Source organism: Nocardia sp. NPDC056564 (assembly GCF_042793755.1).
Taxonomy (GTDB): Bacteria; Actinomycetota; Actinomycetes; order Mycobacteriales; family Mycobacteriaceae; genus Nocardia.
In genome coordinates this window covers 57,672-170,623 of sequence record NZ_JBHTUR010000012.1, presented here as the reverse complement: position 1 = coordinate 170,623, position 112,952 = coordinate 57,672, and the positions used below count along the sequence as shown (strand labels likewise).

Below are 112,952 nucleotides of genomic sequence, written 5' to 3'. Positions count from 1 at the left end.
CAAGGTCTTCCTCGACCACGGCCCGACGCCGGCGCTCGGTGCGACGGTGGAGGCCGAGGTGCGCAACCTGCTGACCCAACTGCCGACCAGCGACGGCGGAGTGCTTGCGGCAGAACAGTTCTACGCGCACGCACCGGTGGACGGGCTGCCCGGCCGGGTGCCGCACTTCTACCGCTGGCGCACCGCCGACGGGTTCACCGGCGACATCCGCGCGGCCGCCACCGCGATGCCCACCGCGCGCGCCGCGATCGTGCCGTTCCGCTTCACCATGATGGGCGATCAGGGCACCGACGAAACTCCGGCGCTGCCCTCCGGTGTCGTGCCCGGCGACTACGACGACAAGTACTACAAGGCGGACAACGAGCCGAACGCACCGCACGCGACCAACGTGCTGCGCCAAATCGCCGCGGCCAGACCGGATTTCCACATCCTGGCCGGCGACATCGCCTATGCCGATCCGTCCGGCGCCGGCAAGCCCGCCCAATTCGTCGCGCACGGCGGGAAACTCCCGGACGGCTTCGACAAGTTCAACCCGTACGTGTGGGACGTCTACTTCGGCGCCATCGAGGCGAGTGCCGCGCAGACACCGTGGATGTTCGCCACCGGCAACCACGACATGGAGGCGACCTACGGCGCCCTCGGCTACGGCGGGCACGCGGCGCGACTCGACTTCCCCGGCAACGGCCCGGCCGGCTGCCCGTCGGCGTACTCGTTCACCTACGGCAACGTCGCGGTGCTCTCGCTCGACGCCAACGACGTCTCCTACGAGATCCGCGCCAATACCGGGTATTCCGGTGGGGCACAGACGAGTTGGGTGGAGCGCACGCTGGCCGCCTACCGGGCCGACCCCGGCATCGACTTCCTGGTCTGCTTCTTCCACCACTGCGCCTATTCGACCACCGACGCGCACGCCAGCGACGGCGGCGTGCGCGACGCCTGGGTGGCGCTGTTCGATCGCTACCAGGTGGATCTGGTGCTGCAGGGGCACAATCACGTGTTCGAACGGACCGACCCGATCCGCGGCAACGCCGCGACGAAGGTGGCCGACGACAATTCGGTGGTCTATCCGGAGACCGACGGCACGGTCTACTACACCGTCGGCGGGGGCGGCCGCCCGCGCTACGGCTTCCAGCCGGGTTCGCGAGAGTCCTACCGCGGCAACGAGTTACCGGACACCACCGTGCCCAACAGCTACGTCTGGGGCACCGGCGGCCACAAGCAGGACGAGGCGGCCCCGTGGTCGCGGGTGCGATTCCGCAACTACTCGTTCCTGCGCGTCGACGTCCGCCCCGGCGTCTTCGCCAGCGAAATGGACGTGACCGCCGTGGACGAGTACGGCCGCGAATTCGACCGCGTCACCTACCGCAGGCAGGTTCGCGGCTGACCCGCGCGGGCTACTTCCGCTTTTTCGGCGGCAGCGACCGCGCGTAGCCGACGCCGCGGTCGACCCACTCGCGCAGCACCGCGTCGTCGTCGGCCGCCTCGGAGGTGACCCGCAGCCAACCGGTCATGTCCCGGCCGCCCATCACCATCGACTCCACGTAGCCGCGCTCGAGTAGTTCGTCGCTGTCCTTCGGATCGACCCGCACCAGCAGCCCACCCTGCCCGCTGGCGGCCACGGCCATGTTGCCGCCGATCAGGAAGGCGAGCCCGCCGAACATCTTCCGCTCGGACAGCTCCGGCCCTGGTTTGATGTGCAGCCGGATGCGGTCGGCCAGTTCCTCGTCATACGCCATGCCGGAATTGTCGCCCCGGGCACCGACATTTTCCGGGCGGCCGGCTCACGCGCCGATCGCCGCGGCGAACAGCGGCCAGGACTGGTGCACGTCGTCCTGCCAGTAGGTCCAGGCGTGCGTGCCCGCCGGGCGCAGGTTCGCGGTGACCGGGATGCCGAGTTCGCGCAGCCGGTCCACGAACGGCCGGGTGCAGCCGCCGACGAACGTCTCCATCGCACCGCCGACCAGCACCCGGTCGGCCAGCCGGGCCGGGTTGCCGTCGATGCCCTGATCGGCGATGTTGTCGTGCTCACCCGGCGCGCCGGTCCCCGACGAGACGTAGAGGGTCAGCCCGCGCAGCCGTTCGGCCTGCACCATCGGGTCGTTCGCGGCCCAGGCCGGATTGTCCGGCGCGCCCCACATGTTCGCCGGGTTCGCACCGAATACGCCGAGTTGCGACGCGACCAGCGCCTGCGCCACCGGATCGCTGGTGCGCGGGCAGCCGCTGTAGGCGCCGACCGCCTGGTAGAGACCCGGTGCGCCGATCGCGAGGTTCAACGCCGAGGTGGCCGACATGGACAGTCCCGCAACGGCATTGCGCCCCGTCATGCCGAACCTGGCCGCGAGCAGCGGCGGCAGCTCCTTGGTCAGGAAGGTGGTCCACTGGTTGCGGCCGAGCGCCGGGTCGTCGCGCAGCCAGTCGGTGTAGTAGCTGGCGCGGCCGCCCATCGGCACGATCACGTTGACGTTCTTGTCCGCGAAGAATTCCGCGACATCGGTGCGCCGGGTCCACGGCCCGCCGTCCTCGCCGCCGTCCACCGCGTTGAGCAGATACAGCGCGGGCGCGCCTGCGCCGGGATGCGACATCCACAGCGTGATCGGCTTGTTCATGGCCGCCGAGTGCACGACGACCTCCATCTCCCGCCCGCCGAGCGGCCGCACATCCAGGATGCGGGAATCGGGGTCGGCGGCGGCCGTGGTGGCCGGGAGGAGCGCGGCGGCAACCGCGAGGAGTGGAACCAGGCATCGCATCAGCCGGCGCATGGCGTCGAGTATCCATCAGCGGCGCCGCGACGCCCGGCATTCAACGGGCGTGTTCGCCGAACGAATGAACGCGCAGGTCGGTGATGGCATCGTCGGTGACGTCGGCCATGCGCAGTCGCTCAGCTATCGACCAGCGCAGGCGGCGCGGAAGGTCGGGCGCGACCTGGGTCAGGTACGCGTACAGCCATTCGGTGCGCCCGACCAGGAAGGGGAAGTCGGTGTTCATCATCTTCCGGATCACCAGCATCGGCAGCGGGGCGTCGAGCGGCCGGAAGTCCTTGTTCCACAGGCCGGATACGCCGCAGCCGGGGTAGAACTGGCCGAGCATCAGGCCCTGTTCCACCACCGCGGTCTTGCGGGCCAGGTGCACGGCGTCGATCAGTTCGTGGCGGGTGAGGCCGGGAAAGACGGTGACGGAGGCCAGCATTCGGGCATCCGCGTCGGTGCGCAGGCCGCGATAGATCTCGAAGGCGTCGTCCAGGGCGGCGGTCATGGCCTCGACGGTCAGCTCGTCGCCGCCCGGCACGGCGGCCACCCACAGGTTGTGATGGGTGATCGTATGGCGGACAAAGGGACACACCGGGCCGTCGCGGCCCAGTCGCGGATGCGGGTGGACCAGGTAGTCGCCGACGTAGCGAATCAGGTTGGCGACCAGGGGATTCTGCCGCGACCACGCCCCCGGATCGTCGTAGAGGTTGCACCACTCGAGGCCGGTGCGGGGACCGGCTTGCCTGCGCGCGGCCGAGGAGGTCACGGTGCGGTCCGGGCCGGGACCGCGACGCGCTCGAGGTGCCTGGCCAGCAGCGGGCCGATCACCGCGACGACGGCCGGGTTGGTCAGCTGGGCGTGCGTGGCGGGCACCGGGTGTTCGATGAGGTCACCGGTGACGAAGGGACGCCACAGCTCGGCGCCGAACAGTTCGGTCATGCCGCGGGTGGCCGAAAAGTACAGCAGGTCACCGTCGAAGACGCCGGGACGGTAGTTGTGCGAGAGGGCGACGCCGTCGACGTAGCCGCGGTGCAGGCGTTCGAGCTGGGCCGCCGCTAGTCCGGTGCCGAATGACGCACCCGCGCGGGCCAATTCGGTGGCGGCCTCGGCGGCGCTCAGCTCGGGCAGGGTGTCCGCGTCGGCCGGTTCGTCACCGAGCAGGTGGGTCAGCAGATCTCGCATCCGCGGCACCGGCGGCGGGTCGGCGCCGTCGGGGAAGACGATGCTGTCCAGCATGACCAGCGCGGCGACCGAGGCGCCGCGGGCGCGCAGCCGGACGGCGATCGCGTGCGCGATCTGACCGCCGAGGGACCAGCCGAGCAGGTGGTACGGGCCGTCGGGCTGAACGCGCGTCATCGCCGCCACATAGCTGTCCGCGAGGTCGTCGATCGTGCTGATCGCGCCCGCCCGGCCGGTAAGGCCGGGCGCCTGCAGGCCGTACACCGGGCGGTCGGTGATGTGCTGGGCCAGACCGGCATAGCACCAGGCCAGCGGGACGGCCGAGTGGACGCAGAACAGGGGCGGGCGGGTTCCCCTGCGGCGCAGGGTGAGCAGGACGCCGAGGGCGTCGTCGGCGGCGTCGTCCACGCCCGCGTAGCCGGCGATGCGCTCGGCCAGCGCCTCGACCGTGGGTGTGGTGTAGAACCAGCGCACCGTCACCGGAACGTCCGTCGCGGCGGCCAGCTCGGCCGAAACCGATACGCCCAGTAAGGAATTCCCGCCTAGCTCGAAGAAGTCGTCGTCCAGGCCGACGCGCGATTGCCCGGTGGCCGCACCGATGCGCTCGGCGACCAGCTGTTGTACCGCGGTCTCGGGAGCGCGATAGGGCCGCGGCGCGGGCACCGGCGCGGGCAGGGCGGCGCGATCGAGTTTGCCGTTGCCGGACACCGGGAGCCGGTCGAGTTCGATCAGCGCCGACGGGACCAGCGCCGCGGGCAGGGTGTCGCGCAGCCTGCGCAACGTGCCGGCGGCATCGAACCGAATCCCCGGCGCCGCCACCACATAACCGACCAGGCGGGCCTCCGGGCGCCCGGCATCGGCGACGGTGACCACCGCGTGCGCGATCCCCGGCGCCGCGAGCAGGGCCGACTCGACCTCCGCCGGTTCGATGCGCCGTCCGCGCACTTCGACCTGCCCGTCCGCGCGGCCGAGGAATTCGAACGCACCGTCCGGGCCCGCGCTGACCAGATCGCCGGTGCGATAGAGCCGTTGCCCGATGCCGAACGGATCGGCGATGAACCGGACGGCGGTGCCCGCGGGGTTACGGAGGTACCCGTCCGCGACACCGAGTCCGCCCAGGTACAGCTCTCCCCTGGCACCCGGCGGGACCTGCGCCAGCCGCGAATCGCACACCACCGCAAGCACTCCCGGCAACGCCGCGCCGATCGTGATCGGCTCGTCGGGTGCCATCGCCGCGGTCTGGGTTGCCATGATGGTGGTTTCGGTCGGCCCATAGCCGTTGAACAGGCGGACGTGCGGCGCCCATCGGCGCACCAGTTCCGCCGGGCAGGCTTCACCGCCGACCACCACCGCGCGCAGGCGGGGTAGCTCGGCGGGCTCGAGCGTGGCGAGAACGGCCGGGGTGGTGAGGAAATGCGTGCCGCCGGTGTCGGCGATCAGCCGGGACAGCGCGGCGCCCGCGACCACCGCGGCAGGCTCGACCACCAGGCGCGCGCCCGCCGCGAAGCAGGCGAGGAGCTCGAGCAGGTGCGCGTCGAACGACGGGGCATGGGCGTGCAGTACGACCGAATCCCGTTCGACGCCATAGTGTTCGGTGATGTAGTCGGTGAGCGAGCCGAGCCCGCGATGGGTGACCAGCACACCCTTCGGCACGCCGGTGGTGCCCGAGGTGTAGATCAGGTAGGCCGGATGATCAGGCCGCAACGACCTCGGCCGTTCCGCGTCGTCGATCGGCGTGCTCGCCCGCCGATCGGTGTCCGCCAGCGTCCTGGCGTCGTCGAGGGTCAGCCAATGAATGCCGCGCCTCGCCGCACCCTTGCGACCGCCGACGGCGCCATCGGCCCGCGCGATCGGCCGCTGCGCGCCGTCTCCGGCGGGGATCGGGTCGTCCGCCCGAGCCGCGAAGGCCGTGTCACACGGCAGGCAGTCGCGCACCGCGGTGACCGTAAGTCCCTGTCGTGCTCCGGAATCCGCGATAATCCTGGCGATCCGATCGACGGGATCGTTCGGATCGACCGGCACGAAACACGCTCCGGACTTGGCGACCGCCCACAGCGCGAGCACCGATTCGAGCGAGCGCGCGATGGCGACCACGACGAACTCGCCGGGCCGGGCGCCGCCGGCCATCAGTTCGCGGGCCCAGCGGGATGATGCCTCGTCCAGCTCGCGGTAGGTCAGCGCGCGCGGGCCGTCCTGCACCGCGACGCCATCCGGAACCAGGCCCGCGCGAAGCAGATCGGGCAGCACCCGGATCGGGCCCGCCGGCTCCGCTGCCACCGGAGCCGGCGGAGTGAGGTCCAAAGCCGTTATCGGGCAGTCGGATTCGGCGGCGAGGAAGCGGGCGAAGTAGTCGAGGAACATGCGGTGGTGCCAGGCGAGCAGGTCCGGCCGGTAGCGGGCCGGGTTGGCGTGCAGGTCGATGCTGATCGAGCGTTCGTCGGGACCGGCCTGGTAACCGTTGAGCAGGAGGTCCTCGACCGGGCCGAGGGACAGCAGCCGCACCTGCCCGGTCAGTGCGCCGAGGCCGAACGGCTCGGTAAAGCCGAGGACGTTGACGACCGGCCCGAATCCCCCGCGGACCACCTGCTGCCTGCCGCGATCGTGCTGCATGTCCTCGTAGCGGTAGCGCTGATGGCGCAGCGCGCCGATCACCCGGGAGCGCACCTGGGCGATCACCGAGCCGACCGTGCCGGTGTCGAAGCCGTTCAGCCGCAAGGGGACCACGTTCGACATCGAACCGGCGGAGCGGCGCAGGGCCGCGGTGGGGCGCGCGGTGACCGGCAGGGTGAGCGCGACCTCGCCGCGGCCGGTCATCCGGGCCAGGTAGCAGGCGAACGCGGTGACGGCCAGTTCGGGGAAGGTCGCGCCGTGGCGGGCGCGGGCGGCGGCGACCAGTTCGGCGGTCGCGGCATCCAGTGTCGCGGTGACTCGATGCGGTTGGGGCCGCGGCGCGGCAGGACGCCCGGCCAGGCCGAGCGGTTCGGGCAGGGTCTCGAGTTGGTCGTGCCAGTAGGCGCGGTCGGCCGCGGCGCGATCCGAATCCTGGTATCGGCGTTCGTCTTCCAGCAGCTCGGGCACGGACAGGGGCCGGATCGTCGTCGATCGGGCCGGTTCCGGCATCGTCACCGACTCATGTTGGGCCGCAACGGTGTTCACCGCCGCGTCCAGGGTCTGGGTCGAACCCGATGTCGCGCTGCCGGACTCGGAGTCCGCCGAGCGCCACAGCACCCGTGCGGCCGGACACCGATGGCCGCTGCCGGACTCGCGAGCGACGCGCAGGGGCGAGGGGCCGGAGCCGGCCGGCAGCGCCGGGCCGAGCCCCTGCCCCGCAACGATTTCCGCGCGGTACAGCTCGCCGGTGCGCCGGAGTACCGCCGCGGCGCCCACGCCGTCGACCACGATGTGGTGGCTGCGCAGGTACAGCAGATGGCGATCCGGCGCCGTTCGGAACACCGTCGCCACGGTGAGCTCGCCGGTGAGCGGATCGAGCGGTGCGCTGTAGTCGCGCTCCATCCGCTCCTGCGCCGCGGCGATCGGGTCCGCCTGATCGGTCAGGTCCACGACCCGGATCGACAGCTCCGCCGTGGCGTCGACGTACTGCCGCGGATAGCCGTCGACGAGGCGGAATCGCAGGTTCGGGGATTGGAGTTCGCGGGCCGCGCGGCGGGCGCAGCACGACATCAGGGCGACGTCGAGCGGGCCGGACAGGTCCAGATACATCGCGACCGTGATCGGCACCTCCGGCTGCAACTGCTGGGCCACCCACCAGCGCAACTGCGCCGTCGACAGGGGGTACACCGGCGGTGCCGCGGCGTCTGTCCGGTCGATCGACACCGTGTCGTCGGCTCCGGTCAACACGCCTCCCTAGGATTCGGCAGCCACCGCTGAATCATCCACGGGCAAACTTACGGCATCCAGGCTCGAACGAGTCGTAATTCCAGCACCATCGGCGCGTGCTGAGCCTGCTGTCAGCGCGAATGCCGAACGGAGGTTCCCTCGGGCCCGTCGAACCGCACGCTATGCCCCCGCCGGGCATCCCCCGCGCTACACCACCGCCGTCAGCCCGACCCCGCGCGCCATCTCGTGCCGCGAGCCCAGATCAGCGCCCCCGCAACGCAGCGCGCAGGCCCGAGCCGGACGCACGGACGCACGGACGCACGGACGCACGGACGCACGGACGCACGGACGCACGGACGCACGGACGCACGGACGCACGGACGCACGGACGCACGGACAAGGCAACCGGGAGCTCGTAGTTCGCCGCCGAATCGATCAGACGACGCGCGTCCGCACCATGTCTCGCGCGGCGACGCGGTAGCGGTCGGCGATGAGCCGGACCACCGCTGGATGTACGCCGATGGGCTCGGCGACGCCATCCGCCCCCGCGTCACCTAGGCGCTGATGAAACAGGCCGTGCGCCAACAGATATGACGCGACGAAGACCCGCTCGGCGCCGGACGCACGAAGATCCGCGACCACTTCCGCGACCCGTGGCGTACCGGTGGCGATGTAACCGAGCCGCACCGGCGTACCGAGCCGCTCGGTGAGCATGGCGGCGGCCCGGCGAACATCCTGGCGCGCACGGGGATCCGACGATCCGGCCGCCGCGAGCACCACCGCGGCACCGGGCCGCCAACCCGCGGCACGCAACCGCATGGTCATGATCCGGGCCAACGCCGGATCCGGCCCCATCGCCGGCGTCACCGCCACCGCGGGATGCGCGCTCTGCGCCACCTCCCGCGGCACGTCCTGGTACACGTGATAGCCGGAGGCGAGAAACGCCGGAACCACCACGGCGGGAACGGATTCCCCCGCCGACTCGAGCAGATCGCGCAACACCTCGGCGGGTGAAGGACCGAGCACGTCGACGAACGCGGTCCGCACCGCCGCGGCCGCCCAGGGCAGCTCGGCATCGCGCCCCGAAACCGCGACGCCGAGCTCCCTGGCCACCGCCTCGGCCAGCGCGGCGATCATCTGGACCCCGCGGTTGCTCCTGGTGCCGTGTGCCACCAGCACCAGGGCGGGATCGGTCATGGCGTCCCCAAGGTCTGCACGTACCGCCGCGGCATGACCGGGTCGGACGCCGCCAGCTCCGGTCGCGGATTGTTGTCGATGCATTCGGCCGCGTCCAGCGCCAGCCGGTAGCCGCGCTTGACCACGGTCTGAATCGCCTTCGGCGCGCCGAGGCCGGCGCGCAGCCGGGCGATCGCCGTCTCGACCGCGTGCGTGTCGTCACCGCCGCCGGGCAGCGCGGCCAGGAGGTTCTCCCTGGAGACGACCCGGCCGGGCTGACGCGCCAGCGACCGCATCAACGCCATCGGCGCGGGTGCGAGCTGGCGCACCTCGCCGTCGACCACGACGCAGCCGCCGCGCACGCTGAGCGTGTGCCCGGCGGCGTAGATCCGATTGGCCCGCCGCGGCAGTTCCTCGGCCACATGCCGGGCCAGCGCGCCGAGCCGAGCCCGGCCCGGCATCGACGTCGCCACGCCGAGCTCCTCCAGCGGCGCGGCGGTGATCGGGCCCACGCACGCGGCGAGCACTCGCCCGCGCAGCGCGTGCAGCACGCCGTCGAGCAATCCGGTTTCCTTGGCCCGCATCAGCATCGACGCCACCGCGGGTGCGCTGGTGAACGTCACACAGTCCAGGTTCGACGTCACGATGGCCTCGATCAGCTGGTCCATCGGACCCTGATCCTCGGGCGGCACCCACCGATACACCGGCACCGGCACGACATCCGCACCGGCACAACGCAATACCTCGCAGAAGTCGGGCACCGGCTCCCACTCGGTGGTGGCGCCGTGCAGCTGCACGGCGATCCGCACGCCCTCCACGCCCTCGGCGAGCAGGTGATCGAGCACCTCGGCCGACGATTCCGACGCGGGCGACCATTCCTCCCTCAATTCGGCGGCGCGGATGGCGCCCTTGGCCTTCGGACCGCGCGCCAGCATCCGGGTGGCGCCCAGGGTCGCGCGCAGGTGCTCCGCGACACCCCAGCCCTCGGCCGCCTCCATCCAGCCGCGGAAGCCGATCCCGGTGGTGGCCACCGCGATGCGCGGCGGATCGAGGATGAGCTGCCGGGTGACCCGCTCCAGCTCGGTGTCGTCGGCCAGCGGGATGATCCGGATGGCCGGGGCGGACACGATGTCGGCACCGCGCCGCCGCAGCAGCGTGGCGAATTCGTCGGCGCGCCTGGCCGCCGTGATGCCGATGGTGAAACCGGCAAGGCAGGGGCCTGCGTCGATGGTTGTCATGCGGTTCACCCGTCCGAGGAGGCGAGTCCGGAAGTCACCGGCTCGTTGGAGATCGACACGATGCCGTCGGCTACGCGGACCGCGTACACCGGTAGCAGCGCCGATTCGTCGTCCAGGCAGTGCCCGTCGACCAGGGAGAACGCCTGCTTCAGCAGGGGCGAGGCGACGACGGGGACGCCGCCGCGGTCACCGACGATGCCGCGCGACATGACCGCGGCCCGGCCGATCGGATCGATGTTGCCCACGGCGTAGAGCATGCCGTCGGCCAGCAGGAACAGTGCGGCCTGGCGGCCGCCTCTGAGTAACACCGCGACGCCACGGCCGGGGATCAGGTAGTCGAGCCGGCACGCCTGGGTCCAACCGGTGGCGGTAACTGCGGCGATGCCGGGGGTATCGATCACGGTCATGGGTGTCATCCTCCAAACGCCTTACCCATTGGTACAGGCGCCCTGTTTCTGTGCGGTTAAGCCGTCATTTCCCGGGCGTGGCGGTGCTGGTTCCCGCGCCGACGGGCAGGTCCGGCATACCGAGCAGGACCGGCACCTTGCGTTCCCCGGTGTCGTCGAACGCGATGGTGGGATCGGTCTCCTCGGGGGCGTTGACGAAGGAGACGAAACGCGACAGCTTCTCCTCGTCCTCGAGCACGGCGGCCCATTCGTCGCGGTACCCGGCGACGTGCTCGGCCATGGCCGCCTCCAGTTCGGCGGCGATGCCGAGGCTGTCCGCGCAGACGACCTGCCTGAGGTAGTCCAGGCCGCCGTCGAGCGCCTCCTGCCACGGCGCGGTGCGCTGCAACCGGTCGGCGGTGCGGATGTAGAACATCAGGTACCGGTCGATGTATTTGATCAGCGTCTCGTCGTCGAGGTCGCCTGCGAGCAGCACCGCGTGCTTGGGGGTGAGGCCGCCGTTGCCGCCGACGTAGAGGTTCCAGCCGTGTTCGGTGGCGATCACGCCGACGTCCTTGCCCCGCGCCTCGGCGCATTCGCGGGCACAGCCGGACACGGCCAGCTTCAGCTTGTGCGGGGAACGCAGTCCGCGGTAACGCTTTTCGAGCAGCACGGCCATGCCGACCGAGTCCTGCTGGCCGTAGCGGCACCAGGTGGAGCCGACGCAGCTCTTCACCGTGCGCAGCGACTTGCCATAGGCGTGACCGGATTCCATGCCGACGTCGACCAGGCGCTGCCAGATCCGCGGCAGCTGTTCCACCCGCGCGCCGAACAGGTCGATCCGCTGACCGCCGGTGACCTTCACGTACAGGCCGAATTCCTTGGCGATCTGGCCGATGGTGATGAGCTGGTCGGGGGTGACCTCACCGCCGGGCATCCGGGGCACCACCGAGTAGGTGCCGTTCTTCTGCAGGTTGGCCAGGAAGTGGTCGTTGGTGTCCTGGAGTGCGGCCTGTTCGCCGTCGAGGATGTGCTCGCTGGAGGTCGAGGCGAGGATGGAGGCGACCGTCGGCTTGCAGATGTCGCAGCCGGTTCCCTTGCCGTACTTGGTGATCAGGCCGGAGAAGGTGCGGATGCCGGTGACCTGGACGATCTGGAACAGCTCGGCGCGCGACTGGCCGAAGTGCTCGCACAGCGCCTTGGACATCTCCACACCGGACTGTTCCAGGAGTTTCTTGAGCATGGGAACGCAACCGCCGCAGGAGGTTCCGGCGGACGTGCACTTCTTGACGCCCGGGATGTCGCACGCGCCCTCGGCGATGGCGCCGCAGATCGCACCCTTGGAAACGTTGTTGCAGGAACAGATCTGGGCGTCGTCGGGCAGCGCGTCGGCGCCCAGTTCCGCGCCTGCGGGCGAGATCAGCGCGGCGGGTTCGGCCGGCAGCGGACGGCCGACCAGCGGGCGCAGCGCGGCGTAGGCGGTGGCGTCGCCGACCAGGATGCCGCCGAGCAGGATCCGCGCGTCATCGGAGACAACGAGTTTCGCGTAGGTGCCCTTGGCGGCGTCGTGCAGCACCACCGACAGCGCGCCCTCGGTGACGCCGTGCGCGTCGCCGAAGCTGGCCACGTCGACGCCCATCAGCTTGAGCTTGGTCGACAGGTCCGCGCCGGGGAATTCGCCCGCGCCGCCGAGCAATCGGTCGGCGACGATCTCCGCGGTGGTGTAGCCGGGGGCGACCAGGCCGTAGCAGGTGCCCTCGACCGCGGCGCATTCGCCGACGGCCCAGATGTTCGGGTCCGAGGTGCGCAGGCCGAGATCGGTGCTGATGCCGCCGCGCGGGCCGACCTCGAGTCCGCTGTCGCGGGCGATCTGGTCGCGCGGGCGCACGCCGGCGGAGAAGACCACGAGCGCGGCGTCGATCACCGTGTCGTCGGACAGGCTGACCCGAATGCCGTTGTCGGCCGCGTCGATCGAGGCGGTGCCGACGCCGGTGTGCACGACCAGGCCGAGATCGGTGACCAGGCGTTCCAGGATCGCGCCGCCGCCCTCGTCCACCTGGGCGGGCATCAGCCGCTGGTTGTACTCGACCACGTGCGGCGTAAGACCAAGCAGCCGAAGCGCGTTCGCGGCTTCGAGGCCGAGCAGGCCGCCGCCGACCACCACGCCGACCGCCCCCGGCCCGGCGGCCGCGGCGGCTGCCCGGATGCCGTCCAGGTCGTCGATGGTGCGGTAGACGAAGCACTCCGGGCGGTCGTGTCCCGGAACCGGCGGCACGAACGGGTACGAGCCCGTGGCGAGCACCAGCGCGTCGTAGGCGATGGTGTCGCCGGCCGAGGTGGTGACCCTGCGGGCGTCCCGGTCGATCGTCTCGGCGCGCTGGCCGAGCCGCAGCTCCACCAGCGCGTCCCCGGCGTACTCGTTGCCGGGCAGCGCCAGCGCGGCGGCGTCCCAGGCCCCCACGTACGCGGACAGGCCGACACGGTCGTAGGCGGGCAGGCGCTCCTCGCTCAGCACGATCACCCGCCACCGGCCCGCCTCGTCCCGCGAGCGCAGCGCCTCCACGAAACGGTGCCCGACCATGCCGTGGCCGACGACCACGGCGGTCTTGCGCGCGGCGGGTGCGACTGGGTGATTCGTCGGGGTGCTCAACAAGGGCCTCCAATGATCCGGTTGGCCCCACGGTAGGAAACAGGTATTGCCGCCATGCTGCGCGCGATGACCGGAGCGTCAACGGTTGCTCACGGGTCGGCAGATCCCTACGTGAGCACGGCGCAATATTGCGCGAGTGTGACGCACCGATTTCCGCGCGTCACCAAAAGCCGACCTCGTAGAACCGGCCGGTGAGATGTACCGCCGAAATCATGAACGCCGCCGCACCGCACCGCAACTCGAACGGTGAGATCGCCGCCGGCGCGGCACCCGAGTCTCGCCGGACCGCGCGGAGCGGCGGACGCGCGCGGTCAGTTCCAGGTGTCCTCGAGCATGCGCGGCTTGCACGCCTGCCAGGCGCCGGCGAGCAACACCAGGACGGCCACGCCGAGCAGGATGAACGGCGCGAGCCAGCCGTCGGTGGCCGAGTGCAGGACGCCGAACAGCAGCGGGCCGACGCAGGCGACCGCGTAGCCGACGCCCTGGGTGAAGCCGGAGAGCGCGGCCGAGCCGCCGGGGGTGTTGGTGCGCAGGTTGATCAGGGTCAGCGCCATCGGGAAGGTGCTGGGGCCGAGACCGAGCAGCACCACCCAGAGGATGGGCGCGCTCATCGGGGCGACCAGCAGGCCGACGAACGAGGCGACGAAGAAGGCCGCACAGCCGACCACGACGGGGAACGGATTGCGGAACCGCGTGACGACCGTCGGCGCGCTCAGGGCCGCGACCAGACCGACCACCGCGAACAGACCCAGCATCGATCCGCCGAAGCCGGCGCTCGCTCCGGCGTCGCTGAGGATCTTGGGCAGCCAGGTGAACATCGCGTAGGTGATCAACGACGTCATGCCGAACATGCCCGCCATGCCCCAGGCCACCGGCGAACGCCAGACCCGGCCCGCGCGCGGGGCGTCGGTGGGCAGCGCGGTGGTGTCGTTGACGTCGCGGCCGCGCCGGTCGCGCAGCACGCCGAGCCACGGCAGCACGGCGGCGAAACCGAGCACCGACCACAGGCCGAGGGAGATCCGCCAGCCGTGCGCGTCCGCGATCGGCACCGCGATGAACGCGGGCACCACGGTGCCGAGCTGCACCATCATGATGTAGAGCGAGCTGACCACCGCGAGCCGGTCGGCGAAGTAGCGCTTCACCAGCGGCGGGATCACCACGTTGCCGATGCCCATGCCGGCCAGGGCCAGCGCGGAGAAGACGAGGAGTTCGCCGGTGCCGGACAGCAGCACTCGAACGAGCTGACCGAGGCCGGCCATCAGCATGGCGACCAGCGCGGTGCGCTCGAGTCCGAGGCGGCGGACCAGAACCGGGGTGAGCAGACCGGAGACGGCGAACATCGCGGTCGGGATCATGCCGAAGACGCCGACGACCGCGGTGCCGTAGCCCACGTCGTCGCCGATGCGTTCGGCTAGTGGGCTGAACGCGGTGACCGCGACGCGGAGGGTGAGCGCGGACATAACGATGGCGGCCAGAACGAGCAGCCGACCCTCCGTCAGCGCGCGCCGACGCCGCTCGACCTGCGGTGATTCCTGCTCGGTCGAAGTTTTCTGGAGGGTTGCAGTCACCGAGAAATCATAGGATGACCGGATGATAGGAGGCAACGATTTGTGATGAGCGGTACTCTATGCAAGTGCAACCAGTCCGGCGCACCAGCCTCATCGCCCAGGTCACCGAGCAGCTGCGTGCCGAAATCCGTTCCAGCCGTTGGCCCATCGGCTCCCGCATCCCTACCGAACCGGAGCTGACCGAGCTCACCGGAACGGGTCGCAACACCGTGCGCGAGGCCGTCCAGGCGCTCGTGCACGCGGGGATGCTGGAGCGACGCCAAGGTTCGGGAACCTATGTGATCGCCTCCTCCGACCTCGGCGGCACGCTCGGCAAGTACTTCGCCGACGCCGAAGAGCGTGATGTCCTCGAACTACGGCTCGCGCTCGACACCACGGCCGCCGCGCTGGCCGCGCGCCGCCGCGACGACGGCGATATCGCGAACCTACTCCAGCTGCTCAGCGAGCGGGACAAGGCCTACAACGACGACAACCCGACGGCGATCGAGTCCGACGTCGAGTTGCACCGCGCCATCGTGGTGGCCAGCCACAACGCCGTCTACCTCGAGTTCTACGACTCGCTGCTGCCGATCATCGAACAGGTGATCCGGGCCAGGACGTTGAAATCCGACGACTCCTTCCCCGAGGAGCACGCCGAACTGGTGCACGCGGTGATCGACGGCGATCCCCAGCGCGCGGCCGAGGCGGCCCGCTGCTTCCTCAACACCCTGATCGCCGAATACCCGGACGTGCGCTGACCGCTCGTTCGCCCGCGACGGACGCCAGGTGAGCGACTCTCACCAGGCGTCCGTGGCGTATGTGAGTCGGAATTGCCTCGAACGTCACGCGAAGCCACGGTGCCGCAACAACCGGCCCCTACGTTGTGAACGACCGTAGCAAGGCAACTCGACTCCGCCGGCGGCGCCAGTGCCGCGATGAGGGCCGGTCGAGTGCGAACGAGAGGACGCCGATGACTGCCATCGCAGCCGCAACCGGCACCGAGTCGGACACCGCGACTGACGCTCCATCGGACACCCCGGCCTTCCAGCACCAGACCAGGGGACGCTGGCTGGAGCAGTGGGAGCCGGACAACCAGGAATTCTGGGCATCCGGTGGCGCGCGGACCGCCCGGAAAAACCTGATCTTCTCGGTGTTCGCCGAGAACCTCGGCTTCAGCATCTGGGTCATCTGGGGCACCGTGGTCACCAGCATGGGCGCCGCGGGCTTCGGCTTCCTGGCCGGCCTCGGCAAGGGCGACCCGACCGCGGTGAGCAACGCGCTGCTGCTGTCGTCGACCCCGACCCTGGTCGGTGCGGCCCTGCGCATTCCGTACACCTTCGCCATCCCGAAGTTCGGCGGGCGGGCGTTCACCGCGTTCAGCGCGGCGATGCTGCTCATTCCGACGCTCGGGCTGGCGTACTTCATCAACCAGCCGGGCACGCCCATGTGGGTGTTCATGATCCTGGCCGCGCTGGCCGGCGTGGGCGGCGGCAACTTCTCCTCGTCGATGTCGAACATCAACTTCTTCTTCCCCGAGGGTAAGAAGGGCGCGGCGCTCGGCATCAACGCCGCGGGCGGCAATCTCGGTGTGGCACAGACCCAATTGGTGCTGCCGCTGCTGATCACGCTCGGCACCCACCTCACGGCCAAGGACGCGGCGGGCTACCGGTTCGGCATCACGCTGTCGGTCCTGGTGTGGGTGCCGTTCATCCTGCTCGCGCTGTTCGGCGCGCTGCGCTACATGGACAGCATCGCGACGGCCAAGTCCGACGGCCGGTCCTACCGGCTGGCGCTGACCAACCGGCACACCTGGGTGATGGCGCTGCTGTACGTCGGCACGTTCGGCTCGTTCATCGGGTTCTCCTTCGCCTTCCCCACCCTGATCAAGGCCAACTTCCCGAGCCTGGCGAGCATCGGCTGGATCAGCACCATCGGCAACCTCGCCTTCCTCGGCGCGTTCGTCGGCTCGTTCAGCCGTCCGATCGGCGGCTGGGTGTCGGACAGGGTCGGCGGGGCGAAGATCACCCTGTTCGTGTTCGCCGGCATGGCCGTCTCGGTCTGCCTGATCATGGCCGCGCTGGAGCTGAAAAGCTTTCCGCTGTACCTGATCTCGTTCCTGGTGCTGTTCGTGATGACCGGCATCGGCAACGGCTCGACCTATCGGATGATCCCGACCATCTTCAGCGCGATCTCCAAGAAGTACGCCGCCGAGCACGGCCTGGACATCAGCGAGTCGACCGCCTCGGCGCGGCGGCAGGCCGGTGCGGCGATCGGCGTGATCGGCGCGGTGGGCGCCTCCGGCGGCTGGGTGTTGCAGCAGGCGCTGCGGCTGTCCAACACGCACTATCACACGATGGCGCCGGCCTTTTGGGCTTACGCGGTGGCGTTCCTGCTGATGGGCGGGGTCACCTGGTGGTGCTACCTGCGGTCCTCGTTCGCCGTGGAGCGGGTGCCGTCGCTGGCCTACGCCAAGGTGTAACCGGCACCGCGCACAACGCCGTCGGCCGTCGAAGGTCTCTGCCGCACAGGGACTTTCGGCGGCCGACCGGATTACTCAGAGCAGGAGGCGGACCATGTCCGCCGTGCGGGCCAGACCGGGGAACGCCTCCGGCGTCGAGCGCGGATGCAGCGCGTGCACCGCGAGCCGGAACATGACCGCGCGCAACAACATCTGCGGCCACTCCGGCAGATCCCGCCACCGTTCCAGCAGTCCGTCGTCGGCGCCGCCCCAGGCCAGCGCGTCCACCACGATCACCCCGGCCGCCCACGGCGCAGGCCGCCAGTACGGCGTGATGTCGGTGAGACCGGGGGTGAACGTGCCGGCGAACAGCACCGTGCCGAACAGATCGCCGTGTACCAGCTGGGCGGGTGTCTGCACCGGCTTGCGCAGGGTGGCCAGCTGGCCGATGAGTTCCATGCTGCGCTGTCCGTCGGGCGAATCCGCCGAGGGCAGCGTGCCGCCCGCGCGCAGGCTGCGCAGCGGCACCGCCTCCCAGGCGGCCCGGTCGGCGGCGACGAACACGTCCACGTCGACCCACGGCGCCACCGGCGGCTGCACCAGGAACCGGGGCCGCTCGAGGTGCGTCGTCGCCTGATGCAGGCGCAGCGACACCGAGACCACCTCGTCGTGCCGGGGTTCCGGGACGCCTTCGAGATAGGTGTCGGCCCGCCAGCCGGAGACCACGTAGCGGCCGTCGGTCGCGCGCACCGGCCGCGCCAGGCGCAACCCGTCCACCTTCAGCGTCTCGCGCACCTTGGCCGACCATGCCGCCCGCGCGTGATCGGCGACCGGGCTGAGCACCACGTCCCCGAACCGCCACCCGCCTTCCCAATCGCCCACGGTAACCGGCGAAACCTCACGCAGACCAAACGTGGCACGCACGTGCTCAGGAGGTTCCACAGAAGTCACGGCCGTACCGTACCGCCGACCATGCCGCTGTACAGCACGCCGCGCCGAACCGCAACCCCCGCCCCCAGCTTCACTCCACGCGGACCGAGTGACCGAGGGCGAGCGTCGATTGGCCGAGGCGCCCCGGGCCGGTCAGTAGACCGGCAGGCTGGGGTCGATCTGGCGGGCCCAGGCGATGACTCCGCCCTGGAGGTGGGTGGCGTCGGAGAAACCGGCTCGCTTGAGCGCGGCCAGCGCCTCGGCGGAGCGGATGCCGGTCTTGCAGTGCAGCACAATCGGGCGGTTCTGCGGCAGCTCGGACAGCGCCTCGCCGGACAGGATGCGGTCCTTCGGAATGAGTTTCGCGCCCTCGATGTGCACGATGTCCCACTCCACCGGCTCGCGCACGTCGATCAGCTCGATCTCCTTGCCCGCGTCCAGCAGGTCCTTCAGCTCGCGCGCGGTGACCGTCGAGTCGGCCGCGGCGGCCTGGCCCTCCTCGGACACCACCCCGCAGAACGCCTCGTAGTCGATCAGCTCGGTGATCGGCTGACGCTGCGGGTCGCGGCGCAGCTTGATCGTGCGGTAGTTCATGTCCAGTGCGTCGTAGACCATCAGCCGGCCGAGCAGCGGCTCGCCGATGCCGGTAATGAGCTTGATCGCCTCGGTCACCATTACCGAACCGATGGACGCGCACAGCACGCCGAGCACCCCGCCCTCGGCGCAGGAGGGCACCATGCCCGGCGGCGGGGCCTCCGGGTAGAGGTCGCGGTAGTTGAGGCCGCGCCCGTCCGGTGCGTCCTCCCAGAAGACCGAGACCTGGCCCTCGAAGCGGTAGATGGAGCCCCACACGTAGGGCTTGTGCGCCAGCACCGCGGCGTCGTTGACCAGGTAGCGGGTGGCGAAGTTGTCGGTGCCGTCGACGATCAGGTCGTACTCGGCGAACAGCTCGACCGCGTTGTCCGGCTCCAGCCGGAGCTTGTGCAGCCGCACGTCGATGCCGGAGTTGATCTCCAGGATGGAGTCGCGCGCACTGTCGGCCTTCGGGCGGCCGATGTCGGACTCGCCGTGGATGATCTGGCGCTGCAGGTTGGACGCGTCCACCTCGTCGAACTCGACGATGCCGAGCGTGCCGACACCCGCGGCGGCCAGGTACAGCAGCGCCGGAGAGCCGAGCCCACCCGCGCCGATCACCAGGACCTTGGCGTTCTTCAGCCGCTTCTGCCCGTCCACGCCCAGGTCGGGAATGATCAGGTGGCGGCTGTAGCGGGCGACCTCGTCCTTGGTCAGCTCCGCGGCCGGCTCGACCAGCGGCGGCAGGGACTTAGGTGTTGACACGTCCAGGACTCCTCGCATCGAATGGGTCGATCTCGATGTGCAACACCCGCGACCAGACCGTTCTTCCCGTCTTATCGTCGCGCACCGGATGTCGCGTCAACCGCGGGGGTACGGCCAAGGGTTGAACCGGCACCGCTTGCCGTCCATCGGGACCACCCCGTCCGGTTCGAGCGTGGCGATGTCGTTGTTCTTGGTGCCGAAGGTCTGCTGCATCATCACCGGGGCCAGGCCGCCGTCGGTCTCGCACGGCTGGTGCTGGTGATAGCCGATGGCGTGCCCGACCTCGTGATTGATCTGGTACTGCCGGTAGGAGCCGATGTCGCCCTCGAACGCGATCGCGCCGCGCACCCAGCGGACCTCGGAGAGCACCACCCGGCCGAGATCGGCGTTGTAACAGGAAGAGTCGATCGGGATCTCGAAACCGCAGGCCTTGCGGCTGGATTCGCGCGAGGTGAGCGACACCCGGAAGTCGGTGTCGCCCTGGTCGACTCGGCGGAAGGCAAACTTCTGGTCGTGCGTCCAGCTCTTCGGGTTGGCGAGGGTGGACTCGATCAGCTTCGCCACCGACTCGTCGCCGCCGAGCGCCGAGGTGTCCACGCCGTCTTCGACCTCCACGGTGTACTTGAACACCGAGTCGGTGCCGGTGCCGACCTGTGCGGTCGAACCCGGCACCACATGCCAACTGCCCGTGCCGGTTTCGGCGAAGGTGCCGCCCTGCGGGAGCGCGCCGGACGGCAGGTCGGTGGGAAAGTGGCCGTCGCCGGTCGGTCCGCCGATGATGCCGTTGTTCGCGGCGCGCGGACTCAGATGCCCGAGGCCGGGCACACCGCCGACCGTGGTCGCCGGGTCGGAGCCGCGGACCGCGTCGACCACCACCAGCACCGTGACCGCGAAGAGCACCGGCAGGGCGTAGGCGCGCCAACCGTAGGTGGAGACGAATCGTCCCAGGGCGCTTTGCTTTTTGACGCTGCGCTCCGGACGGTCCCTGGATCGGCCCTCGGTCGCGGCGGTGGGATCCCAACTGGCGCGCAATGGTTGATGCGAACGGTCCCCCTGCCCGTAGAGGCCGAGCGGATCGTAGATCTCCACGCCGTTGCGATCACGTCGCGGCGCGGTCGAATCCGGCTGTGCTTCCTGGCCTGACCTTGCCACGGGTTCCGACCCTACGGAAGCGGGCGCGCCGGGGCCAGCACGGCGGCGCGAATCGCGCCCGCCGCCGGACGCAACCGGCGGATCGGCGTGCCGCTCCCCGGGTCGGTCGGCGCGGAAAGTCACGAACACCAGGTTCTCACAGGGCCGGGACGGCCCCGTCGGGCACGCCACATCCGCCGCCGGGTGCGACATTTCTCACCGCGTCGCACCAGTTCTCCGGGGCCGGTCTGCGGGCGGGCGGCAACCGAGTATCGTTCTTGGGATACCCGGTGCTTACCCCTTGCCGGGGAACCAACTGGGAGAGCCGAAATGACTGACCTCGTGGACCGGATGGCGTCCCGTAGATCGTCGTCCGAGCCCGCCAAACGCGGCACCCGGCTACCGCGTGACGAGCGTCGTCTGCAGCTACTCGCGGCAGCCAGCGAAGTCTTCGTGCAGCGCGGCTATCACGCGGCGGGCATGGACGAGATCTCGCAGTGCGCCGGCGTGAGCAAGCCGGTGCTGTACCAACACTTCACCAGCAAGCTGGAGCTGTATCTAGCCGTGCTGCAGAACTACGTGGACATGCTGGTGTCCAGCGTGCGGCAGGCGCTGCGGTCGACCACCGACAACCGGCAGCGCGTGCGCGCGGCCGTGCAGGCCTACTTCGATTTCGTGGACAACGAGATGCAGGGCTTCCGGCTCGTCTTCGAATCCGACCTGACCAGCGAACCGCAGGTGCAGCGCCGGGTCGAGCAGGCCACCGAGGCCTGTGTGGACGCGGTCTTCGACGTGGTGGCCCACGACTCCGGCCTGGACCCGTACCGGGCCAGGATCCTCGCGGTCGGCCTGGTCGGCGCGAGCCAATTCACCGCGCGCTACTGGCTGGAGGCCGACCGGCCAATCCCGAAGGAAGAGGCGATCGACACGACCGTCTCCCTCGCCTGGGGCGGTCTGTCCCGCGTGCCGCTGCACCCGATCGACTGAGTCTCGAACGAAGCGAGCCCCTGCATCCGATGGATTGCAGGGGCTCGTTGCTGTCGGCCTTGGCCGAGAGATCAGACGGTGGCGAAACCGACCCGGCCGCTGGTCACGGTGCCGATCTCGACGTAGGCGACCTTCGAGGCCTGGATCAGGAACTTGCGACCCTTGTCGTCGGTCAGGGACACGACGCCGCCGCTGCCGTTCAGCGCACCGGACACCAGCGCCTCGACCTCGTCCGGGGTCTGCGAGCTGTTGATCAAAAGCTCGCGCGGGCTATCCGAAATACCGATCTTGACCTCCACGGCCAACCTCCGAACGTAAGAGTCCTGTGCTGTCGATCCCAGGCTAGTGCAGGGCAAGGCCGTCCCGGCAGACGCCTGCCTGCGCCCTCAGCGAACAGGCGGGACCTGACGGCGCCCCGCACACCGTTGGGCGGGGCCGCGGGCCGTGGTGCGCTTACTTGGGCTCGATGAGCTGGATTTCCAGCTCGATGTTGACCTTGTCGCTCAGCATGCCGGGCAGCGGGCCGCCGACGCCGAAGTCGGTGCGCTTGATCGTGCCGGTGGCGGAGAATCCGGCGTGCCGATCGCCGGTCGCGCCGAACTCCTGCACGCCACCCCACTCGACGTCCAGGGTGACCGGCTTGGTGATGCCGCCGATCGTGGCCTCGCCCTCGACCTCGAAGCTCTCCGCGACCTGCACCGGCGCGGTGGCGCGGAAGGTCAGCGTCGGGCGGTTCGCGGCGTCGAGGAAGTCGGCGGTGCGGATGTGCGCGTCGCGGTCGGGGTTGCCGGTGTCGAACGACTCGAGGTGGATGGTCGCGCCGATGGTGGCGGCGCCGGACTCGTCGACCACGAATTCGGTCTCGAACTTGGTGAATCCGCCACGCACCTTGGAGATGCCGAGGTGGCGGATGGTGAAGGCCACCGACGAGTGCGCGGTGTCCAGGGTCCAGGCGCCGGGCTTGAGCGACTGGGCGGTCGTGGTGGACTCAGAGGAAGTTGTCATGTCGTCCACCTTTGCCGGACCACGGTCCGTTAACCAGACCGCCGTTATCCTGGACCTGACAGGGCGAGGCTAAGCCTCCTAGGACACGGCACGATGGATCCCATGGCTCGGAACGGTTTCGCGGAATTCCTCATCGCACGGCGTGCTGAATTGCGCCCCGGCGACGTCGGCATGCCGGAGGGCAGGCGGCGCCGCACCCCAGGATTACGCCGCGAAGAGGTCGCCGTCCGCGCCGGGGTGAGCGCGGACTATCTGGCCCGGCTCGAACAGGGCCGGGACAACAATCCCTCGGTGGCGGTGGTCGACGCCCTCGCCGACGCGCTGCTGCTGCGCGGCAACGAGCGCCATCACTTCAGCATGCTCGCGCTGGCCTCCGGCAACGAATCCCAGTGCCCCGGCAGCGAATCCGCCGAGGAGAAGATCGCCGACACGATCGAGTCGATCCTGCGCGCGTTGCAGCCGACCCCCGCGTTCGTGGTCGGCCGCAGGCTCAACGTGCTCGGCTGGAACGCGGCCTGGGCGGACTTCGTCGCCCCGCTCGGTCTGCTCGACACCGAGGGCCAGCCGAACCTGGCCTGGTACACGTTCCACGATCCGGCCGCGCGCGAGGTGCTGCGGAACTGGTCCGAGGCGGCGGACATGTTCACCGCCGCGCTGTCGCGGGCCAAGCTGCGCTGGCCGGGTGACAACTCCCTGCTGGAGACGATCGACGCGCTGCGCCGCCACCCGGATTTCGCGGCCCGCTGGAAGCCGCACCACGTCGGGGCGCGCGTCTCCGGCATGTTGCACATCGACCATCCGGTGCACGGCCTGGTGCGGGTTCCGTTCGAGACGCTCGAGGCCGATCGCGATCAGAGCGTCATCGTGTGGCTCACCGATCAGGCCCAGCCGCAGACGCACGGCCTGCGACTGGTCCGGCCGACCGCCGTCAACGAATAGGTCTCAGATTCCGAGCTTCGCCATGCGCTCGGCGTGGCTGGCCTGCATGCGCTCGAACAGCGCCGCGATGCCGTTGAGATCGCCCGCGGCGCCGAGCACCAGCTCGGTCAGCTCGTCGCGCTGCGCCATGACGTACTGGGCCTGGGTGATGGCCTCGCCGAGCAGGCGCCGGCCCCACAGGGTGAGCCGGTCGCGTTCGGAGCGGCTGGTCGCGACCGCGCGCCGCACCTCCTCGACGACGAACTCGGAGTGGCTGGTCTCGGCGAGCACGTCGCGGACCACCTCGGCGACCTCGGGCGGCAGCGCGCCGGCGATCTCGTTGTAGAAGTCCGCGGCGATGCCGTCGCCGACGTAGAACTTCACCATCGACTCGAGCCAGGTCGAGGGATCGGTGGACGCGTGGTAGGCGTCCAGCGCGCGCACGAACGGCGCCATCGCGTCGAAGATGTCCACGCCGCGCTCGGCCAGCGCCGACTCCAGCGCGTTGAAGTGGCCCATCTCGGCCGAGGCCATCTTGGCCACGGCAACCTTGCCGCGCAGCGACGGCGACAGCTTGGCTTCCTCGGCCAGCCGGTAGAACGCGGAGATCTCACCGTAGGCGAGCACCGCGAACAGATCTATGACGCCGGGATGGTCGGCGGAGACGGAATCGGTCGACGAAACACCCAGCGCGGCAGGTGACTGTGCTCCCATGGCCCCAGCCTAGTACTCGGAAACCGGTGCGCCGCCGGGGAGCGAAAGTTGTCCGGAATTCAGGCGTTCTCCGCGAGGAACTTGTCCAGATACGACCAGGTCGTATCCCTGGCCTCCGGTCCGGTGAGGATGCCGAGGTGGCTGCCGGGGGCGGTTTCGTAGCGGACCGAGGCGGCGCCGGTGAGCGTCCTGGTGCCCGCCTCGACGGCGGCGGCCGCGGTGATCACGTCGGCGGGACCGCCGACCAGCAGCACCGGCGCGCTCACCTGAGCCAGCTCGACGCGCCGCGCGCCCAGGCGCACGACGCCGCGGCCGATGTCGTTGTTCAGGATCAACCGGCCCCACAGCTGGTTGTAGAACCGGCCGGGGTAGCCGGGCATCTCGGCCATGAAGCGGTCGATGGTTTCCATCCTGGCCAGCGTCTCGGTGCGCGCGATATTGCTCGCGACGAACCACGGACGGGTCAGCTCGCGATCCCAGGCGGTGACCTTGTACGCGAATCTGGTCAGCGGTGCGGGCACGCCGCCCGCGGCGCGGATGAGCGTCGAGGTGCCGATGCCGCCGGTGAGCTTGGCGACGGCGCGCAGCTGCGGGATGCCGGTCATCTTGTCGTAGTCCAGCGGAGCGCCGACCGCGGTGATCGAGCGGATCGGCAACTTGGCATGCGCGGCCGCGGTGAGCAGGGCCAGGGTGCCGCCGATCGACCAGCCGACCAGATCGACCGGCGTGCCGTCCCGGTCGGCCGAGGTGCGCAGCACCGCCTCGGGCAGGATCTCGTCGATCCAGTCCTCGAAGCCCATCCGCCGGTCGCCGAAGGTGATCTCGCCGTAGTCGATCACGTACGGCGAACGACCGGTCTCCAGCAGGAAGCCGGCCAGGCTCTGATCGGGCCGCAGATCGAAGCAGCTGGCCGGCGCGGCCAGCGGCGGCACCAGCAGCACCGTGGAATCCGTTGCGGCCGAGGCCGTTCCGGTGACACCGGGGCGCTGCTCGAAGCGCCGCAGCTGCCGGTGCGGTTCGTCCCACAGCACCGTCGACGGGGTGGGGTCCGGTGCCTCGACGCCCGGACCGAAGGTCAACGCCCACGCGTTGCGGGCGGCGGTGGTGACGGTGTCCGCGATATTCACCCCGAGAATGTCTCACATCTCGGTACCGGCGGTAACAGGCAACTCCGGTTTCGCGGCTACCGCTTGCCCATCGCGAGCGGATTCGCCCGCGGCACGATGGCCGCGTGTACCCGGTCGGCCAGCGGCGCGAGCGAGGTGCGCAGCTCGGTCACCGCGTCGGCGGACAGCGCCGCCAGCGCGCCGTTCCAGGCCGCGTCGTCCGTGCTGGCCTCGACCCGGCCGAGCAGCTCGGCGCCGCTGCCGGTCAATGCCGGGTTGACCGGCTCCCCCTCGACCACTCCCCTGGCCCGCAGTTCGTCGAACGCGTCCGCCCACTCGCGTTCGGTGAGCCCGCGCGCCGCGCGCAGGACCGATTCCGTCGCCTTACCGGCCGCCGCCTGCATGACCATCGCCTGCCGTCCGGTCAGGCCGTGCGTCACCAGGGCCGCCACATGCCCGTCGCCGCGATGCTCGCGCAACGCGGTGGTCAGCTGCCACAGCGCGCCCACCGGGTCCGCGACCAGCGGCAGCGCCGCGTTCGCCGCGAACAGCGGCCTGCCGGTCGGATCCGCCTGCTCCAGCACCGGCGCGAGCAACGAGACCGCGCGGGCACACTCCGCGTCACCGGCCCCGAGCCCGCGTAGTAGGGCCGTGGATAGGTCGAGCCGGACCGCGAGGCACTGCTCCGGCGTGGCCCGCGACCAGGCCCCCGGCAGCGCTTTGCGCACCATTTCCGGATGGAATCCGGCGAACACCGCCTCCACTGTGGCGGGGGTCACCGCGCCGAGCGGCGCGGCCCGAAATGCGAAGTACGTTTGCCAGTAACCGCGCAGTCCGATCGCGACTCCTGCCTCCTTGACACCGGTCCCGAAATAGACCACGTCGTGTAGTGGTTCGAGAGTCGTCCAGATTTGCCGCGCGGGATGAATTGCCATGTCGCGCAGCGTACGTCGAGGAACGGCGGCGCGAGACCGGAGTTCGATTTCCGAATATGCGCCGACGGCAATTCGAGCCGCGCACAATATCACGCTACAATCGCACCGGACAACGAAAAGTTTCACTCGCTCGAGTTGCCGGATCTGTGCGTGCACCGCCCCGCGGTACCGGCCGACCGGCATGACGGGCAGAGGTTTCGTCGTTCAGGAAAATGTGCGCGCACCAGCTCCGCATCACCAGTGCGCCGCGCCGATGTCTCCCGAGGTAGCCGCCCAGTCGCAGCACCCGAAGACATCTCGAGCGTGGCCGGGTGAGTATCACAGGCGGAGACGTGGTCGTCGCGGGCCGACCGGTCCGCCCCACCTCGTGCGCGCGGGACGCGATTACGAGGAAGGCACGAACCTGAGCAAGATCACTGTCGAACAGGAACCCGGGGTGGCGGAGACGCTGTTGACCGCCGAACTGGACGCAACACATACCGCACCCACATTTGCCGAATTGGGCGTTCGCGACGAAATCGTCCGCGCGCTCGACGAGATCGGCATCGAACGTACTTTCGCTATTCAGGAACTCACCCTGCCGTTGGCGCTCGCCGGTGAAGATCTCATCGGGCAGGCCCGCACCGGCATGGGTAAGACCTTCGGTTTCGGCGTGCCGCTGCTGCACCGCATCGCCACCGCCGACACCGGCACCACGCCGCTGGACGGCACCCCGCGGGCCCTGGTCATCGTGCCGACCCGTGAGCTGTGCATCCAGGTCACCTCCGACCTGGAGAACGCGAGCAAGTACCTGACCAACCACCAGGGCCCGCTGAAGGTCGCCTCGATCTACGGTGGCCGCCCCTACGAGTCGCAGATCGCGGCGCTGCGCACCGGCGTCGACGTGGTCGTCGGCACCCCGGGCCGGCTGCTGGACCTGGCGAACCAGAACCACCTGATCCTCGGCAAGGTCGGCGTGCTGGTGCTGGACGAGGCCGACGAGATGCTCGACCTCGGCTTCCTACCGGACATCGAGCGCATCCTGACCATGGTCCCGGACAAGCGCCAGACCATGCTGTTCTCGGCGACCATGCCCGGCCCGATCATCACCCTGGCCCGCACCTTCCTGAGCCGCCCGACGCACATCCGGGCCGAGGAAGCGCACGAGACGGCCGTCCACGACCGCACCGCGCAGTTCGTCTACCGGGCGCACGCGCTGGACAAGGCCGAGCTGGTCGCCAAGATCCTGCAGGCCGAGGGCCGCGGCGCGACCATGATCTTCACCCGGACCAAGCGCACCGCGCAGAAGGTCGCCGACGATCTGGCCGAGCGCGGTTTCTCGGTCGGCGCCGTGCACGGTGACCTCGGGCAGATCGCCAGGGAGAAGGCACTCAACAAGTTCCGCAAGGGCGGCATCGACGTGCTGGTCGCGACCGACGTCGCGGCCCGCGGCATCGACATCGACGACATCACCCACGTGATCAACTACCAGTGCCCCGAGGACGAGAAGACCTACGTCCACCGGATCGGCCGCACCGGCCGGGCCGGGCGCACCGGTATCGCGGTGACCCTGATCGACTGGGACGAGCTCGGCCGCTGGGCCGCCATCGATAAGGCGCTCGGCCTCGGCATCGCCGAGCCGGTGGAGACCTACTCGCGCTCGCCGCACCTGTTCGCCGAACTCGGCATTCCCGAGGGCGTCACCGGCACGGTGCGCAAGGCCAAGCCGGAGCGCGACGAGGACGCGGTCGTGGTCGAGCGCCCGGCGCGCGCGCCGCGCAAGCGCAACCGCAAGCGGACCGTGCGCGGTCAGCCGATCGACGAGACCAACGGCAACGGCGCCGCGAGCAACGACGCCGAGGACTCGGCGAACGGCACGCACCCGGCCGAGGACGCGCAGGCCGACGAGAACGGCGAGCAGCCCGCCCGTCGCCGCCGCAGGCGGCGCAAGCCCGCGGGCGACGCCGAGAACGGCGCGGACACCGGTGCCGAGGCCACCGCCGAGGCCGCGAACGACGCCGAAACCGACGACGCGGACTCGGGCGATCAGCCCGCGCGCCGCCGGCGCAGGCGGCGCAAGCCCGCCGGTGACAACGCGAACGAAGACAGTGGTAGCGCGGTAGAGCCCGCCACGGCTTCGGTCTGACCCACCGGATCCGCTACTCTCGCAACCGTGCTCGCACCCGAGCGGCGAACGCGCGCCGACGTCATATCCGCTGCCGCGATCGCCGTGCTCGTGGTGATCGCGGCGGTGGTGGTGTGGGTGCGCGGCGATGCGAACGGCACCGAGTCGGTGACCGCCAGCTCGCCCGTGCCGACCCCCGTCGCCGCCGACCAGCTGCCGACCACGCTGCGCGAGCTGTGGCACGCGCCGGACTCGGCCAGCGGCCGGGCCCTGACCTCCGCGGGCGTCGCCGTCACCGGTGACGACGGCACGGTCACCGGCCACGACCCGCGCACCGGCCAGGACCTCTGGCACTACCGGCGCGACATGCCGCTCTGCGGGATCGAAGGCCAGTTCAGCACCGTGGTCGCGGTGTACCGGGACGAACGCGGTTGCAGCCAGGCCACCCTGCTGGCCGGCGAGAGCGGCGCGCGGCGCACGGCGCGCAGCAGCTACATGGATCCGTCCGTGCGGCTGTCCGTCGACGGCACCTATGTGCTGGCGCAGGGCCCGAAGCGGCTGGAGATGTGGCGCTCGGATCTGGTGCGCACCCTCGAGTACGGATTCGTCGACGCGCCGGTGAACGTGAAGACCCAGCCGCGCAAGGGCTGCACGCTGCTGTCGTCGGGTTCCAGCCCGTCCCGGCTCGGCGTGCTGGAACGCTGCCCCGAGGACGCCGCCGACCGGCTGACCATGCTGAACCCCGCGCCCAAGGACAACACGGTGCCCGAGGAATTCGGCTCGCACGTGCTGACCGGCGCCGGATCGGACTCCCCCGACGCGCGGGTACTCGCGGTGTCGGACAACCGGATCGTGCTCTATCTGCCCGGCGCTCCGGCCGCGGCGGGCGTCGAGGCCGCGGCGCCGCGCCTGGCCGTCTTCGACGCGACCGGCAACCCGATTGTGGTGCACCAGCTTTCGGCGCCGCTCAGCGACAAGACGACGACCACCCGAATCGGTTCGGCCTACCTGGTTTTCACCGGCAACAGCGTAATCGCGTTGAACGGCAGCACCTTCGACCCGATCTGGACCGCCGCGGGCGCGCTCGGCGCGCCCGGCATGATGGCGGGCAGGCTGCTCATGCCGACCGCGGGCGCGATCGCCGCCCTCGATCCCACCACCGGCGCCGAGGTCGGCCGCATCCCGGTCGAGCGCCCCGGCTACACCGGCGCGCCCATTTCCCTCGCGGTGCTCGGCACCACCGTGCTCGAGCAGCGCGGCACCGAGCTCTACGCCCTCGGCTGACCTCGGGCCGGCCGCGCCGACCGGGGAAACACCGGCCGGACGGTCCGGTTCCGCACCGGTGAACCATGATGGATCCATGTCCGTACTCGATGACGCTCGACTAGTGCTGCTGCGCCACGGCGAGACCAGCTGGTCGACGCAGCGCCGCCACACCGGCCGCACCGACCTGCCGCTCACCGAGCACGGCGAGGATCAGGCCAGGGCCGCCGGCCCGCTGCTGACCGCGCTGAAGCTGCGCGATCCGCTGGTGTTCGTCAGCCCGCGCCTGCGCGCGGCGCAGACCGCGGAACTCGCCGGGCTCGCCGACGTCACCGTCGATGACGACCTGGCCGAGTGGGACTACGGCGACTACGAGGGCCTGACCACCCCGCAGATCCGCGAGACCGCGCCGGACTGGACCATCTGGACCGGCGCGGTGCCGGGCGGCGAGTCCGCGGACGCGGTGCGGGCCAGGGCCGATCGGGTGCTGGACGCGGTGGCCGCGCGGCTGCCCGAGCGGGATATCGTGCTCGTCGGGCACGGACACTTCTCCCGGGCGCTGATCGCCCGCTGGGCCGAATTCGAGCTGCGGGAGGGCCGCCGGTTCGCCATGTCGACCGGCGCGCTGACCGTGCTCGGCTTCGAACACGACGTGCGAACCATCCTGGCGCACAACCTGGTTCCGACCACCACTGGAGTGACACTGTGACCGCACAACTACGCCGCGCCGTTCCGGCCGACGTGCCCGGACTGGTCGGCCTCGTGCACGACCTCGCCGCCTACGAGCGGGCCAGCGACGAATGCACGGTCACCACAGCGCAATTGGACACCGCACTGTTCGGTCCCGAGCCCAAGGTCTTCGCGCACGTGGTCGAGGAGGACGGCGACCTGGTCGGCTGCGCGATCTGGTTCCTGAACTTCTCCACCTGGAACGGCGTGCACGGCATCTACCTGGAGGACCTCTACGTCAAGCCGGAAACCCGCGGCAAGGGCTACGGCAAGGCGCTGCTCGCCACCCTGGCCAAGGAGGCCGTCGACCACGGGTACAGCCGGCTCGACTGGGCCGTGCTGACCTGGAACAAACCCTCCATCGATTTCTACGAATCCCTCGGCGCCGCAGCACAAGACGAGTGGGTCGGCTACCGCCTGACCGGCGAACCGCTCGGCAAGCTGGCCAAGGAAGCGCAGTAGCGCACCGGCGATGACATGGCTCGCACCGATCGATGAGCGGTCCTGGCCGACCACGCCCGATCAGGCGCTGGCGATCCAGGACGAATTGCGACCGAAGGTCGAAACCGTCGGCCCAGCACAGGAATTCGGCACCGTCGCGGGTATCGACTGCGCCTACTCCGAGACCGGCGCGGTCGCCGCGGCCGTCGTGGTGCTGAACGCGACCACCTTGGAAACCGTCGATTCCGCTGTCGCACACGGCACTACGGAGTTCCCCTACCACCCGGGGCTGCTCGCGTTCCGCGAATTGCCCACGACCATGCGGGTATTGGCGCAACTCGACGCCGCGCCCGACCTACTGGTCTGCGACGCACAGGGTTTGGCCCATCCGCGACGCTTCGGCTTCGCCTGTCATCTGGGCGTGCTCACCGGCCTGCCCTCGATCGGCGTCGCCAAATCGGTCTGGGGCGACTACCTCGACCCCGCGCCCGAGCGCGGCGCCCGCGCCGACATCACCATCGACGGCGAGGTGGTCGGCGCGGCCCTGCGCACCAGAACCGGGGTGAAGCCCGTCTTCGTCTCGATCGGCCACCGCATCGACCTGGACACCGCGTGCGCCCAGGTGCTCGCGCTCACGCCGGACTACCGGCTCCCGGAAACCACCCGGCGCGCCGACTCCCTGTGCCGCACCGCACTGGTCGGATAACCGTCAACGGGGCCGGACACCGGTCAAGCCCCGTTGATCAAGATTTCTCCGGCTCGATCGCGTAATCCGCGGCCATCCAGCGCGTCGACGCCGGGGCGAACAGCAGTACCAGCGTCGCGACGACCACCACCCCGAGCAGCGTGCCGAATACCGGCTGATGCGAATCGGTGAGCAACGACCAGGTGACCGGCAGCAGCAGCAACTGCGCGATCACCGCGATCGCCCGCCCCCAGCGTTTGCCCAGCAGCAGGCCGATACCGGCGGCCAGCACCGCCCCGCCGAGGATGCCGAACCACGCGGCCGTGCCGTACCCGCTGGTCTTGGACTGATCGTGACCGAGCAGACCGCGCACGATCAACACCAGCGCGACGATCACCGCGACCGCGCCCTCCAGCGTCACCAGCCCGCCTGCGCCGCGCACCGTCCTCGGCACGCCACCGGAAACGTCACCCTTGCTCTCAGCCACCCGCCAAGCCTACGACCCGCCGTAGTCGACGTCGCCGCGACCGTTGCGGTTCAGCGGCTTTTCGGACCGGCACCGGCGGCGATTAGGCTGCGGAACGTGCGGACGCTGCTGATCGTGAATCCGAATGCCACCTCGACCACTCCGGCGACTCGGGACCTGCTGGCGCACGCGCTGGAGAGCCGCACCCAGCTGACCGTCGCGCACACCCAGCACCGCGGCCACGCCGCCGAGCTGGCCCAGTGGGCGGCCACCAACGAGATGGATCTGATCGTCGTGCACGGCGGCGACGGGACGGTCAACGAGACCATCAACGGCTTCCTGCCGCTGCCCGAACTCAACGACGGGCAGGCCTGGCTGCCCCGGCTCGGCGTGATCCCCGGCGGCTCGGCGAACGTCTTCGCGCGAGCGCTCGGCATCTCCCCGGATCCGGTCACCGCCACCAACCAGCTGATCGACCTGCTGACCCTGGACCGGGACCGCCGGATCGGCCTCGGCCTCGCCGACGACCGCTGGTTCACCTTCAGCGCCGGCGTCGGCCTGGACGCGGACGTCTGCGAGGCGATCGACGAGAGCCGCGCCCGCGGCAAGACCGCCACCCCGGCCCGCTACCTGCGCACGACCGTGCGGCAGTTCTTCCGGGCCAAGCGCAAGGAGCCGAGCGTCCGGATCGAGGTCCCCGGGCACGAGGCCATCGCCGACGTGCATTACGCCTTCGTAACGAACACGACCCCCTGGACCTACCTCGACAACACCCCGGTGCACACCAACCCGGGCACAAGGTTCGAGGACGGTCTCGGCGTGTTTGCCGTGCGTTCCATGGCGGTACTGCCTACACTGCTGCTTGCCAGGCAGCTCCTGGCAGTCGAAGGAAACCCCAAGTCTCGCAATTTGTTTCGCGAAGACAACGTTCCGTCCGTGCGCATCGAGACGAAGGAACCCATCGGTCTGCAAATCGATGGCGACTTTATCGGGAAGCGCAACGTGGTGGATTTCACGGCCGTGCCCGCCGTCTTGGATGTCGTGGCGCCGCGACCAGAGTGATGCACGAAACGCACGAAAAACATCGTGGTAGTGCTGCGAAAACTGGGTAGAGCGAGTACAAAGGACCGGGCAGGTTCCCCTAACGGGGGCCGATAGAGCGTGAGCTTCCCCACGGTGCACCAGATACCTATTGACATCTACGGTGTTCGTGAAAGCATTCACAAGCAACCGTGCGGAAACATTCGAGTCGCACAAGTGAACGATCCACAAACCGTCGGCGCCATTTGCGGCGCCCAGCAAAGGAGCAGAGGAATGGACTGGCGCCACAAGGCCATCTGTCGCGACGAGGACCCCGAACTGTTTTTCCCGGTGGGTAACAGTGGTCCTGCGCTCGCGCAGATTGCCGATGCCAAGCTGGTCTGCGCTCGCTGCCCCGTTACCGCTGACTGCCTGTCCTGGGCCCTGAAGTCCGGACAGGATGCCGGCGTGTGGGGCGGTATGAGTGAAGACGAGCGCCGGGCGCTCAAGCGTCGCAACGCACGCACGCGCACCCGCACCGTCGTCTAGCAGACGATCGGATTTACCGGACCATTCAGCCCCCGGTCCGGTAATCGCATTCAGGCCCGGCACCCCCGAGGTGCCGGGCTCTCTTGTGCCTCAGCGCATATAACGAAACGACTTACTTATCGCCCCGAGCGGCGGCCCAGCGGAACCCGCAGTACCGCATCGGTACCGATGTCCGCGCCCGGGTGCAGGCCGATCGAACCGCCGAGTTCGGCGGTCACCAGGGTCCGCACGATTTGCAGGCCGAGGCGGTCGGAGGATTCCAGGCTGAAACCGCTGGGCAGGCCGCGGCCGTCGTCGCTGATGATCACGTCCAGCCAGCGCGCCGAACGCTCGGAACGGATTGTCACCGTGCCGTTCTCGCCGGAATCGAAGGCGTGCTCGATCGCGTTCTGCACCAGTTCGGTGAGCACCATCACCAGCGGCGTCGCGCGTTCGGCGGAGAACACACCGAGCGAACCGGCCCGGCGGACCTTGATCCGCGCGGTGTGCACGGTGGCCACGTCCGCCATGATCGGCAGCAGCCGGTCCACCACCTCGTCCAGGTCGACCTCTTCGTCCACCGACATCGACAGCATCTCGTGCACCGAGGCGATCGAGGTGACCCGGCGCACCGACTCGGTGAGCGCGACCTGCGCCTCCTCGTTCTCGGTGCGGCGCGCCTGCAACCGCAGCAGCGCGGCGACGGTCTGCAGGTTGTTCTTCACCCGGTGATGGATCTCCCGGATGGTGGCGTCCTTGCTGAGCAGCGCCCGATCCCGGCGTTTGACCTCGGTGACATCGCGCACAAGCACTGCGGCACCGGCCAATTCGCCATGCGGGCGCAGCACCAGGGTGCGCAGCAGCACGGTCGCGCCGCGTGCCTCCACCTCCATCCGGCGGCCGGTGCGCCCGGCCAGCGCGGCCTGGATGTCGCCGACCACCTCCTGCGCGTCGAACGGATCGGTGATCAACGAGCGGGTCAGCACCGCGAGATCCTGGCCGGCCAGGTCGGCCTGCAAGCCCATCCGGTGATAGGCGGACAGCGCGTTCGGGCTGGCGTAGACGACGATGCCCTCGGTGTCCAGGCGGATGAACCCGTCACCGGCGCGCGGGCTGGAGTGCGTGGCCGCGCGGTCCTCGGTGGTCGGGAAGGTGCCGTCGGCGATCATCTGGCACAGATCATCGGCGCAGGCGACATAGGCGATTTCGAGGGTGCTGCGCACCCGGGAGCGCTGCACGTCGGTGTCGCGGCTCAGCACCGCGATCACGTCGTCGCCGCAGCGCACCGGGATGGCCTCGCGCACCGCGTGCACCGGCGTCGGGTGATAGACGCCGGCGGTTTCCACGTCGCGATCGGCGCGCACGATCTTGCCCGACATCAACGCCTCGAACACCTGCGGATGGTCGGCCTGCAGGGCAAGGGTGCCGACCAGGTCCTCGTGATGCACGGTGGAGGCCGTGGTCGGACGGCATTGCGCGACACACACGATGTCCGCCCCGGCCGCGATCGGACCGGCGCCGACCCAGAGCTGCAGGTCGGCGAAGGACAGATCGGCCAGCAGTTGCCAATCGCCCACCACGCGCTGCAGATGGTCCACGGCGACGCCGGGGAGGTCGGTGTGTTCGGCTAATAGCTCGCTCAGCGTCGCCATGAAGATCTACCGCTATTCGCTTCTAGGAGATGACGGCAATGAGATGCCCGGCCTTGATGGCGTCGCCCGCTTTGACGCCGATCGAGGTCACGGTGCCGCCGACCTCGGCGAGCACCGGGATCTCCATCTTCATCGACTCGAGGATCACCAGGGTGTCGCCCTCGTTGACCGTGTCGCCCTCCTTGACCACGACCTGGAAGACGACCGAAACCAGCTCGGCGAGCACTTCCTCAGCCATCTGACACCCCATTCGTTCGGTTGGTACGCCGCAGCTCAGTCGGCGAGTCCGAGCGGTCGGGCCGCCCGGCCCGCATCCGCTGAAGGTATAGCCAACCACACGTGAAAGAATGGCCTTCAATCAGAAGGGAGACTACTCATGGGCAAGCGCGGACGTAAGAAGCGTAGTCGCAAGGGCAACGCGGCCAACCACGGCAAGCGGCCAAACTCCTGAGCGAGAGCTCGGTCGAAAAACGCAGAGCGGCACGCACTTCCGCAGGGAAGGCGTGCCGCTCAGTTGTCTGCGAGGTGATCTAGGAGTCGGCGGAGTCGACCTTGGTCTCCACCACGGTCACCGACCGGCGAATCTCGAAGGTCAGCCGTTCGCGCAGCGAGTCCGGCGCGCGGTCGCCGCCGCACTTGCGGCTCAGCAGGCCCTTGATCTTCTCCTCGATGCCGTAGGCCTCGATGCACGGCGAGCAATGATCCATGTGGTGCTGCAACCGAGCACGGGTCTCGTCATTGCACTCGCCATCGAGCATCAGCCAGATATCGGTCAGTACGGCCGTGCAGTCGAGGTCCATATCGGGGTCCCGCTCCGCGTTCACTGCTTGACCTCCTGGCGTTCCCCCGAACGATTGAATCCACGTTCGCGCGCCACATCGGCGAGCAAACCCTTGAGCTGCTTGCGACCACGGTGCAGCCGGGACATCACGGTACCGATGGGGGTGCCCATGATGTCGGCGATTTCCTTATATGGGAAACCTTCGACATCGGCGTAATACACGGCCATCCGGAATTCCTCCGGAAGCTCCTGCAGCGCGGCCTTGATGTCGTCGTCGGGCAGCGCGTCCAGCGCCTCCACCTCGGCCGAACGCAGACCCTGCGACGTGTGCTCGGCGGTTGCCGCGAGCTGCCAGTCGGTGATCTCGTCGGTCGGGTACTGCGCGGGCTGGCGCTGCTTCTTGCGGTAGGAGTTGATGTAGGTGTTGGTCAGGATCCGGTAGAGCCAGGCCCGCAGGTTGGTGCCCTCCTTGAAGGACTTGAACCCCTGGAACGCCTTGACGTAGGTCTCCTGCACCAGGTCCTCGGCGTCGGCCGGGTTCCTGGTCATCCGCAGCGCCGCACCGTAGAGCTGGTCGAGCAGCGGGAGCGCGTCACGCTCGAACCGCTGGGCCAGCTCGGTTTCGTCGACCGCGGCACCGACTCCGTCGGTCACCACGTGATCGTCGCTCGTCACACCTGTCCCTTCGATCGCCGTACCTGCCAAATCTACCGGTACTGGCACATCGAATGAGAATCCGGCTTCCGTCGGTGACGCCTTCGTCCAGATCGGACGTTCGTCGAGCAGCACTGGCACCGACATCTCCTTCACGTCATTTACTGGGCTGATCAGTGGCGACGGCCGGGAATCACGACCCGTCCGTGCGCTGTGTATTCGCTTCCAACATGCGGGACGCGTCCTGTGTTCCCGCGGCGAATAGCTAAGGTCGTCGCCATGGCAGGAGCCTCGACACCGGCGATCCGGACGCTCACCCAGGCGAAGGTGGCCCATCGGGTGCACGCCTACCAGCACGATCCGCGCGCCGATTCCTACGGCGCCGAGGCGGTGGACGCGCTGGCCGGCGAGCTGGGGCTGACCGCGGCGCAGATCTTCAAGACGCTGGTGCTCGAGCTGTCGAACGGCTCGCTGGCCGTCGCGGTGCTGCCGGTGCCGAATACGTTGTCGCTCAAGGCCGCGGCGGCCGCGCTCGGCGTGCCGAAGGCGAGCATGGCGGACAAGGCGAAGGCCGAGCGGAGCACCGGCTACGTGCTCGGCGGCATCTCCCCGCTCGGTCAGCGCAAGCTGCTGCCGACCGTGGTCGACGACTCGGCGCTGAGCTGGGACCGCATGCTGTGCAGCGCCGGGCGGCGCGGACTGGAGATCGAGGTGGCGCCCGCCGACCTGATCCGGCTGACCGCGGCGGTGACCGCCACAGTGAGGACCTGACAATTCACTTGATTCGGGACAATCTGTGCGTCAATGGACGGGCCAGATTCGTCCGACTCGAGGATGTGATGCGAAATGCCCGCGCACCAGCGTGTACGCACCGTGATCGTCGCCCTGCTCGGAACCTTCGCCGTCGCCCTCGGCGCGGTCGCGGTCGCCGCCCCCACGGCGGTGGCCACGCCGATCGCGACCCAGGTCGACTTCCCGTTCGACGGCCTCGGCACCGACGACGCCCCGAGCACACCGAGTGCGCCGAAGGCGGACGACAAGGGGAAAAAGGCCGAGAATCTCGGCGGCGCCGTCACCAACAAGGTGATCGACCTGGTCACCGGCATCGTCAAGTGCGGGCTGAACATCGCCAGCCCCGCCGTGAAGTGCTCGCTCTGAGCTAGTGCCGCGGAGCCGGGCGGTCAGAGCAGACTGATCTGCCCGGCCTCCTCGTTTTCGGTCACCTGATCGAGCAGCTCCGGCCCGTTGTTCTTCACGCTGTTGACCAGCGGCGGCACCGGCCGCGCCACGATGCCCGCGATCGCCGCCTCGCTCGGCGTCTGCAGCAGTTCCGCGGGCGCCGGGTGGTCCGGGTCCAACCAGGCGTCCCAGTGCTCCTGTGGCATCGGCAGCGGCATCCGATCGTGGATGCGGGTCAGGTCGCCGACCGCGTCGGTGGTCAGGATGGTGCAGGACAGCAGCGGTTCGCTGTGCTCGAGCGACTTGTCCCGCCACACCGACCACAGGCCGGCCATGTACAACCGGGAGCCGTCGGCCCGCGCCATGAAGAACGGCTGCTTGACCGCCTTGCCCTTGGCGTTCGGGTCCGGCTCGACCACCCACTCGTACCAGCCGTCCATCGGGATCAGGCAGCGCCGGTACTTCACCGCGTCGCGGAACGACGGGGTGGTGGCCGCCTTGTCGGCACGCGCGTTGAACAGCGGTTTGCCCTTCACCGGCACGCCCGGTTCGGCGGCCTTGGTCCACAGCGGGATCAGCCCCCAGCGCATCCGACGCAGGCGCAGCCTCGGGTCGTCGTCCTTGTGACCGTGCTCGTGCCGCTCCACCACGGTCAGGATCTGGGTGGTCGGCGCGACGTTGTAATTGGTGAAAGTGCCCGAGCCCGGGGTGGTTTCGGTTTCATCGAGCGCATCCAGTTCGGCCGCCAGCCGACCCGGATCCGTCGTGGTCGCATATCGTCCGCACATATCTCGATACTTCCACCTGCCACCGACATTCTCATGGACAATTGATCCATAGCTGGTGACCAGTTGAGAGTTTTGACCTACCATTCTCTCAGAGGATGGGTGGTCCGTGCCCGTCCGCTGACGCATGCGCGCCGACCGGCCACCGCCAGGAGTATCCGGGATCGACGTCGTCCCGAGCCCCATCGGCAAGAGGAGAAACTCACCGTGACATCCACCGACACCAAACCGGCCGACCACGACACGGCGCTCACGTCGGTCAATCCCGCCACGGGCGAGGTGATCGGCACCCATCCGATCGCGGACGACGCGGCCGTGCTCGCGGCGGTGGCCAAGGCTCGCACGGCCGCCGCCACCTGGGGCGCGTTGAGCTACGACGAGCGCAAGACGCACCTGCTGCGCTGGTCGAGCCAGTTGGTCAAGGATTCCGACGAGTTCTGCCAGCTGATCCACGCCGAGAACGGCAAGCCGCTCGACGACGCGTTCCTGGAGCTGATGCTCGCGCTCGAGCACATCGCCTGGGCGGCCAAGAACGCCAAGAAGGTGCTCGCGCCCAAGAAAGTCTCCCCCGGCGCCTTCATGTCCAACTTCGCCGCCAGGGTGGAGCAGCGTCCGCTCGGCGTGGTCGGCGTGATCGGCCCGTGGAACTACCCGGTCTACACCCCGAACGGCTCCATCGGCTACGCGCTCGCCGCGGGCAACACCGTCGTGTTCAAGCCAAGTGAGTTCTCCACCGGCATCGGCAATTTCCTCGCCGACGCGTTCGCCAAGGCCAACCCCGACCTGCCCGAGGGCGTGTTCATCACCGTCAACGGCTACGGCGCCACCGGCGCGGCCCTGGTCAAGGCCGGCGTCGACAAGCTCGCGTTCACCGGCTCCACCGCGACCGGCAAGCGGATCATGGCCGCCGCCGCGGAGAACCTCACCCCGGTGCTGCTCGAATGCGGCGGCAAGGACGCGGTGATCGTCGCGGGTGACGCGGACGTGCGGGCCGCCGCGGACGCGGTCGCCTGGGGCGCCACCGCGAACAGCGGCCAGACCTGCGCTGGCGTCGAGCGGGTCTACGTCGACCGGTCGGTGCGCGACGAATTCGTCGCCGAGGTGAAGAAGATCCTGGAGAAGATCGGACCCGGCTCGGGCGCCGACGCCGCCTACGGCCCGATGACCATGCCCAGCCAGGTCGACATCGTGCGCAGGCACATCGAGTCCGCGCTGAAGAACGGCGGCACCGCGGTGCTCGGCGGCCCGGAATCGGTGAAGGCGCCGTTCATCGAGCCGGTGGTGCTGGTCGACGTGGACGAGAAGTCCGAGGCGGTGCAGGAGGAGACGTTCGGCCCGACCGTCACCATCCGCACCGTCGACGGCGTGGACGAGGCGGTCGAGCTGGCCAACAGCTCCAAGTACGGGCTGTCCTCGGCGGTGTACTCGAAGAAGAACGGCCTGGAGATCGCGCGCAGGCTGCATGTCGGGGCCACCTCGGTGAACTCGGTGCTCGCCTTCGCCGCCATCCCCGGCCTGCCGTTCGGCGGCGTCGGCGATTCCGGCATCGGCCGCATCCACGGCGAGCCGGGGCTGCGCGAATTCGCCCGCCCGCACTCGATCGCGGTGCAGCGCTTCGCGATTCCCGGCATGGCCCTGCTCAGCTACTCGCGCACCCAGTCCACGATGAAGCTGCTGCGCAAGCTGGTCCCGTTCATCCACGGGCGGCACAAGTAGTGACGGCGAACCACGCCGCGCGCACGCGGCCAATTAAGCTAGCCTCGTGAGTTTCTGGCCAGCGCCCCATGTCGATGTCCCCGTGCACGCGACCGTGACCCTGCCTGGATCGAAGTCGATCACGAACCGGGCATTGATCCTGGCCGCACTGGCCGACGGTCCGTCGACGCTGTCCGGTGCGTTGCGCAGTCGCGATACCAACCTGATGATCGCGGCACTGCACGCGCTCGGCACGCGCATCGAGGGCGAGGCCGACACGCTGACCGTCACCCCGGCCCCGCTGCGCGGCGGCACGGTCGACTGCGGGCTCGCGGGCACCGTGATGCGCTTCCTGCCGTCGGTGGCCGCGCTGGCCGACGGCGACGTGGCGTTCGACGGTGACGCGCAGGCCCGGGTTCGCCCGCTCAGCACCATCCTGGACGCGCTGCGCACCCTCGGCGCCGACATCGACGGCGACGCGCTGCCGTTCACCGTGCACGGCAAGGGCGCGCTGCGCGGCGGCACGGTGACCATCGACGCCTCCGGGTCGTCGCAGTTCGTGTCCGGCCTGCTGCTCTCGGCGGCCCGGTTCGACGAGGGCCTGGTCGTGCATCACGACGGCAAGGCGCTGCCCTCGATGCCGCACATCGAGATGACCGTGGAGATGCTGCGCCGGGCGGACGTGCGGGTGCAGGCGCCCGAGCACAGCCGGTTGGCGCAGACCTGGCAGGTCGAGCCAGGGCCGATCCGCGCGGTGGACTGGGACGTCGAGCCGGACCTGTCCAACGCGACGCCGTTCCTGGCCGCCGCCGCGGTCACCGGCGGCGAGGTCAGGATCCCGCACTGGCCGCGGCTCACCACCCAGCCCGGCGACGTGATCCGGGAGATCCTGGTCCGGATGGGCGCCGAGGCGCGGGTCTTCGACGGCGTGCTGACCGTGCACGGCCCCGATCGCCTGGCCGGCATCGACATCGACCTGCACGACGTCGGCGAGCTGACCCCGACCGTGGCGGCCCTGGCCGCGCTCGCCGATTCCCCGTCGCACCTGCGCGGCATCGCACATCTGCGCGGGCACGAGACCGACCGGCTGGCCGCGCTGTCCACCGAGATCAACCGGCTGGGCGGCAAGGTCACCGAGACCGAGGACGGCCTGGAGATCGAGCCTGCCGAATTGCACGGTGGCCGTTGGCATTCCTACGCCGATCACCGAATGGCAACGGCCGGAGCGATTCTCGGGCTGCGGGTGCCGGAGATCGAGATCGAGGACATCGGCACCACGGCCAAGACGCTGCCGAATTTCGTCGCGCTCTGGGAGCGGATGCTCGATCCGTCGCTCTCCGATCAAGGGGCGGTGCGCTGAGAAAGCGCGAGTACGACGAATCCGACGTCCGGGTACGCCCGGGCAAGAGTTCGCGTCCGCGCACGAAAACCCGTCCGCAGCACAGTGACGCGGAATCGGCCATGGTGGTGTCGGTGGACCGCGGCCGCTGGGGTTGCGTGCTCGGCGACGATCCGGACCGGCACATCGTCGCCATGCGCGCCAGGGAGCTCGGCCGCACCCCGATCGTGGTCGGCGATCAGGTGGACGTGGTCGGCGATCTGTCCGGCCGGCCCGATTCGCTGGCCCGCATCGTGCGGGTCGCCGAACGCCGAACGGTGTTGCGGCGCACCGCCGATGACACCGATCCGTTCGAGCGGATCGTGGTCGGCAATGCCGAGCAGCTGTTCATGGTGGTCGCGCTCGCCGACCCGCCGCCGCGCACCGGATTCGTCGAGCGCTGCATGGTCGCCGCCTACGCCGGCGGCCTGCATCCGGTGCTGTGCCTGACCAAGCACGATCTGGACGCCGAGTCCGACTTCGCCGCCGCCTTCGAGGATCTCGACCTCACCATCGTCTACGGCGGCGTCGACGATCCGCTCGAACCGGTCCTCGACCTGCTCACCGGACGGCTCACCGCGTTCATCGGGCACTCCGGAGTCGGCAAGTCGACCTTGGTGAATCGCCTTGTGCCGGACGCCTATCGGGCAGTCGGCGAGGTTTCCGGGGTCGGCAAGGGCAAGCACACCTCCACCCAATCCGTGGCGCTACCGCTGCCCGGCGGCGGGTGGGTCATCGATACGCCGGGCATCCGCTCCTTCGGTCTGGCCCACATCACCCCCGACGACGTGGTCGCCGCGTTCAGTGACCTCGCCGCCGCCATCGAGGACTGTCCCCGCGGCTGCACCCACCTCGGTCCGCCCGCCGACCCGGAGTGCGCGCTGGACAAACTGCCGGGCAAACAACGCCGGGTCGCCGCCATTCGCCTGCTGCTCACCGCACTGAACTCCAACGAGCACTGGCAGAACAACAGCGGACCCCGCCCGGTCGACTAGATGATCACGGCTGGGGACTTTCCCCACTGGCGCCGAGTGCCGCGCGGGATCGGTCCTGCCCGTCGGGCTGGCCGGGCGTGAACGGCCACTCCTCGAACCAGGTGCAGCGGCCGTCGTCGTCGAAGCGCAGCACCCAGAGATCGCGCCAGCGCGCGGGTTGATCCGGGTATTCGACCTCCGCCCGGACCACGGCGGTCTGCCCGTCCACGGCAACGACTTCGGGCTCCATGGTGAACGACTCGTCGGGGCTGTCGCGGCCGGACTCCCAGAACTTCGCCAGCGCCGGTAGCCCGGTGAGCGGCTCCGCCCAGGGCGAGACCTGATATCCGATTCCGGGGGCGAAGAGGTCGCCTAGCTTGTCGGTGCCCGGCGCTCGCCAAGCCCGCTCGTATTCGCCGACCCACGCCTCAACTGTGCTGCGGTCCACGACGGGCAAAACTACGCCAGTTCGCTCGCCTACGGGCCGGTTCCAGCCCAAACACACCCGCCACCGCGACCGGAACGCGAAAGCGCCCAGGGACCGGAGTCCCTGGGCGCTTCGGCGTCAACTGTCAGTGCCGGCGACGCGGCTTCGGCGCGCGCTTCGGCTTCTCCTGCGCGCGGGCGGCCTCGCGGCGCTCGCGGCGGGTGGTGCCGTCGCCGTACTCCTCGACGTCGCTGTGCACCTCGCGATGGCCGCCCTCGTCCGGACCCGAGTAGCTCAGGCCACGCCGGGCGGAATCGTCGATTCCCTTGGCGCGCAACGCCGCCGGGGCGACGCCGGTGCCGTTGGGCAGCGGCGCCTCTTCGGTGGGCAGCGGGCGCGGAGCGGCCATCGCACCGACCGGCGAACGCAGGCCCTGATCGACCGAGACGCCTTCCGGCTGCGGCTGCTGCACCTCGACCTGGAGATTGAACAGGAAGCCGACCGACTCCTCCTTCAGGCCCTCGAGCATGGCCGAGAACATGTCGAAGCCCTCACGCTGGTACTCGACCAGCGGGTCGCGCTGCGCCATCGCCCGCAGGCCGATGCCCTCCTTGAGGTAGTCCATCTCGTAGAGGTGCTCGCGCCACTTGCGGTCGAGCACCGACAGCAGCACCTGCCGTTCGAGATTGCGCATGCTGCCCTCGCCGGCCAGCCCGTCGATCTCGGCCTCGCGCCGCGCGTAGGCCTCGTGCGCGTCGTCCAGCAGCGCCTCGAGCAGCTCGTCGCGGCTCAGGTCGCCGGCCTCGCCGACCGCGGTCTCGCCGGTCAGATCCTTGTAGTTGACCTTCACCGGGTACAGCGTCTTGAGCGCCGTCCACAGCTTGTCCAGATCCCAGTCCTCGACGTAGCCCTCGGCGGTCGCGCCGTTGACGTAGGCGGTGACCACGTCCGTGATCATGCTCTGGACCTGGCCCTCCATGTCCTCGCCGCGCAGGATCCGGTTGCGCTCGCCGTAGATGATGGTGCGCTGCTGGTTCATCACCTCGTCGTACTTGAGCACGTTCTTGCGGATCTCGAAGTTCTGCTGCTCGACCTGGGTCTGCGCGCTCTTGATCGCCTTGGAGACCATCTTGGCCTCGATCGGCACGTCGTCGGGCAGGTTGAGCCGGGTCATGATCGCCTCGAGCGCGGCGCCGTTGAACCGGCGCATCAGCTCGTCGCCCAGCGACAGGTAGAACCGCGACTCGCCGGGGTCACCCTGACGGCCGGAACGACCACGCAGCTGATTGTCGATACGCCGCGACTCGTGCCGCTCGGTGCCGAGCACGTAGAGCCCGCCCGCCTCGCGCACGACCTCCGCGTCCGCCGAGGTCTGCGCCTTGACCTGCTCCAGCGTCGGCAGCCAGGCCTGCTGGTAGGCATCCGGCGTCTCGACCGGGTCCAGGCCCTCGCGGCGCAGGATGAGGTCGGCGATGATGTCCGGGTTGCCGCCGAGCACGACGTCGGTACCGCGACCGGCCATGTTGGTCGCCACGGTCACCGCGCCCGGCCGACCGGCCTCGGCGATGATCTCGGCTTCCTTCTCGTGGAACTTCGCGTTCAGCACGGTGTGCGCGATGCCGCGCTTGGTGAACTGCTTGGACAGATACTCCGAGCGCTCGACGCTGGTGGTACCGATCAGCACCGGCTGGTTGCGCTCGTGCCGCTCGGTGACGTCGTCGACCACGGCCGCGAACTTGGCCTCTTCGGTCTTGTAGATCAGGTCGGACTGGTCCGCGCGGATCATCGGCCGGTTCGTCGGGATCGGGACCACGCCGAGGCTGTAGATCTGGTGCAGCTCGGCCGCCTCGGTCTCGGCGGTACCGGTCATGCCGGACAGCTTGTCGTAGAGGCGGAAGTAGTTCTGCAGGGTGATCGTGGCCAGGGTCTGGTTCTCCGGCTGGATCTCCACCCCTTCCTTGGCCTCGATCGCCTGGTGCATGCCCTCGTTGTAGCGGCGCCCGACCAGGATGCGGCCGGTGAACTCGTCGACGATGATCACCTCGCCGTCGCGGACGATGTAGTCCTTGTCGCGGGTGTACAGCTCCTTGGCCTTGATCGCGTTGTTCACGTAGCTGACCAGCGGCGAGTTGGCGGCCTCGTAGAGGTTGTCGATGCCGAGCTGATCCTCGATGAACTCGACGCCTGCCTCGTGCACGCCGATGGTGCGCTTCTTGATGTCGACCTCGTAGTGCAGGTCCTTCTTCAGCAGCGGTGCGATGCGCGCGAATTCGGCGTACCACTTGCTGGACGCGTCGGCCGGGCCGGAGATGATCAGCGGGGTCCGCGCCTCGTCGATCAGGATGGAGTCGACCTCATCGACCACGGCGAAGTTGTGCCCGCGCTGGACCAGGTCGTCGAGCGAGTGCGTCATGTTGTCGCGCAGGTAGTCGAAGCCGAACTCGTTGTTCGTGCCGTAGGTGATGTCGGCGCCGTAGGCCACCCGGCGCTGCGCCGGCGTCATGCCGCCGAGGATCGCGCCGACCTCGAGCCCGAGGAAGCGGTGCACGCGGCCCATCCACTCGGAGTCGCGCTTGGCCAGGTAGTCGTTGGTGGTGACGATGTGCACGCCGTCGCCGCTGATCGCGTTGAGGTAGGCGGGCAGCACCGAGGTGAGCGTCTTGCCCTCACCGGTCTTCATCTCGGCGATGTTTCCGGTGTGCAGCGCCGCGCCGCCCATGATCTGCACCTTGTAGTGCTTCTGGTTCAGCACGCGCCAGGACGCCTCGCGCGCGACCGCGAAGGCCTCCGCCATCAGCGCGCCGAGCGGGTCCGCGTGACCGTCCTCGACCATGTCCGAGTAGCGCTCGCGGAACTCGTCGGTCTTGCCGCGCAGCTCGTCGTCGGTGAGTAGCTCGTACTCCGACTCGAGGTCGAGAACCTGATCGGCGAAGTTGGCGAGCCGCTTGACCATGCGACCCTCACCAATCCGTAGCAACCTCGTCAGTGTCAGCGCAGGCACGGGTCTCGTCAGTCCTCTGGTCGGTGTGTCATTTCGTGTCGTCGGCGCCGGGCCGAGGGGTGGGCGCACGGCCGGCGTGCGGGGTTCGCGCTCCGAGTGCGGAATCCGCTGCACGGCCCATGGTAATGCGGTACCCCGCCGGGTCGTCCGCCCTGGTACTCACAGTACGCGGAACGCGCTCAGCTGCCAGCCCGTGCGGTGCAGGACAACGCACGCGGCGAGCGCGAACACCCGATTCCCGCGCTGATAACTGCCATAGACCTCGGCCGTGTTCGGCCCGGTCAGCTCGACCCCGAGCTTGGTCAGCAGGGCCGGGCCGAGGCCGTGCCCCGGCGGCGCGGCGCGGAGTGTCTCGATGGCGGCCAGCACCGGGGGCGCCACCAGCCGGCGCAGCTGGACCACCGGGCGGCGGCCGTCCAGCACCTCGAGCACCAGGCGTAGCGAACTTTCAGCGAATCTAGTTGCGGCCGAACCTGTTTCACCATCGGTGCCGTACGATGAAAGGCGTCCGTCGGGCCGGGCGCGTCGCTGTGCCGCCCGATCGGCCGGTCCGCTACGGCCCGGCATGCGACGGCAGGGCAGCGCGGCTCGTGGCGACAACGCATCCGACCGCGCGCGACCAGGCCGATCGCCGTCCAGCGGCGGCTCGAGCGGCGGCGCGGGCGAAAGCGATGGTCGTCGGCTGTGCATCCGGTCTCCCCCTGTGATCGAATCGAGTTCCCCGTGCTCGAGTCGAACAGCATGCCACGACCGCCGGGACGGGTAAAGGGGAACGCCGATTTCACCGGATACGCCACAGCGGAGCAGCCGAATGCTTGTGGCGACAGCACAATAGGCGTGAGGCGGCATCGAAAAAGGAGCACCGGGCAGCGTGATCACGAGACTGACGCCGCAGGACGCGTCGTTCTATCGGCTGGAGCCGAGCAGCAATCCGATCCACATCGGCTCCCTCGCGATCCTCCGGAATATCGAGCCGGGCGGCGACGCCGCCGACCCGGTGCTCGATTACGACCGGCTGGTCGACCTGGTGGACGCCCGGCTCTCGCTGGTCCCCCGCTATCGGCGCAAGGTGCGCGAGGTCCCGTTCGCCCTCGGCCGCCCGGTGTGGGTGGAGGACAGCCGGTTCGACGTCACCTATCACGTCCGCCGCTCCGCGCTGCCGAGCCCGGGCACCGACGAGCAACTGCACGACCTGGTGGCCAGGCTGGCCTCCCGGCCGCTGGACCAGACCCGGCCGCTGTGGGAGATGTACCTGATCGAGGGCCTGTCCGACGGCCGCTGCGCGATCTTCACCAAGACCCATTCGGCGCTGGTCGACGGCGACACCGCGCTGGAGATCGGCCACGTCATCCTGGACAACGGCCCGTCGCCGCGCGAACTCGCCGACGACGCGTGGCTCGCGCCCCGCGAACCCAACGACGCCGAACTGCTCGTCGGCGCGCTGACCCACCTGGCCGCCCAGCCGCGCGAGGCCATCGAAGTGGCGCGGCGGGCGAGCGGGCACGCGTTCGCGGTGATCGGCGCCGCGGGCCGGGCGATGGACTCGGTGGTCTCCGCGGTGCGCGCCGCGACGACCGGCGCGCCGGACAGCCCCCTGAACGCGCGCACCTCGCGCCACCGCCGGTTCGACACGGTGCGCACCGAGCTGGAGGACTACCGCAAGATCCGCAAGCGCTTCGACTGCTCGATCAACGACGTCATCCTCGCGGTGGTCACCGGCGCGCTGCGCAACTGGCTGCTGTCGCGCGGCGAGGGCCTGACCGAATCGACCACGCTGCGCGCCGTGGTGCCGATGTCGGTGTATGTCGAAGGGCCGGACGGGGATCAGCTGAAACCGGCAGGCGAGGTGTCCTCGTTCCTGATCGATCTGCCGGTCGGCGAGCCCAATCCGGTGATGCGGCTCTCGCACATCGCGCACGCCACCGAGGCCAACGGCAGGCACCAGCGCGGGGTCCGCGCGCGCACGCTGGTGCATCTGGCGGGGTTCGCTCCGGCGAGCCTGCATGCCATGAGCGTGCGTGCGGCGAGTACCTTCGCAGAACACACATTCAATCTGGTGATCACCAACGCACCGGGTCCGCAGACCCCGATGTACATCGGCGGCGCGCGGATGCTGGAGATGTATCCGGTGTCGCCGCTGCTGCGTAATCAGGCCTCGAGCATCGGGATCACGTCCTATGACGGACGCGTTTTCTACGGACTCAACGCCGACCGCGACGCGATGGCCGACATCGGCGTGCTGGCCGCGTCGGTGCGCGATTCCATGGAGGAGATGCTCGGTGCCTGCGTCTGATCAGGAGAAAATGCGGGTCTACATCCCCGCGACGGTGCCGATGCTGCGCGAGCTCGTCACCAACCGGGAGCTCGGCCCGATCGGCGGCACCGCGTTCGCGGTGACCCCGGCGCTGCGCGAGGCGTACGCCTCCGGCGACGACGAGGAGCTGGCCGAGGTGGCCATGGGCGAGGCCGCCCGCGCCTCGCTGCGCCTGCTCGCCGCCGAACGCGACGACGCCGACGACTCGGCCGATGCCGCCGAGCCCGCGGCGACCGGACGGCCGGTCTACCGGCGCGCGGTGATCGCCGCCGACGTGACCGGCGCGAAGCTGCGCCCCGATCTCGACGACGCGGTGGTCAAGCTGGCCGGCCCGATCAGCTACGACCAGATCGGCTGCGTGCACGTCGACCTGGCCGAGGCCGAGCCCGAGGTGGCCAAGGCGGTCGACGTGGTGGACGCGGCCGACCTCGGCGACACCGACGCCGAGTTCGTGCTCGGCGACGCCGAGGATCACCAGCTGGCCTGGTACGCCGCCCAGGAACTACCGTTCCTGCTCGAGCTGCTCTGACATTCCCTTATCGCCCGGACGTGGTGACGGACCGCCGTTCGGCCGGGATGATAAGGGTGACGGCCACGACACGTCAGCTAACCTACGATGCCGTAACCTGGCTGTTGCGTGGGCAGCGCATCCGACGAACAGGAAGACGAACGGCACCGATGAGCTCGAAAAATGGGGGATTCTCCGTGCGGGGCGTGCGGGAGTGGCTGGAGGCGCCCGCCGCCTCGGTCGCCGAGCGCGGCGGCAGGCTGAACGTGCTGCGCGGGGCCGTGGCCCGGGTCACCACCCCGTTGCTGCCGGACGACTATCTACACCTGGCCAACCCGCTGTGGTCGGCCCGCGAGCTGCGCGGCCGCATCGTCGACGTGCGCAAGGAGACCGCGGACTCGGCCACCCTGGTGATCAAGCCGGGCTGGGGCTTCGACTTCAAATACGAGCCGGGCCAATACATCGGCATCGGCGTGCTGATCGACGGCCGCTGGCACTGGCGGTCCTACTCGCTGACCTGCCCGCCGAACTGGTCGGATCCGGAGGCCGGCGGCAAGCGGGTCATCTCGATCGCGGTGAAGGCGATGCCCGAGGGCTTCCTGTCCAGCCACCTGGTCAGCGGTGTCCCGGTCGGCACCGTGGTCCGGCTGGCCGCGCCGCAGGGTGGTTTCGTGCTGCCCTACCCGCCGCCGGAGAAGGTGCTGTTCCTGACCGCGGGCAGCGGCATCACCCCGGTGCTGGCGATGCTGCGCTCGATGGACCGGCGCGGCATGGTCACCGACGTGCAGCACCTGCATTCCGCGCGCACCGCCGAGGACGTGATGTTCGGCGCCGAGCTGCGCGACCTGCACGACCGGCACCCGAGTTTCACCTCGCACCTGAACCTGACCGGCGAGCACGGCAAGTTCGCGCTGGCCGGGCTGGACGAGAAGTTCCCCGACTGGCGGGAGCGCCAGACCTGGGCCTGCGGGCCCGCCGCGATGCTGGACGAGATCGAGCATCACTGGCGCGACGCGGGCATCGCGGACCGGCTGCACGTCGAGCGGTTCGAGATCGAGCGCGGCGCGGTCGGCGAGGGTGGCACGGTCACCTTCGGCAAGACCGGGCGCACCGCCGAGATCGACGGCGCGACCAGCCTGCTCGAGGCGGGCGAGGCGGCCGGTGTGCAGATGCCGTTCGGCTGCCGGATGGGCATCTGCCAGACCTGTGTGGTGACCCTGAGTTCCGGGCACGTGCGCGATCTGCGCAACGGTGACGAGCATCGCGAGGGCGACAAGGTGCAGACCTGCATCTCCGCCGCGGCGGGCGACTGCACCCTCGACGTCTGAGCGGGCGCCGGGCCGCGGCCCGGAACGCCGCCGACGTTCTTTGGGTACCCTCAAATCAAATTGAGCAGCGAAAGGACACCCGGTGGCAATCACCGATATTCAGGCGTTCGCCCACCTGACTGCGGCAGACATCGAAACACTGGGGCAGGAGCTCGATTCGATCCGGCGCTCGGTGGAGCTGTCGCGCGGCGAACGTGACGCGAAATACATCCGGCGCACCATCGCCGCGCAGCGCGCGCTCGAGGTGGCCGGTCGCGCGGTCCTGTTCGGCAGCCGCAACCGGTGGGCCTGGCTCACCGGCACCGCGTTGCTGTCGGTCGCGAAGATCGTCGAGAACATGGAGCTCGGGCACAACATCAGCCACGGGCAGTGGGACTGGATGAACGACCCGGAGATCCACTCCAGCAGCTGGGAGTGGGATCAGACCGGGCCATCGTCGCAGTGGCGGCGCGCGCACAACTACTCCCACCACACCTATACCAACGTGCTCGGCAAGGACGAGGACCTCGGCTTCGGCATCCTGCGGATGACCCGCGACGAGACCTGGCGCCCGATCCACCTGGTGCAGCCGCTGGCCAACCTGGTCCTCGCCGCCACCTTCGAGTGGGGCATCGCGCTGCACGACTGGAGCATCGAGAAGGAACTGTCCGGCACGCCGCCGCGCGAGCTCATGTCCGAGCCGAACCGCGAGTTCGGCCGCAAGATCGCCCGCCAGGTGGCCAAGGACTTCCTGTTCTACCCGGCGCTCACCGGCCCGGCGTTCATGTCCACGCTGAAGGCGAACGCGACCGCCAACCTGGTGCGCAACCTGTGGGCCTACGCGGTGATCTTCTGCGGCCACTTCCCGGACGGCGCCGAGAAATTCACCATCGAGCAGCTGGAGGGCGAGACCAGCGGCGAGTGGTACCTGCGGCAGATGCTCGGCAGTGCCAACTTCAAGGCCGGGCCCGCCATGGCGTTCATGAGCGGCAACCTCTGCTACCAGATCGAGCACCACCTGTTCCCCGACCTGCCGAGCAACCGATACTCCGAGATCGCGGTGCGGGTGCGCGAACTGTGCGACAAGTACGACCTGCCCTACACCACGGGCTCGCTCGGCAAGCAGTACCTGCTCGCCTTCCGCACCATCCACAAGCTCGCGCTGCCGGACCGGTTCCTGAAGGCCACCGCGGACAACGCCCCGGAGACCTCCTCGGAACGCAAGTTCGCCGGCATCACCCTGCCCTCGCTGCCGAGTTCGGACACCGCGAGCTGGCTCGGCGTCGACCCGGAGACCGGGCAGCGGCGCGGGCTGCGCTCGGCGATGCGCGAGGCCAAGGTGGTGCTCAAGGAGAAGGCGCGGCAGGAGAAGGAAATGCTGCGCGAGGCCAAGCGCGCGCTGCGCGAGAAGGCCGAGCACGAGAAGGAAGCGCTGCGCGAGGCCACCGTGGCATTGCAGGAGCGGGCCCGCACCGAGCAGGCCTCGTTGCGCCGCAAGGCTATTCGGCAGCGGGCGTTGTTCCGCACCCGCCGCCGCCGGTGAGCCGAAGGCCGGTGCTCCGCGGAGCACCGGCCCGGTCGGTCGGCCGATCGACGGCGCGGCCGCTGCGAGTTGCGCGCGAGCACCCGGCGGAGCAAGATGAGCGCGGGCACGGACAGGGTTCGTCACGCCGGAATTCCGTGCGGGAGAAGGCTTTACGCCGTAACGTCGATGCGCGCGGCCTAGCATCGAATGATCGTGAACGCAATGGGAGATTTGCCATATCCGCGTTCAGGTTCCGGTAACCTACGGTCTCGTAACTTACGGTACTGTAACCGCCATGGCGATCTCGGATGTCAAGGAATACGCACATCTCACCGAGGCCGACGTGGAAGCACTCGGCGCGGAATTCGACGCGATCCGGCGGGATATCGAAGCCTCGCGCGGTGCGCGCGACGCGCGGTACATCCGCAACGTGATCCGTCTGCAGCGCGCACTCGAGATCAGCGGCCGCGGCGTGCTGTTCGCCAGCTTCTTACCGCCGGCCTGGCTGGCCGGCGTCGCCCTGCTCGGCACCGCCAAGATCATCGAGAACATGGAGATCGGGCACAACGCCATGCACGGGCAGTGGGACTGGATGAACGATCCGGAGATCCACTCCAGCACCTGGGAATGGGACAACGCGGGCGCGGCCAAGCACTGGAAGCACACGCACAACTACCTGCACCACAAGTACACCAACGTGCTCGGCATGGACGACGACATCGGCTACGGCCTGCTGCGCGTCACCAGGGACCAGCGGTGGAAACCGTTCAACCTGGGCAACCCGGTGTACAACCTGGTGCTGCAGCTGCTGTTCGAGTACGGCGTCGCGATCCAGCACATGGAGCTGGGCAAGCTGGCCGCGGGCCGGTTCAAGCCGGGCACCCCGGAGCGCGCCGACTTCGAGCGCAAGCGCACCGAGGCGCTCACCAAGATGGGCAAGCAGGTGGTCAAGGACTACGTGATCTTCCCGGCGCTCACCGGCCCCGCCTTCTTCTCCACACTGACCGCGAACCTCGCCGCGAACGCGATCCGCAATGTCTGGTCCAACGCGGTGATCTTCTGCGGCCACTTCCCCGACGGCGCGGAGAAGTTCACCAAGGCCGACATCGATAACGAGACCAAGGGCGAGTGGTACCTGCGTCAGATGCTCGGCAGTGCCAACATCTCCGGCGGCCCGATCACCCACTTCATGACCGGCAACCTCAGCCACCAGATCGAGCACCACCTGTTCCCCGACCTGCCGAGCAACCGGTACGCCGAGATCGCGGTGCGGGTCAGGGAACTCGCCGAGAAGTACGACCTGCCCTACACCACCGGTTCGCTGCCGGTGCAGTACTTCAAGGCCTGGCGCACCATCCTCAAGCTGTCGCTGCCGAACAAGTACCTGCGCGACACCGCCGACGACGCCCCCGAAACCGCCTCGGAGCGCAAGTTCGGCGGCGCCACCACCCCGGTGATCGACCCGGAGACCGGCAAGCGCCGCGGCCTGCGCACCGCCCTGGCCGAGGGCCGCAAGCGCTTCAGCCGCCGCCCGGCCCCCGTCGCGCGGGAACTGCAACTGACGAAGTAAGACGGTCGAAACATGGCACTGCCCAATAACTCTCGCGATCTTGGCAGAGTTGGCGGCGCGGCATCCTGATAGGTTCGAAACGGCCCCGGAGATACGGGAGAACCGGGCCATCGAACCGGGAGGGACACCATGTTTCGCAAAGTCTTCTATGCCTGCGCCGCCGCGGCGACCATCGGCCTCGGCGCGACCGGGGTGGCGTCGGCCTACGACGGCCAGGTCTACTCCGGCCCGAACGCCGATTGGGACTGCGCCAGGCAGCTGGAACAGGACCTGGTGAACACCCCCGGCCTGCTGAGCGGCACCTGCGATCCCGATGGCAACGGCAACGTCGTCGAGCACTACGGGCAGTGGCGGCGCTGAGCATCTGACCGGGTGCGGGCGGCAGGGTATGCCGCCCGCACCATCGGGTTCCGGGCCGCGGTTCGCGCCCGCTGCCCGGCTGGTTGACTGAGCCGCATGTGTGCTGCTGAGCTGAGCGTTTACGAGGCAATCCGGACCCGGCGGGACGTGCGGGCCGAGTTCACCGGGGAACCGGTGGACGACGCGACGCTGTGGCGACTGCTCGAGGCGGCGCACCGGGCACCGAGTGTCGGCAATTCCCAGCCGTGGGACTTCGTCGTGGTGCGGGATCCGGCCACCCTGCGCAAGTTCGCCGACCACGTGGCCGACAAGCGAGTCGAATTCCGGGCCGGGCTGCCGCCGGAACGCGCGGCGACCTTCGAGCCGATCAAGATCGAGGGCATTCTGGAGAGCGGCACCGGCATCGTGGTCAGCTACGACCACGGCCGCGGCGGCCCGCAGGTGCTCGGCCGCGCCACCGTGCCCGAAACCGGCGTCTACTCCGCCGTTCTCGCGATCCAGAACCTCTGGCTGGCCGCCACCGCCGAGGGCGTCGGCGTCGGCTGGGTGTCGTTCTACGACCCCGAATTCCTCGCCGACCTCGTCGGCCTGCCCGAGGGCATCCGCCCGATCGCCTGGCTGTGCGTCGGGCCGGTGCACGAATTCCAGCCCACCCCCGACCTGGAACGCTTCGGCTGGCGCGCCGGCCGCCCCCTGCACGACGCCGTCCACCACGAGACCTACCGGGCATAACGCACATTTCCCGGTCTCCCGCAGGCGTTTTCGCTGTGCGGGAGATCACCGGCTGCGACACCGAAGCGTGAGGATTCACAGACCCGGCGATTGGGTACGCCACAGACGGATCCATCTCGGACAATGGATTTTGCTCGCGCGCTCGGTTTTTCAGCTTCAGGAGGTTTTGCCATGGCCAACGTCGATGCCGTCCGGTTGTCGAATGAGCTCGGCATCGACCTCGCGTCCGCCATGCTGCGCCTGCGCCGCGAGGGCCGCCCCGGCGAGACCAACCACGACACCTGCCTGCGCATCATCGCCGACGAAGGCGGCCGCAAACCGCAAACCACCCGCCGCACCTTCACCGGCTACGGCATCCGCCCCACCGCCGACGGCACCATCCCGGTAATCCCACCCGACCGCCGCCGCTGACCCCACCCCCACATCCCATCCCGCCCAACATCACTGGCCGATCCACACGCAACACACCCCCCGCCACGCCGCAACCCCACCCGGTCCACGACAGGCCAACCGGTACGCGGCTCGCCATCCGGTACGCGGCACCCTAACCGCTGCGCGACTGCCAACCGGTACGACAACCAGTGCGCGACAGGCGAACCGCCACGTGGCAGACCAGCCACTGCGTGACAGGCAAACCGTTGCGCGACCCGCTAACCGGCACAGCACCAAAGCGCGACAGGCCAGCCGCGACGCGAGCATGCCAACCACTGCCCGTACAGGCACCCAGTGCACGACAGGCCAACCCACACGGCAACCAATGCACGACGGGCCAATCGCTACGCGGCAGACCAACCACCACGTGGCACACCAACCACTGCATGACAGGCAAACCGCTGCGCGACCCGCTAACCGGCACAGCACCAAAGCGCGACAGGCCAGCCGCGACGCGAGCATGCCAACCACTGCCCGTACAGGCACCCCGTGCACGACAGGCCAACCGCTACGCGGCACGCCAATCGCTACGCCACAGGCCAACCGTTGCGCGGCGCCCCAAACCAGGTCAGGCGGCACGCCAACCGGTGCGCGGCACACAAAGTACGCGATAGACCAACCGATACGCGGCGGCAACCGGCACACCACAGGCCAACCCGGCACGCCTAGATCATGCGGCGTGACTCGACTATGGGCGGTCTATGGGGATGGTGGAAGCACAGGCCGGACCACCTGCGCGGCGCCGACATTGGCTCCGGGCAGGAACCCGGCGGGCAGGTGGATGGTCTTGCTGCGCACGAGATCAGTGGAGTCGTGCGCAGCAGGCAAAACCTGTGCGAGGGGTGCGGTCAGACGCGTTCCAGGACGGCGGAGGCGCCTATGCCACCGGCCGCGCAGATGCCGAGCAGCGCGGCGTTCTTCCCGGTCCGGGCGAGTTCGTTGGCCATCGTGGTGACCATCCGGGCGCCGGTGGCGCCGAACGGGTGGCCCAGCGAGACCGAGCCGCCGTGCACATTGAGCGTGTCGATGTCGACCTCGCCGACCGCGGTGTCCCGATCGAGGCGGGTCTTGGCCCAGTCGGTGCTGCCGAGCGCGGCCAGCACGGACAGCGTCTGCGCCGCGAACGCCTCGTGGATATCGACGAAATCGATGTCGCTCAACGACATTCCGGCCTTGTCCAGCGCCCGCGGCATGGAGATCGCCGGGCCGATCAGCACCTGATCCGCCGGATCCACGCTGACGTAGCTCCACGACCGGAATGCCGCCAGCGGCCGATACCCGAGTTCGAGCGCCTTCTCCTCGCTCATCAACAGCACCGCGGCGGCACCGTCGGTGAGCGGGCTGGCGTTGCCGGCCGTCACGGTGCCGTTTTCGGCGAACACCGGCTTCAGTTTCGACAGTTTTTCGATGCTGGTGTCCCCGCGAACCAGCCCGTCGCGCGCGATCTCGGTGCCCTCGGGCGTCCGCACCCGCAACACCTCGTCGTCGAACCGGCCCGAGTCGATGGCCGCGGCGGCGCGATGGTGCGACCGCGCGGCGAACTCGTCCTGATCGGCCCGGCTGACCCCGTGGATCCTGGCCATCTTCTCCGCCGACTCCCCCATCACCTCGCCAGTGGTCCGCTCGGCGATCTTCGGCCGGCTCGGCAGCAGATCGGTGAACGGCGCGAGCTGGGTGAGCGCGGACAGATAGTCCTTCGGCTTCGGCTTGCCCAGGGCCAGCGGGGCGGCCGCGTGCACCACCTTCTGCGGCAGCTTGACCTCGGCGTTGGAGGTCGAATCGCTGCCGCCGGCGATCATGATGTCGTATTCGCCGCGTTCGATCGCGGCCGCGGCGGAGGTCACCGCCTGCAGGCCGGACGCGCAGGCGCGGGTCACCGTGTATCCCTCGCAACCCGGGTCCAACCGCAGGTCGAGGGCGATCTCCCGGGCGATGTTGGGCGCCGCGCTGGGCAGGATGACCCCGCCCCAGACGATCGCCTGCACCTGAGCGCCGGGCAGCCCGGTCCGCTCGAGCACCCCGCGGACGGCGGCATCGGCGAGCGCGATGGAGTCCATGCGCGTGTATCCGGTGAACGCACGCACGAACGGCGTGCGCGCACCGGACACGATCACGGCACGGCGAGCAGCCTTGGTGGCCATGCGATTTCCTTTCGAGAGATCTATGACCACCAAACTTACTCCATAGTAAGTTCACCGTCGACCCCCTTCGCCGACGGTGATCCCGTGCGCAGCGGCGATCCCCTCCACCGTCGCTGGTTCCGGCCTGCCGCGCGCCGTTGCGCAACAGACCGGAGGCGCCCGTCCCGACGAACGCCCCTGCTCGTCTCGGAACGCTCCGCAAGGCCGATGTCGTAGCGACTCGGCGCATCAGAACAGTAGCAATATTGCTACCGATTTTTCAAACACTTTCTATTGATTTGCCTTTCGCCCAGGTCGCGCCTACCCTTGAGCGCACTATGCATAGCCCTTCGGAGCTGTCGCGGCGCCAGAAGAGATTCGGCCGAATCATCAAGGAACGCCGGGACGAGCTCGGACTCACGCAGTTACAGATCGGCGACCTCGGGGGCCCTTCGGCACCGACGATTCGCAAGATCGAGGACGGCGACGCGGCGATCAGCACCACCACGCTGAACAAACTCGACGCGCCGCTGCGCTGGCTGCCGGGCAGTGCCGCGCGGACGTACGCGGGCGGCACGCCCGCCGTCGCCGACGACCTCGGGCCCACCGCCCGCCACCCCGGCGAGTCCGTCGTGGCCGGACCCGATTCGATCCGTTTCGAGATCGCCGACCTCACCGGCCTGCTCGCCACCGCGGGCCGGCTCAACGACGCGGTGGAGCAGGGCCGGGCGACCGATCCCCAATTGACCTCCGCGATCGACGAACTCAACCGGGTCGTCTCCAAACTCTCGGCGCGCTACGCGACCGCGATGCTGGAACGCAACGGCGGCCCCGGCCGCGTACTACACCCCCTCGTCGAAATGGCCTTCGCGCACCTGCTCGAGGTGCCCGCCGAAGCCAGCGAGGGCACCGAACTGCAGGAACGGCGATACCGGCGCTGGCTGGCCGGACGATCGGAGGACGTGGATGCTGCGACAGAAGGTCAGTTCCGGGCACGGTGGCTGGCTGCCAACCTGGCCACGACCGCGAGTCGAAACGGTGGGCACTGAGGTGACGGAGATGACGAACGGCACGCCGGCCAACGGGGCGCTCACGCTGAGCCACAAGATCAATCGGCTGTTCGCGGTCGTGCACCCGCGCTCGGCCCCGGAGCGCAGCAACGCGACCGTAGCCGCGCAGGCGGGCGAATACCTGCGCCGCACTGTCCCCGCGAGCCAGCTGGAGCGACTACGCCGGGGCGACTTCGACGGCGAAACCGCCGCCGCCGCAGTCGAACCGGACCTGCTGGCGGCGATCGCCCAGAGCTTCGGCGTGGCCGCGGACTACCTCACCACCACCGGACCCGCGGCCGCGGCCATCGACCGCGAGCTCGAACTCCTCGCGACCATGCGCGATGCCAACGTTTCCAGCATCGCGCTGCGCGGTTCCAACGTCGACCAGTCGATTCTCGCGCGAATCATCGAGAGCACGGATGGTCCCGTACCGCCGAGTCGGTAATATCGCTACCTACATGGGGGCACCGAGCTTGCTGTAGGAGATTCGATCGCATGGCCATGCAGGCCCAGTTCCGGAACCTGACCCGGGACGTACCGATACCGCACCCGTGGGATCTGTCGAACTACCTCGATGACGTCGCGCGGTACCGCGGCCGGGACATCAGCCTGCTGCCGATCGATACCGCGCTGCTCGCGGGCACCGGCTGCGGCACCGGCAGCGGACTGTGGATCGCCAAGCAGGACAGCGACGTCATCGTCTACGGCGCGGACACCACCGAGTGGCACGCCGAGCACATCATCGTGCACGAACTCGGCCACATGCTGCTCGGTCACGGCCCGGAACAGCCGACCGACGGCGAACCCGGTCAGTCCACCCCGACGGTGGCCGCGGTGGCCGAACTGCTGCCGTCGATCTCCCCCGAATCCATCGCCCACGTGCTCGGCCGCACCGACTACGGCACCACCCGCGAACGCGACGCCGAGACCTTCGCCGACATGGTCATGCTGCACGCGATGCGGCCGCCGCGCCGAGATTCGTTGCTGCACCGGACGTTCTTCCGCGACCGTCGTCGGTGAGCTCACCCGTTCCCGCGATCTTCGCGGTGCCGATGATCGTCTTCGTGGTCGCGGTGGCGATCGGGCGGTTCGCGCTGCTCAACCGCACCGCCACCGATCGCCTGCTGAACCGCTCGCTGGCCTGGACCGCGCTCTCGCTGGTGCTGCTGGAACGGGGCATCGCGCCGCGGTTCGGCAGCCTGACGCATCAGCTGTCGATGGGGTGCACCATCCTCGCGATCGCCTGTCTCTACGGCGCGGCGACGCTGTGGGCCGACGCCGATCCGCGCCAGGCCGCGCGGCGCCAGCGGTATTTCGACCTGGCCGCCGCCGCGTCCGTGGTGCTGATCCTGATCATCGGCACCCCCGATCGGCGCGCCGGGACGCTGCTCGGACAGTACAGCGGCTGGCCGGAATTCGTGGTGTCCGCGCTGATCTGGGTGCCGCTGATCGCGGCGGGCAGGCTGGTCTGGCGGGTCGGCCTGCGCGAGCTGCGCACCGGCGACGTCACGCCGTACGAGCGCTTCGTCTTCGGCGCGCTGCTGGCCACGCCGTTCATCGCGAGCGCCGGTCTGATCAGCTCGATCGCCCGGCACACCGGCGGATGGCAGGCCGACGACCCGCACCTGACCCGTTGGGCGGCACCGAATTTCGGCACCGTGTTCGTGCTCGCCGCGATGCTGGCGGTACCGCTGGCCGAGCTGGTGTCGGCGCGCGCGGGCTGGGACCGCTCGGGCCGCGACTGCCGCCGCCTGCGTCCGCTGTGGCGTGCGCTGACCGCGGCCGTACCCGAAATCGTGCTCCCCGCAAGCGGTTCGACGCCACCGGATGCGCGCCTGCTGCGCATGACGGTGGAAATCCGCGACGCCCTGATGCAACTGCACCGATACCTGCCCGCCGACCGAGCGCTGGACCCACCGAGCGATGAGCACTACGCCCGGCAGCTGAAGCAGGCGATTATCACCAAGCGCACCGGGGCCGCCCCGGCCGCGGTTGCCCGCGAGGCGGATCGTTTCGGCGCCGCGTCCAGCGACATCGACGCCGACATCCGCCGCCTTCTCGACCTCGCGCGGGCCTGGAATAGCGAAACTCGCAAGGCCTCAACGGTTCTGGGGTAATTCGTGGCGAGGCCGAGGTATCGGGACGGATGGATCTGCAGACCGAGGCGAAACTCCGGGCACCCAACTCGAGCGTTGACTGCCCGGAGCGGTGGAAAGGTGCGGACCCTGGACTATGCGAGCCGGATCAGGCCGTAGTCGAAGGCGTGCCGACGATAGACAACCGACGGTCGGTCGGTCTCTCGGTCTTGGAAGAGGAAGAAGTCGTGGCCGACGAGTTCCATCTGGTAGAGGGCGTCGTCGACGGACATCGGGGTCGCGGTGTGCACCTTGGTGCGAACGATATGACCGGGCCCGGCCGCGTAATCCGAGTTCTCCGGCAGGTCGTCGGTGCGGCGGCGGGACTCGCCGTCGGGGTGGTCGTGCGCGGCGGCGGCGCCGTTTCCGTTCGGTTGGGTGAACAGCGAGTCGTCCACGAGATCGGCGGTCGCCTGGGCGACGGAGACGGGGGTCTTGTCCCCGTAGTGCACCTTGCGGCGGTCCTTGGTGCGGCGCAGGCGGCTTTCCAGCTTCGCCGTCACCGACTCCAGCGCGGCGTAGAAACTGTCGGCGCAGGCCTCGGCCCGCACGATCGGGCCCTTGCCGCGCGCGGTGATCTCCACCCGCTGACAACTCTTGCGCTGCCGACGATTTCGTTCGTGGAACAGCTCGACGTCGAAAATGAAAATGGACGGATCGAAACGTTCGAGCCGGGAGAGTTTCTCCGCGACATAGATTCGAAAGTGATCCGGAACTTCGACATTGCGACCCTTGACCACGACTTCCGCGCGGGGCGTCCTGGTGCGGTCCGCAACGGATTGTTCGGTCACGTCCACGGTGCTGTCGTCCAACACCGAAGGATCGGCGTCTTGCACTGAAGGTCGTGAAGAAGTCGTCACGCGTACCTCCCGAATATGGCCGCACAGACAATCTGCGTGCGGCGGGAATGAGCCGTGCCGATCGACGATCTCTCGGCACATGATGTCCGAGGCGCCACCTCCAAACTCCCGGTTCGGGTGTGTGTTCGCGACGCTAGTACGACATCGGGGAGTGCGCCAGTGTTCACGCAAATTTCCCGGAGTCAAGCAGCACAGGTAACCAGTACCGCGCGTGTCGGCAGGCCGATCCGAGCCAGTGCGCGCACCGACTCGCGCGCGGTCGCCCCGGTGGTCAGCACATCGTCGACCAGCACTACCTCGGCGTTTGCCGGAATCCGCGGTATGGCCGCGCGACCGGGTAGTGTGGTGACCCGGCCGTGCAGATTGTGAGCCCGCTCACCGGGTGTCAAGCCCACCGAATCCCGCACAGCCCACCACACTCGGAGCACGGATACCATCTGGCTATCGGGCAGCCAACTCGCGGCTACCCGCGCCGTGCGCAGCACCGGATCGCCCCCGCGTCGACGGGCCGCGATCGCGCGGCTCGGTGCGGGGACGAGCACCAGCGGCCGATCCCCCGCCCGCAGGCGCGCCAGACCACGCGCCAGCGCGAGCCCGAGCGGCTCGGCCAGATCCCGCCGGCCCCGTTCCTTGGCCGCCAGCACCGCCCGCCGCCCCGGCCCCGCGTACGGCCCGAGCGCCCAGCACGGCACCCCCGGATCGGTCCGCGGCCACACCCGGATCGGCGGGGCCGCGAGCGCCGCCGCGCAGTCGGCGCACCAGCCGACCCCCGCGACCCGGCAGCCGGCACAGGACGCGGGCAGGATCAGATCGAGCAAGGTCCGCATCGCCCGAGTGTGCCCGCACCCACCGACAACGACCGCCGGGCACAGTCCGATTGCGTTGGCCCGGAACCGGGTACGTGGATCAGCCGGGCAGCACCGGGACGGCGTTCGCGCCGAGCCCGGGCACCTCGCGCCAGTACGGCTCGCCACCGTCCGGGTTGCTGGTCAGCTCCAGCACCGCACGCGAATCGGCGGCGTACTGATGTTCCGGGTTGGCACTGACCTGCCGCACCGGCGCGGTCAGGTTCCGGCTGGTCTGCGGGGTCGGCTGCGAACCGTCGATGAACACGGTGCCGACCGGGTCGACGTTGCCCTCCCTGGAGATGATCAACCGGTCGCTGCCGAACCAGGACAGGGACACCGCCGCCGCGCTCGAGTTGACCCCGACGGGCAACGGCGACGCCAGCGCGAATCCGCCACCCGGCTTCGGAATGACCACCGCGACATAGACTTTCCCGTCGGCGATCAAGGCCGCCCGCACCCCGGTGCGGGAGATCCGCAGCTCGGTGATGGGTGCCCGGAAGGCGGACCCGGAGCCCGCAGAGGCGAGCGCCGAGGTGTCGACGTCCTGCACCGACACGGTGTTGGTGGACCGGTCGTTGACCGCGCGGATCACCCGTTCGCCATCGATCACGGCCCAGGCGGCAGTGCCGTCGATGTTCCAGGACGGCCGGGTGATGGAGTTGCCCGCGGCGACCGGGATCGCGTTGCCGCCGTAGGTGCCGATCATCAGGGTGCGCGCCGGGTCCGGCGCGGGACGCCCGGTGTCCGCGACCCCGGCGACCAGCTGACTGTCCGGCGACAGCGCCGCGGACAGCAGGTTGTTCACCGTGCCGAAGTAGCCGGGCGCCGGGGTGATCGGCGCGTTGTTCTCCGGCACCTGCACCAGCGCGCCGCCGCGCAGCGCGTGCAGCCCGACCTGGGTGTTCCCCAGCGTCGGCTGGCTGTACTGCTGCACATCGGCGACCGCCCAGCCGCTGCCGGTGAACCGGTCGTCGAACGGTTTCCCGTCCGCCAGCAGCACATAGGGCCCGAGGATGTCCGCGCCGGCCAGCGTGAGCACCACCTGCGCGGCGAGCAGCTCCCGATCGTGCGGATTGAGCGCCGAGGCGCCGGCGAAGTCGATCTTCACCCCGCCGAGCCCGACGCCGACCTCGTCCGGATCGCCGTTGGCCTTGGTGATCGGGCCGCGCAGGGTGATCGGCGCGGCCAGCTCGTTGCGCAACACCGGGGCCAGCGCGGGCTGGGTGCCCTCACCGAGCATGGCCAGCAGCCGCTGGGTCAGCTGCGCCTTGGGCACCGCGGCCCAGCGCAGGTCGGGCACCACCACGCTGCTGGTCGGGTCGACGAAGTAGAGCGCGTAGCGCCGGTACATCTTGCCGAACGCGATGGCGTCCATGACCACGCCGTCGGGCAGCTCATCGATGCGCCACTCGTCGTTGACCTTGGTCATCTCGATCTTGTTTTCCAGCGGCGGATCGGCCGAGGCCCGGTACGCGCCGTTGCTGTCCAGATCGGCGATCTTGCGCGCCCGGATCCGATAGGTCGCCTTGTCGCCGGTGCGCGACTCGCGCAAGGTATCCGGCTTCTCCACGATCGTGGTGCCCGCGGAGTCGTCCCACTGCGCCGCGGCCGACGGGGTCATGTACTGGCGGGCCGCCAGGTGCCGGTTGGCCGGGTCGGCGGTGGCCAGCAGGAAGTCGCGCAGCAGCAGATCGGGGTCGCGCCCCTGGGTGGGCGGCGGCGGGCCCTCGGAGGTGGGCTCGCGGTTGATCGTGCCGAGGGCCTGCGGCGCCGAGGATTCCGGCAGGCTCGCACACCCGGACAGCACGACCAGTGCCGCGAGGGCCGCCGCGCCGAACGCGAACAGCCGCTGCTTCTGCGCAGAACCGACTCGCATTCTCATGACGGTACGTCCCCTGATTCGTTCACCGCGTCGGCCCCCGCCGATGGCTGCGCCGCCCCCGGTGCCGGATGCGGGACCGCGGTCGAGCCGTTCCCGGTCGACGGCGCCGCGACGCCGTCGACGGGGCTCGTACCCGATTCCGGCGCAACCGAATTCGGCACGATCTCCAGTTCGGCCTGCCGCACCACGACCTGCTTACGCACCGGTTCCAGGGACAGCGGGCTCGCGCCGAGCTTCTTGCCGCGCACCAGCGGCAGGGTCAGCCGGAAGCTCGCGCCGACGCCGACCTCGCCCCAGGCCTCCAGCCTGCCCTCGTGCAGGTTCGCGTCCTCCACGCTGATCGACAGTCCCAGCCCGGTGCCGCCGGAGCGGCGCATCCGGGACGGATCCGAGCGCCAGAACCGGTTGAACACCAGCTTCTCCTCGCCGGGGCGCAGGCCGACACCCTGGTCGCGCACCACCACCGAGACCGCGTTCGCGTCCACGTCGCCGCGCATCCGGATCAGCACCGGCTTGCCCTCGCTGTGATCGATCGCGTTGGCCAGCAGATTGCGCAGCACCCGCTCGACCCGGCGCGGATCCACCTCGGCGACCAGCGGGTCCTCCGGCATGTCGATGACCACCTCGACCCCGGCGTCCTTGGCCAGGTGGCGCACGGTGGAGATCGCCGCCCGCGCACACATCCGCACGTCCAGCGACTCGACCTGCAATTCGGCCACACCCGCGTCGTGGCGGCTGATCTCGAGCAGATCGTTGAGCAGGCCCTCGAATCGATCCAGCTCGTTCACCAGCAGCTCGGCGCTGCGAGCCAGCGCGGGATCCAGGTCGTCGCTGCTGCCGTGGATCAGGTCCGCCGCCATCCGCACCGTGGTCAACGGCGTGCGCAGTTCATGGCTGACGTCAGAGGTGAAGCGGCGCTGCAGGTTTCCGAACTCCTCCAGCTGGGTGATCTGGTTGGACAGGCTCTCGGCCATCTCGTTGAACGCCTGCGCCAGCCGCGCCATGTCGTCCTCGCCGCGCACCAGCATGCGCTCTTTCAGCCTGCCGTCGGCGAAGCGACCGGCGATCCGCGCCGCCGAACGGATCGGCAGCACCACCTGCCTGGTCACCAGCGCGGTGATCGCGGCCAGCAGGACCAGCAGCACGATGCCGCCGATCAGCATGGTGCCGCGGATCAGCGACAGGCTGCGTGCCTCGGTGGCCAGCGGGAAGATGAGATAGATCTCCAGCGTGGGGATCTCGGTGCTCGGGCTGCCGATGATCAGCGCCGGGCCGCGATAGCCGCTGGAGTCGGAGACGGTGGTGAACTGACGGCTGACCTGTCCGCGCCGGACGAAGTTGCGCAGCTCGTTGGGCACGTCCTGGATCGGGCCGGCCGCGACCTCCTGCTGGTTCGGTCCGACCATCGCGAGCACCACGTCGTAGCTGCCTGCCACGCCGGTCTGCGGGCCGCCGTCGCTGGACAGCGCGTTGCGCGCCGGCGTCAGCTGGTTGCCCGTGTCGTGCGTGCCGACCAGCTGGCTGTGCACCGCGTTGCGGGCACGGCCCATCTCCTCGACCGCCGCGTTGATCTTGGTGTCCAGCATCCGGTTGGTGATCTGATCGGTCAGCACCACGCCGAGAATGGTGATCACGATCAACGACAGGGTGATCGTCGAGACGGCCACCCGCAGTTGCAGCGAGCGCTGCCACAGATGACCGAGCAGTGTGCCCAGTTCGGTGAACCGGGCACCCATCGCCGCCAGCCGCCGCTCCAGTTGGTTTCTGGAGCGATCGGTCACGACCGAGCCTCGTCGGCGCTCGATGCCTCCGTCCGCACGAGCGCTGCCGCGCCTCGCTCACCGCGACGGATCACGGCGGTCCGGCCTTGTAGCCGACGCCGCGGACGGTCAGCACGATCTCCGGGTTCTCCGGATCCTTCTCGACCTTGGCGCGCAGCCGCTGGACGTGCACGTTGACCAGCCGGGTGTCGGCGGCGTGCCGGTAGCCCCAGACCTGCTCGAGCAGCACCTCGCGGGTGAACACCTGACGCGGCTTACGCGCAAGCGCCACAAGCAGATCGAACTCCAGCGGGGTCAGCGAGATCTGCGCGCCACCGCGAGTCACCTTGTGCGCGGGCACATCGATCACGATGTCGGCGATGGACAACAGCTCGGCCGGCTCGTCCTCGGTGCGGCGCAACCGGGCGCGCACCCTGGCCACGAGTTCCTTCGGCTTGAACGGCTTGACGATGTAATCGTCGGCACCGGACTCGAGTCCGAGCACCACGTCGACCGTGTCGGTCTTCGCGGTGAGCATCACGATCGGCACCCCGGAATCGGCGCGCAGCACCCGGCATACGTCGATGCCGTTCATGCCGGGCAGCATCAGGTCCAGCAACACCAGATCGGGGCGGATCTCGCGAACCGCCGCCAGGGCCTGTGTGCCGTCGCCGACCACGTGCGGGTCGAACCCTTCCCCGCGCAAGACGATCGTGAGCATCTCTGCGAGTGCCATATCGTCGTCGACGACCAGAATCTTCGGCTTCATAATTACTATGTTGTCATCTCCCAGGCCAGGATCGGGCTGCCACGCCAACACTGGTGTGAACCCGCCGCACATCTAACCCTAATGGGTAATCAAATCGGCCAATCGCCCAGCCAGCGTGGCTGGATCGTCACCTGATCGGAATATCCACCACGGCCCATACCAGTTCCCTTGAGCGAGCTCACGGTACACCGCGAGGGTGCGTTGCTGCAGCGCCGCGTCGCGTTCGTAGGCGTCCAGCGCCCGAGTGTGGTCCAGCTCACCTCGCCTGCGGGCCCGTTCGGCCGCGAGTTCCGGTGAGACATCGAGCAATACCTGCAACGCGGGCGCGGGCAGCTCGAACCGGCCGTACTCCAATTCACCTATCCAGCTGACGATTTTGCCGTCCGCGGGCTGTTCCAGCCGGGCCGCGTTGTAGGCGGCGTTGGACGCGACGTAGCGGTCGAGCAGCACGATGTCGTTGTCCGCCAACGACTTCGTCAGCTCGTCCCTGGCCTCGGCCCGGTCCAGCGCGAACAGCAGCGCCATCGCGTTGACCGAGTCAGCGAGATCACCGTGCGCGCCGTGCAGCGCCTCGGCGGCCAGATCGGCGTGCACCGAGCGTCCATAGCGCGGAAACGCGAGCGAGTCGATCCGCAGGCCGGCCGCCCGCACTCGAGTGGTGACGGCCTCGGTCAGTGTCCGCTTGCCCGCACCGTCGAGCCCCTCGATGACTACCAGCGCTCCCATGGCACGCAGACTACAAGGGCCGCCGGATCGCGATGATCCGGCGGCCCTGGTCACTCGGTGAACTCAGTAGCGGTAGTGCTCCGGCTTGTACGGGCCGTCGACATCCACGCCGATGTACTCGGCCTGATCCTTGGTGAGCTTGGTCAGCTCGCCGCCGAGGGCCTCGACGTGGATCTTGGCGACCTTCTCGTCGAGGTGCTTGGGCAGGCGGTAGACCTCGTTGTCGTACTCGTCCGGCTTGGTCCACAGTTCGATCTGGGCGATCACCTGGTTGGAGAAGCTGTTGGACATGACGAACGAGGGGTGGCCGGTGGCGTTGCCGAGGTTCAGCAGGCGGCCCTCGGACAGCACGATGATCGACTTGCCGGACTCCTTGAACGTCCACTCGTCGACCTGCGGCTTGATGTTGATCCGGGTCGCGCCGGAGCGCTCCAGGGCGGCCATGTCGATCTCGTTGTCGAAGTGACCGATGTTGCCGAGGATCGCGTGATCCTTCATCGCCTTCATGTGGTCGAGGGTGATGATGTCCTTGTTGCCGGTGGAGGTGATGACGATGTCGGCGTCGGCGATCGCGCCCTCCACGGTCACCACGTCGTAGCCGTCCATCAGCGCCTGCAGCGCGTTGATCGGGTCGATCTCGGTGACCTGCACCCGGGCGCCCTGTCCGCCAAGGGATTCCGCGCACCCCTTGCCGACGTCGCCGTAGCCGCAGATCAGCACCTTCTTGCCGCCGATGAGCACATCGGTGCCGCGGTTGATGCCGTCGATCAGCGAGTGGCGGGTGCCGTACTTGTTGTCGAACTTGGACTTGGTGACCGAGTCGTTGACGTTGATCGCCGGGAACACCAGCTCGCCCGCGGCGGCGAACTGGTACAGCCGCAGCACGCCGGTGGTGGTCTCCTCGGTGACGCCCTGCACCGAGTCGGCGATGGCGCTCCACTTGCCCTTGTCCGACTCGAAGCGCTCGCGCAGCAGGTTCAGGAACACCTTGTACTCGGCCGAGTGGCTCTCGTCCTCCGGCGGAACCACGCCCGCCTTCTCGAACTGCGCGCCGCGCAGCACCAGCATGGTGGCGTCACCGCCGTCGTCGAGAATCATGTTGGCCGGCTCGTCGGGCCAGGTGAGCATCTGCTCGGCGGCCCACCAGTACTCCTCCAGGCTCTCGCCCTTCCAGGCGAAGACCGGGGTGCCCTTTGGCTCGTCGACGGTGCCGTTCGGCCCGACCACGACGGCGGCCGCGGCGTGGTCCTGGGTGGAGAAGATGTTGCAGGAGGCCCAGCGAACCTGCGCGCCGAGCGCGACCAGGGTCTCGATCAGCACCGCGGTCTGCACGGTCATGTGCAGCGAGCCGGAGATCCGCGCGCCCTGCAGCGGTAGCACCTCGGCGTATTCGCGGCGCAGCGCCATCAAGCCGGGCATCTCGTGCTCGGCGAGCCGGATCTCCTTGCGGCCGAATTCGGCCAGCGCCAGATCTGCCACCTTGAAGTCGATGCCATTGCGGACATCGGCGGTGAGTTCAGTTCGGGCGGGAAGTTCTGAGGTCGTCATAGCCTCTATCTGCCTCTCCTGGAAAGTCGGTACCAACACGCAAGGTTAGTCGCTGGCGCGGCGGGTGGGTACACTGTACTCACCCTTGCTAGCTTGGCGCGATGCCGAACCTTCGCACCCTCGTCACGACCGCTGTCGCCGGCTCGCTCGTGCTCGGCCTCGGCGCCGCCTGCGACAGCCGATCCGACTCGTCACCGGCTACCCCGCCGCGAACGGTGGAGCTGCAAGCCCACCGCGGCGGGCGCGGTCTCACCGCCGAGGAGTCGCTGGCCGGCTTCGGTAAGGCGATCGAACTCGGCGTCAGCACACTCGAACTGGACATCGTGCTCACCCGGGACAAAATGCCGATGATCTGGCACGACCCGACCGTGCTTGCGACCAAGTGCGCGGACACCGCGCCGGTCACGCCGGACGATCCGCAGTTCCCCTACGTCGGCAAGCTGATGCACGACCTGAGCTACGCGCAGACCCAGACCCTGGACTGCGGCAAGGCACTGGCCGACTTCCCGGGCCAGCAGGCGGTGCCCGGCAACCGGATAGCCACGCTGCCCGCGCTGTTCGATCTGGTGAAGACCTACCGCGGCGCGCACCCGCGCTACAACATCGAAACGAAAGTGGAAGCCGAACATCCCGAGCAGTCCGCCACGCCGCAGGAGTTCGTCGACGTCATCCTGAGCACGGTCGCCGCGGCGGGCGAGACCGGCGATGTCGACATCCAGAGCTTCGACTGGCGTTCACTTCCGCTGGTGCGCAAGGCAAGTCCGACCATCCCGCTGATCGCGCTCTACGACGACACCACCTTCGTCGCCGGCTCGAAGTGGCTCGGCCCGATCCGCTTCGAGGACTACGCGAACGATCCGCTCGGCGCGGTGCGGGCGCTCGGCGCGAACGCCGCCTCGCCCGGCTACTCGGTTCCCTACGGCCGCAAGGCCGGTGAAGCCGGTTTCACGCTGGTGGCGGACAAGACCTATGTCGAGCGCGCGCACGAGCTCGATCTGAAGGTGGTCCCGTGGACGGTGAACGACAAGGCCACCATCGCCGCGCAGATCGACACCGGCGTGGACGGCGTGATCACCGACTACCCCGACCGCATGCGGGAGGTCTTGCAGGAGAAGGGATTACCCCTGCCTCCCGCCTACCGCCGCTGAGCCGGGGCAGCCGGTCGGCTACGCGGCGCCGGACTCCGGCACGTCGGACTCCGCCTGGTCCGGCTGCGCCGGATCACCCTTGGCCGAGTTCGCCTGGGCCGCACCGTTGATCGTGGCGACGGTGCCGTACTGCTCCAGCAGGCGGCGCCGCTTGCGCGGATGGATGTTCGCCTTGGTGACGTCGCCGCCGTAGTGCGCGAGCACCCGGTGGTCCATGATCGCCCGCCACAGCGGCGGCACGGCCGCGAACAGGATCATGGTCGCGTAGCCGGCGGGCAGCTGCGGCGCCTGCATCGAGCTGCGCAACGTCTGATACCTGCGTCCGGGGTTCGCGTGGTGGTCGCTGTGCCGCTGCAGATGGAACAGGAAGATGTTGGTGACCAACCGATCGCTGTTCCAGCTGTCGCGCGGCGAGCAGCGCGCGTAATTGCCGTTCGGGCGCTTGGCCCGCAGCAGGCCGTAGTGCTCGATGAAGTTCACCGTCTCCAGCAGCGACGCGCCGATCGCCGCCTGCAGGATCAGCCACGGCAGGATGCCGACGCCGAACAGCGCCATCATCGTGCCGAACAGCAGCACGCTCATCGACCACGCCTGCAGGATGTGGTTGTGCACGCTGAACCAGCGCAGGCCCTTGCGTTCCAGCCGCACCTTCTCCAGCTGGATGGCCGAGCGGAAGCTGCCGAACACGCTGCGCGGCAGGAACTCCCACAGCGTCTCGCCGAGCCGCCCGCTGGCCGGGTCCTCCGGAGTCGCCACCCGGACGTGATGCCCGCGATTGTGCTCCACGAAGAAATGCCCGTAGAACGACTGCGCCAGCGCGACCTTGGCCAGCCAGCGCTCCGCGTGCTCGACCCGGTGCCCGAGCTCGTGCGCCGCGTTGATGCCGATGCCGCTGACGAAGCCGAGCGTGGCCGCCAGGCCGAGCTTGTCGACGATGCTCAGCTCGTGACCCGCCCACATGGCGCAGGCGATCAGCAAGCCGATCAGTTGAACAGGAAGGAAAAGATAAGTGCACCACCGGTAGTACCGGTCGTTGCTCAGCAACTCGTAGTCCTCATCGCGCGGGTTGGTGCCGTCCTCGCCGACAACCCAGTCCAGGACCGGGATGACGATCAACACGATGATCGGACCGATCCACCAGAACACCTTTGCGCCCGTTTGCAACACAAGTTGCGAGGGCAAGAGTGCGCTCAGTGGAGCGATCAAGCCGAAAACCCATAAGTGTCGTTTGGGATCAGAAGATACCGCCGGTTTGCCAACCGTTTGCACGTTTGCCCCGCTAAATAGGAACCCTAACTCCGATGTACGAGAATAGTTCCAGACTGTACGGCCGTTTCGCAGAACTTGGCGGCCGAAACGTGATGAGGGTTACATCCATGGCAGTTGGTTTTTAAGCGGGCTCACAGACGCTTGAAGTCCTGGCTTACTTGGTGCAAACAGACTGGGGTACTTCGGGGTTCGATCAGTGATCGATCCTGGCCGCCAGAATCGCTTCCACGTACGGACTCAGCAACGCACTCAACTCACCCGGCGCATCGCGCGCCGGATCCGGCGGCGTCGGGATGTAGCTCATCGCGATGCGGACGAGCGCGTGCGCGATGACGTCCGATTCGGCCGCGGTCGCGGCGACCCAGCTGTGCTGGAAAGCCAGCGACAGCCGCCGGGTCGCTTGGTCGAGCAACGGTCCAGCATCAAGGGTGATGAGCCGCAACAGATCCAGTTTCACCTCGCCGGCGAGCAGTGACTGCACCAGTGGATCGGCGGCGGCGTCGACGAAGAAATTCGTCATGCCCTCACGGAAGGCGGCGCGGACATCGCCGACATTGCCGGCGATGGCCGCGTCGACGTGATCGACCAGATCGTCGGCCAGGCGCAGCGAATACGCCTGCGCCAGGCCACTGCGGGAACCGAACTCGTTGTAGAGGGTCTGCCTGCTCACGCCGGCCTTGGCCGCCACATCACCCAGGGTGATCTTGGACCAGTCCCGTTCGGTGAGCAGTTCGCGCATCGCCCCGAGGACGGAGGCGCGCAAGAGTTCACGCGCCGCCTCCTGATAGGGGATGCGGGTTCCGGAGCGCGGCATACCGGCGACCCTGTCACGGGTGGTTCCCGCAGTCAAAACCTCACGACCGTTCGATTTCGACCATGTAGAAGTCCGCCTTCGCCGCGCCGCAGTCCGGGCAGGTCCAGTCGTCCGGGATATCGTCCCAGCGGGTGCCCGGCTCGATCCCGTCCTCCGGCCAGCCTTTGGCCTCGTCGTATTCGAAGCCGCACTGAATGCACTGAAAGAGTTTGTAATCATTCATTTGACGGCTCCCGTCGGTTCGAAATCGATCTTCTCCCGCACACCGCAGTCCGGGCAGCACCAGTCGTCGGGAATATCCGCCCACGGCGTTCCCGGGCGAAATCCTTCGTGCGGCGCACCTTTCGCCTCGTCGTAAACGTAATCGCAGACGGGGCAGCGATAGCGATTCATGCCCGCGCCCCGCCGGTCGCGGCGCCGCCCTGGTAGTGGGCGATCACTTTGTCCCGCTTGGCCGGGTGGATGTTCGCCAGCGTGATGTCCCCGTGATAGTGCGCGAGCACCCGCTTGTCCATCACCCGGCGCCACAGCGGCGGGAAGTAGGCGAGCAGGATCATGCTGGCGTAACCGCTGGGCAGGTTCGGCGCGCCGTCCCAGCTGCGCAGCGTCTGGTAGCGCCGGGTCGGGTACGCGTGGTGATCGCTGTGCCGCTGCAGGTGGTACAGGAAGATGTTGGTCACGATGTGGTCGCTGTTCCAGCTGTGCACCGGGGCAGGCCGCTCGTAGCGCCCCGACGAGGTGCGTTGCCGGACCAGGCCGTAGTGCTCCAGATAGTTGACCGCCTCGAGCAGGCTGAAGCCGATCACCGCCTGGAGAACCAGGTACGGCAGCAGGGCGATGCCGAAGATCGCCACCAGCACCGCGTACAGCACCGCGGACATGAACCACGCGCTCAGCACCTCGTTCTTCGGGCTCCACCATTTCTTGTCCAGTCGCGCGAGCCGGGTCCGCTCCAAACGCAGCGACGACGTCAGGCTCCCCCACACGGTGCGCGGCCAGAACGCCCAGAAGCTTTCGCCGACCCGCGAACTCGCCGGATCCTCGGGCGTCGCGACCCGTACGTGGTGGCCGCGATTGTGCTCGATATAGAAATGCCCGTAGAACGACTGGGCCAGCGCGATCCGGGACAGCCAGCGCTCCAGCTGAACCTTCTTGTGCCCCAATTCATGTGCGGTGTTGATGCCGATGCCGCCGAGCATGCCGACGGTGATCGCCAGGCCGATCTTGTCCACCAGGTGCAGGCCGTTGTCGAAACCGAGCCAGCTCACCTGATCCGCGGTGATCAGATAGCAGGCCATGACCAGCGACGCGTATTGGAACGGCAGATACAGGTAGGTGAGATAACGGTAGTACCTGTCCTGCTCCAGGTACTCCATCACCTCGTCCGGCGGATTGTCGCCGTCCGGCCCGAAGAATATGTCCGCCAACGGAATCAGCAGATACACCAGGATCGGTCCGAGCCAGAACGGCACCTGCGCCAATCGATGCCAGCCAATGGCGTTGAGCGCCAGGATCAGTGGGATACCGATCGTGAAAAGACCGGTGGGAGCGAACAATCCCCACAGCCACATATAGCGCTTGCGATCGCGCCAGTCCGGGGTGGCCACCGGTTTCGCGGACGTGTCGGCGTCGGTCGACATCGTTGTCTCCAATCCAAAAGCGGCACGTCACGTGTGACGTGCGTTACCTCTGAGATGGACGATAGAGATCGATTTGTCGTTTGTCTAGACAAATCAGCTGATTTGTAAAGCAACCTGCCCGACGCAGACGAAACACCCCGGTCAGCGCGGTGGCCGACCGGGGTGCGGGGTGTCCAGCGGGGTTAGCGCAGCAGCACGTCGGCGTTCGCCGGCAACGCGTCGATCGGCCACCAGCGCAGATCGGTGGACTCCGCGCTGCGCACCGGCACCGCGCCCGCCGGCGCGGTGATCCGGAACAGCAGGTCGAGATGCCTGGTCGGCAGCCCGAGTGAACAGGTGATCGGATGCGCCTGCGCCCCATACAGTTCCGGCTCCAGCCGCAGTCCGGCGATGCCCGACTCCTCGGTCGCCTCGCGCAGCGCGGCGCCGGCCACCGTGTCGTCGCCCTCCTCGCAGTGCCCGCCGAGCTGGATCCAGCTGCCGACCCGCGGATGCAGGGTCAGCAGGACCGCGCGCTCGTCGTGCGAGAAGACCACCGCCGAGGCGGTGATGTGCCCCGGCACGTGCTCGCGCAGGCACCCGCGCGGCGCCGACCCGAGGAACGCGAGCATGGCCTGGCGCAGCGATTGGTCCGAATTCGCGGCGGGAGACCAGGATTCGAGCAACGCCGTGGCCGACGCGTGCAGCGAATCAGCGGTCACAGTTCGACCAGCCCGAAGCCGGGAGCGGGTGTCGGCCGCGGCGTGAGCGGCTCGGATGGGTGGCCGATGGCGATGGCGCCCAACGGATTCCAGTCCTCGTCGAGACCGAGCACGTCCCGGGTGACCTCCGGCGCGAAGATGGTGGAGCCGATCCAGCAGCTGCCGAGCCCCTCGGTCGCCAGCGCGACCAGCAGGCCCTGCACCGCCGCGCCGACCGCGACGGTGAACATGGTGCGCTCGTTCGCCCGCCGCCGCTCGTCCGGATAGTCGTGCGCGCCGTCCGGCACGCAGAACGGGATGATCACCTCGGGGGCGTCGAAAAGGATTCGGCCACGGGCGATCCGGCGCTCCACCCGATCGGCGGGCAGCCCGTCGGCGGTGAGATCGGCACGCCACTTCGCGGTCATCGCGTCCAGCAGCCGCGCCCGCAGTCCCGGTTCGCGCAGCCACACGAACCGCACCGGACGGGTGTGATGCGGCGCAGGCGCGGTCAAGGCCACCGCGACCGCGGCCCGGACCCGCTCGGGATCGACCGGCTCGTCCGCGAACTGACGGATCGAGCGGCGCAGCAGCACCGCCTCGCGCCGGCCCTGCTCGATCGCCTCGGCGGTGCCGAGCCAGAACAGGTCGTCGGTGCCGCCGCGCAGCAGATCGACGGCGCTGGAGCCGTCGTCGGTGACCGGCAGCCCGCGCACCACCGCGACCGGCACGCCGCCGAGCTTGCCCTTCACCAGGTCCGCCGCGGCGGCCAGTTCGTCCGCGATCGCCACCTGGGTGACGTGCAACTCGTTGCCCTGCCCGTCGATCGCGCCCGCGTAGTCGTGCAGCACGCGCAGGCCGGCGGCGCCGATCGCGGTGTCGGTCTGGCCGTTTCGCCACGCCCGGCCCATGGTGTCGGTGACGACCACGGCGACCCGCACGCCAAGCCGCTCGGCCAGCGCCGAGCGCAGGGCCTTCGCGCTGGCGTCCGGGTCGGCGGGCAGCAGCACCAACTCGCCCTGCTCGACATTGGACCCGTCGATGCCGGACGCCGCCTGCACGATGCCCAGCTTGTTCTCGGTGATCAGGGTGCGGCCCTTGCGCGCGAGCACCCGCACCGCCTCCTGCTCGACCAGGGCGCGGCGCAGCGCGTCGCGTTCCTCCGGATCCAGCGGCGCCTCGACGATGCGGCCCTCGGCCTTGGCCACGATCTTGCTCGTCACCACGAGCACGTCGCCGTCGGCCAGCCAGGGCGCCTGCGCGGCGATGTGCTGGGCCAGATCGTCGCCGGGCCGGAACTCCGGCAGGCCGGTGATCGGCAGGATGCGCAGCTCGCCCGCCGCGTGATCGATGGTCATTACGACTTCACTCCCGCGAGGTCAAGGGCCTCCCGCACCATCTCGGCGGTGGTCGGCGGATCGGTCATGAGCAGCGGCACGCTGCGTACCTCGACACCGGGCACGTCGGCGGTGTCGGTGGTGTGGATCAGCCACCCGTCCAGGATTCCGGTGGCCGAGCGGGCGCCGTAGTAGCGGCCGATCGCCTCGGCGGTCGTCTCGACGCCGATCACCGACAGACATTCATCGGCCATGCCGCGCAGAGGTTTACCGTCGATCACACCGGATATACCGATCACTTTGGCCTCTGTGGTGCGTAACGCGCCGCGAATCCCAGGCACCGCCAGGATGGCGCCGATGCTCACCACGGGGTTCGACGGAGCGAGCAAGACCACATCCGCGGACTCTATGATCTCGGTCACATTCGGGGCTGGTTTGGCGTCCTCCGCCCCAATTGTGGCGAATCCATGGGTCTCGATGTTCGCGCGGTAGCGAACCCACCACTCCTGAAAATGGATCGCGCGACGTTCGCCAGGGTTGTCCGGGTCGCTCACAACGACATGTGTTTCACACCGATCGTCGGTTGCCGGGATCAGTTTCACGCCGGGCTGCCACCTGTTGCAGAGCGCCTCGGTCACCGCGGACAGCGGGTACCCGGCACGCAACATTTCGCTCCGGATCAGATGCGTGGCGAGGTCGCGATCGCCGAGCCCGAACCAGTCCGGTTGCGCCCCGTATTCGGCCAGCTCCTCCTTGGCCTGCCAGGTCTCGCCGGGCCTGCCCCACCCGCGCTCGGTATCGATGCCGCCACCCAGGGTGTACATGCAGGTGTCGAGGTCAGGACAGATCCGAAGGCCATGCATCCAGACGTCGTCGCCGACGTTCACGATCGCGGAGACGTCGGCATCGGGCAGCAGTTCCCGGACGCCCTGGAGGAAGCGAGCGCCGCCGACACCCCCGACCAGGACGGCAATCCGTGGCCCGCCGACGGGTTCGGTGTCCGCTTGAAGGGAAGTCACATCCGCACAGCCTATGCGCTGCCGGACCGGGCGATGTTCCGGCTATAGTTGCTGGTCATTTGCCCTACTCCGACTCAAGATCATCTTCGAAAGCGTTCGCGGATAGTAACGGAATAGCGACGGCCGCTTGACCATCGACACGTCCGGCGTGTCTAATCACAGTCATGTCATTTCGGGTTCGCGCGAGAGTGCAAGGCGCGAACGGCTTTTCGAACAGATGTTCGCATCGAGATGACGAGCTCGGGGACGTCCGCGGGACAACGTCGCGGGGTATGGCCGTCGGTAAGCGTGTTGGTCCGACGGATCGAATCATTCTGCGCTAACACACAGTGAGGAGGCGGAGCGATGGCCAACGAGATGGTCTCGCCGACCGATTCCACAGCAGGCGCAGCACGTGGCGTCTGCGCAGAAAACGGCTGGATAGAACGCGAGGGGGGTGACGAGGACTTGACGCCCGGGCTCAGCACGGGCGACGAGAACTCGACTCCCCGGCTCAGCCTGGTCGTCACGGGCTTCGACGAGATGTTCGAATCCATCGAAGAGCAGTGGCAGGAGCGCGCCCTGTGCGCGCAGACCGATCCGGAGGCGTTCTTCCCAGAGAAGGGCGGCTCGACCCGCGAGGCGAAACGGATCTGCATGGGCTGCGAGGTTCGCGACGAGTGCCTGGAATACGCACTCGCCCACGATGAGCGCTTCGGCATCTGGGGTGGCCTCTCCGAGCGAGAGCGCCGCCGCCTCAAGCGCGGCATCGGCTAGTCGACCTGGGTTGACCCCCGAGTTATCCGCACCCGCGAGAAGTCGCTACGGCGACAACAGTTCTCGCGAACAGCCGGGTAGCTCCGGGGGTACGCCCGAGCCCCTGCCCACGGTCCGTCGGCCGACTGGGGCAGCACTGGGTGCGCAGGCACCGAACGGGCTGACTAGGTTTTAACCCATGGCACGTTCCCGTAATCGTCGTCCGCCGACCGCCCGGTCGGTGATCCGCCGTGGTCGCGGGGTGCGTGGGCCGATGTTGCCGCCCACGGTGCCCGCCTGGCGCACCAGGGGGCAGAAGTTCGACCGGCTGGTGCTGGAAGCGTTTGCACCGCTGGACACCCGCTGGCACGATCGCCTCACCAAGCTCGACATCGCGGTCGACGATGTGCCGAAAATCCGTCCGCTGCATCCCGATTCGGTCACCTGGCCGGACGAGGTGGTGGCCGACGGCCCGGTGCCGCTGTCCCGGCTGATCCCGGCGGGCGTGGACCGGCACGGCACCGCCACCCGGGCGCGGGTGGTGCTGTTCCGCAAGCCGCTGGAGCTGCGCGCCAGCGATCCCGACGACCTGGTCGACCTGCTGCGCGAGGTGCTGGTCCAGCAGATCGCCACCTATCTCGGCGTCGATCCGGACATCATCGACCCGGAACCCGAATAGAAATCGCACCAAGCCGCCCGCACTTCGGTAACGAATGTTGTTGCGAGCAGCGATAACTGATTACCGACACCGAGTGCGCGGCCCGCAGACCGTACACTCACCCGACCTTCGGCCGATCACCCGGCCGAGGCTCCTTCGCCCGCCCGCGGTGGCCGCCGCGTGGCGGGAGTTTTTGCCCGAATCCTGAGCGTGTCTATCCACATCGGCACGCCAGGAGGGTTACTCTCATCGGCGTGATCCCCATGCGTCGTTGTTGCCGACCAGGTTGCAAGAATCCGGCCGTCGCGACGCTCACCTATGTGTACTCGGACTCGACCGCCGTGGTCGGACCGCTCGCGACCGTCGCCGAACCGCACTCCTGGGATCTCTGTGAAACGCACGGCTCGCGCATCACCGCCCCGAAGGGCTGGGAGATGGTCCGCCACGAGGGTGGATTCTCCTCCAGCACACCGGATGACGACGATCTGACCGCGCTCGCCGAGGCGGTCCGCGAGGCCGGCCTGCGCCGCCGCCCGCCGGAACAGGATCAGCGCGGCTACCGCGACTACGCGCCGCCGCCGCAGCGCACCACCCGCACCGGGCGCCGGGGACATCTGCGCGTACTCCCCGACCCGCCTTCCTGACGAACCCGGGACCGGGTCAAACCGTTGCCGCGCAACCATTAGGGTGGTGGGCATGACAGTCGCCCGCTCTGCCGAATTCGTCAACGCGGTGATCAAGGCCTACGACGTTCGCGGGGTGGTCGGTGAACAACTCGACGCCGAATTCGTCAGGGACATCGGCGCCTCGTTCGCCCGGCTGATGCGCGCCGAGGGCGCGACGCGGGCGGTCATCGGACACGACATGCGCGAGTCCTCCCCCGAGCTGTCCGCCGCGTTCGCCGACGGCGTGCTCGCCCAGGGCCTCGACGTGGTGCACATCGGGCTGGCGTCCACCGATCAGCTGTACTTCGCCTCCGGCAGCCTGAACTGCCCCGGCGCCATGTTCACCGCGAGCCACAACCCGGCCCGCTACAACGGCATCAAGATGTGCCGCGCCAAAGCCATTCCGGTAGGCCAGGACACGGGCTTGGCGACGATCAAGAGCGAGGTCGCCGAGGGCGTCCCCGGTTACGACGGGCCGCCCGGCACCGCGACCAGCGTCGACCTGCTCGCCGACTACGCGGCGTTCCTGCGCGACCTGGTCGACATCGGCGGGGTCCGCCCGCTGACCATCGCGGTGGACGCGGGCAACGGCATGGGCGGGCACACCGTGCCCGCCGTGTTCGACGCGCTGCCGCAGGTGACCATCGTGCCGCTGTACTTCGAGCTGGACGGCTCGTTCCCGAACCACGAGGCCAACCCGCTCGACCCGAAGAACCTGGTCGATCTGCAGGATCTGGTGGTCAAGTCCGGCGCCGACATCGGCCTCGCGTTCGACGGCGACGCCGACCGCTGCTTCGTGGTGGACGAGAAGGGCGACCCGGTGTCCCCGTCCACCATCACCGCGCTGGTCGCCGAGCGGGAACTGGTCAAGGAACCGGGCGCGGTCATCATCCACAACCTGATCACCTCGCACGCGGTGCCCGAGCTGGTCACCGCGCTCGGCGGTACCCCGGTGCGCACCCGGGTCGGTCATTCGTTCATCAAGCAGCAGATGGCCTCGACCGGCGCGGTGTTCGGCGGCGAGCACTCCGCGCACTACTACTTCCGCGATTTCTGGGGCGCCGACTCCGGCATGCTCGCGGCGCTGCACGTACTGGCCGCGCTCGGCGAGCAGGACCGGCCGGTGTCGGAGCTGATGGCGGCCTACGAAACATATGCGGCCTCCGGAGAGATCAATTCCACAGTGCCGGACGCGAAGGAGCGGACGATGGCTGTGGTGGAGGCATTCGGGGATCGGACGATCTCGGTGGATAGGCTGGACGGCGTGACCGTCCAGCTGGCCGACGACGCCTGGTTCAATCTGCGCGCGTCGAATACCGAACCGCTGCTCAGGCTGAACGTCGAAGCCAGATCGCCGGAAGAAGTAGACGCACTCGTAACAGAGATTCTGAGCATCGTCCGCTCCTGACTGGAATAGTGGAATCACAGGCCTTGGATTCGCCCGACTCGGGCCCGGCGTGGCAGCTGACCCGGGAGCGAGCGAGGGCGGAAACGACTCAGCGCGATGAGGGGAGGTGGGACGCCCGATGATCGCTGGAACACCGGTTCTCGACCTCGATGACGCCGCTTCGCTGGAGGCGGCCGATACCGGCGGCGCCCTGCGCTCGGCCGCCTCCGGCGGCGCTCAGGTCCGTGCCACCGCGGCGGCCGTCGGTGAGGACGCGCTCGCGCGCCTGGACGGACTGCGGCCGCGCAGCCTCGTACTCGTCTCCGGCTCCGGCCGCGCCGCGCGCGCCGCGAGCCTGCTGGTCGCCGCGCTCGGCGATCGGGCAGGCCTGCCGGTCGTGCCCGTCTCCGCGTTGCCGCCCTGGGTCGGCCCGCTCGACGTCGTCCTGGTCGCCGGTGACGATGCCGGCGATCCGCGCCTGACCGACGCGGTGGACCGGGCGCTGCGCCGCGGCGCCGAGGTGGTCGTCGCGGCACCCATCGAGGGACCGATGCGCGCCGTCGCGGCCGGCCGGGCGGCCGTGCTGGCCCCGAGGGTCCAGGTGCTCGATCACAACCGGCTGCTGCGCTTCCTGGCCGCGGGCATCGCCGTGCTGCGGGCGATCGACCCGTCCCGCAGCGGCGCCTTCGTGCCCGACCTCACCGACCTGGCCGATCTGCTCGACGCCGAGGCGTTGCGCGCGGGCCCGACCAACGAGGTCTTCCGCAACCCGGCCAAGACCCTCGCCTCCCGCATGCATCAGCGCGGCGTCGTGCTGGCCGGCGATTCCCCCGCCGCGGCCGAGCTGGCCGGGCACGGCGCCGAGGTGCTGTTGCAGTCGGCCGGACGGGTCGCCACCGCGGTGGATCTCGCCGAGGCGGTCGCCGCCAGGTCTCGAATGGTCGAGGCCGCAGGCGAATCCGCGCCCGGCTTCGATCCGATGTTTCACGACGAAGAGCTCGACGGACCGGTGCAGGTGGAGCGCATCCGGGTGTTCGTGCTCAGCGCCGACGCCGACCAGTCGGTCGTGCGCCGCCGGATCGCCGTGTTCGGCGGCACCGGGTCCGGCCTGGTCGACGCCGACCTGGTGAACGCCGAACTCGACCTGCTGCACACCGGGCTGATCGACCCGTCCGTGCCCGCACCGGCGCGGCCCGAGGAACCGGTTCCCGGTTCCGGCGGGGAACTCGAACAGCTCGCCGTGCTCGCGGTGCGGCTGGAAATGGCCGCCGCCTACCTACGGCTGATCGGAACTCGCGGCACCGCGACCGACAGCCAAGGGCAGTTCGGGGGAAGCTACTAGTGCACGAACTCGTTGGTGCGCTGCGCTCGTATGCCTGGGGCTCGCGCACCGCGCTCGCTCAGCTGTGCGGCAGGCCCGTCCCGTCCGCCCACCCGGAGGCCGAACTCTGGTTCGGCGCGCATCCCGCCGATCCCGCGCACGTCCTGATCGACGGCGACTCGCGCTCGCTGCTCGATTTCGTCGCCGACGATCCGCAGCGCGAATTGGGCCCGGCCGCCGGGGAATTCGGCGGCAAGCTGCCGTTCCTGCTGAAGATCCTGGCCGCCGAGGAGCCGCTGTCGCTGCAGGCGCATCCGAGCACCGCGCAGGCGCGGGCCGGATTCGAACGGGAAAACCGCACCAAGGTCCCGCTGGACTCGCCGATGCGCAACTACCGCGACGACAACCACAAGCCGGAGCTGGTGGTGGCGCTGGATCGGTTCGAGGCGCTGGCCGGCTTCCGCGACCCGCACCGCACCGTCGAACTGCTGCGCGCGTTGCAGGTGGACGGGCTCGCGTCGTTCGCCGACCTGCTTGCCGCACAACCGGATTCCGACGGCCTGCGCACCCTGTTCACCACCTGGATCACGCTGCCCCAGCACGTGCTCGCCACGCTGCTGCCCGAGGTGCTCGACGGCTGCGTGCGATACCTGTCCGGAAAAGGCAAGCGCGAGTTCACCCCGGAGGCGCGCACCACGCTCGAACTCGCCGAGGCCTACCCCGGCGACGCCGGCGTGCTCGCCGCGCTGCTGCTGAACCGGCTGACCCTGGAACCGGGCCAGGGCCTGTTCCTCGCGGCCGGCAACCTGCACGCCTACCTGCGCGGACTCGGCGTGGAGATCATGGCCAACTCGGACAACGTGCTGCGCGGCGGCCTCACCCCCAAGCACGTCGACGTGCCGGAACTGCTGCGGGTACTCGACTTCGAGCCGATCGACCTGCCCGTGGTGCTGCCCGAACCGGCCGGCGACGGCTCGGTCCGCTACCGCACCCCCGCACCGGAATTCGAACTGCGCCGCTTCGACCTCACCGAGGGCTCGGCCCAGGTCCCGCTCACCGCCGCGGGTCCGGGCATCGTGCTGTGCACCTCGGGATCGGTGCGGCTGGGTAACGGCGCGTCCGAACTGACCTTGGAACGCGGTGCCGCGGCGTGGATCTCGGCCGCCGACAGCGACATTCAGGCGCGCGCGCTGAACGGTCCGGCTCAGCTGTTCTGCGCCTGCGTCGGCAAGGTCTGATTCCGGCCAGCGGTCGCGTAGCGCGATGATCGGTCGGGCATCGGGTACTCCGCACACCGGCACACGCTAAGTTAGCCAGGATCGGGCAATTCGGAGAGAGGACGTCCAGGGCATGTCGGCTGGTGGTGGCAAGAAGGCGATTCTCGCCGCGTTGTCGGCGAACGCGGGGATCGCCGTGGCGAAGTTCGTCGGTGCGCTGATCACCGGTTCGGGGTCGATGCTCGCCGAGGCGGTGCACTCGGTCGCCGACACCGGCAACCAGGCGCTGCTGCTGCTCGGTCAGCGCCGCGCCGCGCAGGAGGCGGACGCGCTGCACCCGTTCGGGTACGCGCGCAATCGCTACTTCTACTCGTTCATCGTGGCGCTGGTGCTGTTCACCCTCGGCTCCGGATACGCGCTCTACGAGGGCGTGCACAAGATCCAGCATCCCGAGGAGCTGAGTTCGCCGATCGTGGCGATCGTCATCCTGCTCATCGCGATCGCGCTGGAGTCCTACAGCTTCATGACCGCGATGCGGGAATCCGCGCCGCTCAAGGGCGACGCGAGCTGGTGGCGGTTCATCCGCAACTCGCGCAGCCCGGAACTGCCGGTGGTGCTGCTGGAGGACACCGGCGCGCTGATCGGCCTGGTGTTCGCGTTCGCCGGCGTCGGGCTGACCATGCTCACCGGCGACGCGGTGTGGGACGGCGTCGGCACCCTGGCCATCGGCATCCTGCTCGGCGTCATCGCCATCGTGCTGATCATCGAGATGCAGAGCCTGCTCATCGGTGAGGGCGCGACGCCCGCCGAGGATCGGCTCATCCGGGAGAACCTGGTCGACGGCGATCGGATCGACCGGGTGATCCATCTGAAGACCCAATACCTCGGTCCCGAAGAGCTTTTGGTGGCCGCCAAGATCGGCGCGGTGCCCGGGCTCGACGTGGCTCAGCTCGCCGCCGCCATCGATGACGCGGAGGCGCGCGTCCGGGCCGCGGTCCCGGCGGCGCGCGTCATGTACCTCGAACCCGATCTCTATCGCACCGAATCCGTCCACCGCTAGGACTGTCGAAGCAGGTCCAGCGGGTCAGCGCCGATGCCGAAGCGCCGGCGCAGCACGTGGCGGGCGGCGTGCAGGCCGGACATGCCGTGCACGCCGGGGCCCGGCGGGGTGGACGACGAGCACAGGTACACGCCGGGAAGCGGTGTGGCGTAAGGGTTCCAGCGGGCGGTCGGGCGGAACGCGAACTGGCGCAGGGTCATCGCGCCCGCCGAGATGTCGCCGCCGATGTAATTGGCGTTGTGTGACGGCATTTCGGCCGCGGTGTAGACGTGCTTGGCCAGGATGAGGTCGCGGAAGCCCGGTGCGAAGCGTTCGACCTGGGCGATCACCGCCTCGCTGACGTCACGGGTGGAGCCGTTCGGCACGTGCGCGTAGGTGTAGAAGGTGTGCTTGCCCTCCGGCGCCCTGGTCGAATCGACGACGCCGGGCTGGATGGACAGCACATAGGGCCGTTCCGCGTGCCGCCCCGCGGCGACCGCGCGCTCGGCGGTCATCGCCTCGGCACGGGTTCCGATCAGGTGCAGGGTGCCGGCCCGGTCCAGGCCCTCGGCCTGCCACGGCACCGGGCCGTCCAGCGCGAAGTCGACCTTGCACGCCGCGCCGCCGTAGCGGAAACTCCGGAGCCGCTCGGCGTATCGGTCCGGGAGCCGGTGGCCCGCGATCCGCAGCAGTTCCGCGGGCGCGAGATCGAGCACGACCGCGCGGGCGTCGTCGAACTGGCCGAGCGAATCGATGCGGTGGCCGGTGTGGACCCGGCCGCCGAGGCGTTCGAGTTCGGCGATGAGCGCGTTCGGGATGGCCTGGCTGCCGCCCTTGGGGATCACCCAGCCGCCCGCGTGCGCCAACGTGGCGAGCAGCAGGCCGGCACCCGCGGCGGGGATGCGTCGCGGCGGGGTGATCGCGTGCGTGGCCACACCGGTCAGCAACGCGGGCGCGATATCGTCCCGAAACCTGGTGTTCCACAACGGCGATCCCTGCTCCAGGGTCCGCAGCCCGAACCGCGCCGCGGTCAGCAGGTCCTTGGGCGGGCGGCGCAGATCCGACATCGCGAGGTCGACGACCGCCTCCCAGTGCGGCACCAGCGGTCCGAACAGCGAGCGCCACGCGTCGCCGTCGCGACCGAGTCCGGCGGCCGTCCGCTCCAGATCGTGCCAGGCCACCCCTGCCGCACCGCCGTCCATCGGATGCGCGTAGGAGGCCTCCGGCGTGAGCAGTTCGACGCCGTGCGCCGCCAGGTCGAACGCGCGAAAGAACGGGGACGCCAACGCCATCGGATGCGCGCCGGCACACACGTCGTGCTGAAATCCGGGCAGCGTCAGTTCGGCCGTGCGCGATCCGCCGCCCGCGGCGAACTCGGCCTCGTACACCTCCACCGACAGTCCGGCCTTCGCCAGAATCACCGCGGCGGCGAGACCATTCGGCCCGGAACCGACGACCACAACATCAGGCATGTCCCCACGCTACCGATCCGGCTTCGGCCGCAACCGAAATGCGCGTCCGATCACAGCGGCCGCGCTACGCGGAATCCGCGCCGACCGCGGCCAGCCATTCCGCGACCAGGATTTCCAGGCGCCGTTCGCGCAGCTCCGGCCGGAGCCGGCCGCCGCGGTCGAGGGTCGCCAGGCCGTGCATCGCGCTCCAGGCCACCTCGGTGCGGGCCCCGAGGTCCGCCTCGTCGACGAACGGGCGGAACAGGGCCTCGAGTTCGGCGAAGGCGTCGATCAGCGGCTGCGGCGCGTCCAGGCCGAAGACGAGGTCGACGTTCATCATGAACATCGCCTCGTAGCGGGCCGGGTTCGCGGCGGCGAAATCCAGGTATGCCTGGGTCACGCGGTACAGGGCGTCGGCCGGACCGGTCGCCGCGGCGTGGGCCCGCCGCAGCACGGTGGTCAAGTCGGTGATGCCCTGCAGGGCCACCGCCGTCACGATGGCCGACTTGCCCTCGAAGTGGCTGTACAGCACCGGCTGGCTGTACTCGATGCGCTCGGCCAGCTTGCGCACGGTGACCGCCTCCCAGCCCTGCGCCTCCGCCAGTTCACGCGCGGTATCGATGATCTGCTGATGCCGTTCGGCGCGTTCGCGCTCCTTGCGGGTCTGGGGGCTCATGACCCAAATACTAGCAGTGCTAGACAACCTATCGAAGCTCCGTTATGGTTGCTCGTGAACCTAGCAACGCTAGAAATCAAGGCATCACCGCATCAAGGAGCAGCACCATGACCACCTCGCGCATCGCCACCGCCCTGTCCCTCGCCGGCGCGGCCTTCATCCTCTACATCGGCATCAGCTACCTGTTCGCTCCCGGCACCATCGCGCCCGGCTTCGGCCTGCCCGCCTGGCCGGACGGCGAGGCCGCCGCGTTCATGAACCTGAAGGGTGTGCGCGACACCGTCTTCGGCGTGCTGATCCTGGTCCTGCTCGCCGCGAAGCAGCGCTACGCGCTCGGCATCGCCACCCTGGTCATCGCCCTGGTCCCGGTCGGCGACATGCTCACCGTGCTCAGCTGGAGCGGCTCCACCGCCGCCGCCTTCGGCATCCACGGCCTCACCGCCGCCCTCGTTTTCCTCACCGGCGCCCTCCTCCTGCGCGAACACCGGCTCTCGGCCAAGACCACCCCGCAACCCGTCGCCGTCCCCGCCTGACCCCCGAATCCCCCGTCCGGTACCGGCATCCCGCCGGTACCGGACGTTTCCGTGCCCAGACCCGTTCGCACAGAAGGCCTTTCCGTGACCCACGACACACCGCGATGAATTCCCCGGCGCACCGCCGTCGATATCCCTGAACGCATAACAAAGCACAGGAGACCACCATGCCGACCAAGCCGCACGGCCCCGCGTCCTACTTCCCCGCCATCGAAGCCAAATACGGCCGCACCATCGATGACTGGAAAACCGCGATGCACGAGTCCGGTCTGACCTCCCACAAGCCTCTGGTCGAATGGCTCAAAACCGAACACGGCCTCGGCCACGGCCACGCCACCGCCCTCACCCAACACCACCTCAACCCGGAAAAGTGGGCATCCTGACCCCGACTGCCACAGTCTGAGGATCGGTCGACTGCCCATGTCCGCGTTCGACCTGCAGTCCTGACCCTGGACATGGCGAAGGGCCCGCAGATCCTGCGGGCCCTTCGTGTTTCACCGAGCAGTTAGGCCGAGACCAGGTCCTTGGTCTCGGGGTCCTGCTGCGGGGGCGTGCCGTGGTCGTTATCGACCATGGTTTGTTCGTCGAAGGGGAGTTTGCGGTCGAGGACCTCGCGGGTGCGGTCGGCGTCGATGGTCTTGGTCCAGGTGCCGATGAGCACGGTGGCGACGGCATTGCCGGAGAAATTGGTGAGCGCGCGGGCCTCGGACATGAAGCGGTCGATACCGACGATCAGGCCGACGCCGTCGAGCAATTCGGGGCGATGGCTCTCCAGGCCGCCGGCCAGCGTGGCCAGCCCGGCGCCGGTGACCCCGGCCGCGCCCTTGGACGCCACGATCATGAACAGCAGCAGGCCGATCTGCTCGCCGATGTTGAGCGGTTTGCCCATCGCGTCCGCAATGAACAAAGACGCCATTGTCAGGTAAATTGCAGTGCCGTCCAGATTGAACGAATAACCGGTCGGCACAACCACACCTACGGTCGTCCGCTCGACGCCCATGTGCTCCATCTTCGCGATCAACCGAGGCAACGCCGACTCGGACGACGAGGTCGCGAGGATCAGCAGATATTCGCGGGCCAGGTAGCGGACCAGTTTCAGCACCGACACCCGAGCAACGAGCCACATCATCACCCCGAGCACGCCGAACACGAATATCAAGCAAGTCAGGTAGAACGCGATCATCAACGTTGCCAGTTTCAGCACGGCGTCCAGACCACTCTTACCGACCAGATTGGCGATCGCGCCGAACGCACCGATCGGCGCCAGCCACAGAATCATCACCAGCACGCGGAACACGAGCTTCTGCAGCAACGCGACGCCACGCACGATCGGCTCGCCGGATTTGCCCATGGCCTGTACCGCGAACCCGACCAGCAGCGCGATGAACAGCGCCTGCAACGTGCTGCCCGAGGTCAGCGAGGACAGCATGGTCGTCGGGACGATGCTGGTCAGGAAGTCCCAGGTGCCGCCGGCACTGTGCGCCGTCTTGGCCAGGTCCTTGCCCGCGTTGACGGTCTTGCCGAGGTTCAACCCGGTGCCGGGCGAGATCACATTGCCGACCACGAGCCCGATCACCAGCGCGACCGTCGACATCACCATGAAGTACGCGATGGTCAACCCGCCGACCTTGCCCACGGTGGCCGCCGAGCGGATCGATCCGATGCCGAGCACGATGGTGCAGAAGATGACCGGCGCGATCATCATCTTGATCAGGTTGACGAAGATGGTGCCGAGCGGAGCGACCGAGACCCCGAACCCCGGTGCGAGCCAGCCCACCAGAATCCCCGCGATGACCGCGACGATCACCGCCAGATACAGCCAGTGGGTGCGGTCACGCTTGCGTGCGGGTGCTTCGGGTGTTGCTTCGCTCATGCGAGTTGATGTCCTCCGAGGTGGTGCCGACGTGAGGTGCCTCACGCCCTCCAGGCAGAATGATGGCGGTCCGGGTGACGCCGGTCACGGTTTGGTGCATTACGTTCAGCGGAGGAAGGCAGCCAGTGAGACGCGGTCGGCTATCCCTGGCCGGTCAGGCCTTCGCGCTACAGCTGATCGTGTTGACCCTGATGGTCGCTGTCGGCGCGGTCCTCGCGGTGCTCGACGCGCGCCATCACAGCGACGTGACGACCACCCGAGAAGTGCGAGATGTCGCGGTGAGCGTCGCTGAGGCGCGCTCCACGCTGAGCGCCGTCTACACCCCCGATCCCACCGCCCTGCTGCAGCCGGTGACCGAGCGCATCCGCGAGGCGACCGGCATGGACTTCATCGTCGTCATGGCGCCGGACCGCACCCGCTACACGCACACCAACCCGGACATGATCGGCAAGCCGTTCAGCGGCAACATCGACCGCGCACTGGCCGGGGAGACGTTCACCGAGACCTTCACCGGCACGCTCGGCCCGTCCATCCGCGCGGTGACGCCGGTCTATGACGGCGGGCGGGTGGTCGCGCTGGTGTCGGCCGGGGTGACCCGCGCCAAGATCGGCGACCAGGTCGCGACCCAACTGCCGCTGATCCTCGGCGTCGCGGCGGCGGGGCTGGTGGTCTCGGGCAGCGGGTCGTTCCTGCTGAGTCGCCGGCTGCGCAGGCAGACACACGGCCTCGCGCCGGACGAGTTGCGCGCCATGTACGAACAGCACGACGCGGTGCTGCACTCGATCCACGAGGGACTCGTGGTGTTCAACATGGCCGGCGAGCGCGCCGAGGTGGTCAACGACGAGGCGCGCAGGCTGCTCGAACTGCCCGAGGGCGAGGTGCGCCGCGGCGACCTGCCTACCTCCATACAGCAGATGAGCTGGGGCGTGGTCCGCGACGAGATGCACGTGACCGGCGACCGGATCCTGCTGATCAATCAGGACATCGTCACCTGGGAAGGACGGCCCATCGGCACCGTCATGACCATCCGCGACCACACCGAATTGCGCGCGGTGATGGGCGAACTCGACTCGGTGCGCAGTTTCGCCGAGTCGCTGCACGCGCAGGCGCACGAATCGGCCAACCGGCTGCACACCGTGGTCACCATGGTCGAATTGGGCCGCTACCAAGCGGCGGTGGACTTCGCCACCTCCGAACTCCAACTCTCCCAGGCACTTATCGATAGGCTGCTGGACGCGGTCGGCTCGCCCGCGCTGGCCGCGCTGCTGCTCGGCAAGGTGAATCAGGCGGCCGAGCGCAGCATCGAGTTGACCATCACCGAGGAGACCGCGCTCGACTCCATCGAGCCGCTGTCCCCGCAGGAGACGGTCACGCTGGTCGGCAACCTCATCGACAATGCCATCGACGCCGCCGCCGAGAGCCCGTCCGGCTGGGTGGAGGTGACCGTGCGGCACGCGGATCAGGTGACCGGCGAGGCCGCCGAAGCTGTTTCGCCGGACCACCATTCGGCGCTGTACGTGCGCGTCGCGGACAGCGGGCCCGGGATGTCCGAGGAGACATTCGCGCGGGCTTCGCAGCGCGGTTATTCGACCAAGGCCGACCATCACGGGCTCGGCCTGGCACTGGTCCACCGCCTGGTGGCCCGGCACGGGGGGACCATTCGTACCGAACTAGATCCGGAAAGCGCGGTAACCGTGACGATTCCGCGAAAGGACGCACAGTGATCCGAGTGCTGATCGTCGAGGACGAACCGCTCATCGCCGAGGCACACCGCGCCTATGTGGACCGCATCGAGGGCTTCACGCCCGTCGGCGTGGCGCACACCGGTCGCGAGGCGATGCGCGCGGCCGCCGACGCCGCGGCCGAGAACACGCCGATCGACCTGGTGCTCATGGATATCGGGCTGCCCGATGCCAGTGGCCTCGACGTCGCCGCGGCCCTGACCGGACTCGCTCCGCGGCCGGACGTCATCGCCATCACCTCGGCCCGCGACCTCGCCATGGTGCGCACCGCCGTCTCGCACGGCGTTGTCCTCTATCTCTTGAAGCCGTTCACCTTCGCCGCGTTCCGGGACAAGCTCGACCGCTATCGCGAGTTCCGCACCGCCCTGCCCGCGGGCGAGACCGCGGTCTCCCAGCACGACATCGACCGCGCGCTCAGCGCGCTGCGCACCCCCGACCAGCGCGCCACCACCCCGAAGGGCGTTGCGCCGCAAACCCTCGACGAGATCTCCCGCACCGTCCGCGCCGCACCGGAAGGAATCACGGCCGCGGACACCGCGACCACCATCGGCGTCTCCCGGATCACCGCCTGGCGCTACCTGGAGAAGCTGGCCGACGACGGATTGGTCACCCGCCGTTCGGATTACGGTCGCGCGGGCCGCCCAAAGACCCGCTACGTCTGGAAAACCAAAGCGTGACCTACGTCTTCGCGCAGGCCACTCGAAAACGGGCCTGCGCGAAGACGTTCGATCGGGTCAGGCGGGCAGGTGGCCGTAGCCGAAGATGTTGATGAAGTAGTTGCCGGGAATCAATTGATTCATGGCATGCCACTGCCCCGATGGGTCACGCTGGTAGTAGCTGACGCCCAAACCCGCGTCGTAGCAGACGATGTCACCGGTTCCGAACGGACTCCAGTAGGTGCTCGCGTCCGGACGATTGAATTCGAACGGCCCCTTGAACAGATGGCTGCACGGGGTGATGCTCGGTTCGTAGATCGACGGCGCGGCGACGGCGCTCGGCGCGAAACCGACCGCACCGATGCCGACCGCACCGGCGAATACCGCCGCGATCAGTACACGCGGGAAAGACTTCCGCATAAAGGTTCTCCTCGACCATGTCCAGTTGGCAACAGTGAGCACACGTAGCGATCCCGCGACAGAGCCAGGGACCCTGCGCTGCACCCTGCCAGAAGGACCGCTACGCCGACACTGTTTCCGACCGTCAGACGTCGGTGGAGAACCTGATTCCGCCATCCGGGATCTCTACCCCGGGCCAGACGCGTGCGCCGCGTAGTAGTTCGCAGCGCGCACCGACCTGCGCACCGTCACCGATGACGCCGTCGCGCACCAGCGCCCGCGGCCCGATCCGCGCGCCGAAACCGACGATCGAGCGCTCGACGGTGGCACCGGCCTCGATGATCGCGCCGTCGAAGATCACCGCGCCGTCCAGCCGCGCGCCCGCGCCGACCTCGGCGCCGCGACCGATCACCGTCCCGCCGATCAGCAGCGCACCGGGCGCGACGCCCGCACCGGGATGCACCAGCGATTCGCCGCGCTGCCCGGGCAGCGCGGGCGACGGCGCGATGCCGCGCACCAGGTCGGCGGACCCGCGCACGAAGTCCTCGGGTGTGCCCATGTCCCGCCAGTACGACGAATCGACATGCCCCTGCACCCGGGCGCCCTCGGCGAGCAGCGTCGGGAACACCTCGCGCTCCACCGAGACCGGCCGCCCGGACGGGATCTTCTCGATGTACTCGCGCCGGAAGACGTAGCAGCCCGCGTTGATCTGATCGGTCGGCGGATCCTGCGTCTTCTCCAGGAACGCGGTGACCCGGCCGTTCTCGTCGGTCGGCACGCAGCCGAAGGCGCGCGGATCGCTCACCCGGACCAGGTGCAGGGTCACGTCGGCGTTCGTCGACTCGTGGGTATCGAGGATCGCGCCGAGGTCGGTGCCGCCGAGCACGTCGCCGTTGAACACCATCACGGTGTCGGCGCGCAGCTTGGGCAGCACATTGCGGATGCCGCCGCCGGTGCCGAGCGGCTCGGTCTCGGTCACGTACTCCAGTTCCAGGCCGAGCTCGGAACCGTCACCGAAGTGTTCCTCGAACACCTCCGCCTTGAACGAGGTGCCCAGCACGACGTGCGTGATCCCGGCGTCGGCGATGCGGGCCAGCAGGTGCGTGAGGAACGGCAGCCCGGCCGTCGGCAGCATCGGCTTGGGTGCCGAAAGGGTCAGCGGACGCAGTCGTGTGCCCTGCCCACCCACCAGGATCACGGCGTCGGTGCCTGCATTTCCTGCCATTCAAGGTCCCCTGTTCACAGTGGATCGAATTGTCGCTCGCGCGCCGAACGGCACGCGGCCTGCGCCGGTACACACCGGGCCCGAACTGCGGCCCGTCGCCCATTGTCGCTCAGCCGCGCGCCGAATGGCCCGCTTCTTGCGCCTGTTGGCGCAGCGCAGATCGAACCGCAATCCGGGAGCGCACCGCAAGTCCGGCCCGCAGCGCCAGCCGCAACGGCAGCTGCCACCAGTGCGGATGCCGGTCGGCCTGGAATCGGTAGGCGCTCGCGTGGTGCGCGGGCAGCATCACCTCGGGGTGCCGGCCGGCCGCGTGGCCCTTGGCGTGGGTGACCTCCGACGACGGCACGAACACGTTGTGCCAGCCCGCCTTGCCCATCCGGTCGCCGAAGTCGACGTCCTCCATATACATGAAGTAGCGCGAATCGAAGCCGTCGATCGAGTCGAACGCCGCGCGCCGCACCAGCAGGCAGGAACCGGACAGCCAGCCGACCACGCGCTCGGAGATCTGCTCGTTCTCCTGGCGGTAGCGGCGGGTCCAGGGGTTCGTCTTCCACACCGTGCCGAGGATCGCGTGACCGGCGCCGTCGAGCAGTCCGGGCACCCGGCGGGCCGAAGGGTAGACGCTGCCGTCCGGTTCCAGCACCAGCGGGCCGAGCGCCCCCGCCCGCGGCCAGCGCCGCGCGGCGGCCAGCAGCTGATCGATGGAATCGGTGCCCCAGCGGATGTCCGGGTTGGCGATCACCACGAACTCGATGTCCGGGTCGATCTCGGCGACCGCCCGGTTGATCGCGCCGCCGTAGCCGATATTGCCGCCGGTGCGCAGCAGCCGCACGTGCGAATTGGCCTCGGCGATCAGCTCCGGCACCCCGTCGGTCGACCCGTTATCGGCGAGAATCACCTGCGGTTTCTCGGTGGTGGCGTCGGCCAGCGTGGTGATGAAATGCTCGAGGTGCTCGCCCGGTGAATAGGTCACCGTGACGACGGCCAGTCCGGTATGGACGGAATCGGAGGCTATGGTTCGCTCGCTGCGCTCACTCACGACCGCACAGCCTAGTCGGACAATCTCACCAGCGCGTCCCCCAGTGCCACCTGCCATCGACGCAGCGGAGTCAGCCCGGCGTCATCCCAGGCACGGTGCGACAACACCGAATATGCCGGTCGCCGTGCGGGTCTCGGAAACGCGGACGAGTCACACGGCCGCACCCGCTCCGGGTCGGCGCCGACCCCCTCGAATACCGCGCGCGCCAGTTCGAACCAGGTGGCCTGTCCGGCGTTGGTCGCGTGCAGCAGTCGCGGAGCATCCGGACGACCCGCGAGTTCGAGCAGGGCGGCCGCGAGATCCGCGGCATAGGTGGGGGCGCCGAGCTGATCGTCGACCACGTTCACGGTGTCGCGTTCCCGTTCCAGCCGCAGCATGGTGGCGACGAAATCGCTTCCGCGCCCGGCATATACCCACGCGGTGCGCACCACGTGCGACTGCGGCGCGAGCTTCAGCACGGCCTGCTCGCCGGCCAGCTTGGACTGCCCGTAGACGCTGACCGGCCCGGTCGGATCGCCGGTCTCGTACGGACGATCGTGCACGCCGGCGAACACATAGTCGGTGGACAGATGAATAAGCCTCGCCCCCACCCGCGCACACGCCTCGGCCAGCACGGCGGGCCCGGTCTCGTTGCCGGCGAACGCCGCCGCCACCTCGGACTCGGCCAGATCGACCGCGGTGAAGGCGGCGCAGTTGATCACCACCGCACCCGGTTCGATCGCGGCGGCCACCGCGTCCGCGTCGGTGATATCGAGCTCGCGGCGGCCGACGCCGCGGGCCTGCGGTGCGAGGCGGAGCAATTCCTGCCCGAGCTGCCCGCCCGCGCCGGTCACGAGGAGGCGCGCGGGGTGGGCGGCCGACGTTGTCGAAGCTGTCACAGGGTCGAGTCTGGCACGCCGCCACACCTGCTGTTTGCGGGTGGCCGGGCCGCGATTCGTTAGCCTTCAGTCAGTGGCTCTCGCCCGGCGCCCGCCGCTGCGCGGGGTTTGCCGAATCGGTGCGGGGATATGAGAAAGGTGGGGTGGTCACTCCAGACCGTGCTGTCGAAAGAGGCCCCGAGCTTGTCGAAAGGATGTCGAGTTGTCGAGAGGACACAAAGTAGCTGCGGTGCAGGAGGTTCCGGGTGACCCGGCCGCGTCGCGCTGAATCACCGTTACCAGCAGGGGGTCCGGTGCGCGGATTCGCCGCGCTCCTCGCCGTCGTGGTACTCGTCATCACCGGCTTCGCCTGGCACAGCGTCGACAGCCTGATCTCCAATATCGAACGCATCGGCGGCCTCGGTCTCGGCGGCGGCCGCGACGGCGCGGTGGACATCCTGCTGGTCGGCGTCGACAGCCGCACCGACGCGCACGGTAACCCGCTCTCCGACCGGGAACGCGCGCTGCTGCACGCGGGCGACGAGGTCGGCACCAACACCGACACCATCGTGCTGATCCGGGTGCCGAACGACGGCCGGTCCGCCACCGCGATCTCCATCCCCCGCGACTCCTACGTCGACATTCCCGACCTGGGCAAAGGCAAGATCAACTCCGCGTACGGCGCGACCAAGGAGACCCAGCGGCTGAAGCTGATCAACCAGGGTGTGCCGGAGGCCGACGCGGACAAGCAGTCCACCAAGGCGGGTCGGCAGGCGCTGATCAAGTCGGTCGCCAACCTGACCGGCATCAGCGTCGACCACTACGCCGAGGTGAGCCTGCTCGGCTTCGTACTGCTCACCGACGCGGTGGGCGGGGTCGAGGTGTGCCTGAACAACGCGGTGGACGAATGGATGTCCGGCGCCGACTTCCCGGCAGGCCGCCAGCGCCTCGACGGCCCGTCCGCCCTGAGCTTCGTGCGCCAGCGACACAATCTGCCGCGCGGTGATCTCGATCGCATCGTGCGCCAGCAGGTGTTCATGGCCCAGTTGGTCGGGCAGGTGCTCAATGCGAAAACGCTCGGCAACCCCGGGCGGATGAAGCAGCTCAGCGACGCGGTCGGGCGCACGGTGGTGCTCGACGACGACTGGGACGTGCTCGCGTTTCTGCAACAGCTGCAAGACCTTTCGGGCGGCCAGGTGAAGTTCGAGACCATCCCGGTCACCGACCTGAACTACATGACCACCAGCGGCGAATCGGTGGTGCGGGTCGATCCCAAGTCGGTGAAGGACTACGTCGGCTCGCTGGTCGGCGGGAAGCCCGCCGAATCGGACGAACCGGCCCTGGATCCGGCCACGGTGACCGTCAGCGTGTACAACGCCAGCGGGGTCGGCGGGCTGGCCGGTCAGGTCGCACAGGCGTTGAGCGGTAAGGGTTTCCGCGAGGGCGTGGTCGGCAATTACACCGGCGGCAGCGTCACCGGCAGCCGGGTGCTCGCGGCGAACGCCGCCGACGCCAAAGCCAAGGCGGTGGCCAAGGCGCTCGGCGGACTGCCGGTACTGGCGGATACGACGCTGTCGCCGGATTCGGTGAGCGTGGTGCTGGCGAGCGACTATTCTGGTCCGGGCTCGTCGGCCGGGGGGATGTTCGACTTCTCCGGAACGTCGAGTGCGACCGCGACACCAGTCCCGCCCGCCCCACCGATCGACGCTGGCCAGAACGGACCGAAATGCGTGAACTAGACCATGCGTGAATTCGACCAGGCGCTCACCCTGACCGAGCAGGTGCTCGATCCGATTCTCGCGCGCGAGCCGGCGAATCCACGCATCACCTACTACGACGACGCCACCGGCGCCCGGATCGAGCTGTCCGGGCTGACCCTGGCCAACTGGGCGGCCAAGACCGCCAACCTGATCCGCGACGAGTTCGGCCTCAGCCCCGGCGCCCGGATCGCGGTGCTGCTGCCCGCGCACTGGCAGACCGCCGCGGTGCTGCTCGGCTGCTGGTGGGCGGGCACCGAGGTGGTGTTGCGCCCCGACGAGGACGCCGAGCTGGCCCTGGTGACCCCCGACCGGATCGACGACGCCGACGGCATCGCCGAGGTCGCGGCCCTGTCCCTGGACGCGATGGGCGCGCCCGTGCGTGACCTGCCGATCGGCGTGACCGACTTCGCCACCTCCGTGCGTGTGCACGGCGATCAGTTCCTGCCCGGCGGCGCGGGCGCGGCGCTGGACGGCATGCCGGTCGCGGAGGTGTTCGCCGAGGCGAAGAAATCCGCCATGCGGCAAGGGTTTTCCGAGACCGACCGGGTGCTGTCGAGCACCCCGTGGGACACCCCCGCCGAACTGATCGACGGCTTCGTCTCGATCCTCGCCGCCGGCGCCTCCCTGATCCAGGTGGTCAACCCCGACCCGGCCCAGCGCGAACGCCGCATCGAAACCGAGCGCGTCACCGCGCAGCGCGCCTGACGCACACCTGCCGATTTCCCGCAGACCCGTTCGCCGGCGATTCGGTCTGCGGGAAATCGAGGCGTGTGCGGCAATCTCGTCCGCCGTCGGGTCGGCGCGCAGTAGCTTTGACGGCTTAGGGGTGCGTTGTTCGCAGGTTCGGGTGGGGGTCTCCTACCACGGTATAGGCGGAAGTCCGACTAGAGGACGTTCCACATTTTGGCCGGGTTCCGTACGGTTGCAATATCGCACAACGACGGAGTTGGTGAATGATGATGCCGCAGTATTGGTTCCGCTGGTTGTCCGTTCAAGGCGTGCCCCGGCTCGTGCTGCGCCTGCAGGCGCGGCGCGGTGAGCCGTTCGCCGAACTGATGGGCGGGCCCACCGGACTCGCCGATCCCTATCCACTCATCGAACGGCTACGCGGCGAGGGCAGGCTGATCCGCACCCCCATCGCCTGGGCCACCTTCGACCACGAGCTGTGCCGATCCATCTTGCGCGACAACCGATTCGGTGTGCACAGCACCGACGGCTTCGCGGTCCCCGAGGCGGTCCGGCAGCTGATCAAGAAGTATTTCCCGCTGCCGCCGAACCCGGTGGAGCCGCCGTCGATGCTGGTGATCGACCCGCCGCAGCACACCCGGATGCGCAAGCCGGTCGCCGCCGCGTTCACCCCGCGCGCCATCGGCAGGCTGCGCGACCGGGTCGAAACGGTGACCGCCGAACTCCTGGACGCGCTGCCGTCCGGCGGCTCGGCCGATCTGATCAGCGCCTTCGCCGCGCAGGTCCCGATCGCGATCATCTCCGAGATGCTCGGCTTCCCGGACGCGGAGAAGCAGCGATTCCTGAACTGGGGCGACCAGGTGACCCCGCTGCTCGACGTCGGCATCTCCTGGCGCGCCCACCGCCGCGCGCTGAAAGCCATGGAGGTGATGAACGACTACTTCGACCAGCACATCGCGCGCCTGCGCCGCACCCCCGGCGACGACATCTTCAGCGCCCTGGTCAGCGCGGGCGAGCTGAACATGTTCGAGCTCAAGGCCTCCGCGAGCCTGCTGATGGGCGCGGGCTTCGAGACCACGGTGAACCTGATCGGCAACGGCGTGGTGCAGCTGATCGACCACCCCGAACAGCTCGCGCGGCTGCGCGCCGAACCCGAGCTGTGGCCCAACGCCATCGAGGAGATCCTGCGGTTCGACTCGCCGGTGCAGACGACCGCGCGAAGCGTGCTGTGCGACCTGGAAATCGACGGTGTCGAGCTGCGCGCGGGCGACACCGTGGTGCTGTCGCTGGCCGGCGCCAACCGCGACCCCGCGGTGTTCGCCGAGCCGGACCGCTTCGATGTCGGACGCGCGAACGCCAAGGAGCACCTGTCCTTCAGCAACGGCATCCACGTCTGCCTCGGCGCCAGCCTGGCCAGGATGGAGGGCGTCTACGCGTTGCAGTCGCTGTTCGACCGCTTCCCCGACCTGCAACTCGACGGCACACCGGAGCGTCGGCAGCTGTTCACGCTGCACGGATACGAACGGCTGCCGGTCCAGCTCGGCCGCCGTGCGCTCGCTCCCGAACCGACGACCGTCTAGCTGAAGCCGACGGCCTGCTCACCCCAGGCGGTGTGCAGGTCGGCGTCGGGATCGTCGACGACCCGGTCGACGGTGTCGATCAGCAGGGTGGTGCGGGTCGACGGACGGTACGGCGGCCAATGTTTCGAGCCGTCCAGCGCGGCGGGCACGCCGTGGGTGGCAAAAGCCAACCAGCGCCGCATCATTCGGCCCGACACCTCCATCGCCACCTTGCGCCCGCCGAGCCAGAACGTCGGATCGTGGTTGAACGAGCCGAAATTGCCGAACACGTAGGGCAACTCGGTGGCGTGCCCGGCCCCGACCCTGGCTGCCCGCAGCATCGGCGTCGCGTGGTCGAAGCGATACATCCAGGTCGGCGAGTGCTGCGCGTGCGCGTCGGCCACCCAGTGCGCGGGCATCCGGAACGCGGCGTCGCCGGACATGGCCAGCGCGCCGCGGGTCTTGTCCAGATCCGGGTAGGCGGAGGTGATTTCGGCGATCCGCTCGTGCGACAGCTCCGGGTGACTGGCGGCCACATCGTTGAGCATCGCGTTCACCGCGTCCGGCGTCACCGGCATGATCGGCGAGCGGAACACCCGGAACAGCGACGCCTCGTCCTTGTTCGCGCCGATCATCAGCGGCACCCGGTGCGAGCGCCCGTGCTGGAACCGCTCGATCGGATAGGTCGGCAGCAGGTCGCCGTCCACCACCGGCGCGGCCGCCAGCCGGCCCGGCTCCTTCAACGGGATCTCATCCAGCAGGATGCCCGCGACCTCGACGATCTTCTCGATCGGCCAGTCCAGCAGTTCGACGGCCCGTTCCGGCGACAGCTCCAGCAGCTCGAGGAAGCGGCGGGCGACCGCGGCGGCCCGCTCCTGACCGAACACCGTGGTGGTCGGCGGGCTCTGCGCGATGGCCTGGTGGAACAGCCCGGCCGCGCGCGGCGAGGTCATCAGCGCGGTCACGCAACCGGCGCCGGAGGATTCGCCAAACAGGGTGACATTGCCGGGGTCGCCGCCGAACGCGGCGATATTGTCGCGCACCCATTCCAGCGCGGCGATCTGGTCGTGCAGCCCGAGATTCGGGGTGAACGGCCCGGGCAGCGAGGACAGATCGAGGAAACCGAACGCGCCCAGGCGATAGTTCACCGTGACCACCACGACGTCACCGGTCTCGGCCAGCTTGCGGCCGTCGTAGATGCCCTGTGCGGCGGTGCCGAGGCAGTACGCGCCGCCGTGCAACCAGACCATGACCGGGCGCGGTTCACCGCTTTCGAAGGTGTGCACCAGATCGCCGACGTCGCGCCGGGGCGACCAGACGTTCACCCACAGGCAGTCTTCGCCCATCCGCAGATCGGAGTCGACGGGAACCATGTTGCCCATGGTCTGCGGGGCGATGTCGCCGAAGACGGCGCAATCCCTGGTTCCGGTCCACTCGGGCGCGGGCAACGGCGGCAGGAAGCGATTTCCCCCGCTCGGCGACGCCGCATAGGGAATGCTGCGCCACACTGCCACCGGGCCATCCCAGCGCCCGCGTACATCGCCCGAGGTAGTGGTGGCTATCGGCGCGGGGCCGCCCACGTCCCAACCGGGTTCGGTCTGGAGCTGAGTGCTCATGGCTGGATTGTTCGGCTCGCTGCGCTCGCGCATGGTCTCGCACCTCCTGCCAGGGACCCATCGGTGTGCTGCCGGTTTGCTCCAGCGGGCCCCGCACCTCGTGATCTCTCCATCGAGAGTACGTCGGCGCTGACCACCTGGGAACGCGACGCACCATTATGAGACCTCGGCGGTACGCTTGACCGATGCCGAGTTACAGCTATCGGTGCCGCAGTTGCGGGGACACTTTCGAGATGAACCGCCCGATGGCGGAGTCGTCGGATCCGGCGTCCTGCCCGAGCGGCCATGCCGACACAGTCAAGCTGCTGACCACGTTTGCCACGGTCAGCCGGGGTAGCACGGCGCAGGCACCGGGTCCGGCGGCCCGTCCCGCCGGTGGCGGCTGCTGTGGCGGAGGGTGTTGCGGCTGAGCAAGACCCGGCCGCGGCCGCGGGCGCGCGCAGCGGGGTTCAGTCGCGCCGATCGGCGTGGCCGAGATCACGCTCCGGCGCGACCCGATCGCGCACCCGTTGTTTCAGCACCGCGATATCGGGAAAACCGCCGTCCGCCTTGCGTTCCCACACCTGCTCACCGTCCACGGTGATCCGGAAAACGCCGCCCGTGCCCGGAATCAGCGCCACCTCACCGAGTTCGGTGGCGAAGGTGCTGAGCAATTCCTGGGCCATCCAGCTCGCGCGCAGCAGCCAGCGGCACTGCGTGCAGTACTCGATCGCGACACGGGACATAGTGGCCGAGCGTACTCAGACTTCGACTTCGCCGTCGAGGTAGACCCAGGCCCCGTCGGCGCGCAGGAACCGGCTGACCTCGTGCAGTGAACCGCGGGTGCCGTCGGCCCGGTAGTGCGCGACGAATTCGACCAGGCCGGTCTCGTCGAACAGCCCGCCGTCTGCGGTGCGCAGTATCTCCAGGAACAACCACCGCTGCCCAGGGTCGAGTTCCAGCGTCGCCGGCCTGGTCCGCGGATGCCACGATCCACGGAGATAGTCGGTGTCCCCGACCGCGAAAGCCGTGTAGCGCGAACGCATCAACGCCTCGGCGGTCGCCGCCGCCCGCTTCCCGCTCAGCACCGGCCCGCAGCAGTCGTCGAAGGCCTCGCCCCGGCCACACGGACACATCCGCGTCCCACTCATACCCCGATTGTTGCGCGCCGCCCGCAACAAAGATCAGGCCGGGTCGCCCGGAGCGGTCCGGCGGGCCTCGACGGTCGCCAGCGCGCCCGCGATCGCGACCGTCTGTTCGCGCCAACGACGCAGGTCGGTGACGCTCGGCGCGAGTTCGTAGTCGTGATGATGCGCGGCTCGGGACAACGCGGCCCACAGCGCGGCGACCTGCGCCGCCACCTCGGGTCCGGCGAACGTGCGCAGCGCGATGAGCTGGGCGCGCATCGGGCAGCGCATGAGCGCGGGCGCCAGCCGGGCCCACAGCTCATCTACCGACTGCTCCAGGGCAATACGCAGAATCCACGCGGTGGCGCGGGACCACAGGCCGCCCGCGTCGGTCACCGAACCGGCCAGCAGGCGATCGACCGTGTCGAGCCGCTCGGCCACCGACGGCCGCGGCCGCCTCGGGCCCTTTCCCGGTCCGCGCTTCGACCGCTGCCCGCCGTTGCCACCGCGGCCGCCGTTCGGCCCGCGCCGCGGTCCCCGTCGCTCGCTCATGGGCGCCCGGTCAGTGCGCGAGCCATGCGACGAATCTTTCGGTCTCCGTGATCAATTCGCGCATGCTGCGACCGATCGGCACGTGCGCGCCTGCCGTCGCGTCGCGCAGCGCCTCGACCACCCATTTCCCCTCGCGCGCGACGAGATGCTTGTTGAGGTCGTCGACCTTGCCGCCGACACCCATCACCGCGAGAGCCACTTTCGCCCTGGTGGATTGGGCGGCATCGATGTGCCGCTCCACCTCGCGGTGGTTCATGCCGTCGGCGAGCAGGGTGCGTCGGGCGCGGCCGAGGCTCGCGGCCTCGACGGCGGAACGGCAGCAGGTGGCGACGAGTTCGTCGGCGATGGCCTGCGGCAGCTGCGGCGTGCGCACCAGTGCGCGCGCGTCGTCCAGGTAGCGGCGGACCGGATCGCTGGACACCCGCACCTCCACCACCGACCGGTCCCGGCGCTGCACCTCGAGCACGGTGGCGTCGAGCTGCATCCGGCGCACCGCCTCGGCCAGCCGCTCGTCGTGGGTGAAGACCACCACCTGCCGGGTCCACGCGACCGCGGCGAGCACCCTGGCCAGGCCGTCGACCTTCGCCGGGTCCATCGCCTGCACCGGGTCGTCGATCATGACGAAGCGGAACGGGCTCTCCTCGACCGTGGCGCGCGGCAGGAACAGCGACAGCCCGAGCGCGTGTAACTCGCCCTGACTCATCACGCCGAGCGCGGCGCCGTCCACGTCGTCGACGGTGACGTCCAAGAGCACCCGGCGGGCGGTTCCGGCGTTGCCCTGCAACGTGATCGAGCCGAGTTCCACGTTGCTCTGCTGCCGCAGCGTCTGCCAGACCCAGCGCGCGGTGGTCTCCAGCGGGGTCATGCGTTCGCCGCGCAGACCCGCGGTCGCGGACTTGAGCCAGTCCTCGGCCTTCTTGACCGTGCGCAGTTCGGCCGCGTGCGCGGCGACCTCGCGCGCACCTTCCAGCCAGCTGACGATGCGCGGGACCAGCGGCGTCCACACCTCGTCGAGGCGGTCCAGTTCCTTGCGCGTGCCCTGCTGCACCAGGTCGAGTTCGTCGACCAGTCGCGCGTGCGCGCCGCGCAACCGGTCCGGCAGGTCGGCGGTGTAGTCGGCGGAGGTGAGCGCGGCCCAGTCGGCCCAGGCCCGGCGGACGGCGGAGGTGTCGACCGAGGGCGGGTTGCGCGGGTCGAACTCCAGTTCCGGCGGAATGAGATCCGGCAGGGAGCGGGCCGCGCGCAACGCCTCGCCGAGTTCGGTGCGGGCGGTGGTGAGCGCGTCAACCCTGGCGGCGAGCTCGGTGATCGAGTCGTCCGCCGCGTGCGCCCACCCGTCGTCCAGGTCGCCGCGGCCGCAGACCGGGCACGGGCAGGTGCCGACGGCCTTGTGGTGGTCGCGGGCCCGGCGCAGCAGCTCCAGCACGCGCCAGTCCGCCTCGGCGTCGGCGGTGGTGCCGCGGGCCAATGCCGTGCCGCAGTCCGCGAGCCGGGTGGCCACCTGTGCCACCTCCGCCGCGCTGGGCAGGGTGAGGCGGACGATCGCGCGCAGGCCCGCCGGACCGCCCGGGTCGTCGAAGGTGCCCGACACCTCGCGCCCGACCGCGGCGAGATCCGGCTGGGCGGGGCGCAGCAGGCCGTTCACCCGGACGGCGCGGTCGTCGGCCACCGTCTCCAGCGCGTCCAGGAGTTCGAGGCGTTCCTGGCGGGAATCCCGCACGGCGCGTTCCAGTTCCAGGCGGCGCAGCCGAATTCGCTCCTGCGCCAACGTCAATTCGTCCAGGCCGAGCAGCTGGTGCAGCGCGTCGAACAGGTCGCTCGGTTTGCCGTCGACCAGCGCGCCGAGCTCGCTGTAGGACAGGAACGGGCGGTAGAGCTCCAGCCGGCCCGCCCATCGATCCATGTCGAATTCCGTTGGGGCACCGGGCGGATGCTGTTCGGTCCAGGTGGCGTCGGGCAGGTCCGCGTCGGCGGCCCACTCCTTGCTGATGGTCAGTTGCGGCTTGCTTCCGGTGGTGAGCAGCTCCACCTCGATGCGGGCGGTGCCGCCGTCGTGCAGGTTGCGCCAGCCCTCCCGCCAGGCCGCGGATCGACCGTCCCACCGGCGATTTCCGCCGGTGAACACCAGTTCGGCGGCCTCGGCGAAGCTGGATTTGCCGCTGCCGTTGCGGCCGACGACCAGGGTGAGGCCGGGGCCGGGCGGCAGGTGCAGCTCGGCCTGCGGGCCGATGCCGCGGAAGCCGCGTACCCGGATGGCGCGCAGGAAGATCCCGCTGTCGTCGAATTCGGTTGCCCGATCATCGGTCTCGGTGCCGCCGAGGGCACGCAGGACGGTGCGGGCGACCGACGGCGTCACCGAGGGATCGGCGGCGAGCCGACGCGTCACCACCTCGGTCAATCGCGGCACCGGGTCTGCGTCGGGACGCATGTTGGTCGGACCCCCTCCACCACCGAGCCGCTACACGCCCTCCGACCTCGTGCGCGGCGCCACTGTCGAAGCTCTGCGAAACGCTACCCGATCGCACCGCATTCGCCCACCGGAGGTAATCGTCCGGTGGCCAGCGAATCTGCCCGCGGGGATGGATATGGCCATCGAAACGGCTGGGGCCGCGCCTCGATGTCCACCCCTCGCCAGCCCCGGCGGGCAGCTCGATGGTGTATCACCCGATTTGGATGGTTCGGTCGAGCCGAACAGGACAGAATGCCAGAGAACAACAATGTACGCAAGAGGTTTTCAGCGGTGAAAACCGGCACGCCACAGTAATTTCCGTGCGAAATACACCGGTCGGATCGGCACTTGTCGGTGGCCTGCGGTAGAAATCCGGTCAACCGACGAACGGGGGAAGACATGACGCGCTGGAGCGAGGACCAGGTCACAGCGCTCGCGCCGGACGCGAGCTCGCTGTCGGCCGCGCGGAAACTGGCGAGTCGATGGCGCGGCACCGGCAGCCACGACATCGCGCTGTGGGGACTGTGCCAGGGCAGCGGCGCGAAGCCGTATCAGACGATCATCGATCTGTCCGGGCCCGCGTACAAGTGCTCCTGTCCGAGCCGCAAGTTCCCGTGCAAGCACGCGCTGTCGCTGTTGCTCGAGTGGTCCGCGGGCCGGGTCGAGGACGCGCCCGCGATCGTCGACTTCGCCGGCAGCTGGATCGGCGGCCGGATCGCCAAGGCCACTGGACCGGCGGCGAAGGCAGGCGCCCGCACCTCGAATCCGGCCACCGCGGAACAGCGGCGGGCGCGGGTCACCGCGGGCCTGGCCGAGCTCGACGTCTGGCTCGGCGACCAGGTGCGCACCGGCCTGGCGCAGGCCGATCGCTCGTACCGGGCGTTCGAGACGATCGCCGCGCGCATGGTCGACGCGCAGGCCCCCGGCGTCGCCTCGGCCCTGCGTCAGCTGCCTGCCGCCGTGGTGACCAGGCCGGACTGGCCGGACGTGGTGCTGCGCGAATACGCCAGGCTGCACCTGCTGGTCGCCGCGCATCGCCGGCTGGACGAGTTGCCGCCCGAGCTGGGCGCCAGCGTCCGCACGCACGTCGGTTATCCGAATCCGGCCGAATCCGTGCGCACCGAGCCCGCGGTGCGGGACCGGTGGATGGTGCTCGGCCTGCGGATCACCGAGGACGAGCGCCTCTACACCCGGCGAACCTGGTTGTACGGCAGGCAATCTCGGCGCTGGGCCGTGGTCGTCGACCACTCGTTCGGCGCGCCGGGCTTCCCCGCGGACGTGCCGCCGCTCGGCCTGCTCGCCGACGCTGACGTGCACTACTACCCCGGCGCCGCGCCGCTGCGCGCGCTGTGGGGTGAGCGCCACGGTGCGCCGGAGCCGTTCACCACCCTGCCGACCGATCCGGACCGGCCCGGCACGATCGCCGCAGCGCTCGCCGAGCACGCGGCGGCGCTCGGCGCCGATCCGTGGCTGCGCGGCTGGCCGGTGCTGCTCACCGACGTGGTCCCGGTGCCCACCGAAACCGGTTGGTACATCGCCGAATCCGACGGCACCGCACTGCCGGTGGCGCCCACCGAGCAGCCGTGGCGACTGCTCGGCGTGTCCGGCGGGTACCCGGTGACCGTCGCCGCCGAATGGACCGGCGAGGGCCTGGTCCCGGTCTCGGTGTTCACCGCGGGCGAGGTGATCGATCTGGCCCGGCTCGATCCGGTCGGCCGGAGCGCGCCGAATGCCCGAGCGGCACAGCAGGCCGGCGCGGCCGACCTCATCTCCGTCGCGCTGCTCGGCACGGCCCGCAGGCCGCCGGACCTCACCGGCCTCGCCGCGCCGATCGCCGAGGCGGCCGACCTGCTGCCTGCCGATCCGGCGCTGCGCCTGCTCGAATCCGCCGCGCTGCACGACGTTTTCACGCGCGGCGGGGTACGCGCGGCCACCGCGACCGCGCCCGAACCCGCCGAGGACGACCCCCGGCGACTGCTGCCGCGGATCGCCGCCGGCCGCCTGGCGCGGATGTTGCAGGAGAAGTCGCCCTTCCTGCCCGAATGGTTCACCGCGGCAACGCCGTACGACTATCGCGCGCCGGACGCGCTCTGCGGGCAGCTGTTGGACCAGGCGAAGAGCAACGCCGAGCTGCGCGAGCCGCTGCTGCGCCTGGCCGGTGCCCGCGGTCGCTGGCTGGCGAGCCGGCATCCGGAATGGCGAAACCTGGTGCGCGGGCAGCCCGCCGCGGCGCCCACCGAGGAGGCCTGGCAGTTCGGGCAGCCGCCGGAGCGGCGGGCGTGGCTGGCCGAGTTGCGCCGCCGGGATGCCGACGCGGCGCGCGAAACGCTCGCCGCGGCCTGGTCGAAGGAATCGGGTCCACTGAAGGCGGAGCTGCTCGCCGTACTCGCCGACCGGATTTCGCGGGCCGACGAACCGCTGCTGGAGGCCGGGCTGGACGATCGGCGCTCCGACGTCCGGCGGACCGCCGCCGGTCTGCTGACCCTGCTGCCGGACTCGGCGTTCGCGCACCGCATGACGCGGCGGGCCGGCGAGTGGCTACGCGTCGAACATCGGCTGCTGCACACCGAACTCGTTGTCGCGCTGCCCGATACGCTGGATCCGTCCGCGCATCGCGACGGCATCACCGACCGCAGCGTCGAGTTCACCTATCGGTGGGGCGGTGCTCCCGACGTCACCGCGGGCCGACTGCGCCAGCTGGTCGCGGCGACACCGCTCGACCACTGGGCGAACCTGCTCGGCGGGCCCGACAAGGCGGTCAGGGCCACCATCGACGACCGCTTCCGGCAGCCGGTGTTCGACGGCTGGGTGGATGCCGCACTGGCCCAGCGCGATTCGGTGTGGGCGCGGGCGCTGTTCGACGCCGGCGTGCCGACCGACGTCGCCATGCTGCGCAGGCGCGAGTTGTTCGCGCTGCTGCCGCAGGCCGACCGCACCCGCCACCTGCTCGACCTGGACGGCTCCTGGCTCTCCGAGATCGAGGCGCTGCTGCCCGCGATAGGGCATCCGTGGCCGGAGCCGTTGGCGCAGCACCTGATTCTGCTGCTGTTCGAACGTGCCCGCGCCGCCGCCCGCCGACCGGAGGCACACGGCAACACCCCCAACGCGCACCGCTCGCTGCTGGCCGCGGCGTCGGTGCACCTGCCCGTTTCCGCCGCGAGCGCCGCCACCGTGGTGGCCCGCCGGTGCGGCGATCCCACCTGGGAACGAGCCTTCGATCAGCTCGCCCACGACCTCAACCACCGCTCGATGATGCTCGAGGAGTTGCAGTGACCATGACCGACGTGACGCCCGACCTGCTGCGTCCGCACGCCGAACAGGCCTACGCCGACGAACTGTCCGCCCTCGCGAGCGCCGACGAGCGCCCGCGCCCGCCGTCTTGGCGGCTCTCCCCGTGGGCGGTGGTCACCTATCTGCTCGGCGGCACCCTCGACGACGGCACCGTGATCAGCCCCAAGTACGTCGGCCCGCGCCGGCTCATGGAGGTCGCGGTCGCCACCCTCGCCACCGACCGCGCGCTGCTGCTGCTCGGCGTGCCCGGCACCGCCAAAACCTGGGTGTCGGAACATCTTTCGGCCGCCATCTGCGGGGAATCGACGCTGCTCGTGCAGGGCACGTCGGGGACGGCGGAGGAGGCGATCCGGTACGGCTGGAACTACGCCCGGCTGCTCGCCGAGGGTCCGAGCGAGGGCGCGCTGGTGCCGTCGCCGGTGATGACCGCGATGCGCGCGGGTTCGATCGCCCGGGTCGAGGAACTCACCCGCATCCCGTCCGACGTGCAGGACGCGCTGATCACCGTGCTGTCGGAGAAGACGCTGCCGGTGCCCGAACTCGGCACCGAAGTGCAGGCGGCCAAGGGCTTCAACGTCATCGCCACCGCCAACGACCGCGACCGCGGCGTGAACGAGCTGTCCTCCGCGCTGCGCCGCCGGTTCAACACCGTGGTGCTGCCGCTGCCCGCGAGCGAGGACGAGGAGGTCGCCATCGTCAGCCGCCGCGTCGAACAACTCGGCGCCTCGCTGGAACTGCCGAAGGTGCCCGCCGCGGCCGAGGAGGTGCGCCGGGTGGTGCGGGTGTTCCGCGAATTGCGTTCCGGCATCACGGCCGACGGCCGTACCAAGCTCAAGTCGCCCTCGGGCACCCTGTCCACCGCCGAGGCCATCTCGGTGATCACCAACGGGATCGCGTTGTCCGTCCACTTCGGCGACGGCGTACTGCGCGCCGGCGACATCGCCGGCGCGGTGCTCGGTTCGGTGATCAAGGATCCGGTCGCCGATGCCGTCGTGTGGACCGAGTACCTGGAAGCCGTTGTCCGCGAACGGCCGGAGTGGTCCGACTTCTACCGGGCCTGCCGCGAGATCTCCGGGTGACGGACGCAAGCGCCAGGCAGCGAAGCAGGGGGTGACACCATGACGCACGCACAGAACGGGTCGGGCGCGCAGACCCGGGTGTTCGGCATTCGCCATCACGGGCCGGGTTCCGCGCGCTCACTCCGGTTGGCGCTGGAGGCTTTTCAGCCCGACACGATCTTGATCGAGGGACCCGCGGACGCCGATCCGCTGGTCGGATACGTCGCGGCCGACGGGATGGCACCGCCGGTCGCCCTGCTCGCCTATGTGCCGGATACACCGGCGAAGGCGGCGTTCTGGCCGTACGCCGTGTTCTCGCCGGAGTGGCAGGCGCTGCGGTACGCCACCGAACACGAGGTGCCCGTTCGGTTCTGCGATCTGCCCGCCGCCATGGTGCTCGCCGCCGAGGAGGAGCCGGGCGACCGGTTCGACCCGCTGACCGAACTCGCCGCGGCGGGCGGCTACGACGATGCCGAGCGCTGGTGGGACGCGGTCGTCGAATCCTCGCCCGACGCCACCGCTTTCGACGCGATCACCGAGGCGATGGGCGCGCTGCGGGAATCCGCCGAGCTGATCGCGGCCGAGCCGGAGCCGCTCGGCGCCACGCTGGACGACGCGGACGTCAACTCCGTCGCCGAGGCGACCTCGGAGGTCATCGGGCTGGAACCGATCGAGCTCGACGCCGTGCACATCGACGCGCACACGCTGCGCCGCGAGGCGTACATGCGGCAGACGATGCGCAGGGCGTTGAAGGACGGCGCGGTCCGCCTCGCCGTGGTCTGCGGGGCCTGGCACGCGCCCGCGCTCGCGGGCAAGCTCGGCCCCGCGGCCGCGGATACCCGGCTGCTGAAGGGACTTCCGAAGACGAAGGCCACGCTGACCTGGGTGCCGTGGACGCATTCGCGGCTGTCCACGATCTCCGGCTACGGCGCGGGCATCACCTCCCCCGGCTGGTATCACCACCTGTTCACCGAGACCGCGCGGCCGATCGCCCGCTGGCTCACCAAGGTGGCCGGCGTGCTGCGCGCGCACGATCTGCCGGTCTCCAGCGCGCACATCATCGAGGCGGTCCGGCTCGCCGACACCCTCGCCGCCATGCGCGACCGTCCGCTGGCCGGGTTGTCCGAGGTCACCGAGGCCACCCGCGCGGTGATGTGCGCGGGCGACGAGACCATGCTGCGGCTGGTGGTGAACGAACTCGTCGTCGGCGAGGCGCTCGGCACCGTCCCCGAGGGCACCCCGACCGTCCCGCTCGACGCCGACCTGCGCGCCCGGATCCGCACGCTGCGGATGAAGCAGGAGGCGCTGTCCCGGGTCCTCGATCTCGACCTGCGCAAGGAACGCGAGGTGGAGCGTTCCCGCCTGCTGCACCGGCTGCGCGTGCTCGACATCCCGTGGGGCACGCTCACCACCAGCGAGGTGCGCAGCACCGGCACCTTCCGCGAGACCTGGACGCTGGAATGGCGCCCGGAGTACGCCATCTCGATCATCGAGGCGTCCCGCTGGGGCACCACCATCGGCACCGCCGCCGAGGCGAAGATCCTCGACACCGCGAGCCGCGCGGACAGCACCGTCGGCGATCTGTCGGCCGCGTTGGAGGTGGCGCTGCTTGCCGATCTCGGCGGCGCCACCGACGGACTGATCACCCGGCTGGAATCGGCGGCCGCGCTGGACCACGACATCACCCACCTGCTCGCCGCCCTGCCCGGTCTCGTCCGGACGCTGCGCTACGGCGATGTCCGCGGCACCGACACCAAGGCCCTGGCCCACGTGGCAGACGGCCTGCTGGTGCGTATCTGTGCCGGTCTACCCGGTGCCGTCACCGGGCTGGACACCGACGCGGCCATCGAGTTCCGCACCCTGCTCGACGCGGCCCACACCGCCATCAGCACCCGTGACGACGGCTGGGCCACCGCCGAGTGGCTAGGCGCGCTGGGCAAACTCGCCGACCGCGACGACGTGCACGGCGCGCTCGTCGGCCGGGCCGTGCGGGTGCTCGCCGACGTCGGCATCATCGACGAAACCGATTCCGCCCGTAGGCTTTCCGCCGCCCTGTCGGTCGGCAATACCGCCGCCGCGAAGGCGGCCTGGATCGACGGATTCGTCGGCGGGCGCGGGCTGCTGCTCGTGCACGACCGGGAGTTGTTGCGCCTCATCGACGATTGGCTGAGCGCGCTGCGCGAAGACCAGTTCGTCGAGACGCTCCCCCTGCTGCGCCGGACCTTCGGCGCGTTCGAGTCGGGCGAGCGACGCGCGATCGGCCGCGCGGTGCGCGACAGCGGCGCCGTCGCCACCCGAACCGCCGACGAGGACGGCGGTTTCGACCTCACCCGCGGCCGCGTCGCCCTGCGCGCCGCCGCGGCGATCTTAGGAGTTCCGGTATGAACGCGGTCGATGAAACACAGGCGCGGCGTTGGCGTTTGGTGCTCGGCGCCGCCGCCGAAGAGGGGCTCGGCGGACTCGGTGACGGCGACGATGCCGCGATGGATCGCGCGCTGTCCGCGCTCTACAACAGCGACGAACGAAGCTCGGGCAAACGCTCGGGCGGGCTCGAAGGCTCCGCGCCCCGGGTGGCCCGCTGGCTCGGCGACATCCGCAACTACTTCCCCTCGACCGTCGTCGAGGTGATGCAGCGCGACGCGGTCCAGCGGCTGAACCTGACCCAGCTGCTGCTGGAGCCGGAGTTGCTCGAGGCGGTCGAGCCCGACGTGCACCTGGTCGGCACCCTGCTGAGCCTGAACCGGGTGATGCCGGAGACCACCAAGGCGACCGCGCGGATGGTGGTGCAGAAGGTGGTGCGCGAGATCGAGCAGCGCATCGCCGCGCAGACCGTCGCCGCCGTCTCCGGTGCGTTGAACCGGGCCGCGCGCGTCTCTCGTCCGCGGCTGCGCGATATCGACTGGGATCGCACCATCCGCAAGAACCTGGCCAACTATCTGCCCGAGCACCGCACCGTCGTGCCCGAGCGACTGGTCGGTTACGGGCGCAAAGCCCAAGCGGTGCAACGCGATGTGGTGCTGGCCATCGACCAATCCGGCTCGATGGCGGCCAGCGTCGTCTACGCCTCCGTCTTCGGCGCGGTGCTCGCCTCCATGCGCTCGCTGAAGACCTCGCTCGTCGTCTTCGACACCGAGATCGTCGATCTCACCGACCGGCTCGACGATCCGGTAGAGGTCCTCTTCGGCACCCAGCTCGGCGGCGGCACCGACATCAACCGCGCCATCGCCTACTCGCAGACCCTGATCACCCGCCCTACCGACTCGCTGTTCGTGCTCATCTCCGACCTGTACGAGGGCGGCGTCCGCGACGAGATGCTGCGCCGGATCAACGCCATGCAGGAATCCGGCGTCCAGGTCGTCGTCCTGCTCGCCCTGTCCGACGAGGGCGCCCCCGCCTTCGACCACGACAACGCCGCTGCCCTCGCCGCCCTCGGCGTCCCCGCCTTCGCCTGCACCCCCGACAAGTTCCCCGCCCTGCTCGCGGTCGCCCTCGACCGCGGCGACCTGCAAGCCTGGGCCAACTCCAACACCAGCCACAGCTGAGATCCAATACCGTCGTCAGGCATACTATGAAATGTCCAGTCTGTTGCATGAGCGGATCGCGATATAAGATGAACTCATGGGTTCTACACATGCCAAGGTGACCGGAAATGGTCAGATCTCGCTCCCCGCGGATCTACGCCGCCGGTGGGACGCTTCGTCGGTACTTGTCATCGACCGCGGCGACTACGCGATCGTCCGGCCCATACCGGACGATCCGATCACCGCGCTGATGGGAGCCCACGCGGGCCCGGGACCGGACAGCGAAGAGGCCCGGGCCGCCGAACGCGCCAACGAACCGATGAGCAGGCCGCGATGACCGTCCTCGATGCCTACGCGGTTATCGCGTATTTCCGCGCCGAGCCATCGGCCCGCGAAGTCGCGAATCTCCTCGTCGAGCCCAGCGTCTTATCCACCGCGAACGCCGCGGAAGTGATGGATCAACTCGCCCGGGTCTACGGGCGCCACCCGGACGACATCGAGGCGGACATCGCTCTGCTCTCCACGATCGGCATGCGATTAGCTCCCGTGACCGCTCAATTAGGCGTGCTCGCCGGGCGTTTGCGCACTCGGCACTACCATCGCGAACGGATGGCCGTAAGCCTGGCGGACTGCGTCGCTGCGGCGACCGCGCTGTCCGAGCAGCTTCCGCTGGCCACGGCAGACCCCGCACTCGCCGCAGTGGTGCGAGCGGAGGGCGGCAAGGTCTATCCGCTTCCAGACAGCAAGGGCCGGTTGCCCTGATCCAGGCCGAATCACCCGGACAGGCTGGAGATGGCCGAGACCAGGTTGATCAATTGCAGTGCGATGCCGAGCAGGGTGGAGAGCGTGGTGAGGAATTCCATCGGGCTCCTATCTGAACGGGCGAACCGGACAGCTCAGGAGATCCTACGACAGGGGATGCGGCGGTGAGCCTGGTTCGACCGACCGGCACACGGCAAGTTTTCAGCTGGTCACGAGGGGTTTCGCGGCCACCGGGCCCATGCTGCCCCAGGCGGTGGCCGCGGCCGGGACGAGCCTCGGGTGCAGCAGCGCGGACACGGCCAGCAAACCGATCGCAACGATGACGTCGAGCCAGTAGTGGTTGCCGGTACCGACCACGACCAGCGTGGTCAGCACCGGATGCGCGAGGGCCAGCCAGCGCCACCGCGTACGGGTCGCGGCGACCACGGCGAAAGCGAGCAGCAGCGCCCAGCCGACATGCAGCGAGGGCATGGCGGCGAATTGATTGGACAGACCCCCGGATTCGGCCGAGCCGTACACGGATTGGCCGTGCACGGCGGCGAGATCGACGAAGCCGTATTCCGGCAGCATGCGCGGCGGCGCGAGCGGCACCAGCACGTGCACGACGAGCGCGGCGGCGGTCAACGCCACCATCAGGTTCCGCGTCCAGCGATAGTGCTCCGGCCGAAACACCCACAACCACAACAGGACCGCCACCGCGACGGTGAAATGCGCGGTGG

The 112,952-nt window shown here is 69.3% G+C and carries 107 protein-coding genes (2 of these 107 cut by a window edge); 52 read left to right on the top strand and 55 right to left on the bottom strand.

Annotated features, from left to right (window positions below):
* Positions 1-1,384, top strand: the 3' portion of a protein-coding gene (locus ACFQ9K_RS27735; protein WP_378983775.1) for a metallophosphoesterase. 320 nt of this gene lie to the left of the window's left edge; only the last 1,384 of its 1,704 coding nucleotides appear in the window; its start codon lies beyond the left edge, outside the window; the stop codon is at positions 1,382-1,384.
* Positions 1,385-1,394: 10 nt separating this feature from the next.
* Here the strand turns inward: ACFQ9K_RS27735 and ACFQ9K_RS27730 are convergent, their stop codons facing one another.
* From ACFQ9K_RS27730 to ACFQ9K_RS27690, 9 genes are all read right to left on the bottom strand, one after another.
* On the bottom strand, positions 1,395-1,736 hold the full coding sequence (locus ACFQ9K_RS27730) for a TfoX/Sxy family protein (protein ID WP_378721996.1): 342 nt from the start codon (positions 1,734-1,736) through the stop codon (positions 1,395-1,397).
* 45 nt (positions 1,737-1,781) lie between these two features.
* Positions 1,782-2,759, bottom strand: a complete 978-nt coding sequence (locus tag ACFQ9K_RS27725; RefSeq protein ID WP_378721995.1) for an alpha/beta hydrolase — start codon at positions 2,757-2,759, stop codon at positions 1,782-1,784.
* Between the two features lie 40 nt (positions 2,760-2,799).
* Positions 2,800-3,513 (bottom strand): DUF6875 domain-containing protein, encoded by a 714-nt coding sequence (locus ACFQ9K_RS27720; RefSeq protein WP_378721994.1) that lies wholly within the window; start codon positions 3,511-3,513, stop codon positions 2,800-2,802.
* On the bottom strand, positions 3,510-7,781 hold the full coding sequence (locus tag ACFQ9K_RS27715; RefSeq protein WP_378721993.1) for an amino acid adenylation domain-containing protein: 4,272 nt from the start codon (positions 7,779-7,781) through the stop codon (positions 3,510-3,512). Before ACFQ9K_RS27715 ends, ACFQ9K_RS27720 begins: the two co-directional genes overlap by 4 nt.
* Positions 7,782-8,198: 417 nt before the next feature.
* Positions 8,199-8,960, bottom strand: a complete 762-nt coding sequence (locus ACFQ9K_RS27710) for a sirohydrochlorin chelatase (RefSeq protein ID WP_378721992.1) — start codon at positions 8,958-8,960, stop codon at positions 8,199-8,201.
* Positions 8,957-10,177: a uroporphyrinogen-III synthase gene (locus ACFQ9K_RS27705; RefSeq protein WP_378721991.1), complete on the bottom strand. Its 1,221-nt coding sequence runs from the start codon at positions 10,175-10,177 to the stop codon at positions 8,957-8,959. The genes ACFQ9K_RS27710 and ACFQ9K_RS27705 overlap by 4 nt, the downstream gene beginning before the upstream one ends.
* A gap of 5 nt (positions 10,178-10,182) precedes the next feature.
* A complete protein-coding gene (gene nirD, locus ACFQ9K_RS27700) occupies positions 10,183-10,584 on the bottom strand; it encodes a nitrite reductase small subunit NirD (protein WP_378721990.1) in 402 nt (133 codons plus the stop codon).
* A 64-nt stretch (positions 10,585-10,648) separates the two neighbouring features.
* Positions 10,649-13,213, bottom strand: a complete 2,565-nt coding sequence (gene nirB, locus ACFQ9K_RS27695; RefSeq protein WP_378721989.1) for a nitrite reductase large subunit NirB — start codon at positions 13,211-13,213, stop codon at positions 10,649-10,651.
* Positions 13,214-13,524: 311 nt separating this feature from the next.
* A complete protein-coding gene (locus tag ACFQ9K_RS27690; RefSeq protein WP_378721988.1) occupies positions 13,525-14,781 on the bottom strand; it encodes a CynX/NimT family MFS transporter in 1,257 nt (418 codons plus the stop codon).
* Between the two features lie 65 nt (positions 14,782-14,846).
* Between ACFQ9K_RS27690 and ACFQ9K_RS27685 the strand changes: the two genes are divergently transcribed.
* Together ACFQ9K_RS27685 and ACFQ9K_RS27680 are read left to right on the top strand one after the other, a co-directional pair.
* On the top strand, positions 14,847-15,518 hold the full coding sequence (locus ACFQ9K_RS27685; protein WP_150402492.1) for a FadR/GntR family transcriptional regulator: 672 nt from the start codon (positions 14,847-14,849) through the stop codon (positions 15,516-15,518).
* Positions 15,519-15,730: 212 nt separating this feature from the next.
* On the top strand, positions 15,731-17,239 hold the full coding sequence (locus ACFQ9K_RS27680) for an MFS transporter (RefSeq protein WP_378721987.1): 1,509 nt from the start codon (positions 15,731-15,733) through the stop codon (positions 17,237-17,239).
* A gap of 75 nt (positions 17,240-17,314) precedes the next feature.
* On the opposite strand, the gene ACFQ9K_RS27675 is transcribed toward ACFQ9K_RS27680, so the two are convergent.
* From ACFQ9K_RS27675 to ACFQ9K_RS27665, 3 genes are all read right to left on the bottom strand, one after another.
* Positions 17,315-18,169 carry a TIGR02569 family protein gene (locus ACFQ9K_RS27675; RefSeq protein ID WP_378721986.1) on the bottom strand — a complete coding sequence of 285 codons (855 nt, stop codon included), beginning with the start codon at positions 18,167-18,169 and terminating at the stop codon, positions 17,315-17,317.
* A 132-nt stretch (positions 18,170-18,301) separates the two neighbouring features.
* Complete coding sequence (gene moeZ, locus ACFQ9K_RS27670) at positions 18,302-19,504, bottom strand: adenylyltransferase/sulfurtransferase MoeZ (protein ID WP_378721985.1); 1,203 nt, start codon at positions 19,502-19,504, stop codon at positions 18,302-18,304.
* 78 nt (positions 19,505-19,582) lie between these two features.
* Entirely contained in the window at positions 19,583-20,575 is a 993-nt protein-coding gene (locus ACFQ9K_RS27665; protein WP_378721997.1) for a DUF3152 domain-containing protein, read from the bottom strand.
* Positions 20,576-20,947: 372 nt separating this feature from the next.
* Between ACFQ9K_RS27665 and ACFQ9K_RS27660 the strand changes: the two genes are divergently transcribed.
* Positions 20,948-21,604 (top strand): TetR/AcrR family transcriptional regulator, encoded by a 657-nt coding sequence (locus tag ACFQ9K_RS27660; protein WP_150402487.1) that lies wholly within the window; start codon positions 20,948-20,950, stop codon positions 21,602-21,604.
* 71 nt (positions 21,605-21,675) lie between these two features.
* On the opposite strand, the gene ACFQ9K_RS27655 is transcribed toward ACFQ9K_RS27660, so the two are convergent.
* Together ACFQ9K_RS27655 and ACFQ9K_RS27650 are read right to left on the bottom strand one after the other, a co-directional pair.
* A complete protein-coding gene (locus ACFQ9K_RS27655) occupies positions 21,676-21,903 on the bottom strand; it encodes a DUF3107 domain-containing protein (protein WP_378721984.1) in 228 nt (75 codons plus the stop codon).
* 154 nt (positions 21,904-22,057) lie between these two features.
* Positions 22,058-22,609: a YceI family protein gene (locus ACFQ9K_RS27650; RefSeq protein WP_378721983.1), complete on the bottom strand. Its 552-nt coding sequence runs from the start codon at positions 22,607-22,609 to the stop codon at positions 22,058-22,060.
* Between the two features lie 102 nt (positions 22,610-22,711).
* On the opposite strand from ACFQ9K_RS27650, the gene ACFQ9K_RS27645 reads away from it, so the two are divergent.
* Complete coding sequence (locus ACFQ9K_RS27645) at positions 22,712-23,548, top strand: helix-turn-helix transcriptional regulator (protein WP_378721982.1); 837 nt, start codon at positions 22,712-22,714, stop codon at positions 23,546-23,548.
* A 3-nt stretch (positions 23,549-23,551) separates the two neighbouring features.
* On the opposite strand, the gene ACFQ9K_RS27640 is transcribed toward ACFQ9K_RS27645, so the two are convergent.
* The 3 genes from ACFQ9K_RS27640 to ACFQ9K_RS27630 are packed head-to-tail and all read right to left on the bottom strand — an operon-like array spanning position 23,552 to position 26,282.
* Entirely contained in the window at positions 23,552-24,241 is a 690-nt protein-coding gene (locus ACFQ9K_RS27640; RefSeq protein ID WP_150402484.1) for a ferritin-like fold-containing protein, read from the bottom strand.
* 59 nt (positions 24,242-24,300) lie between these two features.
* Positions 24,301-25,368 carry an alpha/beta fold hydrolase gene (locus ACFQ9K_RS27635; RefSeq protein ID WP_378721981.1) on the bottom strand — a complete coding sequence of 356 codons (1,068 nt, stop codon included), beginning with the start codon at positions 25,366-25,368 and terminating at the stop codon, positions 24,301-24,303.
* A 56-nt stretch (positions 25,369-25,424) separates the two neighbouring features.
* Entirely contained in the window at positions 25,425-26,282 is an 858-nt protein-coding gene (locus tag ACFQ9K_RS27630; protein ID WP_378721980.1) for a hypothetical protein, read from the bottom strand.
* A 436-nt stretch (positions 26,283-26,718) separates the two neighbouring features.
* Between ACFQ9K_RS27630 and ACFQ9K_RS27625 the strand changes: the two genes are divergently transcribed.
* From ACFQ9K_RS27625 to ACFQ9K_RS27605, 5 genes are all read left to right on the top strand, one after another.
* Entirely contained in the window at positions 26,719-28,407 is a 1,689-nt protein-coding gene (locus ACFQ9K_RS27625; RefSeq protein ID WP_378983771.1) for a DEAD/DEAH box helicase, read from the top strand.
* A gap of 27 nt (positions 28,408-28,434) precedes the next feature.
* Positions 28,435-29,670 (top strand): hypothetical protein, encoded by a 1,236-nt coding sequence (locus ACFQ9K_RS27620; RefSeq protein ID WP_378726459.1) that lies wholly within the window; start codon positions 28,435-28,437, stop codon positions 29,668-29,670.
* A 76-nt stretch (positions 29,671-29,746) separates the two neighbouring features.
* Positions 29,747-30,358, top strand: coding sequence for an acid phosphatase (locus ACFQ9K_RS27615; RefSeq protein ID WP_378726457.1), 612 nt, complete (start codon positions 29,747-29,749; stop codon positions 30,356-30,358).
* Positions 30,355-30,840 carry a GNAT family N-acetyltransferase gene (locus ACFQ9K_RS27610; protein ID WP_378726455.1) on the top strand — a complete coding sequence of 162 codons (486 nt, stop codon included), beginning with the start codon at positions 30,355-30,357 and terminating at the stop codon, positions 30,838-30,840. Before ACFQ9K_RS27615 ends, ACFQ9K_RS27610 begins: the two co-directional genes overlap by 4 nt.
* Before the next feature lie 10 nt (positions 30,841-30,850).
* Complete coding sequence (locus ACFQ9K_RS27605) at positions 30,851-31,525, top strand: endonuclease V (protein WP_378726453.1); 675 nt, start codon at positions 30,851-30,853, stop codon at positions 31,523-31,525.
* Positions 31,526-31,562: 37 nt separating this feature from the next.
* Here ACFQ9K_RS27605 and ACFQ9K_RS27600 read toward each other — a convergent pair whose 3' ends face one another.
* The gene (locus ACFQ9K_RS27600) at positions 31,563-31,991 is read right to left on the bottom strand and encodes a hypothetical protein (protein ID WP_378726451.1); all 429 of its coding nucleotides are present in this window, start codon (positions 31,989-31,991) and stop codon (positions 31,563-31,565) included.
* A gap of 96 nt (positions 31,992-32,087) precedes the next feature.
* Between ACFQ9K_RS27600 and ACFQ9K_RS27595 the strand changes: the two genes are divergently transcribed.
* Both ACFQ9K_RS27595 and ACFQ9K_RS27590 read left to right on the top strand, forming a co-directional pair.
* The gene (locus tag ACFQ9K_RS27595; RefSeq protein ID WP_378726449.1) at positions 32,088-33,032 is read left to right on the top strand and encodes a diacylglycerol/lipid kinase family protein; all 945 of its coding nucleotides are present in this window, start codon (positions 32,088-32,090) and stop codon (positions 33,030-33,032) included.
* A 252-nt stretch (positions 33,033-33,284) separates the two neighbouring features.
* The gene (locus ACFQ9K_RS27590; protein ID WP_011211115.1) at positions 33,285-33,539 is read left to right on the top strand and encodes a WhiB family transcriptional regulator; all 255 of its coding nucleotides are present in this window, start codon (positions 33,285-33,287) and stop codon (positions 33,537-33,539) included.
* A gap of 116 nt (positions 33,540-33,655) precedes the next feature.
* On the opposite strand, the gene ACFQ9K_RS27585 is transcribed toward ACFQ9K_RS27590, so the two are convergent.
* A complete protein-coding gene (locus ACFQ9K_RS27585; protein WP_378726447.1) occupies positions 33,656-35,170 on the bottom strand; it encodes a sensor histidine kinase in 1,515 nt (504 codons plus the stop codon).
* Between the two features lie 22 nt (positions 35,171-35,192).
* Positions 35,193-35,408, bottom strand: coding sequence for a biotin/lipoyl-binding carrier protein (locus ACFQ9K_RS27580; RefSeq protein ID WP_378726445.1), 216 nt, complete (start codon positions 35,406-35,408; stop codon positions 35,193-35,195).
* Between the two features lie 138 nt (positions 35,409-35,546).
* Between ACFQ9K_RS27580 and ACFQ9K_RS27575 the strand changes: the two genes are divergently transcribed.
* The gene (locus ACFQ9K_RS27575) at positions 35,547-35,621 is read left to right on the top strand and encodes a 50S ribosomal protein bL37 (RefSeq protein ID WP_110293457.1); all 75 of its coding nucleotides are present in this window, start codon (positions 35,547-35,549) and stop codon (positions 35,619-35,621) included.
* A 79-nt stretch (positions 35,622-35,700) separates the two neighbouring features.
* On the opposite strand, the gene rsrA is transcribed toward ACFQ9K_RS27575, so the two are convergent.
* Together rsrA and ACFQ9K_RS27565 are read right to left on the bottom strand one after the other, a co-directional pair.
* Positions 35,701-35,970: a mycothiol system anti-sigma-R factor gene (gene rsrA / locus ACFQ9K_RS27570; protein ID WP_378726441.1), complete on the bottom strand. Its 270-nt coding sequence runs from the start codon at positions 35,968-35,970 to the stop codon at positions 35,701-35,703.
* A 20-nt stretch (positions 35,971-35,990) separates the two neighbouring features.
* Positions 35,991-36,626, bottom strand: a complete 636-nt coding sequence (locus ACFQ9K_RS27565; RefSeq protein ID WP_150402473.1) for a sigma-70 family RNA polymerase sigma factor — start codon at positions 36,624-36,626, stop codon at positions 35,991-35,993.
* A gap of 258 nt (positions 36,627-36,884) precedes the next feature.
* Here ACFQ9K_RS27565 and ybaK point away from each other — a divergent pair, with 258 nt between their 5' ends.
* Both ybaK and ACFQ9K_RS27555 read left to right on the top strand, forming a co-directional pair.
* Entirely contained in the window at positions 36,885-37,376 is a 492-nt protein-coding gene (gene ybaK, locus ACFQ9K_RS27560) for a Cys-tRNA(Pro) deacylase (RefSeq protein ID WP_378726428.1), read from the top strand.
* Positions 37,377-37,451: 75 nt separating this feature from the next.
* On the top strand, positions 37,452-37,763 hold the full coding sequence (locus tag ACFQ9K_RS27555; protein ID WP_378726430.1) for a hypothetical protein: 312 nt from the start codon (positions 37,452-37,454) through the stop codon (positions 37,761-37,763).
* Positions 37,764-37,786: 23 nt separating this feature from the next.
* Here ACFQ9K_RS27555 and ACFQ9K_RS27550 read toward each other — a convergent pair whose 3' ends face one another.
* The gene (locus ACFQ9K_RS27550) at positions 37,787-38,572 is read right to left on the bottom strand and encodes an SOS response-associated peptidase (RefSeq protein ID WP_378726432.1); all 786 of its coding nucleotides are present in this window, start codon (positions 38,570-38,572) and stop codon (positions 37,787-37,789) included.
* A gap of 204 nt (positions 38,573-38,776) precedes the next feature.
* On the opposite strand from ACFQ9K_RS27550, the gene ACFQ9K_RS27545 reads away from it, so the two are divergent.
* Genes ACFQ9K_RS27545 through rsgA form a run of 3 tightly spaced genes read left to right on the top strand, consistent with a single transcriptional unit; the run spans position 38,777 to position 42,637 of the window.
* Positions 38,777-40,285 (top strand): aldehyde dehydrogenase family protein, encoded by a 1,509-nt coding sequence (locus ACFQ9K_RS27545; RefSeq protein ID WP_378726434.1) that lies wholly within the window; start codon positions 38,777-38,779, stop codon positions 40,283-40,285.
* A 46-nt stretch (positions 40,286-40,331) separates the two neighbouring features.
* A complete protein-coding gene (gene aroA, locus ACFQ9K_RS27540; protein ID WP_378726437.1) occupies positions 40,332-41,624 on the top strand; it encodes a 3-phosphoshikimate 1-carboxyvinyltransferase in 1,293 nt (430 codons plus the stop codon).
* Positions 41,621-42,637, top strand: a complete 1,017-nt coding sequence (gene rsgA / locus ACFQ9K_RS27535) for a ribosome small subunit-dependent GTPase A (protein WP_378726443.1) — start codon at positions 41,621-41,623, stop codon at positions 42,635-42,637. The genes aroA and rsgA overlap by 4 nt, the downstream gene beginning before the upstream one ends.
* A 4-nt stretch (positions 42,638-42,641) precedes the next feature.
* Here the strand turns inward: rsgA and ACFQ9K_RS27530 are convergent, their stop codons facing one another.
* The 3 genes from ACFQ9K_RS27530 to ACFQ9K_RS27520 all read right to left on the bottom strand — a co-directional run bounded on the left by ACFQ9K_RS27530 (position 42,642) and on the right by ACFQ9K_RS27520 (position 46,611).
* Positions 42,642-43,064, bottom strand: coding sequence for a YybH family protein (locus tag ACFQ9K_RS27530; protein WP_378726439.1), 423 nt, complete (start codon positions 43,062-43,064; stop codon positions 42,642-42,644).
* Between the two features lie 124 nt (positions 43,065-43,188).
* A complete protein-coding gene (gene secA, locus ACFQ9K_RS27525) occupies positions 43,189-46,044 on the bottom strand; it encodes a preprotein translocase subunit SecA (protein WP_378723102.1) in 2,856 nt (951 codons plus the stop codon).
* A gap of 159 nt (positions 46,045-46,203) precedes the next feature.
* Complete coding sequence (locus tag ACFQ9K_RS27520; RefSeq protein ID WP_378983768.1) at positions 46,204-46,611, bottom strand: Rv3235 family protein; 408 nt, start codon at positions 46,609-46,611, stop codon at positions 46,204-46,206.
* A 304-nt stretch (positions 46,612-46,915) separates the two neighbouring features.
* Here ACFQ9K_RS27520 and ACFQ9K_RS27515 point away from each other — a divergent pair, with 304 nt between their 5' ends.
* The 8 genes from ACFQ9K_RS27515 to ACFQ9K_RS27480 all read left to right on the top strand — a co-directional run bounded on the left by ACFQ9K_RS27515 (position 46,916) and on the right by ACFQ9K_RS27480 (position 54,771).
* Positions 46,916-48,337 (top strand): wax ester/triacylglycerol synthase family O-acyltransferase, encoded by a 1,422-nt coding sequence (locus tag ACFQ9K_RS27515; protein ID WP_378723105.1) that lies wholly within the window; start codon positions 46,916-46,918, stop codon positions 48,335-48,337.
* Between the two features lie 10 nt (positions 48,338-48,347).
* Positions 48,348-48,887, top strand: a complete 540-nt coding sequence (locus ACFQ9K_RS27510) for a DUF6912 family protein (RefSeq protein ID WP_378723123.1) — start codon at positions 48,348-48,350, stop codon at positions 48,885-48,887.
* Between the two features lie 149 nt (positions 48,888-49,036).
* On the top strand, positions 49,037-50,194 hold the full coding sequence (locus ACFQ9K_RS27505; protein ID WP_378723106.1) for a ferredoxin reductase: 1,158 nt from the start codon (positions 49,037-49,039) through the stop codon (positions 50,192-50,194).
* 82 nt (positions 50,195-50,276) lie between these two features.
* On the top strand, positions 50,277-51,716 hold the full coding sequence (locus ACFQ9K_RS27500; RefSeq protein ID WP_378723107.1) for a fatty acid desaturase: 1,440 nt from the start codon (positions 50,277-50,279) through the stop codon (positions 51,714-51,716).
* 277 nt (positions 51,717-51,993) lie between these two features.
* Positions 51,994-53,268, top strand: a complete 1,275-nt coding sequence (locus ACFQ9K_RS27495) for a fatty acid desaturase family protein (protein ID WP_378723108.1) — start codon at positions 51,994-51,996, stop codon at positions 53,266-53,268.
* A 129-nt stretch (positions 53,269-53,397) separates the two neighbouring features.
* Positions 53,398-53,628 (top strand): hypothetical protein, encoded by a 231-nt coding sequence (locus ACFQ9K_RS27490; protein WP_378723109.1) that lies wholly within the window; start codon positions 53,398-53,400, stop codon positions 53,626-53,628.
* A gap of 111 nt (positions 53,629-53,739) precedes the next feature.
* Positions 53,740-54,360, top strand: a complete 621-nt coding sequence (bluB, locus tag ACFQ9K_RS27485; RefSeq protein ID WP_378723124.1) for a 5,6-dimethylbenzimidazole synthase — start codon at positions 53,740-53,742, stop codon at positions 54,358-54,360.
* Between the two features lie 171 nt (positions 54,361-54,531).
* Positions 54,532-54,771 (top strand): hypothetical protein, encoded by a 240-nt coding sequence (locus ACFQ9K_RS27480; RefSeq protein WP_378723110.1) that lies wholly within the window; start codon positions 54,532-54,534, stop codon positions 54,769-54,771.
* A gap of 869 nt (positions 54,772-55,640) precedes the next feature.
* On the opposite strand, the gene ACFQ9K_RS27475 is transcribed toward ACFQ9K_RS27480, so the two are convergent.
* Positions 55,641-56,933, bottom strand: a complete 1,293-nt coding sequence (locus ACFQ9K_RS27475; RefSeq protein WP_378723111.1) for an acetyl-CoA C-acyltransferase — start codon at positions 56,931-56,933, stop codon at positions 55,641-55,643.
* 317 nt (positions 56,934-57,250) lie between these two features.
* On the opposite strand from ACFQ9K_RS27475, the gene ACFQ9K_RS27470 reads away from it, so the two are divergent.
* Genes ACFQ9K_RS27470 through ACFQ9K_RS27455 form a run of 4 tightly spaced genes read left to right on the top strand, consistent with a single transcriptional unit; the run spans position 57,251 to position 60,081 of the window.
* Positions 57,251-57,961 carry a helix-turn-helix domain-containing protein gene (locus ACFQ9K_RS27470; protein WP_378723113.1) on the top strand — a complete coding sequence of 237 codons (711 nt, stop codon included), beginning with the start codon at positions 57,251-57,253 and terminating at the stop codon, positions 57,959-57,961.
* A gap of 10 nt (positions 57,962-57,971) precedes the next feature.
* Complete coding sequence (locus tag ACFQ9K_RS27465) at positions 57,972-58,409, top strand: hypothetical protein (RefSeq protein WP_378723115.1); 438 nt, start codon at positions 57,972-57,974, stop codon at positions 58,407-58,409.
* 50 nt (positions 58,410-58,459) lie between these two features.
* Positions 58,460-58,984, top strand: a complete 525-nt coding sequence (locus ACFQ9K_RS27460) for a hypothetical protein (RefSeq protein WP_378723116.1) — start codon at positions 58,460-58,462, stop codon at positions 58,982-58,984.
* Positions 58,981-60,081, top strand: a complete 1,101-nt coding sequence (locus tag ACFQ9K_RS27455; protein ID WP_378723117.1) for an MAB_1171c family putative transporter — start codon at positions 58,981-58,983, stop codon at positions 60,079-60,081. Before ACFQ9K_RS27460 ends, ACFQ9K_RS27455 begins: the two co-directional genes overlap by 4 nt.
* Before the next feature lie 113 nt (positions 60,082-60,194).
* On the opposite strand, the gene hpf is transcribed toward ACFQ9K_RS27455, so the two are convergent.
* The 7 genes from hpf to ahcY form a co-directional block, all read right to left on the bottom strand.
* Positions 60,195-60,959: a ribosome hibernation-promoting factor, HPF/YfiA family gene (hpf, locus tag ACFQ9K_RS27450; protein ID WP_378723118.1), complete on the bottom strand. Its 765-nt coding sequence runs from the start codon at positions 60,957-60,959 to the stop codon at positions 60,195-60,197.
* A gap of 182 nt (positions 60,960-61,141) precedes the next feature.
* A complete protein-coding gene (locus ACFQ9K_RS27445) occupies positions 61,142-61,786 on the bottom strand; it encodes a ComF family protein (protein ID WP_378723119.1) in 645 nt (214 codons plus the stop codon).
* Positions 61,787-61,865: 79 nt separating this feature from the next.
* Positions 61,866-63,689: an MtrAB system accessory lipoprotein LpqB gene (lpqB, locus tag ACFQ9K_RS27440; RefSeq protein WP_378723121.1), complete on the bottom strand. Its 1,824-nt coding sequence runs from the start codon at positions 63,687-63,689 to the stop codon at positions 61,866-61,868.
* Entirely contained in the window at positions 63,686-65,425 is a 1,740-nt protein-coding gene (gene mtrB / locus ACFQ9K_RS27435; RefSeq protein ID WP_378983798.1) for an MtrAB system histidine kinase MtrB, read from the bottom strand. Before mtrB ends, lpqB begins: the two co-directional genes overlap by 4 nt.
* A 115-nt stretch (positions 65,426-65,540) precedes the next feature.
* On the bottom strand, positions 65,541-66,218 hold the full coding sequence (mtrA, locus tag ACFQ9K_RS27430) for an MtrAB system response regulator MtrA (RefSeq protein WP_069163595.1): 678 nt from the start codon (positions 66,216-66,218) through the stop codon (positions 65,541-65,543).
* A gap of 78 nt (positions 66,219-66,296) precedes the next feature.
* The gene (locus tag ACFQ9K_RS27425) at positions 66,297-66,944 is read right to left on the bottom strand and encodes a dTMP kinase (RefSeq protein ID WP_378722745.1); all 648 of its coding nucleotides are present in this window, start codon (positions 66,942-66,944) and stop codon (positions 66,297-66,299) included.
* Positions 66,945-67,007: 63 nt separating this feature from the next.
* Positions 67,008-68,492, bottom strand: a complete 1,485-nt coding sequence (gene ahcY, locus ACFQ9K_RS27420) for an adenosylhomocysteinase (RefSeq protein WP_378722747.1) — start codon at positions 68,490-68,492, stop codon at positions 67,008-67,010.
* 101 nt (positions 68,493-68,593) lie between these two features.
* Here ahcY and ACFQ9K_RS27415 point away from each other — a divergent pair, with 101 nt between their 5' ends.
* Positions 68,594-69,640, top strand: coding sequence for a glycerophosphodiester phosphodiesterase family protein (locus tag ACFQ9K_RS27415; protein ID WP_378722748.1), 1,047 nt, complete (start codon positions 68,594-68,596; stop codon positions 69,638-69,640).
* A gap of 18 nt (positions 69,641-69,658) precedes the next feature.
* Here ACFQ9K_RS27415 and ACFQ9K_RS27410 read toward each other — a convergent pair whose 3' ends face one another.
* From ACFQ9K_RS27410 to cofD, 8 genes are all read right to left on the bottom strand, one after another.
* A complete protein-coding gene (locus ACFQ9K_RS27410) occupies positions 69,659-70,909 on the bottom strand; it encodes an alkane 1-monooxygenase (RefSeq protein WP_378722750.1) in 1,251 nt (416 codons plus the stop codon).
* Positions 70,910-71,102: 193 nt separating this feature from the next.
* Positions 71,103-71,723 carry a TetR/AcrR family transcriptional regulator gene (locus ACFQ9K_RS27405; protein WP_378722751.1) on the bottom strand — a complete coding sequence of 207 codons (621 nt, stop codon included), beginning with the start codon at positions 71,721-71,723 and terminating at the stop codon, positions 71,103-71,105.
* A 40-nt stretch (positions 71,724-71,763) separates the two neighbouring features.
* Positions 71,764-71,946: a rubredoxin gene (locus tag ACFQ9K_RS27400; protein WP_378722752.1), complete on the bottom strand. Its 183-nt coding sequence runs from the start codon at positions 71,944-71,946 to the stop codon at positions 71,764-71,766.
* Positions 71,943-72,116: a rubredoxin gene (locus ACFQ9K_RS27395; protein ID WP_378722753.1), complete on the bottom strand. Its 174-nt coding sequence runs from the start codon at positions 72,114-72,116 to the stop codon at positions 71,943-71,945. Before ACFQ9K_RS27395 ends, ACFQ9K_RS27400 begins: the two co-directional genes overlap by 4 nt.
* On the bottom strand, positions 72,113-73,363 hold the full coding sequence (locus ACFQ9K_RS27390; protein WP_378722754.1) for an alkane 1-monooxygenase: 1,251 nt from the start codon (positions 73,361-73,363) through the stop codon (positions 72,113-72,115). Before ACFQ9K_RS27390 ends, ACFQ9K_RS27395 begins: the two co-directional genes overlap by 4 nt.
* A gap of 182 nt (positions 73,364-73,545) precedes the next feature.
* A complete protein-coding gene (locus tag ACFQ9K_RS27385; RefSeq protein ID WP_378722755.1) occupies positions 73,546-74,064 on the bottom strand; it encodes an NUDIX hydrolase in 519 nt (172 codons plus the stop codon).
* On the bottom strand, positions 74,061-75,401 hold the full coding sequence (locus ACFQ9K_RS27380; protein ID WP_378722756.1) for a coenzyme F420-0:L-glutamate ligase: 1,341 nt from the start codon (positions 75,399-75,401) through the stop codon (positions 74,061-74,063). The genes ACFQ9K_RS27385 and ACFQ9K_RS27380 overlap by 4 nt, the downstream gene beginning before the upstream one ends.
* Positions 75,401-76,399 (bottom strand): 2-phospho-L-lactate transferase, encoded by a 999-nt coding sequence (gene cofD / locus ACFQ9K_RS27375; protein ID WP_378722757.1) that lies wholly within the window; start codon positions 76,397-76,399, stop codon positions 75,401-75,403. The genes ACFQ9K_RS27380 and cofD overlap by 1 nt, the downstream gene beginning before the upstream one ends.
* A gap of 522 nt (positions 76,400-76,921) precedes the next feature.
* Here cofD and ACFQ9K_RS27370 point away from each other — a divergent pair.
* From ACFQ9K_RS27370 to ACFQ9K_RS27340, 7 genes are all read left to right on the top strand, one after another.
* Positions 76,922-77,155, top strand: coding sequence for a WhiB family transcriptional regulator (locus ACFQ9K_RS27370; RefSeq protein ID WP_029901515.1), 234 nt, complete (start codon positions 76,922-76,924; stop codon positions 77,153-77,155).
* Positions 77,156-77,333: 178 nt separating this feature from the next.
* Positions 77,334-77,813, top strand: coding sequence for a metallopeptidase family protein (locus tag ACFQ9K_RS27365; RefSeq protein WP_167768837.1), 480 nt, complete (start codon positions 77,334-77,336; stop codon positions 77,811-77,813).
* Positions 77,814-78,055: 242 nt separating this feature from the next.
* Entirely contained in the window at positions 78,056-78,436 is a 381-nt protein-coding gene (locus tag ACFQ9K_RS27360) for a DUF3499 domain-containing protein (protein ID WP_150402868.1), read from the top strand.
* 52 nt (positions 78,437-78,488) lie between these two features.
* The gene (locus ACFQ9K_RS27355; RefSeq protein ID WP_378722758.1) at positions 78,489-79,865 is read left to right on the top strand and encodes a phosphomannomutase/phosphoglucomutase; all 1,377 of its coding nucleotides are present in this window, start codon (positions 78,489-78,491) and stop codon (positions 79,863-79,865) included.
* A 118-nt stretch (positions 79,866-79,983) separates the two neighbouring features.
* Positions 79,984-81,186 (top strand): tobH protein, encoded by a 1,203-nt coding sequence (locus tag ACFQ9K_RS27350; RefSeq protein WP_378722760.1) that lies wholly within the window; start codon positions 79,984-79,986, stop codon positions 81,184-81,186.
* Positions 81,186-82,403, top strand: a complete 1,218-nt coding sequence (manA, locus tag ACFQ9K_RS27345) for a mannose-6-phosphate isomerase, class I (protein ID WP_378722761.1) — start codon at positions 81,186-81,188, stop codon at positions 82,401-82,403. The genes ACFQ9K_RS27350 and manA overlap by 1 nt, the downstream gene beginning before the upstream one ends.
* 112 nt (positions 82,404-82,515) lie before the next feature.
* Entirely contained in the window at positions 82,516-83,442 is a 927-nt protein-coding gene (locus ACFQ9K_RS27340) for a cation diffusion facilitator family transporter (protein ID WP_378722762.1), read from the top strand.
* Here ACFQ9K_RS27340 and ACFQ9K_RS27335 read toward each other — a convergent pair.
* Positions 83,439-84,893 (bottom strand): phytoene desaturase family protein, encoded by a 1,455-nt coding sequence (locus ACFQ9K_RS27335; protein ID WP_378722763.1) that lies wholly within the window; start codon positions 84,891-84,893, stop codon positions 83,439-83,441. The two genes, ACFQ9K_RS27340 and ACFQ9K_RS27335, sit on opposite strands and share 4 nt — an antisense overlap.
* Before the next feature lie 64 nt (positions 84,894-84,957).
* Positions 84,958-85,548 carry a TetR/AcrR family transcriptional regulator gene (locus tag ACFQ9K_RS27330; RefSeq protein WP_378722764.1) on the bottom strand — a complete coding sequence of 197 codons (591 nt, stop codon included), beginning with the start codon at positions 85,546-85,548 and terminating at the stop codon, positions 84,958-84,960.
* Positions 85,549-85,655: 107 nt separating this feature from the next.
* On the opposite strand from ACFQ9K_RS27330, the gene ACFQ9K_RS27325 reads away from it, so the two are divergent.
* Together ACFQ9K_RS27325 and ACFQ9K_RS27320 are read left to right on the top strand one after the other, a co-directional pair.
* Entirely contained in the window at positions 85,656-86,081 is a 426-nt protein-coding gene (locus ACFQ9K_RS27325; RefSeq protein ID WP_378722766.1) for a DUF4267 domain-containing protein, read from the top strand.
* 167 nt (positions 86,082-86,248) lie between these two features.
* Positions 86,249-86,464 (top strand): DUF4287 domain-containing protein, encoded by a 216-nt coding sequence (locus tag ACFQ9K_RS27320; protein WP_378726938.1) that lies wholly within the window; start codon positions 86,249-86,251, stop codon positions 86,462-86,464.
* A gap of 122 nt (positions 86,465-86,586) precedes the next feature.
* On the opposite strand, the gene ACFQ9K_RS27315 is transcribed toward ACFQ9K_RS27320, so the two are convergent.
* Complete coding sequence (locus ACFQ9K_RS27315; RefSeq protein ID WP_378726936.1) at positions 86,587-87,954, bottom strand: cation:dicarboxylate symporter family transporter; 1,368 nt, start codon at positions 87,952-87,954, stop codon at positions 86,587-86,589.
* A gap of 125 nt (positions 87,955-88,079) precedes the next feature.
* On the opposite strand from ACFQ9K_RS27315, the gene ACFQ9K_RS27310 reads away from it, so the two are divergent.
* Both ACFQ9K_RS27310 and ACFQ9K_RS27305 read left to right on the top strand, forming a co-directional pair.
* The gene (locus ACFQ9K_RS27310; RefSeq protein ID WP_378726934.1) at positions 88,080-89,678 is read left to right on the top strand and encodes an ATP-binding protein; all 1,599 of its coding nucleotides are present in this window, start codon (positions 88,080-88,082) and stop codon (positions 89,676-89,678) included.
* Positions 89,675-90,373, top strand: a complete 699-nt coding sequence (locus ACFQ9K_RS27305) for a response regulator (protein WP_150402427.1) — start codon at positions 89,675-89,677, stop codon at positions 90,371-90,373. Before ACFQ9K_RS27310 ends, ACFQ9K_RS27305 begins: the two co-directional genes overlap by 4 nt.
* Positions 90,374-90,430: 57 nt before the next feature.
* On the opposite strand, the gene ACFQ9K_RS27300 is transcribed toward ACFQ9K_RS27305, so the two are convergent.
* The 4 genes from ACFQ9K_RS27300 to rfbD form a co-directional block, all read right to left on the bottom strand.
* Positions 90,431-90,772 carry a hypothetical protein gene (locus ACFQ9K_RS27300; RefSeq protein ID WP_378723179.1) on the bottom strand — a complete coding sequence of 114 codons (342 nt, stop codon included), beginning with the start codon at positions 90,770-90,772 and terminating at the stop codon, positions 90,431-90,433.
* A 124-nt stretch (positions 90,773-90,896) separates the two neighbouring features.
* Positions 90,897-91,976: a sugar phosphate nucleotidyltransferase gene (locus tag ACFQ9K_RS27295; RefSeq protein ID WP_378723180.1), complete on the bottom strand. Its 1,080-nt coding sequence runs from the start codon at positions 91,974-91,976 to the stop codon at positions 90,897-90,899.
* 109 nt (positions 91,977-92,085) lie between these two features.
* Positions 92,086-93,015, bottom strand: a complete 930-nt coding sequence (locus ACFQ9K_RS27290) for a glycosyltransferase family 2 protein (protein WP_378723181.1) — start codon at positions 93,013-93,015, stop codon at positions 92,086-92,088.
* An 11-nt stretch (positions 93,016-93,026) separates the two neighbouring features.
* The gene (rfbD, locus tag ACFQ9K_RS27285; protein WP_378723182.1) at positions 93,027-93,893 is read right to left on the bottom strand and encodes a dTDP-4-dehydrorhamnose reductase; all 867 of its coding nucleotides are present in this window, start codon (positions 93,891-93,893) and stop codon (positions 93,027-93,029) included.
* 293 nt (positions 93,894-94,186) lie between these two features.
* On the opposite strand from rfbD, the gene ACFQ9K_RS27280 reads away from it, so the two are divergent.
* The 3 genes from ACFQ9K_RS27280 to ACFQ9K_RS27270 all read left to right on the top strand — a co-directional run bounded on the left by ACFQ9K_RS27280 (position 94,187) and on the right by ACFQ9K_RS27270 (position 97,899).
* Positions 94,187-95,611 (top strand): LCP family protein, encoded by a 1,425-nt coding sequence (locus tag ACFQ9K_RS27280; RefSeq protein WP_378723183.1) that lies wholly within the window; start codon positions 94,187-94,189, stop codon positions 95,609-95,611.
* Positions 95,612-95,614: 3 nt separating this feature from the next.
* Positions 95,615-96,337, top strand: a complete 723-nt coding sequence (locus tag ACFQ9K_RS27275; protein WP_378723185.1) for a TIGR03089 family protein — start codon at positions 95,615-95,617, stop codon at positions 96,335-96,337.
* Positions 96,338-96,588: 251 nt separating this feature from the next.
* The gene (locus ACFQ9K_RS27270; RefSeq protein ID WP_378723195.1) at positions 96,589-97,899 is read left to right on the top strand and encodes a cytochrome P450; all 1,311 of its coding nucleotides are present in this window, start codon (positions 96,589-96,591) and stop codon (positions 97,897-97,899) included.
* Here the strand turns inward: ACFQ9K_RS27270 and ACFQ9K_RS27265 are convergent.
* Positions 97,896-99,494 carry a carboxylesterase/lipase family protein gene (locus ACFQ9K_RS27265; RefSeq protein WP_378723186.1) on the bottom strand — a complete coding sequence of 533 codons (1,599 nt, stop codon included), beginning with the start codon at positions 99,492-99,494 and terminating at the stop codon, positions 97,896-97,898. The genes ACFQ9K_RS27270 and ACFQ9K_RS27265 overlap by 4 nt on opposite strands.
* 185 nt (positions 99,495-99,679) lie before the next feature.
* Between ACFQ9K_RS27265 and ACFQ9K_RS27260 the strand changes: the two genes are divergently transcribed.
* Positions 99,680-99,904: a zinc ribbon domain-containing protein gene (locus ACFQ9K_RS27260; protein ID WP_378723187.1), complete on the top strand. Its 225-nt coding sequence runs from the start codon at positions 99,680-99,682 to the stop codon at positions 99,902-99,904.
* A gap of 39 nt (positions 99,905-99,943) precedes the next feature.
* On the opposite strand, the gene ACFQ9K_RS27255 is transcribed toward ACFQ9K_RS27260, so the two are convergent.
* From ACFQ9K_RS27255 to ACFQ9K_RS27240, 4 genes are read right to left on the bottom strand one after another with little or no spacing between them, the layout of a single operon-like run.
* Positions 99,944-100,219 carry a SelT/SelW/SelH family protein gene (locus ACFQ9K_RS27255; RefSeq protein WP_040738385.1) on the bottom strand — a complete coding sequence of 92 codons (276 nt, stop codon included), beginning with the start codon at positions 100,217-100,219 and terminating at the stop codon, positions 99,944-99,946.
* A 15-nt stretch (positions 100,220-100,234) separates the two neighbouring features.
* Positions 100,235-100,624 carry a YchJ family protein gene (locus ACFQ9K_RS27250; RefSeq protein WP_378723188.1) on the bottom strand — a complete coding sequence of 130 codons (390 nt, stop codon included), beginning with the start codon at positions 100,622-100,624 and terminating at the stop codon, positions 100,235-100,237.
* Between the two features lie 33 nt (positions 100,625-100,657).
* Positions 100,658-101,152 carry a hypothetical protein gene (locus ACFQ9K_RS27245; protein WP_378723189.1) on the bottom strand — a complete coding sequence of 165 codons (495 nt, stop codon included), beginning with the start codon at positions 101,150-101,152 and terminating at the stop codon, positions 100,658-100,660.
* Between the two features lie 10 nt (positions 101,153-101,162).
* On the bottom strand, positions 101,163-103,580 hold the full coding sequence (locus tag ACFQ9K_RS27240) for an AAA family ATPase (RefSeq protein WP_378723190.1): 2,418 nt from the start codon (positions 103,578-103,580) through the stop codon (positions 101,163-101,165).
* Between the two features lie 420 nt (positions 103,581-104,000).
* Between ACFQ9K_RS27240 and ACFQ9K_RS27235 the strand changes: the two genes are divergently transcribed.
* The 6 genes from ACFQ9K_RS27235 to ACFQ9K_RS27210 all read left to right on the top strand — a co-directional run bounded on the left by ACFQ9K_RS27235 (position 104,001) and on the right by ACFQ9K_RS27210 (position 112,233).
* On the top strand, positions 104,001-106,874 hold the full coding sequence (locus ACFQ9K_RS27235) for an SWIM zinc finger family protein (protein ID WP_378723192.1): 2,874 nt from the start codon (positions 104,001-104,003) through the stop codon (positions 106,872-106,874).
* Between the two features lie 2 nt (positions 106,875-106,876).
* Complete coding sequence (locus tag ACFQ9K_RS27230) at positions 106,877-107,971, top strand: AAA family ATPase (RefSeq protein WP_378723193.1); 1,095 nt, start codon at positions 106,877-106,879, stop codon at positions 107,969-107,971.
* Positions 107,972-108,010: 39 nt separating this feature from the next.
* Positions 108,011-110,335, top strand: coding sequence for a DUF5682 family protein (locus ACFQ9K_RS27225; protein ID WP_378983763.1), 2,325 nt, complete (start codon positions 108,011-108,013; stop codon positions 110,333-110,335).
* Positions 110,332-111,492, top strand: a complete 1,161-nt coding sequence (locus ACFQ9K_RS27220; protein WP_378727103.1) for a VWA domain-containing protein — start codon at positions 110,332-110,334, stop codon at positions 111,490-111,492. The genes ACFQ9K_RS27225 and ACFQ9K_RS27220 overlap by 4 nt, the downstream gene beginning before the upstream one ends.
* A gap of 76 nt (positions 111,493-111,568) precedes the next feature.
* A complete protein-coding gene (locus tag ACFQ9K_RS27215) occupies positions 111,569-111,808 on the top strand; it encodes an AbrB/MazE/SpoVT family DNA-binding domain-containing protein (RefSeq protein WP_378727105.1) in 240 nt (79 codons plus the stop codon).
* Entirely contained in the window at positions 111,805-112,233 is a 429-nt protein-coding gene (locus ACFQ9K_RS27210) for a PIN domain-containing protein (protein WP_378727107.1), read from the top strand. The genes ACFQ9K_RS27215 and ACFQ9K_RS27210 overlap by 4 nt, the downstream gene beginning before the upstream one ends.
* Positions 112,234-112,434: 201 nt before the next feature.
* On the opposite strand, the gene ACFQ9K_RS27205 is transcribed toward ACFQ9K_RS27210, so the two are convergent.
* A protein-coding gene (locus tag ACFQ9K_RS27205; protein ID WP_378727109.1) for a phosphatase PAP2 family protein crosses the window boundary here: on the bottom strand, positions 112,435-112,952 show its 3' portion. 310 nt of this gene lie beyond the right edge of the window; 518 of the gene's 828 nt are visible here — the last part of the coding sequence; the start codon falls outside the window, past its right edge; its stop codon occupies positions 112,435-112,437.

What these genes read in the sequence shown, in the direction of transcription:
- ACFQ9K_RS27730 (WP_378721996.1), bottom strand. Translation starts at nt 1,736, where the DNA reads ATGGCGTATGACGAGGAACTGGCCGACCGCATCCGGCTGCACATCAAA.
- ACFQ9K_RS27725 (WP_378721995.1), bottom strand. Translation starts at nt 2,759, where the DNA reads ATGCGCCGGCTGATGCGATGCCTGGTTCCACTCCTCGCGGTTGCCGCC.
- ACFQ9K_RS27710 (WP_378721992.1), bottom strand. Translation starts at nt 8,960, where the DNA reads ATGACCGATCCCGCCCTGGTGCTGGTGGCACACGGCACCAGGAGCAAC.
- ACFQ9K_RS27705 (WP_378721991.1), bottom strand. Translation starts at nt 10,177, where the DNA reads ATGACAACCATCGACGCAGGCCCCTGCCTTGCCGGTTTCACCATCGGC.
- nirD (WP_378721990.1), bottom strand. Translation starts at nt 10,584, where the DNA reads ATGACCGTGATCGATACCCCCGGCATCGCCGCAGTTACCGCCACCGGT.
- ACFQ9K_RS27680 (WP_378721987.1), top strand. Translation starts at nt 15,731, where the DNA reads ATGACTGCCATCGCAGCCGCAACCGGCACCGAGTCGGACACCGCGACT.
- moeZ (WP_378721985.1), bottom strand. Translation starts at nt 19,504, where the DNA reads ATGCGAGGAGTCCTGGACGTGTCAACACCTAAGTCCCTGCCGCCGCTG.
- ACFQ9K_RS27660 (WP_150402487.1), top strand. Translation starts at nt 20,948, where the DNA reads ATGACTGACCTCGTGGACCGGATGGCGTCCCGTAGATCGTCGTCCGAG.
- ACFQ9K_RS27650 (WP_378721983.1), bottom strand. Translation starts at nt 22,609, where the DNA reads ATGACAACTTCCTCTGAGTCCACCACGACCGCCCAGTCGCTCAAGCCC.
- ACFQ9K_RS27645 (WP_378721982.1), top strand. Translation starts at nt 22,712, where the DNA reads ATGGCTCGGAACGGTTTCGCGGAATTCCTCATCGCACGGCGTGCTGAA.
- ACFQ9K_RS27640 (WP_150402484.1), bottom strand. Translation starts at nt 24,241, where the DNA reads ATGGGAGCACAGTCACCTGCCGCGCTGGGTGTTTCGTCGACCGATTCC.
- ACFQ9K_RS27630 (WP_378721980.1), bottom strand. Translation starts at nt 26,282, where the DNA reads ATGGCAATTCATCCCGCGCGGCAAATCTGGACGACTCTCGAACCACTA.
- ACFQ9K_RS27615 (WP_378726457.1), top strand. Translation starts at nt 29,747, where the DNA reads ATGTCCGTACTCGATGACGCTCGACTAGTGCTGCTGCGCCACGGCGAG.
- ACFQ9K_RS27605 (WP_378726453.1), top strand. Translation starts at nt 30,851, where the DNA reads ATGACATGGCTCGCACCGATCGATGAGCGGTCCTGGCCGACCACGCCC.
- ACFQ9K_RS27590 (WP_011211115.1), top strand. Translation starts at nt 33,285, where the DNA reads ATGGACTGGCGCCACAAGGCCATCTGTCGCGACGAGGACCCCGAACTG.
- ACFQ9K_RS27585 (WP_378726447.1), bottom strand. Translation starts at nt 35,170, where the DNA reads ATGGCGACGCTGAGCGAGCTATTAGCCGAACACACCGACCTCCCCGGC.
- ACFQ9K_RS27580 (WP_378726445.1), bottom strand. Translation starts at nt 35,408, where the DNA reads ATGGCTGAGGAAGTGCTCGCCGAGCTGGTTTCGGTCGTCTTCCAGGTC.
- rsrA (WP_378726441.1), bottom strand. Translation starts at nt 35,970, where the DNA reads ATGGACCTCGACTGCACGGCCGTACTGACCGATATCTGGCTGATGCTC.
- ybaK (WP_378726428.1), top strand. Translation starts at nt 36,885, where the DNA reads ATGGCAGGAGCCTCGACACCGGCGATCCGGACGCTCACCCAGGCGAAG.
- ACFQ9K_RS27555 (WP_378726430.1), top strand. Translation starts at nt 37,452, where the DNA reads ATGCCCGCGCACCAGCGTGTACGCACCGTGATCGTCGCCCTGCTCGGA.
- ACFQ9K_RS27550 (WP_378726432.1), bottom strand. Translation starts at nt 38,572, where the DNA reads ATGTGCGGACGATATGCGACCACGACGGATCCGGGTCGGCTGGCGGCC.
- ACFQ9K_RS27520 (WP_378983768.1), bottom strand. Translation starts at nt 46,611, where the DNA reads ATGCCGGGCCGTAGCGGACCGGCCGATCGGGCGGCACAGCGACGCGCC.
- ACFQ9K_RS27510 (WP_378723123.1), top strand. Translation starts at nt 48,348, where the DNA reads ATGCGGGTCTACATCCCCGCGACGGTGCCGATGCTGCGCGAGCTCGTC.
- ACFQ9K_RS27505 (WP_378723106.1), top strand. Translation starts at nt 49,037, where the DNA reads ATGAGCTCGAAAAATGGGGGATTCTCCGTGCGGGGCGTGCGGGAGTGG.
- ACFQ9K_RS27495 (WP_378723108.1), top strand. Translation starts at nt 51,994, where the DNA reads ATGGCGATCTCGGATGTCAAGGAATACGCACATCTCACCGAGGCCGAC.
- ACFQ9K_RS27490 (WP_378723109.1), top strand. Translation starts at nt 53,398, where the DNA reads ATGTTTCGCAAAGTCTTCTATGCCTGCGCCGCCGCGGCGACCATCGGC.
- ACFQ9K_RS27480 (WP_378723110.1), top strand. Translation starts at nt 54,532, where the DNA reads ATGGCCAACGTCGATGCCGTCCGGTTGTCGAATGAGCTCGGCATCGAC.
- ACFQ9K_RS27475 (WP_378723111.1), bottom strand. Translation starts at nt 56,933, where the DNA reads ATGGCCACCAAGGCTGCTCGCCGTGCCGTGATCGTGTCCGGTGCGCGC.
- ACFQ9K_RS27470 (WP_378723113.1), top strand. Translation starts at nt 57,251, where the DNA reads ATGCATAGCCCTTCGGAGCTGTCGCGGCGCCAGAAGAGATTCGGCCGA.
- ACFQ9K_RS27465 (WP_378723115.1), top strand. Translation starts at nt 57,972, where the DNA reads ATGACGAACGGCACGCCGGCCAACGGGGCGCTCACGCTGAGCCACAAG.
- ACFQ9K_RS27460 (WP_378723116.1), top strand. Translation starts at nt 58,460, where the DNA reads ATGGCCATGCAGGCCCAGTTCCGGAACCTGACCCGGGACGTACCGATA.
- ACFQ9K_RS27445 (WP_378723119.1), bottom strand. Translation starts at nt 61,786, where the DNA reads ATGCGGACCTTGCTCGATCTGATCCTGCCCGCGTCCTGTGCCGGCTGC.
- lpqB (WP_378723121.1), bottom strand. Translation starts at nt 63,689, where the DNA reads ATGAGAATGCGAGTCGGTTCTGCGCAGAAGCAGCGGCTGTTCGCGTTC.
- mtrB (WP_378983798.1), bottom strand. Translation starts at nt 65,425, where the DNA reads ATGGGTGCCCGGTTCACCGAACTGGGCACACTGCTCGGTCATCTGTGG.
- mtrA (WP_069163595.1), bottom strand. Translation starts at nt 66,218, where the DNA reads ATGAAGCCGAAGATTCTGGTCGTCGACGACGATATGGCACTCGCAGAG.
- ACFQ9K_RS27425 (WP_378722745.1), bottom strand. Translation starts at nt 66,944, where the DNA reads ATGGGAGCGCTGGTAGTCATCGAGGGGCTCGACGGTGCGGGCAAGCGG.
- ahcY (WP_378722747.1), bottom strand. Translation starts at nt 68,492, where the DNA reads ATGACGACCTCAGAACTTCCCGCCCGAACTGAACTCACCGCCGATGTC.
- ACFQ9K_RS27415 (WP_378722748.1), top strand. Translation starts at nt 68,594, where the DNA reads ATGCCGAACCTTCGCACCCTCGTCACGACCGCTGTCGCCGGCTCGCTC.
- ACFQ9K_RS27405 (WP_378722751.1), bottom strand. Translation starts at nt 71,723, where the DNA reads ATGCCGCGCTCCGGAACCCGCATCCCCTATCAGGAGGCGGCGCGTGAA.
- ACFQ9K_RS27400 (WP_378722752.1), bottom strand. Translation starts at nt 71,946, where the DNA reads ATGAATGATTACAAACTCTTTCAGTGCATTCAGTGCGGCTTCGAATAC.
- ACFQ9K_RS27395 (WP_378722753.1), bottom strand. Translation starts at nt 72,116, where the DNA reads ATGAATCGCTATCGCTGCCCCGTCTGCGATTACGTTTACGACGAGGCG.
- ACFQ9K_RS27390 (WP_378722754.1), bottom strand. Translation starts at nt 73,363, where the DNA reads ATGTCGACCGACGCCGACACGTCCGCGAAACCGGTGGCCACCCCGGAC.
- ACFQ9K_RS27380 (WP_378722756.1), bottom strand. Translation starts at nt 75,401, where the DNA reads ATGACCATCGATCACGCGGCGGGCGAGCTGCGCATCCTGCCGATCACC.
- ACFQ9K_RS27370 (WP_029901515.1), top strand. Translation starts at nt 76,922, where the DNA reads ATGTTCGAATCCATCGAAGAGCAGTGGCAGGAGCGCGCCCTGTGCGCG.
- ACFQ9K_RS27365 (WP_167768837.1), top strand. Translation starts at nt 77,334, where the DNA reads ATGGCACGTTCCCGTAATCGTCGTCCGCCGACCGCCCGGTCGGTGATC.
- ACFQ9K_RS27360 (WP_150402868.1), top strand. Translation starts at nt 78,056, where the DNA reads ATGCGTCGTTGTTGCCGACCAGGTTGCAAGAATCCGGCCGTCGCGACG.
- ACFQ9K_RS27355 (WP_378722758.1), top strand. Translation starts at nt 78,489, where the DNA reads ATGACAGTCGCCCGCTCTGCCGAATTCGTCAACGCGGTGATCAAGGCC.
- ACFQ9K_RS27350 (WP_378722760.1), top strand. Translation starts at nt 79,984, where the DNA reads ATGATCGCTGGAACACCGGTTCTCGACCTCGATGACGCCGCTTCGCTG.
- ACFQ9K_RS27340 (WP_378722762.1), top strand. Translation starts at nt 82,516, where the DNA reads ATGTCGGCTGGTGGTGGCAAGAAGGCGATTCTCGCCGCGTTGTCGGCG.
- ACFQ9K_RS27335 (WP_378722763.1), bottom strand. Translation starts at nt 84,893, where the DNA reads ATGCCTGATGTTGTGGTCGTCGGTTCCGGGCCGAATGGTCTCGCCGCC.
- ACFQ9K_RS27330 (WP_378722764.1), bottom strand. Translation starts at nt 85,548, where the DNA reads ATGAGCCCCCAGACCCGCAAGGAGCGCGAACGCGCCGAACGGCATCAG.
- ACFQ9K_RS27325 (WP_378722766.1), top strand. Translation starts at nt 85,656, where the DNA reads ATGACCACCTCGCGCATCGCCACCGCCCTGTCCCTCGCCGGCGCGGCC.
- ACFQ9K_RS27320 (WP_378726938.1), top strand. Translation starts at nt 86,249, where the DNA reads ATGCCGACCAAGCCGCACGGCCCCGCGTCCTACTTCCCCGCCATCGAA.
- ACFQ9K_RS27315 (WP_378726936.1), bottom strand. Translation starts at nt 87,954, where the DNA reads ATGAGCGAAGCAACACCCGAAGCACCCGCACGCAAGCGTGACCGCACC.
- ACFQ9K_RS27300 (WP_378723179.1), bottom strand. Translation starts at nt 90,772, where the DNA reads ATGCGGAAGTCTTTCCCGCGTGTACTGATCGCGGCGGTATTCGCCGGT.
- ACFQ9K_RS27295 (WP_378723180.1), bottom strand. Translation starts at nt 91,976, where the DNA reads ATGGCAGGAAATGCAGGCACCGACGCCGTGATCCTGGTGGGTGGGCAG.
- ACFQ9K_RS27275 (WP_378723185.1), top strand. Translation starts at nt 95,615, where the DNA reads ATGCGTGAATTCGACCAGGCGCTCACCCTGACCGAGCAGGTGCTCGAT.
- ACFQ9K_RS27270 (WP_378723195.1), top strand. Translation starts at nt 96,589, where the DNA reads ATGATGCCGCAGTATTGGTTCCGCTGGTTGTCCGTTCAAGGCGTGCCC.
- ACFQ9K_RS27265 (WP_378723186.1), bottom strand. Translation starts at nt 99,494, where the DNA reads ATGAGCACTCAGCTCCAGACCGAACCCGGTTGGGACGTGGGCGGCCCC.
- ACFQ9K_RS27260 (WP_378723187.1), top strand. Translation starts at nt 99,680, where the DNA reads ATGCCGAGTTACAGCTATCGGTGCCGCAGTTGCGGGGACACTTTCGAG.
- ACFQ9K_RS27255 (WP_040738385.1), bottom strand. Translation starts at nt 100,219, where the DNA reads ATGTCCCGTGTCGCGATCGAGTACTGCACGCAGTGCCGCTGGCTGCTG.
- ACFQ9K_RS27250 (WP_378723188.1), bottom strand. Translation starts at nt 100,624, where the DNA reads ATGAGTGGGACGCGGATGTGTCCGTGTGGCCGGGGCGAGGCCTTCGAC.
- ACFQ9K_RS27245 (WP_378723189.1), bottom strand. Translation starts at nt 101,152, where the DNA reads ATGAGCGAGCGACGGGGACCGCGGCGCGGGCCGAACGGCGGCCGCGGT.
- ACFQ9K_RS27240 (WP_378723190.1), bottom strand. Translation starts at nt 103,580, where the DNA reads ATGCGTCCCGACGCAGACCCGGTGCCGCGATTGACCGAGGTGGTGACG.
- ACFQ9K_RS27235 (WP_378723192.1), top strand. Translation starts at nt 104,001, where the DNA reads ATGACGCGCTGGAGCGAGGACCAGGTCACAGCGCTCGCGCCGGACGCG.
- ACFQ9K_RS27230 (WP_378723193.1), top strand. Translation starts at nt 106,877, where the DNA reads ATGACCGACGTGACGCCCGACCTGCTGCGTCCGCACGCCGAACAGGCC.
- ACFQ9K_RS27225 (WP_378983763.1), top strand. Translation starts at nt 108,011, where the DNA reads ATGACGCACGCACAGAACGGGTCGGGCGCGCAGACCCGGGTGTTCGGC.
- ACFQ9K_RS27220 (WP_378727103.1), top strand. Translation starts at nt 110,332, where the DNA reads ATGAACGCGGTCGATGAAACACAGGCGCGGCGTTGGCGTTTGGTGCTC.
- ACFQ9K_RS27215 (WP_378727105.1), top strand. Translation starts at nt 111,569, where the DNA reads ATGGGTTCTACACATGCCAAGGTGACCGGAAATGGTCAGATCTCGCTC.
- ACFQ9K_RS27210 (WP_378727107.1), top strand. Translation starts at nt 111,805, where the DNA reads ATGACCGTCCTCGATGCCTACGCGGTTATCGCGTATTTCCGCGCCGAG.